107 protein-coding genes and 2 pseudogenes (2 of these 109 running past the window's edge) are annotated in these 111,222 nt (G+C 69.3%); 52 read left to right on the top strand and 57 right to left on the bottom strand.

What is annotated here, in order from left to right:
* A protein-coding gene (locus tag EPY72_RS03095) for a DEAD/DEAH box helicase (protein ID WP_135805531.1) crosses the window boundary here: on the top strand, window positions 1–1,133 show its 3' end. 1,714 nt of this gene lie to the left of the window's left edge; the window shows 1,133 of its 2,847 coding nt (coding positions 1,715–2,847); its start codon lies beyond the left edge, outside the window; the stop codon is at window positions 1,131–1,133.
* A gap of 110 nt (window positions 1,134–1,243) precedes the next feature.
* Window positions 1,244–1,930 (top strand): hypothetical protein, encoded by a 687-nt coding sequence (locus EPY72_RS03090; RefSeq protein ID WP_135805530.1) that lies wholly within the window; start codon window positions 1,244–1,246, stop codon window positions 1,928–1,930.
* Between the two features lie 487 nt (window positions 1,931–2,417).
* Here EPY72_RS03090 and EPY72_RS03080 read toward each other — a convergent pair whose 3' ends face one another.
* Together EPY72_RS03080 and EPY72_RS03075 are read right to left on the bottom strand one after the other, a co-directional pair.
* Window positions 2,418–2,999 carry a hypothetical protein gene (locus EPY72_RS03080; RefSeq protein ID WP_135805528.1) on the bottom strand — a complete coding sequence of 194 codons (582 nt, stop codon included), beginning with the start codon at window positions 2,997–2,999 and terminating at the stop codon, window positions 2,418–2,420.
* Window positions 3,000–3,042: 43 nt separating this feature from the next.
* A complete protein-coding gene (locus tag EPY72_RS03075) occupies window positions 3,043–5,217 on the bottom strand; it encodes a CDC48 family AAA ATPase (RefSeq protein ID WP_134670575.1) in 2,175 nt (724 codons plus the stop codon).
* A gap of 129 nt (window positions 5,218–5,346) precedes the next feature.
* Here EPY72_RS03075 and EPY72_RS19935 point away from each other — a divergent pair, with 129 nt between their 5' ends.
* Window positions 5,347–5,481, top strand: a complete 135-nt coding sequence (locus EPY72_RS19935) for a DUF7128 family protein (RefSeq protein ID WP_280177949.1) — start codon at window positions 5,347–5,349, stop codon at window positions 5,479–5,481.
* A gap of 54 nt (window positions 5,482–5,535) precedes the next feature.
* Here EPY72_RS19935 and EPY72_RS03070 read toward each other — a convergent pair whose 3' ends face one another.
* Both EPY72_RS03070 and EPY72_RS03065 read right to left on the bottom strand, forming a co-directional pair.
* Window positions 5,536–5,784 (bottom strand): DUF7508 domain-containing protein, encoded by a 249-nt coding sequence (locus EPY72_RS03070; protein WP_135805527.1) that lies wholly within the window; start codon window positions 5,782–5,784, stop codon window positions 5,536–5,538.
* On the bottom strand, window positions 5,781–6,206 hold the full coding sequence (locus EPY72_RS03065; protein ID WP_134670577.1) for a DUF5796 family protein: 426 nt from the start codon (window positions 6,204–6,206) through the stop codon (window positions 5,781–5,783). The genes EPY72_RS03070 and EPY72_RS03065 overlap by 4 nt, the downstream gene beginning before the upstream one ends.
* 121 nt (window positions 6,207–6,327) lie before the next feature.
* Between EPY72_RS03065 and EPY72_RS03060 the strand changes: the two genes are divergently transcribed.
* Window positions 6,328–7,185 carry a shikimate kinase gene (locus EPY72_RS03060; RefSeq protein WP_134670578.1) on the top strand — a complete coding sequence of 286 codons (858 nt, stop codon included), beginning with the start codon at window positions 6,328–6,330 and terminating at the stop codon, window positions 7,183–7,185.
* The gene (locus EPY72_RS03055) at window positions 7,143–7,448 is read left to right on the top strand and encodes a chorismate mutase (protein WP_134670579.1); all 306 of its coding nucleotides are present in this window, start codon (window positions 7,143–7,145) and stop codon (window positions 7,446–7,448) included. Before EPY72_RS03060 ends, EPY72_RS03055 begins: the two co-directional genes overlap by 43 nt.
* A gap of 335 nt (window positions 7,449–7,783) precedes the next feature.
* Here the strand turns inward: EPY72_RS03055 and EPY72_RS03050 are convergent, their stop codons facing one another.
* The 3 genes from EPY72_RS03050 to surE all read right to left on the bottom strand — a co-directional run bounded on the left by EPY72_RS03050 (window position 7,784) and on the right by surE (window position 9,841).
* Complete coding sequence (locus EPY72_RS03050; protein WP_135805526.1) at window positions 7,784–8,239, bottom strand: hypothetical protein; 456 nt, start codon at window positions 8,237–8,239, stop codon at window positions 7,784–7,786.
* An 84-nt stretch (window positions 8,240–8,323) separates the two neighbouring features.
* The gene (locus tag EPY72_RS03045) at window positions 8,324–9,004 is read right to left on the bottom strand and encodes a carbonic anhydrase (protein ID WP_134670581.1); all 681 of its coding nucleotides are present in this window, start codon (window positions 9,002–9,004) and stop codon (window positions 8,324–8,326) included.
* Between the two features lie 63 nt (window positions 9,005–9,067).
* Window positions 9,068–9,841: a 5'/3'-nucleotidase SurE gene (gene surE, locus EPY72_RS03040; protein ID WP_134670582.1), complete on the bottom strand. Its 774-nt coding sequence runs from the start codon at window positions 9,839–9,841 to the stop codon at window positions 9,068–9,070.
* 103 nt (window positions 9,842–9,944) lie between these two features.
* On the opposite strand from surE, the gene EPY72_RS03035 reads away from it, so the two are divergent.
* Window positions 9,945–10,331: a YccF domain-containing protein gene (locus tag EPY72_RS03035; RefSeq protein WP_134670583.1), complete on the top strand. Its 387-nt coding sequence runs from the start codon at window positions 9,945–9,947 to the stop codon at window positions 10,329–10,331.
* A 39-nt stretch (window positions 10,332–10,370) separates the two neighbouring features.
* Here the strand turns inward: EPY72_RS03035 and EPY72_RS03030 are convergent, their stop codons facing one another.
* From EPY72_RS03030 to mvk, 6 genes are all read right to left on the bottom strand, one after another.
* Window positions 10,371–10,787, bottom strand: a complete 417-nt coding sequence (locus tag EPY72_RS03030) for a hypothetical protein (RefSeq protein WP_135805525.1) — start codon at window positions 10,785–10,787, stop codon at window positions 10,371–10,373.
* Window positions 10,788–10,825: 38 nt separating this feature from the next.
* Window positions 10,826–11,089 (bottom strand): hypothetical protein, encoded by a 264-nt coding sequence (locus tag EPY72_RS03025; RefSeq protein ID WP_135805524.1) that lies wholly within the window; start codon window positions 11,087–11,089, stop codon window positions 10,826–10,828.
* A gap of 63 nt (window positions 11,090–11,152) precedes the next feature.
* A complete protein-coding gene (locus EPY72_RS03020) occupies window positions 11,153–12,514 on the bottom strand; it encodes an LLM class flavin-dependent oxidoreductase (RefSeq protein WP_135805523.1) in 1,362 nt (453 codons plus the stop codon).
* Between the two features lie 79 nt (window positions 12,515–12,593).
* Window positions 12,594–13,517: a DMT family transporter gene (locus EPY72_RS03015; RefSeq protein WP_135805522.1), complete on the bottom strand. Its 924-nt coding sequence runs from the start codon at window positions 13,515–13,517 to the stop codon at window positions 12,594–12,596.
* Between the two features lie 82 nt (window positions 13,518–13,599).
* Complete coding sequence (locus tag EPY72_RS03010) at window positions 13,600–14,349, bottom strand: isopentenyl phosphate kinase (RefSeq protein ID WP_135805521.1); 750 nt, start codon at window positions 14,347–14,349, stop codon at window positions 13,600–13,602.
* The gene (mvk, locus tag EPY72_RS03005) at window positions 14,346–15,335 is read right to left on the bottom strand and encodes a mevalonate kinase (RefSeq protein WP_134670588.1); all 990 of its coding nucleotides are present in this window, start codon (window positions 15,333–15,335) and stop codon (window positions 14,346–14,348) included. The genes EPY72_RS03010 and mvk overlap by 4 nt, the downstream gene beginning before the upstream one ends.
* Window positions 15,336–15,426: 91 nt before the next feature.
* Between mvk and EPY72_RS03000 the strand changes: the two genes are divergently transcribed.
* Complete coding sequence (locus tag EPY72_RS03000) at window positions 15,427–17,442, top strand: prolyl oligopeptidase family serine peptidase (protein WP_244605509.1); 2,016 nt, start codon at window positions 15,427–15,429, stop codon at window positions 17,440–17,442.
* A gap of 70 nt (window positions 17,443–17,512) precedes the next feature.
* On the top strand, window positions 17,513–18,487 hold the full coding sequence (locus EPY72_RS02995) for an alpha/beta fold hydrolase (protein ID WP_134670590.1): 975 nt from the start codon (window positions 17,513–17,515) through the stop codon (window positions 18,485–18,487).
* Here EPY72_RS02995 and EPY72_RS02990 read toward each other — a convergent pair whose 3' ends face one another.
* Both EPY72_RS02990 and EPY72_RS02985 read right to left on the bottom strand, forming a co-directional pair.
* Window positions 18,488–18,874 (bottom strand): Zn-ribbon domain-containing OB-fold protein, encoded by a 387-nt coding sequence (locus EPY72_RS02990; protein WP_135805519.1) that lies wholly within the window; start codon window positions 18,872–18,874, stop codon window positions 18,488–18,490.
* Window positions 18,871–20,034 (bottom strand): thiolase C-terminal domain-containing protein, encoded by a 1,164-nt coding sequence (locus tag EPY72_RS02985; protein WP_135805518.1) that lies wholly within the window; start codon window positions 20,032–20,034, stop codon window positions 18,871–18,873. Before EPY72_RS02985 ends, EPY72_RS02990 begins: the two co-directional genes overlap by 4 nt.
* A gap of 145 nt (window positions 20,035–20,179) precedes the next feature.
* On the opposite strand from EPY72_RS02985, the gene EPY72_RS02980 reads away from it, so the two are divergent.
* The gene (locus tag EPY72_RS02980) at window positions 20,180–20,503 is read left to right on the top strand and encodes a DUF5789 family protein (RefSeq protein ID WP_209019583.1); all 324 of its coding nucleotides are present in this window, start codon (window positions 20,180–20,182) and stop codon (window positions 20,501–20,503) included.
* Window positions 20,504–20,521: 18 nt separating this feature from the next.
* On the opposite strand, the gene EPY72_RS02975 is transcribed toward EPY72_RS02980, so the two are convergent.
* Both EPY72_RS02975 and aglJ read right to left on the bottom strand, forming a co-directional pair.
* Window positions 20,522–22,207 (bottom strand): acetate--CoA ligase, encoded by a 1,686-nt coding sequence (locus EPY72_RS02975; RefSeq protein ID WP_135805517.1) that lies wholly within the window; start codon window positions 22,205–22,207, stop codon window positions 20,522–20,524.
* A 75-nt stretch (window positions 22,208–22,282) separates the two neighbouring features.
* Complete coding sequence (gene aglJ, locus EPY72_RS02970) at window positions 22,283–23,188, bottom strand: S-layer glycoprotein N-glycosyltransferase AglJ (RefSeq protein WP_134670595.1); 906 nt, start codon at window positions 23,186–23,188, stop codon at window positions 22,283–22,285.
* Window positions 23,189–23,337: 149 nt separating this feature from the next.
* On the opposite strand from aglJ, the gene EPY72_RS02965 reads away from it, so the two are divergent.
* From EPY72_RS02965 to EPY72_RS02955, 3 genes are all read left to right on the top strand, one after another.
* The gene (locus EPY72_RS02965) at window positions 23,338–24,480 is read left to right on the top strand and encodes a glycosyltransferase (RefSeq protein ID WP_135805516.1); all 1,143 of its coding nucleotides are present in this window, start codon (window positions 23,338–23,340) and stop codon (window positions 24,478–24,480) included.
* 1 nt (window position 24,481) lies between these two features.
* Window positions 24,482–25,522 (top strand): glycosyltransferase family 4 protein, encoded by a 1,041-nt coding sequence (locus EPY72_RS02960; RefSeq protein WP_135805515.1) that lies wholly within the window; start codon window positions 24,482–24,484, stop codon window positions 25,520–25,522.
* A gap of 78 nt (window positions 25,523–25,600) precedes the next feature.
* Window positions 25,601–26,980, top strand: a complete 1,380-nt coding sequence (locus EPY72_RS02955; RefSeq protein WP_135805514.1) for a sulfatase — start codon at window positions 25,601–25,603, stop codon at window positions 26,978–26,980.
* Here EPY72_RS02955 and EPY72_RS02950 read toward each other — a convergent pair whose 3' ends face one another.
* From EPY72_RS02950 to EPY72_RS02940, 3 genes are all read right to left on the bottom strand, one after another.
* Window positions 26,981–28,222, bottom strand: a complete 1,242-nt coding sequence (locus EPY72_RS02950) for a sulfatase-like hydrolase/transferase (RefSeq protein WP_210423481.1) — start codon at window positions 28,220–28,222, stop codon at window positions 26,981–26,983. It lies immediately after the preceding gene.
* A gap of 107 nt (window positions 28,223–28,329) precedes the next feature.
* On the bottom strand, window positions 28,330–29,895 hold the full coding sequence (locus EPY72_RS02945) for an alkaline phosphatase family protein (protein WP_135805512.1): 1,566 nt from the start codon (window positions 29,893–29,895) through the stop codon (window positions 28,330–28,332).
* A 24-nt stretch (window positions 29,896–29,919) separates the two neighbouring features.
* A complete protein-coding gene (locus EPY72_RS02940) occupies window positions 29,920–30,954 on the bottom strand; it encodes a glycosyltransferase family 4 protein (RefSeq protein WP_135805511.1) in 1,035 nt (344 codons plus the stop codon).
* 77 nt (window positions 30,955–31,031) lie between these two features.
* Here EPY72_RS02940 and EPY72_RS02935 point away from each other — a divergent pair, with 77 nt between their 5' ends.
* The 6 genes from EPY72_RS02935 (at window position 31,032) to EPY72_RS02910 (ending at window position 41,524) form a co-directional block, all read left to right on the top strand.
* Entirely contained in the window at window positions 31,032–32,516 is a 1,485-nt protein-coding gene (locus tag EPY72_RS02935; RefSeq protein ID WP_135805510.1) for a sulfatase, read from the top strand.
* Window positions 32,517–32,563: 47 nt separating this feature from the next.
* Complete coding sequence (locus tag EPY72_RS02930; RefSeq protein WP_135805509.1) at window positions 32,564–34,168, top strand: alkaline phosphatase family protein; 1,605 nt, start codon at window positions 32,564–32,566, stop codon at window positions 34,166–34,168.
* 40 nt (window positions 34,169–34,208) lie between these two features.
* Window positions 34,209–35,768, top strand: coding sequence for an alkaline phosphatase family protein (locus tag EPY72_RS02925; protein WP_135805508.1), 1,560 nt, complete (start codon window positions 34,209–34,211; stop codon window positions 35,766–35,768).
* A complete protein-coding gene (locus tag EPY72_RS02920; protein WP_135805507.1) occupies window positions 35,765–37,231 on the top strand; it encodes an oligosaccharide flippase family protein in 1,467 nt (488 codons plus the stop codon). The genes EPY72_RS02925 and EPY72_RS02920 overlap by 4 nt, the downstream gene beginning before the upstream one ends.
* Window positions 37,232–37,323: 92 nt before the next feature.
* Window positions 37,324–40,491 carry an oligosaccharyl transferase, archaeosortase A system-associated gene (locus EPY72_RS02915; protein ID WP_135805506.1) on the top strand — a complete coding sequence of 1,056 codons (3,168 nt, stop codon included), beginning with the start codon at window positions 37,324–37,326 and terminating at the stop codon, window positions 40,489–40,491.
* Between the two features lie 58 nt (window positions 40,492–40,549).
* Window positions 40,550–41,524: a DUF368 domain-containing protein gene (locus EPY72_RS02910; RefSeq protein WP_135805505.1), complete on the top strand. Its 975-nt coding sequence runs from the start codon at window positions 40,550–40,552 to the stop codon at window positions 41,522–41,524.
* A 42-nt stretch (window positions 41,525–41,566) separates the two neighbouring features.
* On the opposite strand, the gene EPY72_RS02905 is transcribed toward EPY72_RS02910, so the two are convergent.
* The 3 genes from EPY72_RS02905 to glpA are packed head-to-tail and all read right to left on the bottom strand — an operon-like array spanning window position 41,567 to window position 45,919.
* The gene (locus EPY72_RS02905; protein WP_135805504.1) at window positions 41,567–42,904 is read right to left on the bottom strand and encodes an anaerobic glycerol-3-phosphate dehydrogenase subunit C; all 1,338 of its coding nucleotides are present in this window, start codon (window positions 42,902–42,904) and stop codon (window positions 41,567–41,569) included.
* Window positions 42,901–44,253 carry a glycerol-3-phosphate dehydrogenase subunit GlpB gene (glpB, locus tag EPY72_RS02900; RefSeq protein ID WP_135805503.1) on the bottom strand — a complete coding sequence of 451 codons (1,353 nt, stop codon included), beginning with the start codon at window positions 44,251–44,253 and terminating at the stop codon, window positions 42,901–42,903. Before glpB ends, EPY72_RS02905 begins: the two co-directional genes overlap by 4 nt.
* Window positions 44,243–45,919: an anaerobic glycerol-3-phosphate dehydrogenase subunit GlpA gene (gene glpA, locus EPY72_RS02895; protein WP_135805502.1), complete on the bottom strand. Its 1,677-nt coding sequence runs from the start codon at window positions 45,917–45,919 to the stop codon at window positions 44,243–44,245. The genes glpB and glpA overlap by 11 nt, the downstream gene beginning before the upstream one ends.
* Window positions 45,920–46,108: 189 nt before the next feature.
* Here glpA and glpK point away from each other — a divergent pair, with 189 nt between their 5' ends.
* The 9 genes from glpK (at window position 46,109) to EPY72_RS02850 (ending at window position 54,611) form a co-directional block, all read left to right on the top strand.
* The gene (gene glpK, locus EPY72_RS02890; protein ID WP_134670611.1) at window positions 46,109–47,653 is read left to right on the top strand and encodes a glycerol kinase GlpK; all 1,545 of its coding nucleotides are present in this window, start codon (window positions 46,109–46,111) and stop codon (window positions 47,651–47,653) included.
* Window positions 47,654–48,781: a DUF7973 family transport facilitator gene (locus tag EPY72_RS02885; protein ID WP_135805501.1), complete on the top strand. Its 1,128-nt coding sequence runs from the start codon at window positions 47,654–47,656 to the stop codon at window positions 48,779–48,781. It begins immediately after the preceding gene.
* A 49-nt stretch (window positions 48,782–48,830) separates the two neighbouring features.
* On the top strand, window positions 48,831–49,505 hold the full coding sequence (locus tag EPY72_RS02880) for an HAD hydrolase family protein (protein ID WP_134670613.1): 675 nt from the start codon (window positions 48,831–48,833) through the stop codon (window positions 49,503–49,505).
* A 140-nt stretch (window positions 49,506–49,645) separates the two neighbouring features.
* Window positions 49,646–51,076: a sensor histidine kinase gene (locus EPY72_RS02875; protein ID WP_135805500.1), complete on the top strand. Its 1,431-nt coding sequence runs from the start codon at window positions 49,646–49,648 to the stop codon at window positions 51,074–51,076.
* Window positions 51,077–51,189: 113 nt separating this feature from the next.
* Window positions 51,190–52,104: an aspartate carbamoyltransferase gene (gene pyrB, locus EPY72_RS02870; protein WP_134670615.1), complete on the top strand. Its 915-nt coding sequence runs from the start codon at window positions 51,190–51,192 to the stop codon at window positions 52,102–52,104.
* Window positions 52,101–52,562 (top strand): aspartate carbamoyltransferase regulatory subunit, encoded by a 462-nt coding sequence (gene pyrI / locus EPY72_RS02865; protein WP_134670616.1) that lies wholly within the window; start codon window positions 52,101–52,103, stop codon window positions 52,560–52,562. Before pyrB ends, pyrI begins: the two co-directional genes overlap by 4 nt.
* A gap of 94 nt (window positions 52,563–52,656) precedes the next feature.
* Window positions 52,657–53,373 carry a hypothetical protein gene (locus tag EPY72_RS02860; protein ID WP_135805499.1) on the top strand — a complete coding sequence of 239 codons (717 nt, stop codon included), beginning with the start codon at window positions 52,657–52,659 and terminating at the stop codon, window positions 53,371–53,373.
* Between the two features lie 48 nt (window positions 53,374–53,421).
* On the top strand, window positions 53,422–54,243 hold the full coding sequence (locus EPY72_RS02855) for a hypothetical protein (protein WP_134670618.1): 822 nt from the start codon (window positions 53,422–53,424) through the stop codon (window positions 54,241–54,243).
* 65 nt (window positions 54,244–54,308) lie between these two features.
* Window positions 54,309–54,611, top strand: coding sequence for a DUF5779 family protein (locus EPY72_RS02850; protein ID WP_134670619.1), 303 nt, complete (start codon window positions 54,309–54,311; stop codon window positions 54,609–54,611).
* Between the two features lie 18 nt (window positions 54,612–54,629).
* Here EPY72_RS02850 and EPY72_RS02845 read toward each other — a convergent pair whose 3' ends face one another.
* Entirely contained in the window at window positions 54,630–55,460 is an 831-nt protein-coding gene (locus tag EPY72_RS02845; protein ID WP_135805498.1) for an RNA ligase family protein, read from the bottom strand.
* Between the two features lie 101 nt (window positions 55,461–55,561).
* Here EPY72_RS02845 and EPY72_RS02840 point away from each other — a divergent pair, with 101 nt between their 5' ends.
* Window positions 55,562–56,254: a class I SAM-dependent methyltransferase gene (locus EPY72_RS02840; protein WP_134670621.1), complete on the top strand. Its 693-nt coding sequence runs from the start codon at window positions 55,562–55,564 to the stop codon at window positions 56,252–56,254.
* On the opposite strand, the gene EPY72_RS02835 is transcribed toward EPY72_RS02840, so the two are convergent.
* Window positions 56,248–56,925: a VOC family protein gene (locus tag EPY72_RS02835; protein ID WP_135805497.1), complete on the bottom strand. Its 678-nt coding sequence runs from the start codon at window positions 56,923–56,925 to the stop codon at window positions 56,248–56,250. The genes EPY72_RS02840 and EPY72_RS02835 overlap by 7 nt on opposite strands.
* 69 nt (window positions 56,926–56,994) lie before the next feature.
* Between EPY72_RS02835 and EPY72_RS02830 the strand changes: the two genes are divergently transcribed.
* Together EPY72_RS02830 and EPY72_RS02825 are read left to right on the top strand one after the other, a co-directional pair.
* Entirely contained in the window at window positions 56,995–57,690 is a 696-nt protein-coding gene (locus EPY72_RS02830) for an MBL fold metallo-hydrolase (RefSeq protein ID WP_135805496.1), read from the top strand.
* 121 nt (window positions 57,691–57,811) lie between these two features.
* Complete coding sequence (locus EPY72_RS02825) at window positions 57,812–59,875, top strand: caspase family protein (protein ID WP_135805495.1); 2,064 nt, start codon at window positions 57,812–57,814, stop codon at window positions 59,873–59,875.
* A gap of 2 nt (window positions 59,876–59,877) precedes the next feature.
* Here the strand turns inward: EPY72_RS02825 and EPY72_RS19930 are convergent, their stop codons facing one another.
* A complete protein-coding gene (locus EPY72_RS19930) occupies window positions 59,878–60,012 on the bottom strand; it encodes a DUF7503 family protein (RefSeq protein ID WP_280177948.1) in 135 nt (44 codons plus the stop codon).
* Between the two features lie 180 nt (window positions 60,013–60,192).
* Here EPY72_RS19930 and EPY72_RS02820 point away from each other — a divergent pair, with 180 nt between their 5' ends.
* A complete protein-coding gene (locus EPY72_RS02820) occupies window positions 60,193–60,606 on the top strand; it encodes a JAB/MPN domain protein-containing protein (RefSeq protein WP_135805494.1) in 414 nt (137 codons plus the stop codon).
* Here EPY72_RS02820 and EPY72_RS02815 read toward each other — a convergent pair whose 3' ends face one another.
* Both EPY72_RS02815 and EPY72_RS02810 read right to left on the bottom strand, forming a co-directional pair.
* Window positions 60,607–60,816: a ribbon-helix-helix domain-containing protein gene (locus EPY72_RS02815; RefSeq protein WP_134670625.1), complete on the bottom strand. Its 210-nt coding sequence runs from the start codon at window positions 60,814–60,816 to the stop codon at window positions 60,607–60,609. It lies immediately after the preceding gene.
* A 39-nt stretch (window positions 60,817–60,855) separates the two neighbouring features.
* A complete protein-coding gene (locus EPY72_RS02810; protein ID WP_134670626.1) occupies window positions 60,856–61,131 on the bottom strand; it encodes a DUF7111 family protein in 276 nt (91 codons plus the stop codon).
* Between the two features lie 89 nt (window positions 61,132–61,220).
* Between EPY72_RS02810 and EPY72_RS02805 the strand changes: the two genes are divergently transcribed.
* Window positions 61,221–61,499, top strand: coding sequence for a helix-turn-helix transcriptional regulator (locus EPY72_RS02805; RefSeq protein ID WP_134670627.1), 279 nt, complete (start codon window positions 61,221–61,223; stop codon window positions 61,497–61,499).
* A 123-nt stretch (window positions 61,500–61,622) separates the two neighbouring features.
* Here EPY72_RS02805 and EPY72_RS02800 read toward each other — a convergent pair whose 3' ends face one another.
* Window positions 61,623–62,765, bottom strand: coding sequence for an acyl-CoA dehydrogenase (locus EPY72_RS02800; protein WP_134670628.1), 1,143 nt, complete (start codon window positions 62,763–62,765; stop codon window positions 61,623–61,625).
* A gap of 60 nt (window positions 62,766–62,825) precedes the next feature.
* A complete protein-coding gene (locus EPY72_RS19190; protein WP_168215991.1) occupies window positions 62,826–62,984 on the bottom strand; it encodes a hypothetical protein in 159 nt (52 codons plus the stop codon).
* Window positions 62,985–63,168: 184 nt separating this feature from the next.
* On the opposite strand from EPY72_RS19190, the gene EPY72_RS02795 reads away from it, so the two are divergent.
* The gene (locus EPY72_RS02795) at window positions 63,169–64,224 is read left to right on the top strand and encodes a phytoene/squalene synthase family protein (RefSeq protein ID WP_134670630.1); all 1,056 of its coding nucleotides are present in this window, start codon (window positions 63,169–63,171) and stop codon (window positions 64,222–64,224) included.
* Window positions 64,225–64,239: 15 nt separating this feature from the next.
* On the opposite strand, the gene EPY72_RS02790 is transcribed toward EPY72_RS02795, so the two are convergent.
* Window positions 64,240–65,100: a 3-hydroxyacyl-CoA dehydrogenase family protein gene (locus tag EPY72_RS02790; RefSeq protein ID WP_134670631.1), complete on the bottom strand. Its 861-nt coding sequence runs from the start codon at window positions 65,098–65,100 to the stop codon at window positions 64,240–64,242.
* Between the two features lie 52 nt (window positions 65,101–65,152).
* Window positions 65,153–65,716, bottom strand: coding sequence for a cysteine hydrolase family protein (locus EPY72_RS02785; RefSeq protein WP_135805493.1), 564 nt, complete (start codon window positions 65,714–65,716; stop codon window positions 65,153–65,155).
* Between the two features lie 125 nt (window positions 65,717–65,841).
* Here EPY72_RS02785 and EPY72_RS02780 point away from each other — a divergent pair, with 125 nt between their 5' ends.
* From EPY72_RS02780 to EPY72_RS02770, 3 genes are all read left to right on the top strand, one after another.
* Complete coding sequence (locus tag EPY72_RS02780; protein WP_244605508.1) at window positions 65,842–66,444, top strand: DUF7409 domain-containing protein; 603 nt, start codon at window positions 65,842–65,844, stop codon at window positions 66,442–66,444.
* 146 nt (window positions 66,445–66,590) lie between these two features.
* Window positions 66,591–67,385 (top strand): class I fructose-bisphosphate aldolase, encoded by a 795-nt coding sequence (locus EPY72_RS02775; RefSeq protein ID WP_134670633.1) that lies wholly within the window; start codon window positions 66,591–66,593, stop codon window positions 67,383–67,385.
* Complete coding sequence (locus EPY72_RS02770; protein WP_135805492.1) at window positions 67,382–68,251, top strand: class 1 fructose-bisphosphatase; 870 nt, start codon at window positions 67,382–67,384, stop codon at window positions 68,249–68,251. Before EPY72_RS02775 ends, EPY72_RS02770 begins: the two co-directional genes overlap by 4 nt.
* 31 nt (window positions 68,252–68,282) lie before the next feature.
* On the opposite strand, the gene EPY72_RS02765 is transcribed toward EPY72_RS02770, so the two are convergent.
* The 6 genes from EPY72_RS02765 to EPY72_RS02740 all read right to left on the bottom strand — a co-directional run bounded on the left by EPY72_RS02765 (window position 68,283) and on the right by EPY72_RS02740 (window position 73,350).
* The gene (locus EPY72_RS02765; RefSeq protein WP_134670635.1) at window positions 68,283–68,594 is read right to left on the bottom strand and encodes a hypothetical protein; all 312 of its coding nucleotides are present in this window, start codon (window positions 68,592–68,594) and stop codon (window positions 68,283–68,285) included.
* A gap of 88 nt (window positions 68,595–68,682) precedes the next feature.
* Window positions 68,683–68,988 (bottom strand): MazG nucleotide pyrophosphohydrolase domain-containing protein, encoded by a 306-nt coding sequence (locus tag EPY72_RS02760; RefSeq protein WP_135805491.1) that lies wholly within the window; start codon window positions 68,986–68,988, stop codon window positions 68,683–68,685.
* Window positions 68,989–69,039: 51 nt separating this feature from the next.
* Window positions 69,040–70,620 (bottom strand): uracil-xanthine permease family protein, encoded by a 1,581-nt coding sequence (locus EPY72_RS02755; protein WP_135805490.1) that lies wholly within the window; start codon window positions 70,618–70,620, stop codon window positions 69,040–69,042.
* 81 nt (window positions 70,621–70,701) lie between these two features.
* Window positions 70,702–71,781: a motility-associated ABC transporter substrate-binding family protein gene (locus tag EPY72_RS19185; RefSeq protein ID WP_134670638.1), complete on the bottom strand. Its 1,080-nt coding sequence runs from the start codon at window positions 71,779–71,781 to the stop codon at window positions 70,702–70,704.
* Window positions 71,768–72,688, bottom strand: coding sequence for a S49 family peptidase (locus EPY72_RS02745; protein ID WP_210423480.1), 921 nt, complete (start codon window positions 72,686–72,688; stop codon window positions 71,768–71,770). The genes EPY72_RS19185 and EPY72_RS02745 overlap by 14 nt, the downstream gene beginning before the upstream one ends.
* Entirely contained in the window at window positions 72,685–73,350 is a 666-nt protein-coding gene (locus tag EPY72_RS02740) for a sigma-E factor regulatory protein RseB domain-containing protein (RefSeq protein WP_134670639.1), read from the bottom strand. Before EPY72_RS02740 ends, EPY72_RS02745 begins: the two co-directional genes overlap by 4 nt.
* Window positions 73,351–73,544: 194 nt before the next feature.
* Between EPY72_RS02740 and EPY72_RS02735 the strand changes: the two genes are divergently transcribed.
* Complete coding sequence (locus EPY72_RS02735) at window positions 73,545–74,063, top strand: cupin domain-containing protein (protein WP_135805489.1); 519 nt, start codon at window positions 73,545–73,547, stop codon at window positions 74,061–74,063.
* Window positions 74,064–74,068: 5 nt separating this feature from the next.
* On the opposite strand, the gene EPY72_RS02730 is transcribed toward EPY72_RS02735, so the two are convergent.
* Complete coding sequence (locus EPY72_RS02730) at window positions 74,069–75,034, bottom strand: carbohydrate kinase family protein (protein ID WP_135805488.1); 966 nt, start codon at window positions 75,032–75,034, stop codon at window positions 74,069–74,071.
* A 127-nt stretch (window positions 75,035–75,161) separates the two neighbouring features.
* Here EPY72_RS02730 and EPY72_RS02725 point away from each other — a divergent pair, with 127 nt between their 5' ends.
* Window positions 75,162–75,854 (top strand): cupredoxin domain-containing protein, encoded by a 693-nt coding sequence (locus EPY72_RS02725; protein ID WP_135805487.1) that lies wholly within the window; start codon window positions 75,162–75,164, stop codon window positions 75,852–75,854.
* A 97-nt stretch (window positions 75,855–75,951) separates the two neighbouring features.
* Here the strand turns inward: EPY72_RS02725 and EPY72_RS02720 are convergent, their stop codons facing one another.
* The 3 genes from EPY72_RS02720 to EPY72_RS02710 all read right to left on the bottom strand — a co-directional run bounded on the left by EPY72_RS02720 (window position 75,952) and on the right by EPY72_RS02710 (window position 79,996).
* Window positions 75,952–77,166 (bottom strand): Cdc6/Cdc18 family protein, encoded by a 1,215-nt coding sequence (locus EPY72_RS02720; RefSeq protein WP_134670642.1) that lies wholly within the window; start codon window positions 77,164–77,166, stop codon window positions 75,952–75,954.
* Window positions 77,167–77,753: 587 nt separating this feature from the next.
* The gene (locus tag EPY72_RS02715) at window positions 77,754–78,362 is read right to left on the bottom strand and encodes a plastocyanin/azurin family copper-binding protein (RefSeq protein WP_135805486.1); all 609 of its coding nucleotides are present in this window, start codon (window positions 78,360–78,362) and stop codon (window positions 77,754–77,756) included.
* A gap of 203 nt (window positions 78,363–78,565) precedes the next feature.
* Window positions 78,566–79,996, bottom strand: a complete 1,431-nt coding sequence (locus EPY72_RS02710) for an aldehyde dehydrogenase family protein (RefSeq protein WP_135805485.1) — start codon at window positions 79,994–79,996, stop codon at window positions 78,566–78,568.
* Window positions 79,997–80,153: 157 nt separating this feature from the next.
* On the opposite strand from EPY72_RS02710, the gene dpsA reads away from it, so the two are divergent.
* Window positions 80,154–80,690 (top strand): DNA starvation/stationary phase protection protein DpsA, encoded by a 537-nt coding sequence (gene dpsA, locus EPY72_RS02705; RefSeq protein WP_134670645.1) that lies wholly within the window; start codon window positions 80,154–80,156, stop codon window positions 80,688–80,690.
* A gap of 84 nt (window positions 80,691–80,774) precedes the next feature.
* Window positions 80,775–81,575, top strand: a complete 801-nt coding sequence (locus EPY72_RS02700) for a hypothetical protein (RefSeq protein WP_135805484.1) — start codon at window positions 80,775–80,777, stop codon at window positions 81,573–81,575.
* 39 nt (window positions 81,576–81,614) lie between these two features.
* Here the strand turns inward: EPY72_RS02700 and EPY72_RS02695 are convergent, their stop codons facing one another.
* A complete protein-coding gene (locus EPY72_RS02695; protein ID WP_135805483.1) occupies window positions 81,615–82,295 on the bottom strand; it encodes a DUF7504 family protein in 681 nt (226 codons plus the stop codon).
* A 125-nt stretch (window positions 82,296–82,420) separates the two neighbouring features.
* On the opposite strand from EPY72_RS02695, the gene EPY72_RS02690 reads away from it, so the two are divergent.
* The 3 genes from EPY72_RS02690 to EPY72_RS02680 are packed head-to-tail and all read left to right on the top strand — an operon-like array spanning window position 82,421 to window position 85,639.
* A complete protein-coding gene (locus EPY72_RS02690) occupies window positions 82,421–83,512 on the top strand; it encodes an NADH:flavin oxidoreductase/NADH oxidase (RefSeq protein ID WP_135805482.1) in 1,092 nt (363 codons plus the stop codon).
* Between the two features lie 45 nt (window positions 83,513–83,557).
* Window positions 83,558–84,763, top strand: coding sequence for a GNAT family N-acetyltransferase (locus EPY72_RS02685; RefSeq protein ID WP_135805481.1), 1,206 nt, complete (start codon window positions 83,558–83,560; stop codon window positions 84,761–84,763).
* Between the two features lie 39 nt (window positions 84,764–84,802).
* Window positions 84,803–85,639, top strand: a complete 837-nt coding sequence (locus EPY72_RS02680; protein WP_210423479.1) for a DUF7547 family protein — start codon at window positions 84,803–84,805, stop codon at window positions 85,637–85,639.
* Here EPY72_RS02680 and EPY72_RS02675 read toward each other — a convergent pair whose 3' ends face one another.
* The 4 genes from EPY72_RS02675 to EPY72_RS02660 all read right to left on the bottom strand — a co-directional run bounded on the left by EPY72_RS02675 (window position 85,640) and on the right by EPY72_RS02660 (window position 88,453).
* Window positions 85,640–86,194, bottom strand: a complete 555-nt coding sequence (locus EPY72_RS02675; RefSeq protein ID WP_135805480.1) for a metal-dependent hydrolase — start codon at window positions 86,192–86,194, stop codon at window positions 85,640–85,642.
* 237 nt (window positions 86,195–86,431) lie between these two features.
* Complete coding sequence (locus EPY72_RS02670; protein WP_134670651.1) at window positions 86,432–86,701, bottom strand: hypothetical protein; 270 nt, start codon at window positions 86,699–86,701, stop codon at window positions 86,432–86,434.
* 233 nt (window positions 86,702–86,934) lie between these two features.
* On the bottom strand, window positions 86,935–87,300 hold the full coding sequence (locus tag EPY72_RS02665) for a Zn-ribbon domain-containing OB-fold protein (RefSeq protein ID WP_135805479.1): 366 nt from the start codon (window positions 87,298–87,300) through the stop codon (window positions 86,935–86,937).
* A 1-nt stretch (window position 87,301) separates the two neighbouring features.
* Window positions 87,302–88,453, bottom strand: coding sequence for a thiolase family protein (locus EPY72_RS02660; protein WP_134670653.1), 1,152 nt, complete (start codon window positions 88,451–88,453; stop codon window positions 87,302–87,304).
* Between the two features lie 101 nt (window positions 88,454–88,554).
* On the opposite strand from EPY72_RS02660, the gene EPY72_RS02655 reads away from it, so the two are divergent.
* Entirely contained in the window at window positions 88,555–88,902 is a 348-nt protein-coding gene (locus EPY72_RS02655; protein ID WP_134670654.1) for a MoaD/ThiS family protein, read from the top strand.
* Window positions 88,903–88,944: 42 nt separating this feature from the next.
* Here the strand turns inward: EPY72_RS02655 and EPY72_RS02650 are convergent, their stop codons facing one another.
* The gene (locus EPY72_RS02650; RefSeq protein WP_134670684.1) at window positions 88,945–90,597 is read right to left on the bottom strand and encodes an aldehyde ferredoxin oxidoreductase family protein; all 1,653 of its coding nucleotides are present in this window, start codon (window positions 90,595–90,597) and stop codon (window positions 88,945–88,947) included.
* Between the two features lie 149 nt (window positions 90,598–90,746).
* Here EPY72_RS02650 and yciH point away from each other — a divergent pair, with 149 nt between their 5' ends.
* Window positions 90,747–91,052, top strand: a complete 306-nt coding sequence (yciH, locus tag EPY72_RS02645; protein ID WP_135805478.1) for a stress response translation initiation inhibitor YciH — start codon at window positions 90,747–90,749, stop codon at window positions 91,050–91,052.
* Here yciH and EPY72_RS02640 read toward each other — a convergent pair.
* The 4 genes from EPY72_RS02640 to EPY72_RS02625 all read right to left on the bottom strand — a co-directional run bounded on the left by EPY72_RS02640 (window position 90,984) and on the right by EPY72_RS02625 (window position 94,596).
* A complete protein-coding gene (locus EPY72_RS02640; RefSeq protein ID WP_210423478.1) occupies window positions 90,984–91,484 on the bottom strand; it encodes a hypothetical protein in 501 nt (166 codons plus the stop codon). The two genes, yciH and EPY72_RS02640, sit on opposite strands and share 69 nt — an antisense overlap.
* 69 nt (window positions 91,485–91,553) lie before the next feature.
* The gene (solA, locus tag EPY72_RS02635; RefSeq protein ID WP_135805477.1) at window positions 91,554–92,687 is read right to left on the bottom strand and encodes an N-methyl-L-tryptophan oxidase; all 1,134 of its coding nucleotides are present in this window, start codon (window positions 92,685–92,687) and stop codon (window positions 91,554–91,556) included.
* A 44-nt stretch (window positions 92,688–92,731) separates the two neighbouring features.
* Window positions 92,732–94,369 (bottom strand): acetate--CoA ligase, encoded by a 1,638-nt coding sequence (locus EPY72_RS02630; RefSeq protein WP_135805476.1) that lies wholly within the window; start codon window positions 94,367–94,369, stop codon window positions 92,732–92,734.
* Window positions 94,370–94,413: 44 nt separating this feature from the next.
* Entirely contained in the window at window positions 94,414–94,596 is a 183-nt protein-coding gene (locus EPY72_RS02625) for a hypothetical protein (RefSeq protein ID WP_134670658.1), read from the bottom strand.
* A gap of 113 nt (window positions 94,597–94,709) precedes the next feature.
* On the opposite strand from EPY72_RS02625, the gene EPY72_RS02620 reads away from it, so the two are divergent.
* From EPY72_RS02620 to EPY72_RS02595, 6 genes are read left to right on the top strand one after another with little or no spacing between them, the layout of a single operon-like run.
* Entirely contained in the window at window positions 94,710–95,873 is a 1,164-nt protein-coding gene (locus tag EPY72_RS02620) for an alpha-1 4-glucan-protein synthase (RefSeq protein WP_134670659.1), read from the top strand.
* 52 nt (window positions 95,874–95,925) lie between these two features.
* Window positions 95,926–97,086: an extracellular solute-binding protein gene (locus tag EPY72_RS02615; RefSeq protein WP_135805475.1), complete on the top strand. Its 1,161-nt coding sequence runs from the start codon at window positions 95,926–95,928 to the stop codon at window positions 97,084–97,086.
* 46 nt (window positions 97,087–97,132) lie between these two features.
* Window positions 97,133–98,740, top strand: coding sequence for an ABC transporter permease (locus tag EPY72_RS02610; RefSeq protein WP_394346142.1), 1,608 nt, complete (start codon window positions 97,133–97,135; stop codon window positions 98,738–98,740).
* The gene (locus EPY72_RS02605) at window positions 98,733–99,923 is read left to right on the top strand and encodes an ABC transporter ATP-binding protein (protein WP_135805473.1); all 1,191 of its coding nucleotides are present in this window, start codon (window positions 98,733–98,735) and stop codon (window positions 99,921–99,923) included. The genes EPY72_RS02610 and EPY72_RS02605 overlap by 8 nt, the downstream gene beginning before the upstream one ends.
* Window positions 99,920–102,088, top strand: a complete 2,169-nt coding sequence (locus EPY72_RS02600) for an ArnT family glycosyltransferase (protein WP_135805472.1) — start codon at window positions 99,920–99,922, stop codon at window positions 102,086–102,088. The genes EPY72_RS02605 and EPY72_RS02600 overlap by 4 nt, the downstream gene beginning before the upstream one ends.
* Window positions 102,085–102,564 (top strand): NUDIX hydrolase, encoded by a 480-nt coding sequence (locus EPY72_RS02595; RefSeq protein WP_135805471.1) that lies wholly within the window; start codon window positions 102,085–102,087, stop codon window positions 102,562–102,564. Before EPY72_RS02600 ends, EPY72_RS02595 begins: the two co-directional genes overlap by 4 nt.
* A 68-nt stretch (window positions 102,565–102,632) precedes the next feature.
* Here the strand turns inward: EPY72_RS02595 and EPY72_RS02590 are convergent, their stop codons facing one another.
* Window positions 102,633–103,346 (bottom strand): dolichyl-phosphate hexose transferase, encoded by a 714-nt coding sequence (locus EPY72_RS02590; RefSeq protein WP_135805470.1) that lies wholly within the window; start codon window positions 103,344–103,346, stop codon window positions 102,633–102,635.
* 204 nt (window positions 103,347–103,550) lie between these two features.
* Here EPY72_RS02590 and EPY72_RS02585 point away from each other — a divergent pair, with 204 nt between their 5' ends.
* Complete coding sequence (locus EPY72_RS02585; protein WP_135805469.1) at window positions 103,551–104,168, top strand: class I SAM-dependent methyltransferase; 618 nt, start codon at window positions 103,551–103,553, stop codon at window positions 104,166–104,168.
* 125 nt (window positions 104,169–104,293) lie between these two features.
* Here EPY72_RS02585 and EPY72_RS02580 read toward each other — a convergent pair whose 3' ends face one another.
* From EPY72_RS02580 to EPY72_RS20140, 4 genes and pseudogenes are all read right to left on the bottom strand, one after another.
* Window positions 104,294–105,352, bottom strand: coding sequence for a tyrosine-type recombinase/integrase (locus tag EPY72_RS02580; RefSeq protein WP_135805468.1), 1,059 nt, complete (start codon window positions 105,350–105,352; stop codon window positions 104,294–104,296).
* Window positions 105,342–105,755, bottom strand: coding sequence for a DUF5805 domain-containing protein (locus tag EPY72_RS02575; RefSeq protein WP_135805467.1), 414 nt, complete (start codon window positions 105,753–105,755; stop codon window positions 105,342–105,344). Before EPY72_RS02575 ends, EPY72_RS02580 begins: the two co-directional genes overlap by 11 nt.
* An 863-nt stretch (window positions 105,756–106,618) precedes the next feature.
* Window positions 106,619–107,197: pseudogene (locus tag EPY72_RS20145) on the bottom strand (hypothetical protein); the annotation flags it as partial.
* Between the two features lie 3,357 nt (window positions 107,198–110,554).
* Window positions 110,555–111,222 (bottom strand): annotated as a pseudogene (locus tag EPY72_RS20140) (hypothetical protein) (its annotated part continues 760 nt past the right edge of the window); the annotation flags it as partial.

The raw sequence follows: 111,222 nt of genomic DNA, 5'->3' as shown, positions 1-111,222 counted from the left end.
GGGCGGTCGCCGGCCCGCAGTTCGAGCGCGGGGCACCCCGCGAGGGGGTCGCCCGGGAGTTCACGAACCGCTACCCGACCGACGAGCACACCGCACGCGAGGCGCTCGACCAGCTCGACAGACAGGCCGAGGCCGACGCACCGTTGCCGACTGCCGACCGCATCGTGGTCGAACACGCCGCCGGAAGCGTCGTGGTGAACGCCTGCTTGGGCCACAAGACCAACGAGACGCTCGGGCGGGTGCTGTCGTCGCTGGTCGGACAGCGGACCGGCTCGTCGGTCGGCCTGGAGGTCGACCCCTACCGGATCGAACTGGACGTGCCGTCGAAAACGTCGGGCCGGGAGGTCGCGGCGGTGCTCGAGGACACCGATCCCGACCACGTCGAGGCGATCATCGAGCTCAGCCTCAAACACTCCGACTCGCTGAAGTTCAAGCTCTCGCAGGTCGCCGCGAAGTTCGGCGCGCTCCGGAGCTGGCAGGGGTCGACCCCGAACGTCTCCCGACTGCTCGGGGCGCTCGAAGACACGCCGATGTACGACGAGGCGGTCCGAGAGGTGTTTCACGACGATCTGGCGGTCGAGCGCGCGAGCGAGGTGCTCGCCCGGATTCGGACCGGCGAGATCGAGGTCGTGACGACCGGCGGCCACACCCCGATCGGGACCGGCGGCCGGTCGTCGGGCCGGGAACTGCTCGCGCCAGAGAACGCCGACGCGAGCGTCATCCAGACCGTCAAAGAGCGCATCCGGGACGACGAGGTCATCCTGGTGTGTCTCCACTGCACCGACTGGAAGCGCAAGAAGCCGGTCCGGCGGGTCCGCGACCAGCCCGAGTGTCCCGAGTGCGGGTCGACCCGCATCGCGGCGCTGAACCCGTGGGCCGACGAGGTCGTGAAGGCCGTCCGGGCCAGAGAGAAAGACGACGAACAGGAGAAGATGACCGAGCGTGCGTACAAGGCCGCGAATTTGGTCCAGAGCCACGGTAAGCGAGCCGTCATCGCGCTGGCGGCCCGGGGCGTCGGCCCGCGCAACGCCGCCCGCATCATCGCCAAGCTCCGCGAGGACGAAGACGACTTCTACCGGGACATCCTCGCACAGGAGCGTCAGTACGCCCGGACCCAGTCGTTCTGGGACTGAGGCCGAAACGGCCCCTTTCGCGGGTGTAACGTCGGTTGCGCGGTCCCAGTTGGTGTGAACAGTGTGAACAGCCCCGCCGGTATAACTCCCTACCCGCGGGAGAAGACCGCATGCCAGACGGCGAACCACCGCGACGGCGCGATATCCTCCGGGCGGGGGCGGCCGCGGGACTGGCGGGACTCGGGTTGGCGGCGAGCGGCGTCTCCGCGCTGGACGGGACGGTCACGCAGAACGACGGCGGGGAGTCGAGCTACGCTTTCAGCTACGGGCTCCAGACCGGCGACCGGTTTCAGGTCCAGTCGCCCCTACGTACCCCGGAGGGCGACCCCGCGACCGAGTCCGTCCCCGCGAGCTGTCGCGACGCCGGCGATCCCTCGGAGTTGCGGGTGCTCATCGTCAGGGCGTACAGAGGCGACATCGACCTCGGGTACGAGGGGCTGTTGGTCTCCCCGGAAGCGATCGCCACCACTGACGAAACGACGACTACGCCGGAGACGACCGCGGTGAACGACACCGCTGAGACGACGACTACGCCGGAGACCGCCGTCGGAGAGACGACCGCCGGGCCGGAGACTGCAACTGAAGCCGCGTTACAGGACGCGACGACGACCGAGAAGACGAGCGAGACCACGACCGCAGGTGATACCGAGTCGGCCACCGACACCGAACCGACGCCACTGCCCGAGATACGCCTCGGCGAGTGGTACCGCGTCGACTCGGTGACCAAGTGCGACAGCGTCTCGAAGATGACGGTCGCGGTCGCCGAGCCACCGGAAACCGCGACCGCAGATCCGTAGGGGACTGCGCCCGGTCAGTCGTCGGGAGTTACGAGCCTCGCCCCCGACGTGGCTCCGAAAGCCGCGAGAGATCGCCGGCACAATCAGCCGTCGGTCTGGTGAACTCCGAACGCGCACTCTAACCCGAACATGACCAGCGCCATAGTGAGGGCCCGAAGCACCGGAAGCCCACCGCCCGATACGAGACCGACTCCGAGAACGCCGACGCCCGCCGCCGACCCCAAGACGACCGCGTACGGCACCCGAGAGAGCCCCGTTAGCCACCCGTCAGCGCGTTCGTAAAGCCGCCTCCCACCAATCATACTGACGGGACGAGCACCGCGCCGATATACGTTACGGAGTAGACACGAATTCAGCGCCCCGGCGCGATCAGTCGAGCGTTCGGAGCCGATCCGGCGCGTCCGGTCGGTCGAGCGCGGTCCGGTGGGCGGCGATGACCGAGACCCTCGCTCCCGGGACGCGACTTCGCGGGGCGGAGCCGTCGCTCTCACTCCCGATTCGGCCCGACCGCGGAGGCTCGCCGGACGAGCGCCGCGGCCCCGGTCGCCAGCGCGAACACCCACCCGCCGGTGAGCGCGAGCGATCCCGCGACGACGGCGTACCGGAACGCCAACGGCGGCGTCGCCGAGACCGCGCTCCCGACGAGCACGAGCGCGGCCGCCGTCGCGGCGAACGGGAGTCCGACGAGGAGGCCGACCGGGGCAAGCGCGGCGTCGACCGCCGTCGGAACCGCCCCGGCGAGCGACGCGACCGCGTAGGCCCCGAGCCCCGCGACGATCGCCCCGAGGACTCCGAGCGTCAGGTCCGACGGGAACAGCGCAAGGCGCGCGAGCGGCGAGTCGGCCGCGAGCGACTCGGCGTCGACGACGGCGACGGCGAGCACGGCAAAGAGGTAGCTCCCGGCCAGTCCGGCGAGCGCGTAGCCGACGTGGGTCGCGCCGAGACAGTCGGCGTCCGCCGGACACGCCCCGTTCGCATCCCTGTAGACGACGTACAGCGCCGGGAACAGCGCCGTCACGAGCGCGAGCGCGTGCGGTCGGCGCGGTCGGACCGCTTCGGGGAGGCTCACGACCGGAGATGGGCGCCGATCGACATAAACGGTCGCGACCGCGTCACTCGTCGGTCAGCGTCGGCCGGACTTTCTCGATCGCGGCCTCGAAGTGCTTGTGTTGAATCTCGATCTCGTGGGCGTTCGCGTCGGCCTGCTCGACGCCCCACGCGTCGGCGGCCTCCCGAATCGCCCGCATCGAGGCGTCTCTGACCACCGCTTCGAGGTCCGCGCCGGTGTACCCCGCGAGGTCGGCCGCGAGTTCGTCCAGATCCACGTCGTCGCCGATCGGCTTGTCGCCGGCGTGAACGTCGAGGATCTGGCGCCGGCCGGTCTCGTCGGGCGCCGGGACCTCGACGTGTTCTTCGAGGCGACCGGGCCGCAACAGCGCCGAGTCGAGCGCGTCCCGGCGGTTCGTCGCCGCGAGCACGATCAGATTGGGGTTCTCCGCGAGGCCGTCCATCTCGGTGAGCAACTGGGAGACCACCCGCTCGCTGACCTCCGCGCCGCCGCCCATCCCGGCGCCGCGCTGGCCAGCGATCGAGTCGATCTCGTCGAAGAAGACGATGGCGGGGGAGGCCTGCCGGGCGCGGTCGAATATCTCCCGGACCGTCTTCTCGCTCTCGCCGACGTAGCGGTCGAGCAGTTCCGGGCCGTCGACGTGGATGAAGTTCACGTCGGTCTCGCCCGCCAGCGCCCGGGCCAGAAGCGTCTTGCCGGTCCCCGGCGGGCCGTGGAGGAGGATCCCGGTCGGCGGCTCGGTCCGGGTCGCCTCGAAGAGGTTGCGGTACGCCAGGGGCCACTCGACGGCCTCGGTGAGCGTCTGTTTGGCCGTTTCGAGGTTGCCGACGTCGTCGTAGGTGGTGTCGGGCGACTCGGCGACGAACTCCCGCATCGCCGAGGGGTCGACCGACGCCATCGCGGTCTCGAAGTCCCGTCGGGTCACCTCGACGTCCATCAACTCCTCGTCGTCGGCCCCGGCGTCCCGGGCCCGCCGGAGCGCGGCCATCGCGGCCTCGGTCGCCAGCGCGTGGAGGTCCGCGCCGACGAAGCCGTGGGTGCCGGCCGCGAGCCGGTCGACGTCGACGTCGTCGGCGAGGGGCATCCCGCGGGTGTGAACGTCGAGAATCTCGCGACGCCCCGCTTCGCCGGGGACCCCGATCTCGATCTCCCGATCGAACCGTCCGCCCCGCCGGAGCGCGGGGTCGATTGCGTCGACGCGGTTGGTCGCGCCGATCACGATGACCTGCCCGCGGGATTCGAGCCCGTCCATCAGCGACAGGAGCTGGGCGACCACGCGGTTCTCGACGTCGCTCTCCTCGTCGCGCTCGCTCGCGATGGCGTCGAGTTCGTCGAAGAACACGATCGTGGGCGCCTCCTCGCGGGCCTCCTGGAAGATGTCGCGGATCCGCTCTTCGCTCTCGCCCTTGTACTTGCGCATGACCTCCGGCCCCGAGACGGTGATGAAGTGGGCGTTGACCTCGTTGGCGACCGCCTTCGCGATCATGGTCTTGCCGGTCCCCGGCGGGCCGTACAGCAAGACGCCCTTCGGGGCGTCGATGCCGAGCCGCCGGAACAGCGCGGGGTTCGACAGCGGGAGCTCGACCATCTCGCGGACCCGCCGGAGCTCCTCTTCGAGGCCCCCGATGTCCTCGTAGGTCGCGCCCGTCGGCTCGTTGGGCGCGTCGTCGTCGCCGCTCAGAACCGGGATCGAGGTCGGCGTCGAATCGTCGCCAAGCGACACCGACACGTCCGTCTCGGCCGAGACCCGGACGACGCCGTCCGGATCGGTCGCGGCGACGTGGAAGGTGCCGGCGTCGCCGAGGCGTTCGAGTCGGACGCGCTCGCCCTCCTTGACGGGGCGGTCCCGAAGCGCGCGCTTGAGTGCGGTCTCTAAGGTCTCCCGATCGTCGGCCGAGAACTGCGCGGTCGGCGACAGCCTGACGGCGTCGGCGTCCTCGACCGAGATCTTCCGGACGGTGACGCCGTCGCCGATGCTGACCCCCGCGTTCGTCCGGGTCTCGCCGTCGATCTGGACGACGCCGGACCTGACGCCGGTGCCCGCGGGCCACACCTTGACGACGGTGTCGCGCTCGCCTTCGATGACCACGGTGTCGCCGCTCAGGACCCCCAGCGTCGCGCGGGCCGACTCGGGGATGCGGGCGATCCCCCGGCCGGCGTCCCGCTTTTCGGCGCCCTGCACGGTGAGTTCGACCGCGGCCGATCCCTTCGCGTTCATGTCAACCTCTGATAGCTCTACCGCCTTGAGGATTCCCCTGTCGGGCGGGACGTGAATCTCCGGACCGACACCGCGACCGGCCCGCGTCTCGGGGCAAACGATTTACTTTCGTGTGCTGTACCATCGAACATGGTGGTCGAAACCGAGCGCGACGACATGACGTGGTACAAATGCGAGGGTTGCGGCATGATGTTCGACGACGAGGGCGACGCCGAGCAGCACGAAGAAAACTGCGACCACGAGGACCCCTCGTACATCCAGTGACGGCCGCGCCGGCCCGCCACACTCGATCCGGGTCGGCTCGACTCTCCGGACGGCTCAGAGGCCGGCGCGTTCGCGGTGTTCGGCCGCCAGTTCCTGCGCGTGGCGCTCGGATTCACACGCCTCCCACCGGACCTGTTCGGCGTCGGCGTACGCCAGCGCGTCCTTGAGTTCGTCCCGCAGGACGCCCCACTCGACGGACAGAACCTCGCCGTCGGCGTCGCCGAGTTCGTACACGCCGTACCGTTCGGGGACCGACCCGACCGTCGTACGCGAGAGTTCGCGCCAGCGTTTCGGGAGGCTCATTCGTCGACGAACTCGTAGGAGGACTCGCCGAGCTGGTCCTCCTCGAAGACGAACACCCGACCCCGGGCGACTTCCGGGTCGGCCTCGATCTCGATGGCGTAGCCGTCCATCCGCACGTCGACGCCGGGGAACAGCGACTCCGCCTCGCCGGGGTCGAGCATCACGCGCCCGACGCCGGTCTCTTCGAGGATCTCGTCGTGGGTGTTGCGGTCGTTGACGTACATCAGCACGCCCTCGGTCTCGGTCGGATCGGTGACCAGCACCTGCACGAGCTTGCCCGGTTGGGTCCGGAGCGTGCCGTCGACCTTCGTCGGCACCCCGTGGTAGAACGTCTCCCGGCCGTCGGTGTACTCGACGACGATGCCGTCCTCGGTCAGCTCGACGCCGAGCGTGTCGGGCGCCACGTCGTTGCGCGCGCTCATGGCCGGGAATTGGCGAGGTATCGGGAAAAGGGACGCGCTTCGGACGGCGGCGCTCGTCGGCTCCGGAGTCGGTCTTGCGCCAACCACCAGCGTCAATACCCCCCGCGAGAGACGGACACACATGGACGGTCGAGCCTCGGCGCCCGCGGCGGGAACAGTGCTGAACGCCCTCGCCTGCGGCAAGGGGTCGGCGTTCGCCATCGACGCCGAGACGACCGCGACGGTCGAACTCGACGACTCGGGGACGGTCGCCGGCGAGATCGCGGACGCGCCCGACGCCGACACGGAGCTGATCGAACGGTGCGTCGAGCGCGCGCTCGCGGAATACGGCGACGGCGATCTCTCGGGCGGGTCGGTTCGGACCGACAGCGAGGTGCCGATGGCCGCCGGGCTCAAGAGTTCGAGCGCGGCGGCGAACGCGACGGTGCTGGCGACTCTCGACGCGCTCGGGATCGCCGAGGAGGTGCCACGGGAGGCGGCCTGTCGGCTCGGGGTCGAGGCGGCCCGCGACGCCGGCGTGACGGTGACCGGTGCGTTCGACGACGCGAGCGCGAGCATGCTCGGTGGCGTCACGGTCACCGACAACCGGACCGACGAACTGCTCGCCCACGAGGACGTCTCGTGGGACGTGCTCGTGTGGACGCCGCCCGAGACCGCCTACAGCGCCGACGCCGACGTCTCGCGGTGCGAACGCATCGCGCCGGTCGCGGAGTTAGTCGCGGACCTCGCGCTCGAGGGCCGGTACGCCGAGGCGATGACGGTCAACGGCTTCGCGTTCTGTGCGGCGCTGGAGTTCCCCGCCGACCCGATGCTGTCGGCGCTCCCCGACGCGGCCGGCGTCTCGCTGTCGGGGACCGGACCGAGCTTCGTCGCGGTCGGCGAACGCGAGGCGCTCGCCGGGGTCCGCGACCGATGGAACGAACTGGAGGGTACGACATGGTTGACGACAACACGCAACGACGGCGGCCGGACGAGATGAGCCTCGCGGAGCTCCGCGAAGAGATAGAGACGATCGATCGGGAGATCGTGGAACTGATCGCGCGCCGGACCTACGTGGCCGAGACGGTCGCGGAGGTCAAAGACCAGCGGGACATGCCGACGACCGACGAGGACCAAGAACAGCGCGTGATGGACCGGGCGGGCGCGAACGCCCAGAAGTTCGACGTCGACGACAACCTCGTGAAGGCGATCTTTCGGCTGTTGATCGAGCTGAACAAGGTCGAGCAACGCGAGAGCAGGTAACACCGAGCGCGGCGCCGTCGACTCGTGCTGTTCGTGCGTAGTCTCACTCGACCACCCGGAGGGCTCCCCAGAGGGCGGTGGCGAAAATCACGCCGGCGACGGACAGCGGCACTCGCGTCCACACGCCAGCGGCGCCGGTCAGAAGTTCACGATCCGGTGAAACGCGACGTACACGACCGGTGGGACGACGAGCAGTGCGAGCAGAACTGCACCGACCAGTTGCGCGAGGTCGACGAGACGCATGCCGCCTTTCATCGGTCATATTACATAATCGGGCCTCAAGCCGGAACACCGGAAGCGTCGCTAACGGGACCCAGGATAGTCAGAGCGGCCGTCTACGAGTCGACGTCGGGCGGCGTCTTGACGAGGTTCCGTCCCCGCTTCCAGATGTCGGCACGAATCCGTCTTCCCGAACTGGTGAAGACGAGCGCGGCCGCGAGTGTTATCGAGAGGCTCCGAACCGAAACTTCGACCCACGGTGAGAGCGTCCCTTCGGAGACGACGAACAGGCTCCCGCCAAGAGTCAGTAGAGCGTGCGAAGCCAGTTCGGCGATGAAGTAGCCGCCACCGGCCGAAAGCGAGGGGCGGAACCCCGCGATCCAGAGTACGGCGACGACGACAGTTCCGAAGACCAAGCCGGCTCCCATCGAAGAGAGCGGACCCGAGACCGGGACTGCATCGGCTACGTCCCATCCGAGACCGAAAACCGAGGGCCCGACGAGCAACCAGACGAAAACGAGATGAAACAGTGACGACTCCCCGTTCGAAGGATCGGACGAGGGTCGGTGCATTACACCGTCCTCGGGGAGGGTGTTTCAAAAACGTTCGGATGAGGCACGTCGCCGTCGTCCCCGACTTCTCTCGCGTCGTCCGAGTCAGTACTCCCAGCGGCGTTCGATCCGGTCTGCCACCTCGGGGTGTGCGTCCCGAAGCGTCTCGACGTCTCGCTCGCCGTCGACGTTGACGACGTGGACCTCCCCGCGCCGCCCGGAGTAGACGTCCTGAAAGTCGTAGACGACGCCGAACACGTCGGTCCCGTCGGGGACCTCGTCGCTCTCGCGGAGGAACGCCACCTGCCGGTCGACGTTGTACTCGACGAGCCGGTTGATCGCCGCCGCCCTGTCGAGGTCCGCCGGGAGCGCCTCGACGCCGGGTTCGAGGTGGGGCGCGAGCAGATCGAGGCAGTGGTCGATCCCCGGGGGTTCGGAGACGCCGTCGGTCAGCGCGTCGTACGTCGCCGTCACCGCGCCGCATCCGGTGTGGCCCATCACGACGACGGTGTCGGTGCCGGTGTGTTCGATCGGATAGAGGACGTCGCCCGAGACGACCTCGCCGTCGGCGGTCTGCTGGACGACCCGGTTGCCGATGTTACCGCAGGTGAACAGCCGGCCGGGCTCGTCGTTGCCCCAGACGTGGTCCTGGAGGACTCGCGAATCGGAACAACAGACCGTGACCGCCTCGGGGTGCTGGGCGTCCTGAACCGCGTCGAATCTGGTCTCGAAGTCGGCGGCGTGGGCCGCGTTCCCGTCGAGCAGTTCGCGGAGCGTTCGCGACATGGTTCTGCAGACGCGCTCGGGCACCTATATGTTTGTTCTCTCGGTCGACCGCTCCTCGCGTGATCAGTAGCGTTCGGCGAGGTCGTCGAGCGCCTCGTGGCGCTCGGTGGTGTGGGGCGCGGTCAGCGGCGAGACGCTGATCTTGCCCTCGTAGACCGCTCGCCGGTCGGTCCCCTCGGGGTCCGGGAGCGTGTCCGACTCCATCTGCGACCAGGTGTTGTCGTGGAGCGAGACCACGCCGTCGCCGTCTCGGGTCGCGTCCATGTCGTAGACGTGGGAGGGCCGGGTCACCACCATCGGCGTGTGCTCCTCGGTCGGGAGGGGCGCGTTGACGTTGAGGTACTCGGCGTGCTCGAACACGCCCGCGTCGGGAGCTTCCTCGACGAGATACCGCACCGACTCGGCCACCTCGGCGTACTCGTCGACCGCGGTCTCGCGGGGCCACTCGTCGTTGGGGACGTGGAGCGAGGCGGCGATCGCGGGCACGCCGAAGAACGCGGCTTCGACCGCGGCGCTGACGGTGCCCGACCGGCCGAGGATGTGGGCTCCGAGGTTCGCGCCCTTGTTACAGCCCGAGACCACCACGTCGGGGTACGGCCCGATCTCGGCGAGGCCGGCCACGACGCAGTCCGAGGGCGTGCCGTGGACCGCGTGGCCGAGTTCGTGGTCCTCGACGGCCACCTCGTAGGACATCGCCCGGCCGACCGCGCTCTGGTCGTCGGCGGGCGCGACGGTGGTGACGTTCCCGACCGCCGCGAGTTCGTCGTAGAGGGCGCGGATGCCGGGGCTGTCGATCCCGTCGTCGTTGGTCAGCAGGATCTCGAGGGAGTCGGTCATGTGCGTGGTGTCGGAGCGCCGGGTCAAAAGCGCTCGGTTCCCGAACCCGGCGGTCGTGCCACCGGAAGGCATATGTCCCGAAGCGATAGTTCCCCGAGGACGCATGTCGACTCGACGGAAACAGCACTCGCTGGTGGTCCGGGCGCTCTGGTACCTATTCGTCGGCTGGTGGGCCACCGGGCTGTGGCTCACGGCCGCGTGGGTGCTCACGGTGACGATCGTCGGGCTCCCGGTCGGCATCAAGATGATAAACGCCGTCCCGAAAGTGCTGACGCTCAAAGAGCGGTCGGGGTCGCTGGTCGCGGGCTCGGGAGCGCGCGAACAGCCGAATCTGGCTGTTCGGGCCGTCTACTTCCTGCTGGTCGGATGGTGGGCCAGCCTCGCCTGGATGGGGCTGGCGTACGTGGTCTCGCTGACCGTGGTCGGGCTCCCGGTCGCCGTCTGGCTGTACAACCGCCTGCCGTACGTGACGACCCTCTATCGGTACTGAGTCGACCGGGACGTTCCGACCGCGGCGTCGGACGCCGTCTCACGGGGGTGTGGGCTCGGGTCGCCCCGTCAGCGACGGGACGCTGACGTTGATCGGCGGGACCGCGTCCTCGAACGCCCGCCGCGACTCCCAGTAGCGCTCGGACAGCGAGTAGTCGAGCGAGCCGCGTCGCCACCAGCTGTCCCGGTCGGTCATCGTCCACGGGTTCTCGGTGGCCGCCCTCGACGCCCGCCAGCCGTCGGCGTGCCAGTCCTCGACCGCCTCGCAGTAGTTCCGCAACCGGACCCGGGTCCCGGGCTCGTCGGCGGGCGCGTACTGGTGCCAGGGTTCGACGACCCGAAGCCGGACGTGCGAGCCGTTCATCGGCAGGTCCGACGGCGTCTCGGTGCCCTTGATGTAGTGGTACGCCGAGTAGATGATCCGCCGTACCTCCCCGGTGTCGTCGTCGACCAGCACGTAGACGGGTTCGCGGTCCTCGGCGTGGCTGTCGACGGTCAGCGTCCCCCTCTGTCTGGGGTACCACAGGAAGTAGACGTACGCCTCGTCTCGCGGTCGGGCGAGGAGTAGACGCCGCCGTAGCTCGCGGTCGGCTCGACGTCGAGGTGTCCGATCGCGGTCGTCGGCTGGTAGGCCTTCAGCGCCGACTCGTCGTACGTACACTCGGGGCGGTCGGTCCCGTCGGCGCCGACGCCCGACGCGGCCCCGACGACCGAGATCAGCGCCACCGCGAGCACGACCGCGACCGAACGCGTCCTCACGCTCGGATCTACCCGCCTCAGAGACTTAAGCGAGGTGGCGGATCGCCCGACGGGTCGCCGGTCTCACCGCCGTGCCGGGTGGTCCTCGGCCAGCGCCGTCCGGCCCGCCTCCTCGAAGAGGTTCTCGCGCAGGGTCTGGCCCTCGTAGGCCTCGCGGACGAGTCCGCGGTCCCGAAGCTCGGGCACCACCATGTCGACGAAGTCCTCTAAGGTCCCCGGTCGGACGATCTCCTTGAGGTTGAAGCCGTCGACCCCCACCTCCTCGTGCCAGTACTCGAGCCGGTCGGCGACCTGTTCGGGGTCGCCGACCACGACCGGCGAGGTGGTCCCGAGCCCCGCGAACTCCGCGACCTCGCCGACCGTCCAGTCGCGGTCGGGATCGTTCTTGGTGAAGGCGTTGATCGCGCCCTGGATCGCCTCGGTCTCGATGTGCTCGACCTGCTGGTCGGGGTCGAGCTCCGAGAAGTCGAGGTCGATGAACCCCGCCAACAGCGCGAGCGTCGCTTCGGTGTCGACGTTCTCGGCGTAGGTCTCGTACTTCTTGCGTGCGATCTCCTCGGTCTCGCCGACCACGGGGACGATGCCCGGGAAAAACCGGAGGTCGTCGGGGTCCCGGCCGCGCTCGGCCGCCCGCTCGCGCATGTCCTCGATGTAGTCTCGGACGCCCCGTTCGGTGGGCTGGCTCACGAAGACCGCCTCGGCGTTGTCGGCGGCGAACGCCCGGCCCCGCTCCGAGGAGCCGGCCTGATACAGCACGGGCGTGCGCTGAGGGGATGGCTCACAGCCGTGGGGGCCGGGAACGTCGAAGTACTCGCCCTCGAAGTCGATGGCCTCGACCCCGTCGGGGGCCGTGTACACCCCGGTCTCGCGATCCCGGACCACGGCGTCGTCGTCCCAGCTGTCTTCCCAGAGGGCGTAACAGACGTCCATGAACTCGTCGGCCCGGTCGTAGCGTTCGTCGTGGTCCATCCGGTCGTCGACCCCGAGGTTGGCCGCGGCGCTCTCCAGATACGAGGTGACGATGTTGAACGCCACCCGACCGTCGGTGACGTGGTCGAGCGTCGACAGCTCGCGGGCGAGCTGGTAGGGGTGGTTGTACGAGGTCGACTTCGTGACCGCGAACCCGAGGTGGTCGGTCACAGACGCCATCGCGGGCACCAGATACGCGGGGTCGTTCGAGGGCGTCTGGATCGCGTTCTCGACGGCGGTCTCCCGATCGCCGCCGTACACGTCGTAGATGCCGCGGACGTCCGCGAAGAAGACGCCGTCGAAGCCGCCCCGTTCGGCGGTTCGGGCCACGTCGAGCCAGTAGTCGAGGTCGGTGTAACGGTGGGACTGATCGCCCGGAGTCCGCCAGTTGCCCGTCGTGACGTGCTCGACGGAGTTCATCGTGAACAGGTTCAGATGGATGTAGTCGGCGGCCATTACCGGATCACTCGGCCGGATCGTCCAAAAGGCGGCTGATACCGGCGAGATACGGGGCCGATCTCTGACGGCCCGCGGGTCAATCGCCGGCGGTCCCGCCGGCCCGTCGCGCGCCGTCGACGAGGTCGGCGATGGCCCGGCGCTTGAGCACGACGAACCCGGCGAACACGACGCCGAACCCGACGATCGTCAGCGGCGTGATCGACTCGCCGAGCACGACGACGCCCGCGATGGTCGCCACGACCGGAACGAGATACGAGACCAGCGAGGTTTCGAGCGCGCCCCGGACCTCAAGCAGCGTGAAGTAGATGAGGAAGGCGATCGCGGTCGCGAACACGCCGAGGTACCCGACCGCGGCGCCCGCCGCCGGGGTCGACGGGAGCGCGAACGGTTCGCCCACGCCGGCGCTGACCGCGTGGAGCAAGACGCCCCCGACGAACATCGACCACCCCGACAGGGCGGCGTTGTCGAGCGTCGGGCTGGCGCGCTGAACGAGCACGCCGCCGAGCGCCACGCCCGCGACCTGGAGGAGGATGAAGAGCCGACCGACGAGCCCGCCGGTCAGGTTCGCGGGGTCCGGGCGCACGATGAGCGCGACGCCGGCGAACCCGAGCAGGATGCCGACCGCGCCCCTCGCCGAAACTCGCTCTTCGGGGAGGAGGCCCAGCGCCCACAGCGACGTCACGATCGGGACGAGACTCTGCATGATGGCGGCGACCCCGCTGGGGACCGTCTGCTGGCCGACGAACAGGAACGCGTTCGCGCCGACCAGAAACACGCCGCCGGCGAGGACCGCGCCGAGGTTCGCTCGGTCGGTGGGCCGCCACGTCGCGCCGCCGAAGACGGCGTACCCGAGCAACAACACGGCGGCGATGTCGTACCGGAACGCCGCGAACAGGATCGGCTCAAGCGTCTCTAACCCGACCGAGATCGCCAGAAACGAGAACCCCCACAGGGTCGCGAGGAGGACGAAGAGACCGGCGGTGGCAAAGCGGTGGTTCACGCCGTGTCGAAGTGTCGCCGGACAATTATTCCTCCCGGTTCCGGCACGCTGGACGCCCCCGCCCGCGGTTCCGAGAGCAGGGTCAGCCCCGGACGAGCGTCCCGGGGTCCTCGCCGGCGAGGAACGCCTCGAGGGCCTCGGTGCCGAAGATCGCGGCCGGCGCGTCCAGTTCCAACAACGCCCGGACCTTCCCGGCCATCCCGCCGGTCACGTCCGTGGCGTCGCTCCCGCCCAGCGACGACGCCACCGCCTCGTACGACCGGATCTCCGGGACGACGTCCCCGGCGTCGTCGAGCACGCCCGGCACCGTCGAGCAAAAGCCCACCCGGTCGGCGCCGACGCCCTCGGCGACGGCGCCGACAGCCTCGTCGCCGCTCAGGATCGTCACGCCCTCGCCCGCGTGGGCGACCACGTCGCCGTGGAGCACCGGCACGAACCCCTCACCGAGCATGGTCTCGACCTGTCGGGTCGGGAGGTCGAGCGCCGCCGTCTCGTCGCGGCTCGCCGCCGAGAAGGGGTGGACCGGCACCGCGGGCACGCCCCGGTCGTGGAGTCGCGAGAGGACGAACTCGTTGAGCGTCTTCATGGCGGCGTGGATCTCGACCGCGGCGGTCGCGTCGGCCGACCCGTCGGTCTTCGAGACGCCGTGTTCGCTGGCGTGGTGGTGGCCGAAGCTCCCGCCGCCGTGGACTACCACGAGGTCGGCGACGTCGCCCGCGGCCAGCGCGTCGGCGACCGCGTCGGCCGCCGCGTCGAGCGCAGGGCCGTCGAGGGCCTCCGGGCGGTCCTTGTCGGTGATGACGCTCCCGCCGAGCTTGAGGACCGTCGTCATCGGTCCTCCACGCGCACGCCCTCGGTGTCGAGTTCGGCCCGAAAGGCGTCCTCGCACCCGGGCGTGAACTTGAGCGCGGTCTCGGTGCCGTCGCTCGGATCGAGCGCCACGATACAGCCGCCCCCGCCCGCGCCGGTGAGCTTCGCGCCGAGGGCGTCGGCGTCGCGGGCGGCCCACACCATGTTGTCGAGCGACCGCGAGGAGACTCCGAGCGCTTCGAGCAGGCCGTGGTTGAAGTCCATGAGCCGGCCGAGCTCCTCGAGGTCGCCGTCGGCCAGCGCCCGCTCGCCCCGACGGACCAGATCGCCGATGCCCGAGACGGTGTCGGCCGCGAAGTCGTACTCCTCGCGGAGCGCCCGTACGCCCGCCACGAGCTCGCCGGTGTCGCCCGCGCCGCCGTCGAACCCGATCACCAGCGGGAGCGCCGGCGCCTCGATGGCCCGGCAGTCGTCGCCCTCCACCCGGACCGCGCCGCCGGTCGCCGAGCAGAAGGTGTCGGCCCGCGAGGCCTCGCCGTCCTGGACGGCGAGTTCGGCGCGATAGGCGCGCTCGGCGATCTCCTCGGTCGAGAGCTCGACGCCCAGTTCGCGGGCGCCGGCGTCGATGCCCGCGACCGCGACCGCGGCCGACGAGCCCAGCCCCCCGCCGAGCGGGATCTCGCTCTCGACGGTGATGTCGAAGCCGGCCTCCGGCGCGTCGGCCGCGTCGCGTGCCTGCTCGACCGCGGCGTCGACGTAGCCCATCCCGGCCTCGACCAGCGATTCCGCGACGTCTACGTCCGGGGCGGCGTCGCTCGCCGAGCCGTACTCCACGGTGAACCCGTCGAGGCTCAGATCCTCCGCCCGGACCCGGATGCGATCGTCGTCGCGCTCCTCGGCGGTGACCTGCGCGCGGCGCTCGATGGCGCAGGGCACCGCGGGCTCGCCGTAGACGACCGCGTGTTCTCCGAACAGATACACTTTGCCCGGAGCACTCGAAACGACCATGCGCGTGGGTTTCGGGCCGGGGATTAACACGTTTGCGGACCGCGTCGGCCGATTCGACCGATTTATGGTCGCCACGCGGTACGGTCCGCGTGTGACAACCCCACCCGAAACCGAGCGCCGGGACGTCGTCGAGACCGTCCACGGCGAGGAGGTCCGCGATCCGTACCGATGGCTGGAGGGCGACGACGAGGCGGTACACGAGTGGGTCGATCGGCAGAACGACCACACCGACCGCCACCTCGACGGCGACGCCCGCGAAGACCTCGCGCCCCGGATGGAGGCCCGCGCCGAGGTCGCCGACTACGGCGTGGTGGTCGCCCGCGAGCGGGGGTACTTCCAGCGGGTCGAAGCGCCCGACGAGGACCGCGCCAGACTCCTCTTTCGGCCGCGTCTCGACGCCGAGCCCGACGTGCTCGCCGACCCCAACGAGTGGGCCGACGAGGAGTCGCTCGACTGGTTCGCCCCCTCGCCGGACGGGTCGCTGGTCGCGTACGGCGTCGCGGAGGGCGGCGACGAGCAGTACGACGTGACGGTCCTCGACGTCTCGTCGGGCGAGGTCCGCGACGTGCTCCCCGACCGGGGTCGGACCGGCCCCGACGGGCTGGCGTGGACCGACGAGGGCTTTTACTACGTCGCGACCGGGTCGGCCGCCGACGGCGAGCAACTCGACAAGGAGCTACGATACCACGAACTCGGCACCGACGCCGACGACCCGGTGTTGACCGACGAGGTCGGCGAGCACGTCTGGCCCCAACTGGAGACCGAGGACGGGCGGCTCGTCGTCGCCTTCCACCAGGGGTGGACGACCTCGACCGTCCACCGCTGGGAGGGGTCGCCGACCGACGGCGAACTCGTCGACGTCGTCGCGGACGCCGACGCCTCGTTCCGACCGCTGGTCCGGGACGGCGTGGTCTATCTCCGGACCGACTACGAGGCGCCGAACGCCCGGATCCTCGCGTGTGACGTCGACGCCGTCGAGGTCGACCCCGACGACCTCCGGGAAGTGGTGCCCGAACGGGAGGCCATCCTGACCGACGCGGTGCTGGCCGGCGACTCGCTCGTCGTCCACGACCAGCGCGACGCCCACTCGTCGCTGTCGGTGTACGACCTCGACGGCGGCGGTCGCCGGGAGGTCGACCTGCCGGGGTACGCCGCAATCGGCCGGGGCGCGCTCCGGGGCCGACCCGACGCCCCCGAAGCGTTCTTCCGCGCCCAGTGGTTCGACCGCGCGCCGCGAGTCTCGCGGCTCGACGCCGAGACCGGCGAGACCGAGGTGGTCAGCGAGCGCGAGACGACCGACGAGGAAATCGACCTCGCGGTCGACCAGCGGTTCTTCGAGTCGGCCGACGGGACCGAGATCCCGGCGTTCGTAGTCCACCGCGAGGGGCTCGACCGCGACGGCGACAACCCGACCGTCCTCTACGGCTACGGCGGCTTCCGGGTCTCGCTCACGCCGAGCTACGACCGGTTCCGGACCCCGTTCTTCGAGGACGGCGGCGTCTACGTTCAGGCGAACCTCCGCGGCGGCGCCGAGTACGGCGAGGACTGGCACCGCGCGGGGATGTACGAGAACAAGCAGAACGTCTTCGACGACTTCCACGCCGTCGCGGAGGGGCTGATCGAGGCCGACTACACCAGCCCGGACCGGCTCGCCGCGATGGGCGGTTCGAACGGCGGACTCCTCGTCGGCGCGGCGATCACCCAGCGTCCCGACCTGTTCGGCGCGGCGGTGTGTGCGGTCCCGTTGCTCGACATGCTCCGGTTCCACGAGTTCCTGCTCGGCGCGTCGTGGACCACCGAGTACGGCGATCCCGACGATCCGGAGGCGTTCGCGTACCTCCGGGAGTACTCGCCGTACCACAACGTCGAGGAGCGAGCCTACCCGTCGGTGCTGTTCAAGACCGCCGAGGGCGACAGCCGGGTCCACCCGGGCCACGCCCGGAAGATGACCGCCCGGATGCAACACGCGACCACCGGCGACGACCCGATCCTGCTCCGGACCGAGACCGAGACCGGCCACGGCGCCGGCAAGCCAACCTCGATGGTCGTCCGCGAGAACCTCGACCGCTGGACGTTCCTCTACGACCAGTTGGGCGTCCAGCGGTAGTCGCCCGGACGCGAGCCGCGACCGCCGTCGCGGCGCAACGGCTAACTTTCCTCGCAGTGACGTATCCGATATGAAGCTCACGAGAACCGCCGCCGCCCTCGCGGGCGGACTCGGCTCCGCCGCGCTCGCAAACAGACTGCTCGCCTGGAAGGCCGGCGACCTCGACCCCGCGCTGGAGGGCCGTCAGGAGACCTACCGCTGGCGGGGGTTCGACGTCGCGTACACCGAGGCCGGCGACCCCGACGACCCGGACGTGCTGTTGTTGCACGGTGTCCACGCCGCCGCGTCGAACAAGGAGTTCGACCAGATCTGGAGCCAGCTCGCACAGACCCACCACGTCATCGCGCCCGACCTCCCCGGGTTCGGCCGCTCGGACCGACCGCCCCTGACCTACTCGGCGGCGCTCTACACCGCGTTCGTCGCCGACTTCGCCGAGGACGTGACCGACGACGCCGCCTGCGTGGCGTCGTCGCTGACCGGGGCCTACGCCACGCTCGCACAGCGACAGGCCGCGCCGTTCAACCGGCTGTTGCTGGTGTGTCCGACCGGTGAGACCGGCCCGCGCCGGACGTGGGTCCGGTCGCTGTTCCGGTCGCCGCTCGTCGGACAGGCGCTTTTCAACGCGCTGGTGAGCAAGGGCTCGCTCGACTGGTTCGACAACCGCGACGCCTACTCGACCGAGGCGAGCTACACCGAACAGGACGTCGAGTACCAGTGGGAGACCGCCCACCAGCCCGGCGCCCGCTTCGCGCCCGCCTCGTTCGTCTCGGGCTTTCTCGACCCCGACGCCGACCTCGGGGCCGAGCTGGCGGCGGTCGACGTGCCGGTCACGCTCGTCTGGGGCCGGAACGCGACCGTGACGCCCCTCGAAGAGGGCGAGGCGCTGGCCGAACGTGCGGACGCAAAGCTCGTCGTCTTCGACGACGCCCGACTCCTCCCCCACGCCGAGCACCCGGGTCCGTTCCTCGACGTGCTGTTGGACGAGCTCACCGAGGAGTCGATCGAAGAACGCGACGAGCCCGTCGAGGAGGGCGTCGAGACGTAGCTACCGGAAGACGAGGATTCGCTCGCCGGTCGTCTCCGTCCGGGCGACGTCCGGAGTCACCTCGGCGCCGACCGCCACGTCCTCGGGCGCGGCGTCCCGGAGCTGGCCGGTCAGCCGGACGCCGCCGAAGTCGACCACCGCGGTCACGTACGGGGTGTCGTCGTCGAACTCCGGGGCGGCGACGTGGACCGTCGTGTAGGTCTCGATCTCGCCGGTCTCGGCGAGCGGCGTCTCTCCGAGGTCGCCCGCCCCGCAGTGGGGACAGACCTGCCGGGGCGGCAACGAACCGTGGCCGTCCGGACACTCGAGGTAGAAGCCCTCGCCGGCCTCGACCGCGTCGAGGAAGTCGTCGAACCCCTCGTCGCGGACGCGCGTATCGTCGGTCATTCTGTCACCTCCAGAACGTGGACGGTGGTGCTCGCGACCGTCCCGCCGGCGTTGTGCGTGACCCCGACGTCGCCGTCCACGGCGTCGCTGTTGGGGTGGTCGCCCCGTAGCAGTCGGGTCATCTCGACCACCTGACTCGTGCCGGTGGCCCCGACCGGGTGGCCCTTGGCCTTCAGGCCGCCCGAGAGGTTCACCGGTCGGTCGCCGTCCCGGGTGGTCTCGCCGCGGGCCGCCGCGCCGATCGCCTCGCCGGGCGCGTAGAAGTCGAGGGCTTCGAGCGCGAGCACCTCCGCGATGGTGAAACAGTCGTGGACCTCCGCGGCCGCCACGTCCGCCGGCCCGACGCCGGCGTCGTCGTAGGCCTCCGCGGCCGCGCGTTCGGCCGCGGGCGTCCGAGCGAGGTACTGGCGGTCCTGGAGCGCCATCTTGTCGCCGCCCTGTCCCGTCCCGGTGACCGCGACCGGCGCCTCTAGCCCGTGGTCGTCGGCGTACTCGTCGCTGACGAGCACGACCGCGCTCGCGCCGTCGGTGATCGGGCAGGCGTCGTACAGCCCGAGGGGGTCGGCGACCATCGGGGCGTCGAGGGCCTCCTCGACCGAGATGGCGCGCTGGAACTGCGCATACTCGTTTTCGAGGGCGTTGTCGTGGTTCTTGACCGCGATCTCCGCGAGGTCCTCCCGGGAGCCGCCGTACGCCTCGAAGTACGCGCGGGCCATCAGCGCGTACGCCGCGGGGAACGTCATCCCGGCTCGGACCTCGTAGAGGTCGTCGGCCGCGATAGCGAGCGCCTCGGTCGTGCCCGCGGTTCCGAGGTTGTTCATCCGCTCGGCCCCGCCGACGAGCACCACGTCGGCCTCGCCGTTGCGCACGTCCTTGACCGCCTCCCGGAGCGCGGTGCCGCTGGAGGCGCAGGCGCTCTCGTAGCGGGTCGCGGGCGCGGTCACGCCCGCGGCCTCGGCCATCAGCGGGCCCTGATGGCCCTGGTGTTCGGCGAGTTCGCCCATGAAGTTGCCGTAGTTCAGTCCCTCGACCGCCGACCGGTCGACGCCCGCGTCGGCGAACGCGCGATCGGCCGCCTCCCCGAAGAGGTCCCGACCCGTCCGCTCGGGGTGTTTCCCGAAGTGGGTGAGGCCGACCCCAGCGACTCGTACGCCTGTCATACCGTCACGTACGACGCCGACGGTTAAGAAAACCGTTGGTCTCGGCGCGCGGTCGGGTCGGTTCGCCCGGACGGCCGGTCGGCGCCGACCGCGAGACCGAGGAGGTAGCTTTTCGTACCGCGAGTGAGTACCTTCGACCATGGGAATGAGGCCACCACCGTCGAACTCCGACGACGGCCCGGACGTCATCGAGTTCGGCATCGCCGAAGTGGCGGCCGCGCTCGACGACGGAGACGTGACGTTTCCGGCCACCGGCGAGGAGGTCGTCAGGGCGCTGTCGGATCCGGAGATCGACTACAACGCGAAGGGCCACGAGGTGCCCCTCTCGGAGGCTGTCGGCGACGTCGACCGCGACCGCTTCGAGAACAAACAGGAGTTTCTGAACGCGCTCCACCCGGTGTTCGAACGCTACCGAAACTCCCGGACGCCGGGCGTCTTCGAGCGATTTCGGGCCGCGCTCCCGCTCTGAGTCGGCGCCACGGGCGGCTCACTCTCGCTGGACGTCGGCCTCCCGCTGGGCGTCGTCCTGGAGCTCGGTCCGTCTGATCTTCCCGGTCACGGTCTTGGGAAGCTCGTCGACGAACTCGATCTCGCGGGGGTACTCGTGGGCCGACAGCTCCTCGCGGACGTGGGTCCGTACGTCGTCTTTCAGCTCGTCGTCGGGGTCGGCGTCGTCGCTCGCCACGACGTAGGCTTTCACGATGTTGCCGCGCTCGCGGTCGGGTTTGGGCACGACCGCGGCCTCCGCGACCGCCGGATGCTCGCCCAGCGAGCTCTCGACCTCGAATGGACCGATCCGGTAGCCCGACGAGATGATGACGTCGTCGGCCCGCCCCTCGAACCAGAAGTAGCCGTCTTCGTCCAGTCTGGCGAGGTCATCCGAGAGGTACCATTCGCCGTCCGGCCCGTCGACGAAGCAGTCGGCGGTCTTCTCGGGCTTCTCCCAGTAGCCCGCGAAGAAACACGGGTACTCGCCCCGCTGGGCGATCTCGCCCGTCTCGCCCGGCGGGAGCACCTCGCCGGTGTCGGGGTCGACGACCGCGGCCTCGACGCCGGGCAAGGGCTTGCCCATGCTCCCGGGCTTGAGCGCCATCGTCGGGTAGTTGTTGATGATCATGTTCCCGGTCTCGGTCTGGCCGTAGGTGTCGTGGACCGTCACGCCCAGCGTCTCCTCGGCCCAGTCGACCACGCCCGCAGAGAGGGGCTCGCCGATCGAGAGGGCGTGGCGCAGATCGAGGTCCGCGCCGTCGAGGAGTTCCTCGTTCTCCCGGAGCATCCGGTAGGCGGTCGGGACGCTGAACAGCACGTCGATGGGATGCTCGTCGAGCAGGTCGGCCCACGTCGCCGCGTCGAACTCGCCCTCGTAGGTGAAAAGCGACGTGCCCCAGAACCACGCCCCGAGGGTGTTGATCGGGCCGGTGAGCCACCCGAGGTCGGCGGTCGACCAGTAGACGTCGTCGGGCTGGAGGTCGACCGCGTACCGCTGGGTGGCCCCGACGCCCGCGACCCACCGGTGTTTGTGGAGGACGCCCTTCGCCGGCCCGGTCGTCCCGCTGGTGTAGTACAGGAGCGCGTCGTCCTCGCCGCCCGTCCGGGCGGGTTCGTACTCGGGACTCGCCTCCTCGAGCGCGTCGCCGAACCGGACGTCGCCGTCGGGGACGACCCCACCGCGGTCGACCGTCAGGACGTGCTCGACCGACGGCGCGTCGTCGAGGGCGTCCGCGACCGTGTCGCGGTTGTCAGAGGTCGTCACGACGACCGAGGCGTCACAGTCGTCGAGCCGGTAGGCGATGCCGTCGGGGCCGAACCGCTCGTTGACGCCGCCGAACACCGCGCCGCGCTTGAGCGTGCCCACCAGCGCGACGTAATGCTCGGGGATGCGGGGCATGTAGGAGAACACCCGATCGCCGCGCTCGACGCCCAGTTCTTCGAGGACGGTCGCGAACCGCCCCGACCGGTCGGCGAGTTCGGCGAACGTCGTCTCGGTCATCTCGCCGTCCTCGCTCACCTGATAGAGCGCGACCGACTCCCCGCCGTCGGCGTGTCGGTCGCAGACCTCGTGGCCGATGTTGAGCTCGCCGGGAGCGTCCCAGTCGGCCTCGGCGTACAGTTGGTCCCACGAGAACGACTCGCGTGCGTCGTCGTAATCGGGTAGGTTGTGACCGTCCACCATGCGCTCGGAAGCTACTCACGTCAGTGAAATAACTGTACCGGCGAGTCCGGAACGGGGAGCGACAGGCCCGCGACCTCACTTGAGCCGGCGCATCTGCTCGCGGTGGAGCGTCACGATGAGGTCCGACAGCACCCCGAACATCAGCAGTTGGACCCCGAACAGGATGGCGAACGCCGCGACCACCGCCAGCACCTCGTGGGAGACCCGCGGGCCGACGAACCACTCGTAGCCGACGTAGCCGGCGACCGCGACGCCGAACAGCCCGCTCAGCACGCCCACGCTCCCGAAGTAGAACAGGGGGTTGTTGGTCTTCGCGAGCTGGTAGAGGGTCAGCAAGATCACCCCGCCGTCCTGCACGGGATGGAGGTTGGTCTCGGACTCGTCGGGGCGGGCCTCGTACCGGATGGGGACGACCGTCGTCGGCACGTCGTGTTTCACGCACTCGACGGCCATCTCGGTCTCGACGCCGAAGCCGTCGGCGTCGAGGTGGAAGCGTTCGACCGACTCGCGGGTGAACGCCCGGTAGCCGCTCAGGATGTCCTCGAAGTCCTCCCCGTGGATCGTCCGGAACACCCAGTTGAACATCCCGTTGCCGGCCTTGTTCAGCCGAGTCATCGCACCCTCCTCCATGTCGGCGAACCGGTCGCCGATGACGTGCTCGTAGCGGCCCTCCAGCAGGGGTTCGAGCATCGCGTCGGCGTCCTCGGGCCGGTAGGTGCCGTCGCCGTCGAGCATCAGGACGTACTCGGCCTCGATGTGGCGGATCGCCTCCTGGATCGCCTGACCCTTCCCCGACCCGGACTGCTGGAGCACGCGCGCGCCGTGCTCGCGAGCGATCTCTTGTGTCCGGTCGGTCGAGTCGCCGTCCACGACGAGGACGTTCTCGAACCCGCGGTCGGTGAAGCCGTCGACGACCTCGCCGATCGTCTCGGCCTCGTTCAGCGTGGGGATGAGCACGCACACGTCCTCGCGTTCGGCCATTGACAGGGAGTGGTCACCACTCCCGCAAAAGGCTTACTTCTCGCACGCTCGCGGCGGTCGACCCTCGAACCCCAGCCGACGGCGGAACCCGCCGACCCGCCCGAGCGACGACCGTCAGCCTGTTATAATCCGATTTCGTAGTCGGGCGCATGAACGCTCTCGTCGCCGTCGCCGGCGCGCTGGTCGCGGTGACGGCCCTCCCGTATCTCGCCTTCCTCGCGCTGTACGCGTGGGTCCGCCCCGAGGGCTCGCCCGCCGACAAGCGCGAGGCCGAACCCGCCGTCAGCGTCGTCCTGCCGACGTACAACGAGTCGGGCATCGTCGAGACGAAACTCGACGACCTGCTCGAACTCGACTACCCGATGGAGAAGGTCGAACTGGTGGTCGTCGACTCCAGCGACGACGACACCCCAGAGCGCATCGAGTCGTATCTCGCCGACCGCGAGTACCCGGAACTCACCCTCATCCGCGAGGACGAGCGCCGCGGACTCGCGCCCGCGCTCAACGACGCGTACGCCGCCGCGGAAAACGAGATGGTCGTCAAGACCGACTGCGACTCCTACGTCGCCGACGACGCGCTCAGGGTGGCCGCGGCGAACCTCGCCGACCCCGAGGTGGCGGCGGTCACCGGGCGCAACGCCGAGGTGCTCGGCGGGAGCGAGGTCGAAGCGGGCTACCGGGGCGTACAGGCCCACGTCCAGACGCTCGAATCCCACCTCGACTCGACGCTCATTTTCCACGGACCCTTCTCGGCGTTCGAGAACGACGCGGTCGTCCCGATCGACCCGAACTCGCTGGCCGACGACACCGAACTCGCGCTGAAGATCCGACGGGGCGGCGACCGGGTCGTCTTCGACCCCGCGGTCCGCTACGAGGAGGCCTCCCACTCGGACTTCGGCAAGCGCCGCCTCCAGAAGGACCGCCGCGGGATGGGCCTGATCCGACTGCTCGTCCAGCACCGGGACGCGCTGGGCAAGTACGGCAACTACGGCCGACTCGTCCTCCCGTTCAACTGGTGGTTCATGGTCGTCTCGCCGTGGCTGGTCGCGCTCGGCGCGCTCGCGGTGACCGCGGCCGCGGTGTCGGTCGTCGGCCCCGCGGGGCTCGCGGTCCTGGTCGCTCTCGCGGGGTTCGTCTGGCTCGGACAGAAGGACCTGCTCGGGCCACTGCAGGCGATCTACGCCGTCTTCGACTCGCAGGTGTCGTTACTCCACGCCGCGGTCGAGTTGCTTCGGGGCAAGGGCGACGGGACGTGGGAGGTCGACGAGGAACTGCGCGAGGCGTTCGACTGAGATGGAGATCCTGCAGGTCGCGCCGCGATACCCGCCCCACACCGGCGGCGTCGAGACTCACGTCGCCGAGATCAGCGAGCGGCTCGCGGCTCGGGGCCACGACGTGACCGTGTTCGCCGCCGACGCCGGCGCCGACGTTCCGGATCGGGAGACGCGAAACGGCGTGTCGGTCCGGCGCTTCCGGGGGTTCGCGCCCGGCGGCGCCTTCCACGTCGCGCCGGGGATCGCCCGCGCGGTCCGGCGGGTCGATCCCGACGTGATCCACGCGCACAACTATCACTCGCTACCGGTGCTGTTCGCGGCGCTCGGCGCCGGCGACGCACGGTTCGTCGTGACGACCCACTATCACGGCGCGAGCGCCGGCGACCTTCGGGACCGACTGCTCTCGCTGTACCGACCGGTCGGCGGGTGGGCGCTCGGCCGAGCCGACGCCGTGATCGCCGTCAGCGACTGGGAACGCGGCCGGCTCCGCGCGGACTTCGGAGCCGAGGCGACCGTGATCCCGAACGGCCTCGACGTCGCGCGGTTCGCCGACGCATCGCCCGAACGCCGCGACCGCCCATACTTGCTCTGTGTCGGCCGGCTGGAGGCGTACAAGGGCGTCCAGCACGCGATTCGGGCGCTCGCCGACCTCCCGGAGTACGACCTGCTGGTCGCCGGGTCGGGCGACTACCGCCCGGAACTCGAAGCGATCGCCCGAGAGGCCGGCGTCGCCGACCGCGTGACGTTTCTGGGTTACGTCGCCGACGAGCGCCTGCCCGGTCTGTACGCCGGCGCCGAGACCTACCTCGCGCTCTCGTCGTTCGAGTCGTACGGCATGACGGTCGCCGAGGCGCTGGCGGCCGGGACGCCGTGCGTCGTCCGGGAGGCCGGAGCGCTGGTCGACTGGACCGACCGCGATGACTGCGTCGGCGTCGCGGACGTCGACTCTACGGCCGTCTCCGAAGCCGTTCGTGAGGCCGCCGAGCGCGACGCCCCCACCGCCGTACTGCCGTCGTGGGACGACGTGAGCGAGCGCGTGGCCGCGGTCTACCAATCGTAGGGCGGGCGGCGATCGGCCCCTCGCGGCCCGCCGGCCCGTACGAGTAGCGTTTTAACGGTCGCCCGACTTCGGGCAGGTATGAACGTCCTCCTCGTCACGGTCGACTCCCTGCGCGCCGACCGGGTGAGTCCGGATGTGATGCCCGCGACGCGGTCGTTCGCGGACGAGGCGCTGGAGTTCGCCGAGTGCGTCGCGAACGGCCCCTCGACGCCGGCGTCGTTCCCGGCCATCCTCGCGAGCCGATACTTCGCCAGCATCGAGGGACTGGGCCTCCCGGAACCGGGCTCGGACGACGGCATCAGGACGCTGGCCGAGTCGCTCCGGGACGCCGGGTACGCCACCGCGGGCTACACCGACAATCACTTCGCGAGCGGTTCGTACCGCTACGACCGGGGGTTCGAGTCGATGTACGACGCCAGCGGCACGACCGAGGCGGGGCGGCTCAAGCAGTTCGTCCAGTCGAACCTCGACAAGGACGGCGCGGTGTTCAAGACGATAGAGACGGTGTACAACCGCGCCGACGCGCTGTTCGCGACCGCGACGGGCAACGACAGCGAGTACGAGCGCGCCGAATCGCTCAACGACCGCGCCATCGAGTGGATCGGCGACCAGACGGGCGAGTGGTTCACCTGGCTCCACTACATGGACGCCCACCACCCCTACGAGGCGCCCGAGGAGTACCAGCGTCAGTTTCTGGACGAACCGCTCGACCTCGCGACCTGTCGCGGGCTCTCGCGGAAGGGGACCCACCATCCCGAGGCAGTCACCGACCGCGAGTGGGAGCTGATCCGGAAACTCTACGACGCCGAGTGCGCCTACGTCGACGACCAGTTCGACGCCTTACTGGACGCCCTGCGCGAACGTAACGAGCTCGACGAGACGCTCGTCGTCTTCACGGCCGATCACGGCGAACTCGTCGGCGAGCACGGTCACGCGGGCCACCCGCCGGAGTTCTGGGAAGGCGTCCTCCGGGTCCCGCTGATCGTCTCTCACCCGGCGCGAAACGACGTCGAGCGCGCCGAGCCGGTCGAGGGGCAGGTCAGACTCCTCGACGTCGCGCCGACGATCGCGGACGCGCTCGGTCTCGATCCCCACGCCGGCTGGGAGGGCGAGTCCGCGCTCGCGGTCGCCGACGGCGAGGCCGACCCCCGCGAGTACGGGTTCGCCGACGTCGGTCGCCAGATCGAGTACGCGCGGTGTTGCGCCCGGCGAGCCGACGGCTGGAAGCTCCTTCGCCACGCCGACGACGGCGAACTCTGCTTCGACGTGAGCGCGACCCCCGAGGAGCGCCCGGAGGACGACCGGTCTGGCGACGCCCCCGAGTACGGCGACCTCGCGCGCGCGCTCGACGACCATCAGGCGCGGATGAAGCGGTTGCGCGAGGGCGGCTCCGACGCCGTCGCCGAGGACGACGAGATGGTCGAACAGCACCTCAAAGACCTCGGCTACATGGAGTAGCTATTCGAGGTAGCCGAGTTCCGCGAGTCGGTCGCGGGTGTCGTCGTCGACAGACATCTGCTGGCCGCCGTCGACGCCCGATCCGAACCCGGAGAGTCCTGATTCGAGACGGTCTGGGACCGTTTCGAGCGGGTCTGTTTCGAGGCCGCCGTCGAGATCGAACGCCAGTCTCGTCGCCGTTTCGGGCACCGCGATCACTTTCTGGCCGTCTCGCCAGACCGCGCGTTGATTGTAGCCGTAGGCGGTCTCCTCACAGAGGAGCGGTCGGTCCCGGTCGGGGTCGGTATCGAGCGATCGACCGCTGATACCGGCCGGTACGTCCGCCCCGAGCGTCGAGAGCACCGTCGGCGCCACGTCCACGAGCGAGACCGGTCGATCCGAGCGCTCCGGATGGACGCCGGGCGCGCGTACCCAGAGGGGTACTCGGGCGACTTCCTCGAAGACGCTGTGGCCGTGGTCGGTCCCGTAGTAGCCGCGGGGATCGTCGTTGAGCCGCCGTTCGAGGTCGGGGTGCTCCCAGAACGCCTCGCCGTGATCGCCACACACCACGACGACGGTGTCGTCGTCGAGGTCCGCGAGTAGGCCCGCGAGCGCGTCGTCCGCCCCCCTAACAGCCGCATCGTACGCTCGGCGTCGGGCGTCACGGTACCGCTCGAACCCCTCGTCGCCGGTCGATTCGCGGAATCGCCAGTCCTCGACATTCTCGAGGTCCGGTACGCCGAACTCCGCTCGGTGTTCGTCCGGGACGTCGAGTGGCGCGTGAGGGTCGCCGAGGTGGAGGTGGCAGAACCACCTGTCACGCCCGGCGAACCACTCGCGAGCAGACGACACTCGCTCGGTCGCGTCCGTATAGCGGACGCTCACATGCTGAAACCGGTCGCCGACCGCCTCCTCCGCCATGGGAATCGCGGTTATCATCCCGGTGTCGTACCCGGCGCTTTCGAGCAGGTCGGGGAGCATCGGGACGTCAGTCCGCGGCCTACGGGGAAACTGTTCGGCCGAGAGGTTCCGCGGGTCGGGTTCGAGTCGGCCCCCGTGCTCGTGAGGATAGCGTCCCGACAGGACCGACGGAACCGAGGGAAACGTCCACGGGCTCGGCGCTTTCGCGTTCGAGAACGCGGCGGCGCCATCCGCAAACGCATCGAGCGTGGGCGTCGTCTCGCGGTCGTGGCCGAATCCCGAGACGTGGTCTGCGCGCAGGCAGTCGACGACGACCACGAGGACGTTACGAGGCTCATCCACCGAAACGCCCGTCCGAACGGCCCGGTCGCGTCGCTTTCGCCAGTGGCGCACGCGGTGTTTCAGGTCCATCCACGCGTTGTTCGCGCGGGGAAACCGCTTCAGGGGATTCATTCCAGATACCCAAGCTCTCGTAGTGTGTCTTCGACCTCCTCGCCCGCGCGCTCGCCGGCCGCGTCGGCCGCTGTCGGCGCCCCCGTCTCGATCGATCGATCGGCTGGCTCGCCGGCTAACACGTCGAATCGAACGTCGCCGTCGACGTCTTCGGGGACGGGCGCACCGAGATAGTGGAGCAGAGTCGGCGCGAGGTCGTACAGTTCGAGGTCGGCGCTCCCGGTCGCGACGTCCTCGCCCCACGCCGCAAACACCCCCGTGCGGCGGTGGGTCGCCAGCCACTCGGTGGTCTCGCCGAAGACACCGCCGCCGATCGCTTCGGGGGCGTCGACGCCGGTCGCGTACTCCACCACCAGATCCGGAGCGCGCGGTCGCTCGCCGGTGTAAACGTCCGCCGGATCGCGGACCGCGGCCGCGACCGGATCGCCCGACGGCGTTTCGAGCGCTTCGAGGTCGGCCGCCAGCGCCTCGGCGTAGGCGTCGGCCGCCTCCTCGTCCGGGAACGCGTCGCGGTTGACGTAGATCGGTCCGCGGCCGAGCGAGACGGCCTTCGTCTCGGTCCAGTCGATTCCGGCGTCCTGAATCGCCACGCGACCGCTCTCGCTCGGGAAGAACCGCTGGAGGGACTCGGGCACGAGCGACTGGGCGAGATTGACGAGTCCGAGCCGATCGACCAACCGCTTGAGCCGTTCTTCGGTGAGCCCGACCGACGCCAGCAGGTCGCGGGCCTCCGAGTCCTCGACGACGAGGTCGCCCCGCTCGGCCAACCACTGATTCACGAGAAAGATCTCGTCGATCTCGGCGAAGCCGTGGTCGCTCATGAGCACGACGGCCTCGGCGTCCTCGCGTGCGAGCAGGTCCGCGAGCAGGTCGTCGACGCGCTCGTAGGCCGCCCGGAGCTTCTCGGGGCGATCCCAGAGCCGGTGTTGGAGCGTGTCGGTCGCAAAGAGCGTGGTGTGGACCAGCTCGCAGTCTTTCTCGTCGGCGAGCCACGTCGCGGCGTCGAAGCGCTGTTCGAACAGATCGCGGGCCTCGGCGACCAACTCGTCGGGCGACGCCTCGTCGAGGACGAGGTCGGGCTTGACCCGGTAGTCGGGGATCTCCTCGAGCAGTTCCGTCCTCAGCGACGCGGGGCTGGTGAACGCCTTGCGCTCGCTTGCGGGGCTCCCCGCGATGATGAAGGGCCCGTCGTCCGTCGCGTTCACGCCCTCGTCCGCGCCGGCAGGGTGGGTCGTCGGCATGTTGATCACGCCCGCGCGCCGGTCGCGGTCGGCCAACACGTCCCAGTACTCGCGCGACCGGAAGTCGCTGGCGTCGTTCGCCGAGATGTCGTGGGTCGTTCTGTCGTACGCGAACCACTCGTAGACGCCGAGCTTCCCGGGAGTCTTGCCCGTCGAGTAACACTTCCACGCCGGGAACGTGACCGGCGGGAGCGTGCTCTGGAGGTCGCCCGCGACGCCCTCGTCGAGAATCCGGGCGACCGTCGGGAGGTGGCCCGCCTCGGCCCACGGTCGGAGCAGCGACCAGTCGGCCCCGTCGAGTCCGACGACGTAGACGGTCATGGGCGGACAATCGCCGGTCCGGCGTTAAAGTTCTTCGAGAACGTCGCGGTAGGCCGCCCGGAACGCGGCGGTTCGCGAGTCCCGATCGAACCGGCCGCCCCGGTCGCGGGCGGTCTCCGAGAGCGAGCGTCGGTCGGCGAGGTCGCGTTCGAAGTACCTGCGGACGCCGCGAGCGAGCGCGTCCTCGTTCGGTTCGACCACGAGCGACTCGTCGATCCGTCGGGCCTCCGATCGCGTGCCGGTCGTCCGTGTCACCAGCGGCGGGAGGCCGGCACGCATCGCTTCGAGCGTGCTCACCGGGAAGGTGTCCATCCGCGACGGCTGGACGAACAGCGAACCGGGCGCGAACGCGTCGGCGAGGTCCTCGACGTACCCCCGAACCCGGACGCCCGGAGTCTCGGCGTACGACTCCGGGTGTCCCCCGCCGACGACGTGGAGTTCCGCGTCGGGGAACGACTCGCGGACCCGGGGCCACGCGTCGACGAGCAGGTCGACGCCCTTGTACTCCCAAGGCCGCGCGACGGTCACGGCGACCTCCGAGCCGAGGCTCGGTTCGACGTCACCGAGCGCGTCGTAGGTCGACGGCTGGACGAACGGATGGGCGACCTCGATCGGGGTCTTCGGGCCGACCACGGGCCGGGTGAACTCCGCGGCGAACGCCGAGACCGCGATCACGCCGTCGATCCCGCGCCGTCCGGCCGCCCGGACCGCCGGCGTACCGAACGTCCCGATCAGCGACTTGAGCGCCGAGTCGCCCTCGAAGTCGGCGCTACCGAGCCGGTAGAGCCCGTGGTCCGCACAGAGATAGACCAGTTTGCCGCCGCGGGCGAACCGGCAGAGTAGTCCGGCGTACAGGGGTCGCGACCCCTCCACGATGTAGACGTCGTAATCGGGGTACGTGAGTCCGTTCAGCGCGTCCTCGGCGAGGGTACCGTCGAGGGGGCCGGCCGACCGCCGGTGGTAGTCGACGAGGTCCGCGCCGATCGCCTCCGCGAAGCCGCGGTGGGCGGGATGGGGGTCCTGGTGGAGCATCGCCACGCGGGCGGCGTCGGGGTCCATGTTCGGGACGCGGCGGGCCGAACGGTTAAAGTTCCCGTTCGTTGATCCCCTCCTCGGTAGTTCATGGGGGTCGAGAGATGGCGCCAGTGAGAGTTCCGAGAACCGAGTATCCGAACGTCCTCCTGCTAGTTTTCGACACGCTCCGGGCCGATGCGCTCTCCTGTGACGACGGCGCGTTTCCGGTCGAAACGCCGACCATCGACGGCGTGGCCGAGCGAGGGACGAGCTTCGAGAACGCTTTCGCAGTCGGGCCGTGGACGCCGCCGTCGCACGGAGCGCTTTTCTCCGGGCAGTATCCCAACCAGACCGGATTCGACGGCGCGTGGCCGACGATGCCTGAGTCGGTTCCGCTGTTGGCGGAGTGGTTCGCGGACCGCGGGTATCGAACCTTCGGCATTCCGGGGCCCGCAAAGATGGGATCGGCGACCGGGCTCGACCGCGGGTTCGAAGCCTACTACGAGGTCTACGAGGAAGTGGCCGAGCGACCGTCGGTCGCGTATCTCTATCAGCTCGTGACCGATCCGCTGATCCGCCGAGACTTCTTCAGGCTGGCCTCACAGGGGAACGACTACTACACCGAGATCAAGTTCGAGAAGCTTCGGGAGTGGCTCGCCGACACCCCAGAGCCGTTCTTCGCCATGGCGAACCTGACGACGGTCCACGCGCCCTACGACCCGCCGCGGCCGTACAAGCACGACCAGACGCCAGCGCTTTCCCGGCCCCGGTTCGGGCTAGTCGAGGAGTTGATCGACTCGCCGTGCCAGTACGACGACCCAGCGGTCGACGACGACAGACTGTTCGCCGCGGCCGACGGGGCGGGCGCCCAGAGCATCGCGTTGCGGTATCGAGACGATTCCTCGTCGCTGACGGAGGCCGAACTCGACGTGCTTCGGGAGTGGTATGCCGCGAGCCTCCGGTATCTCGACGACCGTCTCGGCGCGTTTCTGGAGTGGTTCGAACGCGCGGGACTCGCCGATGACACTGTCGTCGTCCTCACGTCCGATCACGGCGAACTGTTCGGCGAGCACGGTGCGCTGTACCACGGCAACTTCCTCTACGACGAGGTGACACGCGTCCCGCTCGTGTTCGCCGGTCCCGGCGTTCCGGAGGCCGATCCCCGCGACAAGCTCGCCTCGCACGTCGACCTGTTCGCGACGCTCTGTGAGCTCTGCGGGCTGGACGCTCCTGAGACGGCGGGCGACTCGCTGTTCGGCGGCGACGCTCGGGACGCCGTCTACGCGGCCGAAGCGCCCTCGGATCTGTCCGATACCGAGGCCGTGGACGAGGTTTCGGCCGAGACGCTCCGGGCGTTCGAACTCGGTCGCAAGTCGGTCCGAACCGACGAGTACAGATTCGAACTCCGGTCGGACGGCACCGAGATCCTCTACGACCTGCCCGGCGAGTCAGTCGTCGCCGAGCCCGACGAGTCGGTCGTCGCCGACCTTCGGGCGCGAGTCACCGAAGCGCTCGGCGAGCGCTTCGAGAAAGCAGGTAGCGAGAGCGACGCCGACTACAGTCCTGGCGTCGAGCGCAACCTCAGGGAGCTGGGGTATATCGAGTAGCGCCGGAGAAAAGCAGTTTTAAGCCGGCGGGTCCGGTCGGTCGAGACATGCAGACGTTGCTGGTCGGACTCGACGCCGCCTGCTTCCCCGTACTCCGACCGCTGTTCGAGGACGGTGCCCTCCCGCACCTCGAATCGCTGTTCGACGACGGGGCGACCGGGCGACTGGAGTCTCAGATTCCGCCGTGGACCGCGAGCGCGTGGCCGTCGCTGTACACCGGAACGAACCCCGGCAAGCACGGCGTGTTCGACTTCCTGCGGTTCGACGGCTACGACTGGGACATCGTGAACGCGACCGACGTTCGACAGCGAACGCTCTGGGAGTACGCCGACGCGGCGGGCCTGACGAGCGTGGTCGTCAACGCCCCCGTCACGAGCCCGCCGCCCGACGTCGACGGCGCGGTCGTCCCGGGCTACCTCGCCGCCGAGGATCCGGACTGTCACCCCGACGGGATTCTGGACGACGTGCGCGAGGCGGTCGGCGACTACCGCGTGTACGCCCGCCGCGAGACCGACGAGACGGCTGGCGACGACCGGTTCGAGGACTACCTCGAACTCGCTCGGATGCGCGGGGCCGCGTTCCGGTATCTCGCCGACCGGTTCGGTCCCGAGTTCGGCTTCGTCCAGTTCCAGAAGACCGACGCGGTGTTCCACGATTACCCCGGCGACCACGGGAAGGTCCGGCGCATCTACCGGGCCGTCGACGAGCAGATCGGCGCGATCCTCGACGAGTGCGACCCCGACACCGTCGTGGTCGCCAGCGACCATGGCATGGGCGAGTACGACGGCTACGAGTTCCGCGTCAACGAGTTCCTCCGGGAAGCGGGCGTGGTCGAGACCACCACCGGCGGTCAGGGCGTCCCCTCGTGGTTCCAGATCAAAGACGAGCGCTTGACGGGGGGCGCCGAGCAGGGGGCGTCGGGCCATCCCGTGCTCGAACGGCTCGCGGCGACGGCGGCGACCGTCGGGCTGACCTACCAGCGCGGGAAAGCGGTGCTCGAACGGCTCGGGCTCGCGGAGTTCGTCGGTCGCCACGTCCCGGTCGGAGCGGTGTTCGCCGCGAGCGACGCGGTCGACTTCTCGGCGTCGCGAGCGTACCTCCGGTCGCCGTCGGAACTGGGCGTCAGGCTGAACGTCGAGGGGCGAGACCCCGACGGCGTCGTGGCGCGAGACGAGTACGATCGGGTCCGCGAGGAGGTGATCTCGCTCCTGTCGAGCGCGACCACGCCGACGGGGACGCCGGTGTTCGAGGAAGTCGTGCCCCGGGAGAAGTACATCGACGGCCCGTACGCCCAAGAAGCGGTCGACGTGCTGGCGGTGCCGACCGACTTCCAGCACGGCCTCTCGGCGCTCGTCGGCGAGCAGTTCGGCGAGCCCGAGCCGTGGAACCACAAGCGACACGGCGTGATCGCGCTGGCGGGCGAGGGCGTCGACTCCGGAGCGGACCTCTCGGGCGCACACCTGTTCGACGTCGCGTCGACGGTGCTGGCGACTCTCGACGTCGCGCCGGCCACGGTGATGGACGGGGACCCGCTCGCCGCCGTCGACGCCCCCGACGAGCGATCCTACCCCGACTACGAAGCGGCCACGCAGGCAGCCACCGAGGACGCCGACGTCGCCGAGCGCCTCTCCGATCTGGGGTATCTGGAGTAGGACCAAACTCCTTTTGGCCGGGCCCCGCGTTCGCCCCCACATGATAGTCCTCGGACTCGACGGCGCGACCCTCTCGGTCATCGAGCCGTGGGTGGAGTCCGGCCGCCTCCCGAACTTCGAGCGTCTGCTCGACGAGAGCGTCAGCGGGGAGTTAGAGAGCACGGTCCCCGAGATCACCGTCCCGGCGTGGCCGGCGTTCGCGACCGGTCGGGAGCCGACCGACCTCGACATGTACGGGTTCACCCACTTCAACCGGGAGACCCGCGAAAACGACCTGAGCCACGACGAGTTCGTCCCCGGTAAGATGTGGGACGCCGTCGACGATCAGGACGGGTCGGTCGTCGTGTTCAACATCCCGGGGTCGTACCCCTGGCAGGCGATCGACGGCACCATCATTGCGGCCGCCCCCGAGTACAAAGACGAGTACGCCCACCCGCCAGCGCGGTGGGACGAACTCGTCGACCTCGTCGACGGCTACAAGCTCCGGAACGACCAGCCGCCGGGGTCTCGCGAGTACGTCGACGAGAGCCTCGACCTGGTCGACAAGCGGTTCGAGGCGTTCGAACACTTCATCGACCGCGAGGACCCGGAGCTCGCGGTCGGGCTGATCCGAGCGACCGATCGGGTGGCCCACCACTACTGGGGCGCCGAAAGCACGCCGCCGGCCGCCTCGGACAACGAACTCTTCGAGGTCTATCGGCGGGTCGACGAGCGCCTCGGGGAGTTTCTCGACGCCCACGCCGACAAGGACCTCATCGTGATGAGCGACCACGGCTTCGAGAAGGTCCGCTCGAAGTTCGCGCCCAACGTGGTGCTCGAACGAGCGGGGCTCGTCTCGCTGACCGAGTCCGGCGACGCGACCAAGGCGGCGATGGGGACCGCCCGAGACGCCGCCAGCGACCTGCTCGGGAAGGCCGGCCTGCTCACGCTCGCCCGTAAGCTGGTCCCCGAGAGCGCACTGACCGGCGTCCCGACCGGCGACGCGCTCGGCCTCGACAACGCGTTGAGCACGGGTCGAATCGACTGGGCGGAGACGACCGCGTTAGCCGACGTCGGACAGAAGACGACGCTAATCTACGCGCTCGCGGACGATCCGGACGAGATCGACGCGATCTGCGAGCGCGCCGAGTCCGCGCTCCGGGACGGGGCCGAAAGCGAGGGCCTCTCGGTCCGGTTCGACCGCCTCGACCGCGGCGGCCCCCACACCCCGGATCTCGCGATGGTCATCGAGACGCCCGAAGTCCACGCGTCTTCGCGGTTCGACGTCGACGACCTCCGCTTCGAGGTCGACACCTCCGGACACGCCCGCGAGGGGATCTTCCTCGCCCGGGGGCCGTCGTTCCGCGACGGGACGATCGAGGGCGCGCGCATCACCGACATCGCGCCGACAGTGCTCCACGCGCTCGGCTACCGTCTCCCCGAATCGATGGCCGGCGACGTACTCGACGTGTTCGCGTCGGGGAGCGACCTCGCGACCCGCGACCCCGAAAGCTACGACTTCGTCGGCGACGCGGCCGTGACGGGCGACGGCGTCGCCGGCGACGAGGAGAAAGAAGGCGAGGTCAAAGACCGACTCCGAGAGCTCGGGTATCTGGAATGAAGATCGGCGCGGAGGTCTCGAAGCGGTTCGTCACGAACGTCCTCGGGACGGTGGCCGGCTTTCTCGGCACTGTCTTTTTCACGCGCGAACTCGGGTTCGGCGGCATCGGGACCTACGCGGCGTACTTCAGCCTCCAGATGATCGCGGCCAACGTCTTCAGCTTCGGACTCTACCCGGTCTTGGTCAAGCGGGTCAGCGGCGGTGACACCGAAGCGAGGGAGTTCGCCAGCGGCGCGCTCGTGTTGCTCGCGGGCGTGGCGGCGGTCGCGGCGCTGTCGGTCGCGTTCCGGGGAACGATCAACGGCCTGCTGGGGGTGGACGTCGCGCTGCTCGTCCCGCTCGGCGTGCTCACCTGGGGACTGTTCCGGCTCTCCGGGTCGTTTCTCGAAGGCAAACAACGCGTCGCGCTCGTCGGCGCGATAGAGAACGGCCGGTACGCTCTCATCGTCCCGATCCAGGCCGCGCTGGTCGTCGAGGGCCACGGCGTCAGGGGACTCGTCTGGGGGCTCATCGCGGGACAGTTTCTCACCTTTCTGGTATCCTACGTCGGGTTCGCACGGGTGGTTCCGGCCCGGCCCTCGGTAGCGCTGTTCCGGTCGTTCGTCGGCTTCTCGAAGTACGCCTACGTCCGGAGCGTCTCCAGTCAACTGTTCAAGCAGGCCGACTACCTGCTGATCCAGCAGTTCGTCGGTCCGGCCGCCACCGGCGTGTACAAGAACGTCTTCACCCTCACGGAGGCGTCGATGCTGTTCTCGTCTGCGCTTGCGCAGGTCGCCTTCCCGCAATTCTCGGCGCTGAACGAGGCGGGCGACGACGAGGAGGTGGGTCGACTCCTGTCGGCGGTGTTCACCTATGCCGGGCTGTTCGCGGTTCCGATCGTCGGCGGGGGCGCGGTCATCGGGAACGCGCTCCTGTTGACCATCTACGGCGAGAGCGCCGGCACTGCGACGCTTCCCGTGCTCGGGGCCGTCGGACTGGCGAACGCGCTCGTCCCGGTGCTCGCGGTCGCGAACCTGATCAACGGGTACCGAGAGGGCTTAGAGAAGTTCTTCCTCGGGACCGGGCGCCCCCGGCTCTACGCCGCGAGTGGCGTGCTCCTCATCGGGGTGTACGGCGTCTCTGCGGTCCCGCTCACGATCTGGTTCGGCGCGTGGGGCGTCGCGTGGGCGACCGTCCTCGCGTTCGGCGCGAGCGTCGCCACCATGCTCGTCTTCCTCGACGAGTCCGTTCCGGCGTCGACCTACACCGACGTGGGCCATCAGGTGGCGTCGATGGCGGTCATGACCGCCGTCGTCTACGCGCTGAAGCTTCAGCTCGGCGGGGCGGCCGGAGCGGTCCGGATCGCGGCGTTGCTCGCGGTCGGCGGGCTGACATACTTCGGCGTCCTGCTCGGGCTGAGCGAACGCATCCGGATCGACGCGGTCGCGGTGCTTCGAGACCTCAGGGGTCAACTGCTTTCGTGAGCCTCGTCGCACCGGAGGGGACCGGGAAAACGACACCCGTGCCGGCTCCAGATGACAAGGCTTATGCGGGTTTTGCCAGTTCTTTCGAGTCAATGAGCCAGCAGACTGAGCAGGTCGACGACTCGGCCGAGTCGGCCGAGTCGATCCTCGACGCGTTCGAGGACTGGTATCACGTCCCCGTGCTCGCCGCGGCGATCGCCTTCATGCTCTGGGTGCGTGTCCAGTCGTACGAGAACTTCTTCCGCGACGGCGAGGTCTTTTTCACCGGCGCGGACGCGTGGTATCACCTCCGACAAGTCACCTACACGGTTGCCAACTGGCCGAGCACGATGCCGTTCGACCCCTGGACGTACTTCCCGTTCGGCACCAGCGTCGGCCAGTTCGGGACGCTTTACGACCAGTTGGTCGCGACCGCCGCCCTGATCGTGGGGCTCGGTAGCCCCACCGAGCAGACGGTGGCGACGACCCTCCTCGTCGCTCCGGCGGTGCTCGGGACGCTCGTCGCGATTCCGACCTACCTGCTCGGCAAGCGCATCGCCGGCCGCCCCGGTGCGCTGTTCGGCGTCGTCGTGCTCGCGCTCCTTCCGGGCACGTTCCTCCGGCGGAGTCTGGTCGGGTTCTCGGATCACAACATCGCCGAACCCCTGTTTCAGGCGTTCGCGGTGCTGGCGATGATGGTCGCGCTGAGCGTCGCCGAGCGCGAGAAGCCGGTGTACGAACTCGTTGCGGACCGTGATTTCGCGGTGCTTCGCCGACCACTCGGCTACAGCGTACTCGCGGGGATCGCGACGGCGCTCTACCTCTGGACGTGGCCGCCCGGCGTCCTGCTGATCGGTATCTTCGGCGCGTTCTTCGTGCTCAAGCTCGCGGCCGACTACCTCCGGGGGGTCAGCCCCGACCACCTCGCGTTCGTCGGCGCGGTCAGCATGAGCGTCACCGGGCTCCTGATGCTCGTTCCGCTCGGCACGTTCGATTTCAGTCCGACGAAGTTCTCGCCCCTCCAGCCGCTGCTCGCGTTCGCGGTCGCCGGCGGCTGTGTCTTCATGGCGTGGCTCGCCCGAGTGTGGGACGCCCGCGACCTCAACGCCACGCTGTACCCGCCCGCGATCGGCGGGATCATCGTCGCCGTCGTCGGCGCCGTCGCGGTCGGCGCGCCCGGCCTGTTCAACCTCGTTCGGAACAACGTCCTCCGCGTGATCGGACTGGGAACGAACGCCCGGACCCGAACTATCGGCGAGGCCCAGCCGTTCCTCGCAGAAGGCCCCGGAGGTGTCCAGCCCCAGTACGGCATCAGCGAGTTCGACGTCATCATGCAGGAGTACGGCCTGATGCTGTTCACGGCCGCCGTGGCCGCGATCTGGCTGGTGTGGCGGACCTACCGCACCGACGACCACAGCGCCGAGAAACTGCTCGTGCTCGTCTGGGCCGCGTTCATCGTCGCGGCGGCGTTCACGCAGGTCAGGTTCAACTATTACCTCGCGGTGCCGGTCGCCGTGCTGAACGCCTACCTCGCCGGTCGCGTGCTCGCGATCGCGGACTTCACCGACCGCGAGTCGCTCACCGACGTCGACGGCTACCAGGTGTTGTCGGTCGTGATGGTCGTCCTGCTGGTGTTGCCGGTGCTCGTCTTCCCGGCGACCGTCGGCAGTACGGGCGTCGCCAACATCGACCAGACCAACACCGCCATGCAGGCGGGCGCGAACACCGGTCCCGGCGAGATCGCCGACTGGGACGGCTCGCTCGACTGGCTCGCCAACGAGACGCCCGAGGAGGGGACGTTCGGCGGCGCCGACAACGAGATGGACTACTACGGCACCTACGACCAGAACGACGGTGACTTCGACTACCCGGCCGGCGCGTACGGCGTGATGTCGTGGTGGGACTACGGCCACATCATCACCGTCCAGGGCGAGCGCATCCCGAACGCCAACCCGTTCCAGGAGGGCGCGACTACCGCCGCGAACTACCTGCTCGCGCCCAGCGAACAGGAGGCCAACGAGGTCATCGAGACGCTCGGCGACGACGGCGAGGAGACCCGCTACGTGATGGCCGACTGGAAGATGGCCGAGCCGACCTCGAAGTTCTCGGCACCCACCGTGTTCAACGAGAACGTGAGTCGGTTCGACTTCTACACGCGGGTGTACTCCGGGCTGAACGACGAGCAGACCCGGCCCCGGATCGCCTTCCGGATGAAAGACCAGCGCTACTATCAGAGTCAGGTCGCGCGACTCTACCTCTATCAGGGTAGCGCGGTCGAACCCAGCCCGGTGGTCGTCGACTACGACGCGGTCTCGGGGGTCTCCTCCGACCAGATCGTCGGTACGCCCTCGGGCGAGAACGCGACGGTCGTTCGCAACTTCGACACGATGCAGGAGGCCCGCGAGTTCGTCGAGGAGGACGGCACCGCCCAGATCGGCGGGATCGGGCCGTTCCCGAGCGAGCGCGTCTCCGCGCTCGAACACTACCGGCTGGTCAAACAGAGCGAGTCCTCGGCCACCAGCTCCCAGCAGTACGTCCAGACGCTACGCGGCGAGATGCGCCTGCTCCAGCAGGCCGGCGTGAACCCGAACCGCATCCTCCGGACCTCGCCGTCGTGGGTCAAGACGTTCGAGCGCGTCCCCGGCGCGACCGTCGAGGGCACCGGCCCCGAGAACGCCACCGTGACCGCGCGAGTCCAGCTGTCGCCGACCGAGGCCAACTCGACGTTCACCTACCGCCAGCAGGCCCAGACCGGTGCTGACGGCGAGTTCACGATGACCCTGCCGTACTCCTCGACCGGGTACGACGAGTGGGGCCCCGAGCAGGGCTACACCAACACGAGCGTGCGGGCGACCGGTCCGTACGAGTTCGTGACCGGCCAGTCGTTCGAGGACGGCAACATCACCTTCTCGAACGCCACTGCCGACGTGACCGAAGCGCAGGTCATCGGCGAGAACGACTCGGCGACCGAGGTCGCGCTGACCGAGGAGTCGATCCAGCTCCGCCAGGACCAAAACGAGACGGCAACCAACGAGACCGCCACGAACGAAACTGTGACGAACGAAACCGTCACGAACGAGACGGCGACCAACGAGACCGTCGAGAACGACACGGTCGCGAACGAGTCGAACGCCTCCGCGCTCGCGTCGCCGGGCGCGGCCGCCGCCGAATCCCGGCCCGCGCCGGCCGACGCGCTCCCCGATCGCGAGGAGACCGCGCCCGCCCGCGCCGGCCTCGTCGGAGCGTTCGCGGCGACGCTCCTCTTCGGCAAGCGCGACTGAGCGGTTCGTTCCGTCGAAAGCCGAACTGTTTTCCCCGCGGTCGACGTATCCGGGCCCAATGCGAGCGTGGCTCTCCGTCTATCTGAAGGGCGTGTTCATGGGCGCCGCAGACGCCGTCCCCGGCGTCTCGGGCGGCACCATCGCGCTGATAACCGGAATCTACGAGCGGCTGGTCGGCGCGATCGCGGCGTTCGATCCGGCGGTGCTGGCCGACCTCCCGCGCGCGTACGACGCCCGGGCTCGCGCCCGGATCGCCGAGACCGTCCGGGCGATGGACGTCGCCTTCCTCGCGGTGCTCGGCGCGGGGGTCCTGACCGCCATCGTCGGCGTCACCGGCGTCGTCGCCGGCGTCGAGGAGTCTTCGCCCGCCGTGCTGTTCGCGTTCTTCTTCGGCCTCATCGCCGCCTCGGCGGTCGTCCTCTGGGGAGAGGTCAGACTCGACACCCGCGACGAGCGGGCGGCCGCGATCGCGGGGCTGGTCGGCGCGTTCTTGCTGGCCGGCGAATCCGCGGGGGCCGCGGTTCCCCACGCGCCGCCGGTGCTGTTCGTCGCGGGCGGGATCGCGATCTCCGCGATGATCCTGCCCGGCGTCTCGGGGTCGCTGTTGCTCATCCTGATGGGCCAGTACGTGTACATGAGCAACGCGCTCCACGAGTTCATTGCCGAACTCGTCGCGATCGCTCGGGGCGGCGCGCTCGAGGCCGCGCTCGGGCCGGCGATCGCCGTCGCCTCGTTCGTCGCTGGCGCGGCGGTGGGAATCCTCACGTTCGCCCGCGTCGTGAAGTGGGCGCTCGCGACCCGCCGCCAGGTGACGCTGACCTTCCTCGTCGCGCTGATGGTCGGCGCGCTCCGACTTCCGGCCGCACGCATCCTCACCGCCGAGGGCGCGTGGCCGGTCGAGCGCGTGGCCGCGACCGTCCTCGCCGGGGTCGCGGGCGCGGTCGCGGTGTTGCTCATCGATCGCTACACCGACGATCTGGAGTACGTCGACGAGGACCCGGCGGAGCCGACGCCGGCGCCCGGCACCGATTAACCGAACAGTTCGCCGAACGGGGCGTCGTCACCGAGCGACCGACTACGCCGCGTCGGCACCGACCACCGCCTCCTCGATCACCTGGAGCGGGTGGCGGATCTCGTAGCCCGTCCCGTGTTCCATCTGCATCGCGCAGGTCGGACACTCGGTCAGGCCCGTCTCGGCGTCGGCCGCCTCCATGTGGTCGAACATCTCGGCGCCGATCTCCATCGAGACGTCGTACTTCTCCTCTTTCCAGCCGTAGGTGCCCGAGATGCCCGAGCAGGAGTCCCCGACGTCCTCGGCGTTCGCGCCCTCGAGGGCGTCGAGCAACTCGACCGCCTGCCCGTCGAGGCCCTGATTGCGGGCGTGGCAGGGCGCGTGGTAGGCGAAGGCCGCGTCGTCGACCTCGGCGTCGGCGAGCGCCCCCTCGAGGTCCTCGTGGACGCGGAGGTATTCGAGCGCCTCGTAAGTGTTGGCGGCGACGCTCGCGGTCCCCTCGAAGTCGAACAGTTCGGGGTACTCCTGGCGGAGCGACAGCGAACACGACGTACAGGAGGCGATCACGTCCGCGCCCCCCTCGATCGCGGCCGCGAGTTCGGCGACGTTGGTCTCGGCGGCGCGCTCGGCGTCGTCGAGCATCCCGTTCGCGAACATCGGGGTGCCCGAGCACTTCTGGGGCGGGACCAGCACCTCGTAGCCGAACGCCTCGAACACCCGGACCATCGCCTTGCCGACCTCCGGGGTGTTGTAGTTCGAGTAACAGCCGTGGAAGTACGCCACGCGCTTGTCGTCGCGTTCGACGTTCGGGCCGCCTCGTTTCTCCCACCACTCCCGGAACGTCTCGGTGGCGAACTCGGGGAACTCTCGCTCGCTGGTGATGCCCAGGACCTTCTCGTTGAACAGCTTCGTCACGCCCAGCCCCATCACGAAGTTGGTGAGCCTCGGGACCTTGCTTCCGAGCGCCGCCAGCGTCCGATAGTTCGACAGGATGCGATTCCGGACGTACTCCCGGGAGAGCTTGTCCATCTGCTCGTCGACGAACGATCCCCGCGCGGTGTTGTGCATCTGCGAGAGGGGCACGTCGGAGGGACACGCCGAGTCACACCGCATGCAGTTCGAACAGCTCATCACCGACTCGTCGATGTCGCGGTCGTCTTTCCGCTTGAGCCGCCACTGTTCGGGCCCCTGAAACTTCGGGCCGGGGAACTCGTCGTCGACCGCGGCGACCGGACACGACGTGTCGCACGTCGAGCACTTGTAACAGTCGTCGCTGCCCGGCCGCAGGTCCATCGACTCGCTCTCGGGGAACACCTCGATGGGTTCGAACTCCTCGGCGGAGTCGGTCGGTTCGTCCTCGCGGAACTCGCTCGCGCCGTCTGGGTTCTCTGCGTCGCTCATGAATCACTCACCTGTCGGGCCGCCGCGCGTCCGGCCGCTCGACCGGTCGCCAGCGAGACGCCCGCGCCGGACTTCTCGGCCGCGAAGTCGTAGCCTCCGAGCACGCCGCCCGCGGCCCGGAGATTCGCGTGTTCGGGGTCGCCCCGCGCGTCGAGCGGGCGGAGGTCGCCGTCGGTCGCCACCCCGAACCGGGCGAACGCGTGGTCGCCGAACGCGTCGTCGTCGAACCACTCGTAGCGGTCGGCCGGGTGGGGGACGTGGCAGTCGAACACCGGCTCGCGGACCGACTCGCGGTCCGAGTCGACGCCTTTCCCCACCAGACCGCCGGTCGCCAGCACGACGCTCTCGGCGTGAAACGGGATCGCCGCGCCGTTTCGCTCGACCCGGAGCGCCGCGATCTCGCCGTCGGCGCCCGTCTCGTAGCCCGCCACCGGGTCGCCGGTCGTGAACCGGACCCCCGCGTCCCGGCAGGCCCCCCGGAGCGCGCCTTCGAGGCGCATCCCGGGCAGGCTCGGCGGCCCCGTCGGCACCTCGAAGACCGCCGCGCCGAGTTCGGCTTCGAGGTCGGCCCGGATCGAGGGCGTCTCGTGGCGGCCGAGCACCGCCGGGAACCCGACGCGCTCGGCGTCGCCGAGTCGGGGTTTCACGACCGCGGCGAGCGCGCCGCGGGCCGGGAGCGAGGTCGAGACCCCCGACGGATCGTCGCCGGCCTCGAGTCGCTCGTCGGCGTCGAGGGCGTCCGCGAGCCGGGTGACTCGGGCGTCGGCGCGGAACGCCCCGGGGAACCGGACGGTGACGCCCCGAACCTCGAACGGGACGCCGGCCGCCCGGAGGTGGTCGGCGGCGAGCGGGGCGTCGAAGTCCGTGACCGTCTCGAAGCCAACCAACAGCGTCTCGCGGGGGTCGCTGGCGAGTCCGGGCGCGACGCTCGCCGGGTATCTGGCGGTCGGCTTGACCGTACCGCCGTGGGTCGGGACGAGGGCGTTGCGGTCGGTGTGGCCCCCGCGGTAGCCGTCGACGGCCTCGTCGAACAGCGAGAGCGCCGCCCGGACGCCCTCGAGGCCGACCGCGGTGTACGGGTGGTCCTCGGGGAGGTCCGGAATCGCCTCGAAGGGATCGGCGAGCGGTCCGGCGTCGCCGGCCGGGGACTCGCTCGCGTCACTGTCCCCCGAGGACCCGCCGGACCGCGGTGGGTACCCGAGCACGTCCACGAGCCCGCTCGCGCTCCGGAGCGTCGAGTCCTTGTGGGAGATGACCCGGACGGTCGCGCCCTCGCGTGCGGCCGCGAGCGCCGCAGTCATCCCGGCGATGCCGCCGCCGACGACCGCCACGTCGTCTTCAATCGCCATCGGCGCCCCCCGCGTCGAAGGCCGCGTACTCGACCGACGCGCCGTCGGCGGGGTCGCGGTCGCGGTTCATCGTCGTCGCGTGGAGCGCGTAGGTGAGCGCGGCCTGCGAGAGCTGTTCGCCCCACAGGGCGTGGCGCTCGCCTTTCCAGCGCTCCTCGAAGAGCTCGTCGAGGGCCGCCCGGGCCTGTGGCTCGCCGTACTCGGGGTGGAGTTCGGCCGCCATCCGGTGACAGCACAACCCGCCCTGACAGTTGCCCATCGAGGCCCGAGTCCGGATGCGGACCGCGTTGAGGTCGGTGCCCGACTGGTCGATGGCGTCCCGGACCTCCGCTCGCGTGACCGCCTCGCAGTCACAGAGTACGGGATTGGGGCCGTCGGTCGAGAGCACCTCGTCGGCCCGCGAGCCGAGCCGCTGGACGCTCCGGCGGCCGACCGGCGAGCGCAGGCCGAACTCGTCCATGTACTCTCTGAGGACGGTGAAGTCCTCGCTGCCGGGCAGGGGCTCGTCGGCGGTCCGACACGAGGCCGACACCCCGAGCTCGGCACAGACGTGGTCGGCTATCTCCTCGGCCATCAGCCGGTAGGTCGTGAACTTCCCGCCGACGATCGACGCGAACCCCGAGAGGTCGTCGCGCTCGGCGTGGTCGAGTAGGAAGTAGTCGCGAGTGATGTCGGTCGGGTCCCGGGTCCCGGTCCCGGGCGGCTCGTAGAGGGGCCGGACGCCCCAGAACGACCGCACCGTCCGGGCCTCCCGGAGGATCGGGACGAGCGCGCTCAGCTCGTCGATCATCAGGTCGACCTCCCACCGCTCCTCGGAGTAGTCCTCGGGGTCTTCGACCTCCACGTCGGTCGTGCCGAGGATCGCGGTCGTCTCGTGGGGCACCACGATGTCGGCGTCGCCTTTGGGTCGACACCGGTTGACCACGGTGTCGACCTGCCGGCAGTTCATCACCACCATCGCGCCCTTCGAGGGCCGGACCGCGACGTCGACGCCCGCGAGCTCGCCGATCTGTCCGGCCCACGCGCCGGTCGCGTTGACGACGTACTCGGCGGTGATCCGCTCGCGCTCGCCGGTTCTGGCGTGCTCGCGCTTGCCCGGCCCCGAGTCGTGGCGCACTTGGACGCCGAACACGTCGTCGCCGTCCGCGAGCACGTCGACGACCTCGGCGTGGGTCTCGATTCGGGCGCCGTGGCGCTCGGCGCTGGCGGCGTTCGCCACGCAGAGCCGGAAGGGGTCGACCGCGCCGTCGGGCACCCGGATCGACCGCTTGACGTCGTCGGTGAGGTACGGCTCCTCGGCGCGGGCTTGCTGGCCGGTCAGCACCTCGGCGGGGATTCCACACTCCCGACAGCCCGCGAGCTTCTCCTCGAAGTACTCGTCGGGGTCGCCCTCGAGCTGGACGAACTGGCCGCCGGTCATCTCGACGCAGTGGCCCGCGATCTCCCGGAGCACACGGTTCTCCGCGATGCACTCCCGGGCGCTCGACTGGTCGGAGACGGCGTACCGCCCGCCGCTGTGGAGCAGTCCGTGCATCCGGCCGGTCGTTCCGTGGGTGAGGTTGCCTTTCTCGACGAGGGTCACGTCGAGCCCGCGCATGGCGAGGTCGCGGGCGACCCCACACCCCGTCGACCCCCCGCCGACGACGACCACCTCGGTATCGGTCATTCGGTCAGAGGTTGGTTGGAAGCCACTTGAGCCCATCGCTCGTTGCACCCCTCCGGCGGTCGGCCGACGACGGATCCCGATCGTCGTCAACACTTATGCTATCGAGGTCCGTGCCCTACACAGACGCGGTCGTCCGAGCGACGTATCGAGGCGGCGAGCTCGACTCCGACGACCGTCCACGGGACCAGAATGTCATCCAACACATACGTCGGCGCCATCGACCAGGGAACCACCGGCACCCGGTTCATGGTGTTCGACCACGACGGCACCGTCGTCGGCGAGGCCTACGAGACCCACGAGCAGATCTACCCCGAGCCCGGGTGGGTCGAACACGACCCGCTCGAAATCTGGGCGAACACCGAGGCCGTCGTCGAGGCGGCGCTCGCCGACGCCGCCATCGAGGCCGACCGGCTCGCGGCCATCGGCGTGACCAACCAGCGCGAGACGACGCTGTTGTGGGACCGGGACACCGGCAAGCCGGTCCACAACGCCATCGTCTGGCAGGACCGGCGCACGACCGACCGCGTGGAGCGACTCGAAGCCGAGGGGAAAGTCGAGGAGATCCGGGCGAAGACGGGGCTCGAAGCCGACGCGTACTTCTCGGCGACCAAAGCCGAGTGGCTACTGGAGAACGCCGACCCGATCAAGACCCAGCGCGCCCGGCCGGCCGACCTACGCGAGCGGGCGGGCGACGGCGAGATCCTGTTCGGGACGATGGACTCGTGGCTCGTCTACAACCTCACCGGCGCGCACGTCACCGACGTGACGAACGCCTCCCGGACGATGCTTTTCGACATCCACGAGATGGCGTGGGACGACAAACTCCTCGCGGAGTTCGACGTTCCCCGGGCCTGCCTGCCGGAGGTCCGCCCGTCGAGCGACGAGGACTACTACGGTACGACCGACCCCGAGGGCTTTCTCGGGGCGGAAGTCCCGGTGGCGGGCGCGCTCGGCGACCAGCAGGCCGCCCTGTTCGGCCAGACCTGCTTCGACGCCGGCGACGCCAAAAACACCTACGGGACGGGGAGCTTCTTCCTGATGAACACCGGCGAGGAGGCCGTCGACAGCGACCGGGGCCTGCTCACGACGGTGGGGTTCCAGCGGTCGGGCGCGCCCGTCCAGTACGCCCTCGAAGGGTCGATCTTCGTCACCGGGGCGGCGATCGAGTGGCTCGAAGACATGGAGATCATCGACAACCCCTCCCAGACCGAGACGCTGGCCCGGAGCGTCGACTCGACCGACGGCGTCTACGTCGTCCCGGCGTTCACCGGGCTCGGAGCGCCCCACTGGGACCAGCGCGCCCGGGGCACCATCGTGGGGATGACCCGCGGGACCCGCCGCGAACACGTCATTCGGGCGACCCTCGAAGCCATCGCTTACCAGACTCGGGACGTGGCCGAGGCGATGATCGAGGACAGCGGGATCGAGATCGCCGACCTCAAAGTCGACGGCGGGGCGGTCAAGAACAACTTCCTCTGTCAGCTTCAGGCCGACATCATCGGCACCGACATCGTCCGGCCGGAGGTCGACGAAACCACCGCGCTCGGGTCGGCGTACGCCGCGGGGCTCGCGGTCGGCTACTGGTCGGACCTCGACGCGCTCCGGGCCAACTGGCGGGTCGACCGGTCGTTCGCCCCCCGCCTCGACGCCGAGGAGGCAGACGCGAAGTACGAACGGTGGGGCGAGGCGGTCGAGCGCTCGCGCGACTGGGCTCGCGACGGCGGTGACGTCTGAATGGCGTGGGCGGAGCTGTGGACGGTCGAGATACTGCTCGCGGCGTTCGCGGGCGGCGCGTTCGGCGCCGCCCTCGGGGCGCTCCCCGCGTTCGTGTTCACCGGCTTTCTCGTAATCGCCGGCGAGACGGCCAACCTCGCCGGAAAGGCGGTCGCGAGCGCCGTCGACCCCGCCGCGGCGGGCGAACTCGGAGCGATCGGTCTCACCGGGTCGGTCGCGTTCGGCCCCGCGTTCTCGCCGGCGGTCAGCTTCGCGGGCGGGGCGGCCGCGGCCGCCTACGCCGCCGAGCGGGGGTACGTCGACGCGCCGTTCGACTACCACGACGCCAAGAACATCGCCATCGCACACGGGAGCCGCCCGGACGTGCTGGCGGTCGGGGGCGCGTTCGGCGTGCTCGGCCACTGGCTGACCGTCGGCTCGTCGACGCTCGGACTCCCGTACGACCCCATCGCGATGGGCGTGGTGCTGTCGGCGGTCGCCCACCGGCTCGCGTTCGGGTACGACCTCGTCGGCGACGTCAGGGGCGGGCTCCTCGACATGGCGCCGTTCGAGGACGGCGACCGGCGCGTGGCCGGTGACGCCCCGGCGGCCGACGGCGGCACGGACGCGGCCCCCGGCGCCGAGGCCCCCGCCGGCCGGTTCGTCGTCGAGCCGTGGCTCCCCCACCAGTACCGGTGGGTCGAGGTCGCGACCCTCGGGCTGGTGGTCGGCGTCCTCGCGGCGTACGTCGCGTATTCGACCGGGAGCCCGTTTCTGGCGTTCGGGATCAGCGCCGCGAGCCTGCTGTTTCTGAATCTCGGCGTCGAGCAGACCCCGGTCACCCACCACATCAGCCTGTCGGCGAGCACGGCGGCGCTGGCGCTCGCGCCCGCCGGAATGGCGGTCTCGCAGGCGCCGCCGTCGGCGGTCGCGAGCGCGATTCCGCTCCTGTCGGCGCTCGCGGTCGGGGCGGCGTTCGGGGTGGTGAGCGCGCTCGCCGGCGAAGTCGTCCAGCGAGTCTTCTACGCCCACGCCGACACCCACTTCGACCCGCCGGCCGCCGCCATCGTGATCGCGACCCTGCTCGTCTCGGTGCTGGCGGCCCTCGGGGTCTTCCCCCAGAGCGTCTGGGTCCCGGCGCTCGGCTGAACCCGGACCGAACGACCGTTTTTAGTGGACAACTCGCCTTCGATGGGACATGGCGCGCCCGCTCGTCCTCGACATCGACGGCACGATGACCCGCCCCGACGACTCGGTCGATCCGCGCTTTTTCGACGTCCTCCCCGAGTGGGACGCTCCGGTCGTCCTCGCGACCGGGAAGGCGTTCCCCTACCCCGTCGCGCTCTGTCACTTCATGTACCTCGAACAGAACGTCATCGCCGAGAACGGCGGGGTCGTGCTCGCCCGCGGGGAGGTGACGCTGAACGGCGACGGCGAGGCCCCGCGCCGGGTCGCCGAGGCGTACGTCGAGGCGGGCCACGACCTCGGGTGGGGGCCGGCCGACCTCACGAACCGGTGGCGCGAGACCGAGATCGCGGTCGCGCGCGACCAGCCGCTGGGCCCCCTCGAAGAACTCGCGGCCGAGCACGGCCTCGAAGTGGTCGACACCGGCTTCGCGTACCACGTCAAGTCCGCGGGGATCGAGAAGGGCCGCGGGCTCAAGTCGGTCGCGCGACTGCTCGATCGCGACCCCGCGGAGTTCGTCGCGATCGGCGACTCGGAGAACGACGTCTCGACGTTCGGCGTCGCGGGCGACTCCTACGCGGTCGCGAACGCCGACGCGAAAGCCAAGCGCGCGGCCGACGTGGTGGTCGAGGAGTCGTACTCCGAGGCGACGCTGGGCGTGCTCGACGAACTCCGGGGCCGGGAGTAAGCGGCCGGTGATCGGTGCGACGACGGTCGAGCGTCCCACGCTTGACGAGCCGATCGAACGGGGAAGCCTAAGTGTTGAAAACCCAACATACTTTTGTCGATATAATAAACTTATATGGACATGAGCGAAACACCGAGTCAATGAGCGACGAGCGGACGATCGACGAGGGGGTTGGCGGCCGCGACCTCGAACTGTACCGCGAACTCATCGAGAACTCGAACGACGTGGCCGCGGTCCTCGATCGGGACGGGACGGTGACGTTCGTGAGCGCTACGGTAGAGCGCGTGCTGGGTTACGAGCCCGACGAGCTTGTCGGTGAAAACGCGATCGAGTACCTCCATCGAGACGACCGCGAGGCGATCACAGAGAAGACCGAATCGCTTCGGGCCGACCCCGACGAGGCCCGGACCGTCGAAGTCCGATTCGAGCGGGCCGACGGCTCGTGGTGTTGGCTCGAGTCGACGATGCGAAACCGGCTCGACCACGACGCCATCGAGGGCATCCTCGTGAACAGCCGCGACATCACCGAGCGCAAAGAGCGCGAGCGCAACCAACGGAAGCTCGCCGAGGAGTATCGCGCGCTGCTCGACACCTCCGGCGACGCCATCTTCCTCCTCGACGTCGAATCGGTCGACGGGGACACCGAGTTCCGGTTCGTGCAACTCAGTTCCGGATACGAGACCCAGACGGGACTGACCACCGAAGAGGTGAAAGGGAAAACGCCCCGGGAAGTGTTCGGCGAGGAACGGGGCGCGGAGCTCGAGGCGAACTATCAGAACTGCGTCGACCGGCGCAAGCCGATCTCCTACCAAGAGGAGCTGTCGATCGCCGAGGACGCGCGGTTCTGGCAGACCAACCTCGCGCCGGTCGTCGTCGAGGGCGAGATCGTTCGGATCGTCGGGATCGCCCGGAACGTCACCGATCGGGTCGAGCGCGAGCGCGAACTCCGCCGAAAGAACGACCGGCTCGACGAGTTCGCGAGCGTGGTCTCTCACGACGTCCGGAACCCGCTCAACGTGGCCCAAGGCCGGGCGGCGCTACTCCGGGCGGAGTTCGAGAGCGACCACCTCGAACCGCTCGCGAGGTCGCTCGACCGGATCGAGTCGATCATCGAGGACACGCTGGTCCTCGCCAGAGAGGGCGCCGCGGTCGGCGACACCGAGCCCGTCTCGCTGACCGACCTGCTCGGGTGTTGTTGGGGCGTGGTGGACTTCGAGGACGGGAGCCTCGAAATAGAAGACGACCTCACGGTCCGGGGCGACCCGGATCGACTGCGTCACGTCTTCGAGAACCTGTTTCACAACGCCGCCGAACACGCCGGCGAGGACGTGACCGTCCGGGTCGGTCGCGACGGACCCCGAACGATCTACGTCGAGGACGACGGTCGGGGGATTCCGGCCGACAGGCGGAGCGTGATCTTCGAACCCGGCGAGTCGTCGTCGGCCGACGGAACGGGGTTCGGTCTCAGCATCGTCAAACGGATCGCGGAGGCCCACGGGTGGACGGTCACGGCGACCGAGGAGCGGACGGGCGGCGCCAGATTCGAGTTTCGCAACGTCGAGATCCGCTGAATCCCGACGCCGTCGGCGCGATTCTCGCCGACCGGGCGGGCGCGAGATCGGCCCGCGTCGGCCACGAGACCACTCCGGGAGATTCAAGAACGCCGCCGCGCATTCCACTACCGATGCGGCACGACCACCTCACATCCGCGAAACAGCTCTCACGGGCCGACATCGAGTCGGTACTCGACCGCGCGGCCGAGATCGACGCCGACCCGGCGGCGTTCGGGGACCGCCACCGCGACGCGGTGCTGGGGCTGTGTTTCTACGAGCCGAGCACTCGCACCAAGATGAGCTTCGAGACGGCGATCAAGCGCCTCGGCGGCGACGCCGTCGACATGGGCACCGTCGAGTCGTCGTCGGTCACGAAAGGCGAGAGCCTCGCCGACACCGCCCGCGTCGTCGAAGGGTACGCCGACGCGCTGGTGTTGCGCCACCCCAGCGAGGGCGCCGCGAAGATGGTCAGCGAGTTCGTCGACGTCCCGCTGCTCAACGCCGGCGACGGCGCGGGCCACCATCCGACCCAGACCCTGCTCGACCTCTACACCATCCGGGAGAACGCGGGGCTCGACGACCTGACGATCGGGATCATGGGCGATCTGAAGTACGGTCGGACCGTCCACTCGCTCGCGTACGCGCTCACCAACTTCGACGCCGACCAGCACTTCGTCAGCCCCGAGAGCCTCAAACTGCCCCGAAGCGTCCGGTACGACCTCCACGACTCGGGGGCGAACGTCCGGGAGCACACCGACCTCGACGCGGTGCTGTCGAGCCTCGACGTGCTGTACGTCACCCGGATCCAGCGCGAGCGGTTCCCCGACGAAAACGAGTACCGCGCGGTGGCGGGCGAGTACGGCATCGACCTCGAAACGCTGGAGTCGGCCCGCGACGACCTCACGGTGATGCACCCGCTGCCGCGCGTCGACGAGATCGCGCCCGAGGTGGACGGGACCGACTACGCGACCTACTTCGAGCAGGCCCACAACGGCGTGCCGGTCAGGATGGCACTGCTCGACCAACTGCTGGAGGCAGACCGATGAGCGACCACGAACTCCGCGTCAGCAAGATCAGAGACGGTACAGTCATCGACCACATCCGCGCCGGACAGGCGCTGAACGTCCTCGCGATCCTTGGCATCCGCGGGGCGTCGGGCGAGACGGTCAGCGTCGGGATGAACGTCCCGAGCGACCGGATGGCGAGCAAAGACATCGTCAAAGTCGAGGGCCGCGAGCTCAGTCAGGACGAGGTGGACGTGCTGTCGCTCATCGCGCCCGAGGCGACGATCAACATCGTCCGCGAGTACGAGGTGGTCGAGAAACAGCAACTCGAATCGCCCGACCGGGTCGTCGGAGTCCTGTCGTGTCCGAACCGCAACTGCATCACGAACGCCGACGAGCCTGTCGAGACCGCCTTCGACGTGCTCGCAGACGGGGTTCGGTGCGAGTACTGCGAGACCATCGTCCGCGACGATCTGGCGTCCCACATCGCGGTCGAATAAGTCCCAATTATTCGCGGCTCAACGCGGGGTTACCCGCGAAAACGGTCGGAACGGTCGCTTTCGTTTATCCGTCGTCTCCGAGTAGGAACGTCGAATGAAGACGAGAGTCACGACTGCGGTCGCGCTGGCGGTACTCGTCGCGATCGCCGGGGCGGGGGTCGCGGTGGGCGCGGGTCCGGTCCCGAACGACGACACGCCCGACGATCCCGCGAACGCGAGCGCTCCCGACGGAACCGACCGCGCCGCCCAGTACAAGGTGTCGCTCCAGAACCTCACCGTCGAGACGTGGCTGATCCGGAACTCGACGGTGCGAAACGCGTCGATCGACGAGGTGGTCGTCCGCAACGCGACGACCGTCGACGGGGCGACCCAGAACGTCACGCTCACGAACGCCTCGGTGGGGCGGTTCGTCATCGACCGCGGCCGGCTCACGAACGTGACCGCCCGGACGCTCGTCGTGCGCAACCGGTCGGTGCTCGACGTGCCCGGCGGCGACCTCTTCGACCCGAACGTCCAGAACCGGGTCATCGAACGCCACTGGACGCAAAATCAGACGGTATCGGGCGTCGTCATCGACCGCATCGTCGTGGACGCCGCCGTCCTCTGTGGGGACGCGACGCTCGGCCAGCGCTCCGAGGCGAGCCGTCGGACGACCGACGACGACCGAGACCTGCCGGCGATCACGGTCCAGAACGGGACCGTCGAGGAGGCGCTCGTCATCCGGGGCGAGGCGACCGACTGGTCGGTCGGCTCGATCGAACGTTCCGAGGCGGCGAACGCGAGCCTGCCCGACGGCTGCGATCGAGGGTGACTCGCCAGAGAGCGAACCACTTACCCCGTCTCGGGCGCAATCGGAGGTATGTTCGGCGTCGTGACGCGCAACGAGGACGAGCTCGAGTGGTCGGAGTTCGACGCGGCCTTCTACGAGGTCAAGGACGTGACCGGCCGGGCCGCCGAGCCCGTGGCGGGCGGGACGAACATGATCTCGTGTTTCGGCGACAACGCCGCGGTCGAGGCCGACCCCGAGCTCGCGCCGGTGTCGGCGGACGGCGAGCGCGCGACCCGCGAGCGCCCCTACTTCGACTGGGCGTACGTCTGTCCGACCCGCGCGGACTACCGCGAGGGAATCTTGGAGATCGTCTCGGACGCCGCCGCCCAGAACCCCGACGTGCGGCTCGACGACGTCGGGTTCCCGCGCGCCGAGTACTGTCACTGCGAGCGCTGTACCGCCCAGTTCGAGGCCAGCGACTTCGACGATCGCTTCGCGTGGCGCGCCGACGTTATCACCGAGTTCGTCGCCGAGGCCGCCGACCGGATCCCCGGCCGGACGTACCTCACGCTCTATCCCGACCCGTACCCGGGCCACCTCTACGAGCGGGCGGGCCTCGACCTCGATGCGCTCGCCGAGTACGTCGACGAGTTCGTGGTTCCGCTGTACGACATGGCCTACACCACCACCTACTGGCTCGAAACAATCGCCAGCGGGTTCGAAGACGCGCTCGACGCCCCCTTCAGCGTCGAGCTCTACGCGGTCGACGTCGACGTCGACAACCTGATCCACGCCGCGGAGGTCGCCGACGCGTACGCCGAGACGGTGCTGTTCGGCTACGACGCCTCGAACGCGCGGGCCGCGCTCCGTCGGCTCAAGGCCGAGTCCCGCGACGGCGTCTCGCACGGCTGACGGCGAACGCGGTTGGCCGGACGGGTGGAGAAGGGTTTTTCCCGAGGGGGTGAGAGTCGGCGGATATGACCAGTGGTTTCGACCTCGACCTGAACGCGGTCGAGCAGGAACTGGAGCGCGACGACGCCGACGCCGAGGGCGACCGCCGGATCGTACTGGGCGTCCTCGACGGGACGACCGACGACGACGAGTGGTTCCGGGCCGTCGAGCGCGGCGACGTGGTCGTGCTGGCCGTCGAGGGCGAGCTCTCGGAGCTGGCGGCCGACCTCGCCGAGAAGGTCAAAGGCCGGGGCGGGAACCTCGTCCACTTCCGGGAGTTCCTGCTCGTGACCCCCGGAGACGTGACCATCGACTCCGACCGGCTGTGAGCCGTCGGACGAGCCCGATCACCGCTCGGACAGGAACCGCTTGAGTAGCGGGGCGGTCTCCGACCGGAACGCGCTCGGATCGACCCCGGCGTCCCCGTCGAACAGCCGGGTCTCGCGCGCGATCGTCTCGATCGTCCGCTCGTACATCGCGTCGAAAGTGATCGCGATCCCGCGGTCGGCCAGCTCCCGGGCGAGCCGCTCGAACCGGGCGTCGGTCGCGTGCCGGCGGACCAGCTCCGCGACCGGCGCCTCGACGGGCGTCGGCTCCGTCAGTTCCCGAACGTCGGGGTCGACGAGCGCGGCGCGGTCGCCGGTCTTGTTCCGGACGACGACGCCGGCGGCGGGCCCGTCGTACCAGTCCGAGTCCGGGATCTCGTAGGTCGAGGGGTCGAAGTCGGCGGCCCTAAGCTCCTTTTCGAACGCGTTCACCGCCGCGAGTCCGAGCCGGTCGTAGATCCGCTCGACGGCGTCCGGCGAGAGGAACCGGTCGTCGGCCGCCGACCACACGTCGACGCCGAGGAACGGCGGGGTGCGCTCCCAGTCGTAGGCCACGGCGCGGTACGTCGTCGCCACCCCGAAGAAGACGGCGTCGCCGGCGCTTTCGAGCGCCCCGCGGAGCGACTCCCGGTCGAGTCGCTCGCGGACGTGCCGGACGGCGTGGCGGACCGCCAACGGGATCGCGTCCGAATCGTATGTGCGGTCGCGACTGCCGAATGCGATCTCGCCCGACTCCCGGAGCCGAAATCGGAGGTGAGCGCCGTCGATCAGCTCCTGGAGCCAGAGGTGGCCCCGGTCGAACAGTCGGTCGGGCGCGTCCTCGACGCCGGGAATCGACGGGTACTGCTTCATCGGGACGGTTCCACGTTCGGGCCCTCGCGGTCATAACTCCTCGCATCGGGCCGAGTCGGCCGACCGACGACGTTTTACGCTCCGGCGCCGACTCGTCGAGGATGGATTCTGACGAGGTTCGCCGCCAGTGGGCAGAGCGGTCGGGCGCGTACTCACCCGAGTACTACGCCTACTACGGGCCGAACGAGACGAGCGAACTCATCCGCGCCCGACTCGACGCCGCCCTCGACCCCGACGCCGCCGTCCTCGAACTGGGGTGTAGCTCGGGCCGCCACCTCGCTCACCTCCTCGAACACGGCTACGAGAACCTCCACGGCGTCGAGATCAACGACGAGGCGTTCGACGTGATGGCCGACGCCTACCCCCGACTCGCCGAGGAGGGGACCTTCTACGCCGACGCGATCGAGGCGGTGGTGCCCGAGTTCGAGACGGGGCAGTTCGACGCGGTCTACTCGGTCGAGACCCTCCAGCACATCCACCCCGACGACGAGTGGGTGTTCGACGAGATCGCCCGGATCACCGACGGACTGCTCGTCACCGTCGAAAGCGAGCGCGCCGACGACCCGACCGACGACGGGCGCGCCTCGACCGACGCCGAGTCCGGCGGGGCCGACGACACCGAAGTCGCGGCGGTCGACGGCGCGGCCGTCGAGGACGTGAACTACGTCCACGACGAGTTCCCGCTGTACTACCGCGACTGGGAGCGAGTGTTCGGCGAGCGGGGCTTCGAGGAGGTCACGACCACCGAGACGAAACGCGACACGCTCCGGGCGTTTCGCGCCGACGGCTACTGAACGGTGAGGAAGTGGCCGTCCGGATCGCGCACGCGGGCCCACTCGTCGCCCGTCTCGATCTCGCAGGCCCGGTCGGCGACGGCATCGACGACCGCCTCCGGGTCGTCGGCCGCGAAGCCGACGTCGACGTGGACGCCCCCGCGAGCGTCCGCGATGCCGAGTTGGGGCTCCCAGAGTTCGAGCGCGACCGGGCCGCCGAGTCGGACCCGCCGGCGTTCGTCGCCCCGGTCGGTCACCTCGAAGCCGAGCGCGCGGTAGAACGACTCGGCCCGCGAGAGATCTTCGACTTCGAGCGCAATCTCGAACACGTCCGAGATGGGGGCGCCACCCCGGCCACAGCTCCCGATCTCGACGCAGTTGCCGTCGGGGTCGTAGAAGTACAGCGATCGGGTTCCGCCGAAGTCGAACTCGGTGAGATCGAACGACGCCGCGAGGCGGTCGTACCACGCGTCGTAGCGGTCCGGCGGGGTCGCGAGCGCGTAGTGGGTGTGGACCCCGCCGCGGGGCACGTCGCCGGGCTCTCGAAGGACGAGAGTCGCGTCCCCGACGTCGAACGCAACCGCGCCGTCGCGGTCGTCGACGGCCGCGAGGTCGAGATGAGTCTCGTAGAACTCGCGGGCGCGGTCGAGGTACTTCGCTTCGAGCGCCAGCCAACTGAGTGCCGAGAGCATCGGTGACAGTACGCACGGCGCGCGCTTAAACGACCGGACTGTTTTGTGAGTCGGGTCCCAAAGACGGGTATGGCACTCAAACGGAGCGGACCGGCGACCGACTACGAGGAGATCGATCGGTGGGACGACGGCGTGGGCTGGATCGCCTACCCCGACGAGACGATGCGCCGGGCGAGCCACGCGCTCGCGACCGGCGGGGACGACGACGAGGAGTCGGCGGTGTGGCTCATCGACCCGGTCGACGCCCCGGAGATCGACGACCTGTTCGCGGAGCTGGGCGACGTCGCGGGGGTCGTCGTCTTGCTGAACCGCCACTACCGCGACGCCGACGAGATCGCGCGTCGCCACGACGTCCCGGTCTACGTGCCGTCGTGGTTCGACACGGTGCCCGCGATGGACGCCGAACTCCGGCGACTCGACGGACGAGTTCCCGGGACCGACTACCGGCTGTTCGAGGTGTTCGACCGGTTCGGCTGGGAGGAGGCCGCCCTCTACGACGAGACCGGGGGGACCCTCGTGGTTCCCGAGGCGGTCGGCAACGCGCCGTACTTCACCACCGGTCGCGAGCGACTCGGCGTCCACCCGATGCTGCGAGCGATCCCGCCGTCGGCCCTTCGCGGGCTCCGGCCCGAGCGAGTGCTCGTCGGGCACGGGTCGGGTGTGCTCTCGGGCGGCGACCGTGCGCTCGCGGACGCGCTCGACGGCTCCCGGCGGCGCATGCCGAAGCTCTACGCCCAGAGCCTCCGGATGTTGCTCCGAGGCTGACCGAACGTTTCCACCCGGCTTCGGACGGTAGCCGATAATTTTTTATTCCCTCTGCGTGTTTGGGGCAATATATGTGTCTCGTCCGAGCCTCGACCGTCGGGGCCCCAGCGGGTGGTCGAGCGTGACCCCCTCGTTCGACTCGCCGTCGGACCGAGACGGCGTGGTGATCCGCGACCACGTCGAGCGCCGAACGTACACCCTCTCGACGTCCGGCGGGGTCGACCCCGACCCGATCGATCCCGACTCGCTCGGGTTCCCCGTCGACGCCGCGGTGTCGGTCACGACCGACACCGTCGTCCTCCCGACGTTCGTCGGCGCGTTCGTCCGAGACGCCGACGGCGCGATGCGGCTGGAAGTGTCGAACGACACCAGCGCCCGGCTCCCAGACGGCGAGTACGGCATCGAGCTGTGCGCACCGATGAAGCTCTACCTCGGCGTCGAGGGCCCCGTAGAGGTGCTCGCGACGCCCGAGCGCATCCGGTTCGAGTTCGCGCCCGGGACCGAGGTCCGCATCGGCGCGCGCTCGCACCACGAGCGCCCGCCGGGGACCGTGACGACCACCGACGACCCCGAAGACGTGCTCGCGGCCGTCTCGACGCTCGGGACCGCGCTCAAAACCACCTCGCCCGAGCGGAGCTTCCCCACGCTTCGAGGCCACCCGCCGCTCGTCGAGCGCGGCGACGACCTCCGGGTGCCCGACGACCTCGACGTGCCCGACACCGGCGTCCGGATCGAGCTTCCGCCCGAGCGCCGGTACGCGTACGTCGCCGCGCCGCTCGCGCTGTATCTCGGCGCGGACCTGGTCGCCGCCAACGCCCCCAGAATCGTCACCGACGAGGGCTTCGAGCACAGCCTCGACGGCCGGCGGGGGTTCGAGGGCGAGGTCAAGCGCGTGCTCAAGCAGACGTTCCTCCTCGACTGCGTGACCCGGACCGAGGGCTACTACCCGGTCGACCTCCACGAGCGACAGGGCGTCGAGCCGCTGGTCGACCTCGACTTCGCGGACCTCTACGACCGGTCGCTCGCCGAGCGACTCCAAGCCCACCTCTCGGTTCCCTACGAGGTCGTCGAGGAGTTCGTGCCGACGTGGAAGCTGACCGCCCACGTCGAACCCACCCCGGAACACGTCGCGGCGCTTCCGTTCCTCGCCGACGACCTCGCGGTCGTCCGGACGCCGCGAACCCGGGAAGTGACCGCCCAGTCGTCGTCCCTCCCGGTCGGCGAGTTCGCCCGCGACGGCGATTTCACCCGAAGCACGGCCGACTCGTCGGGTAAACTTCCGGTCGTCGAACCCGAGCCGACCGACTCGATCGAACAGGCGTGGCTCGGCGACAGCGCGCCGATCGACGCGAGCAAGGCGACCCCGACCGCGTTCCGGAACCGCCTCGACCACGACGAACCCGACGGCGACATCGACATCGTGGTGGTCTGCAACGACACCGCGATGGGCGAGGAGCGCGACCTCGCGGCCGAGGTGTACGGCTCCCGCGAGGAGCTTCCGTTCGACGTGACGGTCCGGCGGGACCTGACCGCGCGCGAACTCCGCGGGGTCCTCGCCGACGACGCCGCGTTCCTCCACTACATCGGCCACATCGACGAGGAGGGCTTCGAGTGTGCCGACGGCCACCTCGACGCCACCACGCTCGAGTCGGTCGGCGTCGAGGCGTTCGTGTTGAACGCGTGCCAGTCCTACGAGCAGGGGATGGCGCTCGTCGAGGCCGGGAGCGTCGGCGGCGTCGTCACCCTCGACGACGTGATCAACAGCGGCGCGGTCCGAGTCGGCAAGACGATGATCCGACTGCTAAATCGCGGCTTCCCGCTCCGGGCGGCGCTCTCGATCGCGAAGGGACGGAGCCTCGTCGGCGACAGCTACATCGTCGTCGGCGACGGGAACGTGGAAGTCTCTCAAACGAAGAGTAAGGTTGCATTGCTCTTCGAGATAGAGACGAATGGCGACGGGTTCGAACTAACGCCACGGAGCTACCCATCGAATAGTATCGGAATGGGCTCGTTCGTCACGCCTCAAATCGAAGACAACTGCCAGTCGTATCTTGCTTCGGGAACCTTAGATACGTTTAGGATGTCTGCAGAGGAGCTTCAGCAAATATTCTTCATGGAGAATCTCCCCGCCAAAATCGACGGCAAATTTTCGTGGAGTAACGACGTGGACTTAGAACAACTCTAATTTTACGGCCCAGCGGAACCCGGTGCGAACGCGGCCATCGCACTCCCGGCCTGGCTGAGCAGCAGCATCGTCGTGAACAGGACGCCCATCATTCGGGGATTCTCTGCGAGGTACGCGGTCAGGTCTTTTTCTGCCATCACCTACACGTAATAGCTATTGTAATATAAAATATTCTATACTTTTCTCAACATTTCAATGTCTGACATAAGTCATAGTAACGACATGGTGCGTGAAATCATTTATCATGGTCCGAGCGCCGACGCGTCCGCTTTCTCGTCGGACGACGAAACTATACCCGAGAAGACCTAACTGCGGGCGTGGTGTACGCGACGCGGGGTCTGGTGACGGCGTTGCTCGAACTCGCCGAGGAGACCGAACCCGACGAGCTGACGGTGGCGCTGGCGGTCACGCCCGGCGACGATCTCGACGGCGCGACCGACGTGCCGGCCGAGGCGGCGGTGTTCACGCACTTCTACCCGCCCGAGGCCGGCGGGTCGCTCACCGCCGTGTTCGGGGTCGATCTCTCGATCCCGGCGGGCCAGACGCAGGGGCGATTTCTGACCCACCGAAACGGCCATCTCGGCGTGTCGAAGACCGACGACCTCCACGAGACGGTGCTGGTCGCGGTGCCGCCGTGGGACGAGTCGTCGCTGGCGGCGTTCGATCGGTCGGGCCGGCGCCAGCCGCTGGAAATCGTCGACGTCGAGCCCCCGACCGAGTCGCTGGCCTGACTACTCCAGATACCCAAGATCCCGGAGCTGTCCCGTGATTTCCTCGAACTGGGCCTCGGTGAGCTTGCCCTGTTTCTGGTGCTGGATGACGATCGACCGGAGCAGAAATCGGACGAGATCGCTGGTGCTCGAGAAGCTGGTGCCCTCGATCGTCTCGTCGACGCGGTCGGCCAGATCCTTCGGGATCGAGACGGTCGTGTACTCTGTCATGCTCCAGTGTGGGGCCGCCCCGCGGATAGATGTTGTGTCCTACATCCCCATGTCGGCGGCCGCGTCCGGAACCGGGAGGTCGTGGGGCGGGACCCCGAGGAGCTCGGCGGCGTGGTCCAGCGCCATATCGAAGCCGTAGTAGCGTTCGAGCTCGTCGCCGTCCGGGCTGGGCCGGACCTTGAGCATGGCGTAGCCCTCGACGTTCTGGGCGATTGTGGCGCTCGCGCGCTCGCCGGAGAACGCCAGCACGCGCTCGTCGTCGGTCTCGTAGTACTCGGCGGTGACGCCCGCGGCGGTCGCTTCGGTGTCGGTCATGGCCGAACGTTAGGAGCCCCCACAGTCGAAGCTACCGGTTTTGACCGCGAAGCGAAACCGTCGTGGTCGCTCGGTCCGAGGAGTCGACCATGACCAAGTGGCTCCAGAGCGGGCGCCGCCGGGACCTCTGTGCTCTACTGTACGAGGCCGACCAGCTCCACGGCCAGCGGCTCAAGACCGCACTCGAAGCCCACTACGACGAGCGCATCGAGTCCAAATCGTTCTACGGCGCGATGGACTCGCTGATCGACGGGGGGTTCGTCGAGAAACGGACCGACGGCATCCACGACGCCTACGCGCTGACCGAAGCCGGCGAGCGCGCGGTGGAAGACCACTACGAGTGGTTGGGCGAGCGCCTCGACGGGTAACTCGGCCGGCCGTCACTCCAGCAGTTCGTTCGCGATCGCGTTCCGGAAAGCCCTCACGCAGGTCGACACCGGCGACCTGCGTTCGCCCTTTTCATGTCCGCCAGGCCGCGATGTGGCCGGCCGTCACTCCAGCAGTTCGTTCGCGATCGTGTTCCGCAGGACCTCGCTGGTGCCCTCGTAGATCTCGTTGAGCTTGGCGTCCCGGTAGTAGCGCTCGACTTCGAAGTCCTTGGTGTAGCCGTAGCCGCCGTGGATCTGGATCCCCTCGTTTGCGACCTCCCGGGAGATCTCGGAGGCGTAGAGCTTCGCCTGCGCGGCGTCCTTGACGAAGTCCTCGCCGCGGATCTTCTTGTCGGCGGCGCGGTGCATCAGCATCTTTGCGGCCTGCACCTTGGTGTCCATGTCCGCGAGCTTGTGCTGGATGGTCTGGAACTCCGAGATCGGTTGGTCGAACTGCTCGCGGTCCTGAGCGTACTCCAGGGAGTCTTCGAGCGCGGCGCGCGCGAGCCCGATCGAGCGGGCCGCGATGGTGATCCGCCCGCCGTTGAGCGTCTTGAGCGCGTGGACGAACCCGCGGCCCTCCTCGCCGAGCCGGCGGTCGGCCGGGAGCCGAAGCTCGTCGAACCGGAGCTCGGCGGTCGGACAGCCCTTGTCCCCGAGCTTGTCCTCGGTTCCCTCGACGTGGAAGCCGTCGTCGTCTCCGGGTCGGACGACGAACGACGAGATGCCCCTGTTTCCGGCCTCGGGGTCGGTCTTGGCGAACACGACCACGGTGTCGGCCACCGAGCCGTTCGAGATCCAGAGCTTGTTCCCGTTCAGGACGTACTCGTCGCCGTCTCTGTCGGCGGTGGTCTCCATCGCGGGCACGTCCGACCCCGCGCCGGGCTCCGAGAGCGCGAACGCGCCGACGTCCTCGCCGCGGTTGAGCGGCGTCAGATACGTCTGCTTCTGGTCCTCGTCGCCGAACGCGTAGAGCATGTTGCCGGCGAGGCTGGTGTGGGCCGCGACGACGGTGCCCAGCCCGCCCGACCCGCGGGAGATCTCTTCGAGCCCGATGGCGTACGAGTGGTAGTCCAACCCGGCGCCGCCGTACTCCTCGGGGAACGGCATCCCCATCAGCCCGAGGTCGGCCATCTCGTCGACCAGATCGCGCGGGAACTCGTCGGTCTCGTCGATCTCCTCGGCGCGGGGCTTAATCTCCTCGTCGGCGAACTCCGCGACCATGTCCCGGATCTGCTTTTGCTCGGTCGAGAGGCTGAAGTCCATAGCCCACGCTTAGGGCGGCGCCGCCCTGTAGTTTTCCATTCGGAAGCGCGAGCCCGCGCGTCAGGACAGCTTCCGGCGGACGTCGTCGGCCGCCAGCGCACCCTGGAACAGCCACGTCAGCGCCGGATGGCGCGGCGCCACGCTGGCCATCCCGAGCAGGACGAACGCCCGCTTTGGCTTGCCGTTCCGGAGCGCGAGTGCGGCCTGTGCGACCAGCATCGCGACGTTGACCGCGGCTGGATCCGGAGCGGGCCGCCGACCAGCACCCTCGCCGCGTCTCTGGGCGTCGGGAACACACCGTGGCCTGACACCGGTGGTCGAAGTAAGCGTTCGGCCCGGAAGCCGCAGGGCTGTCGCGTTTGCTCAAGCTTTTCTGTGTTCAGCCCCAAGGAGCGAGCAGTCAATGGATACGGAGCCGCCCCGCGGGCGCTCTGGTGACGCCGACCTCGAATGGTGCTTCGAGGCGGTTCAGGGCGTCTCCCGAACGTTCGCCATCACTATCGACGTGCTCGAAGAGCCGATGTCCTCGTACATCTGCGTCGGTTACCTCCTCTGTCGAGTCGCCGACACGGTCGAGGACGCCGGACACATCCCGCCCGAAGAGCAGGCCGAACTGCTCGAACTGTACGACAGCGCGCTCGACCCCGAGGACCCGGCGACCGTCGAGGAGTTCCGCGAGGCAGTCGATCCGTACATTCCCGACGACGCCGGCGAGGACTGGGCAGTCGTCGAGCGCTCGCCCCGGGTCGTCGCCACGTTCGAGTCGCTGGGCGAGGACGCCCAGTCGGCGATCTATCCGCCCGTGAGCGAACTCGTCACCGGGATGGCCGAGTTCGTCGAGCGCTACGCCGACGACGGCGGGCTCCGCATCCGCACCATCGACGAACTCGAAGAGTACTGCTGGTACGCCGCCGGAACGGTCGGCGAACTCATCACGAACCTCCTCGCCCAGGACGTCGACGACCGGCGCGCCGAGATCCTCCGCGCGAACGCCCGCGGGTTCGCGCTCTTGCTCCAGCTCGTCAACGTCGCAAAGGACGTCTCCGACGACTTCCGCGAGGAGAACAACGTCTATCTGCCGGCCTCGTGGCTCCGCGAGCACGACGTCAGCCCGTCGAACGTGACCGAACCCGAGAACGAGACGGCCGTCGCGGGCGTCATCCAGCGGGTCACCCACCACGCCAGAGGATACATGGACGACGCCCAGCGCTACCTCGAAGTCCTGCCCGAGTCCCAGGGCAACACCCTCGAAGCGTGGGCGATCCCGTACCTGCTCGCGGTCGGCACCAGCCGCGAACTGCTCGAACGCCCCGAGGACGTCGTCCGAGAGGGCGGCGTGAAGGTCTCGCGAGGCGAAGTGATGGCGCTGATTCAGGCGTTCACTTCCGGGGACATCGAGCGCGAGCGCCTCGACGAGATCCGGAGCGAGATCGCCGAGGAGCCGTACTCGCCGTCCTGAAAGTCCGGACTCCGCTCAGTACTCGTAGAAGCCCGTCCCCGTCTTCTTCCCCAGATCGCCGGCGTCGACCTTGCGCTTGAGTAGGTAGGCCGGCTTGTAGCGGTCCCCGAGTTCCTCGTGGAGCGTCTCGGAGGCGTCCAGACAGATGTCGAGGCCGATGTGGTCTGCGAGTTCGAGCGGTCCCATCGGGACGTTCGTGCCGAGTTTCATCCCCTTGTCGATGTCCGCCTTCGAGGCGACCCCCTCGTCGTAGGCTCGGATGCCCTCGTTGATCCACGGCATCAGGATGCGGTTGGTGACGAAGCCGGGTTTGTCGTCGGACTCCCACGTCTCCTTACCGAGGTCCTCGGCGAGCGCGTGGGCGAACTCCGCGACCGCCTCGTCGGTCTTCTCGCCGACCACGACCTCGACGCCTTTCATCACCGGCACCGGGTTCATGAAGTGGAGGCCGACGATCTGGGCCTCGCGGTCGGTGACCGACGCGATTGTCGTGATCGAGAGCGTGGAGGTGTTGGTCGCAAGCACCACGTCCTCGGGGACCGCCTCGTCGAGGTCCGCGAAGATGTCCTGCTTGATCTCCATGTCCTCGACCGCGGCCTCGACCACCACGTCGCAGTCGGCCAGATCCGCGAGGTCGGTGGTGCCCTCGATCCGGTCGAGCGCGGCGTCGGCGTCGGCCTCGCTCAGTTTCTCCTTGGAGACGAACCGATCGAGGCTGTCCTCGATGGTCTCGAAGCCGCTCTCGACGAACTCCGTCTCGACGTCTCGCATCACCACGTCGTAGCCGGCCTGGGCCGCGACCTGCGCGATGCCGCTTCCCATCGTTCCCGCGCCGACGACGCCGATTCTCTCGGTGCTATCGAGCGTGCGTACCATGGCCGGCAATTCTTGCGGTCGAGCCGTAAGCCTACCGAAGTCCCCGACGGGATTACTCGAACGCCCCGAGCACGTCGCGGGCGTCGGCGACGTCCGCGAACTCCTCTCGGAGGTGTGCGAGCGCGACCTGATGGTTCCGCTCGGGCGCGATGGCGCTCCCGTCGGGCGCTTCGCGGTCGTGGGTCGCGGTGGCGTCGGCGACCACGACCGTCCGGAACCCCAGATTCTCGGCCATCCGGGCAGTGGTCGAGACGCAGTGGTCGGTGGTCAGGCCCGCGACCACCAACGTCCCGTGGCCGCGCTCGCGGAGCCACCCCTCCAGGTCCGTCCCGACGAACGCGCTGTTGACCCGCTTGACGAACTCGCGTTCCTCGCCCTCGGGGGCGAGGCCGTCGACGAAGCCGAACCCCTCGGCGTCGGGCCGGAGCGGCGAGTCGGCCTCTCGGGAGGCGTGGCGGACGTGGGCCACCGGTCGGCCGGTCCGCCGCCACGCCGCGAGGAGGTCCCGTGCGCGGTCTTCTGCGCCGGGGTTGTTTCGCTCGCCCCACTCGTCGGCCTCGAAGCCCCGCTGGAAGTCCACCAGCAACAGCACTGCGTCGTCGGGGAGGTCGTCCATAGATAGCAGTTCGCGGACGCCGATATATTCCTGTCGCCCGCCATCCGGACGGTCATCGTTCGGTCACGCTATGCAAAAAATACAAGCCACGGGAGTGTGAGACCCAACTAACTGGTGACGTCCCCGTGAGCAACAACGACGCCCCCGACGACGAAACCCCGAACGACCCGGCGCGGCTGACCGACATCCGTTTCGTCGGCCCGGCGACCGCTGAGGTGCTCGCGGGCGCGTCGTTCGACGCCTCGGGCATCCCGGACAAGACCGTCTCGTACGAGATGCTGGTCGAGGCGGGCGTGAACGCCGGCGTCGCGACTCGGCTTCGGCGCGAACACTCCCTGCCGTGGTCGTTCGGCGGCGACGAGGACTCGCTCGACGAGCGGTCGTCGAAGGTCCGCGGACTCCAGGACGGCGAGCGCGAGTGGGTCGCCGCCAGCAGCGGCGACTGGGAGTCGGCCGACCCCGGCGCCGACGGCGCGTCCGCGGAGGCGTCGGCGGACGGCAGCGGCGCGGCCGAGGCCGCCGAGGCCGCGTGGCGCGACCGCTCGAAGCCCGATCCGGTGACCGACGTGCCGGGCGTCGACGCGACCGTCTCGGACCTCCTCGCGGAGGCCGGAGTCACCTCCGTCCGGAGCCTCGCGACCGCCGACCCCGAACACGTCGCCGACTCGCTGGAACTCGACCGCGAGCGCGTCGCGGAGTGGCGCGACGCCGCCCGCGACCTCGCCTGATTTTTACTCACTCCGTAGTAATCATTAGTCTGCCCTCGAACCGCCGGAGGGCCGTCGAGGGCCCCCAGATCGGACCGTACCGCCGAGCCCCGTCGCCGACGCGTGACCATTAAACTCTTATGCGAGGTTATCGGATTTTGGAACGAATGATTCCGCTCGACGACTCACCGATCACGCGCGACGGGAAGTCCCTCATCCTCGCCTACGACCACGGGCTCGAACACGGCCCCTCCGCGGACTTCAGTTCGGTCCCCGAGACGCTGGACCCCGAGACGGTCTTCGACATCGCGACCCACGACGCGGTCACGACGCTGGCGGTCCAGAAGGGCGTCGCCGAGACGTACTACCCCTCCTACGACGATCAGGTGAACCTGCTGGCGAAGCTCAACGGCACCAGCAACCTCTGGATGGGCGAGCCCCACTCGCCCCAGAACTGGACGGTCGAGTACGCCGCCGAGCTCGGCGCCGACGCGGTCGGCTACACGGTCTACTCCGGGTCGAACAACGAGAAGGCGATGTACGAGGACTTCCGGGACGTCCAGGAGACGGCCCACTCCGAGTACGACCTCCCGGTCGTGATGTGGTCGTACCCCCGCGGACAGGGGCTGAAAAACGACACCAAAGAGAGCGTGATCGCGTACGCGACCCGCATCGCGCTCGAGATCGGCGCCGACATGGCGAAGGTCAAGTACCCCGGCTCCCGGGAGTCGATGGAGTGGGCGGTCGAGTCCGCGGCCGACGTGCCCGTCGTCATGTCGGGCGGCTCGAAGGTCAGCGACTACGAGTTCCTCTCGAGCGTCGAGGCAGTGATGGACGCCGGGGGCTCCGGACTCGCGGTCGGTCGGAACGTCTGGCAGCGCGAGGATCCGGAGGCGATCCTCGACGCGCTCGAACAGGTGATCTTCGAGGACGCGACCGCCGACGAAGCGCTCGACGAATGAGCGACCCCGGCGCCGACCCGATCTCGCGGGTCGTCGAGACGGTCGCGAACGCGGCCCCCGAGATCCGGAGCGGACTCGCGGGTCGCCGTCGAAAGGCCGACGAGCAAAACCCCAGCGGCGAGACCCAACTGGCCGCCGACGTGTGGGCCGACGAACTGCTCGAAGACCGCCTGACGGCCCTCGACGGCGTCGGCCAGTTCGCCAGCGAGGAGCGCGAAGGCGTCGTCGACGCGGGCGAGGGGTACGCCGTCGCGATCGACCCCCTCGACGGCTCGTCGAACCTCAAGTCCAACAACTCGATGGGGACGATCGTCGGCGTCTACGACGACGACCTCCCCGCGAGAGGGCGGGAGCTCGTTGGGGCCGCCTACGTCCTCTACGGGCCGATCACGACGATGGTAGTCGCCCGGGACGGCGCGGTGACCGAGTACGTTTTGGAGGGTGCGGACGGCGAACTCGCCGACCGACGGGCGGTCCGCGAGGACCTCTCGTTGCCCGACGAGCCGGTCGTCTACGGCTTCGGCGGGCGCGTGCCCGACTGGACCGACCGGTTCGCCGACTACGCCGGAGAGATCGAGCGCGAACTCAAACTCCGGTACGGCGGTGCGATGATCGGCGACGTGAATCAGGTGGTGACCTACGGCGGGGTGTTTGGCTACCCCGAACTCGACTCCCGGCCCGAGGGCAAGCTCCGGCTCCAGTTCGAGGCCAACCCGATCGCCTACATCGTCGAATCGGCCGGCGGGGCGTCCTCGGACGGTGCCGGGTCGATCCTCGACGCCGACGCCGACGAACTCCACCAGCGCACGCCGGTGTACGTCGGCAACGAGGGGCTCGTCGATCGGCTGGAGTCGGCGTTCGAGTAGCCCCGCCCGTCTCGTCTTCTCGCGCCGTCAGTCACTCCGCCGAGAGGCGCCACTCGTCGTCGCCGACGCGTTCGGTCAACAGCTCCCGGCTCCCGTCGCCGAGTAGTCGCAACTGGAAGCTCCCGTCGTCGCGGGCCACGTCGAGGTTCAACGTCGTCACGTCGGCGGTCGTCTCACGGCGGCGCTCGTCGGGATCGGCGTCCCCGTCCGCGCGCAGGCCGTAGTCGTCGTAGTCGAGAAACACCGACTCGGCGATGGTCCCGTCGTCGGTGTACACGTCACCCATGAGTCCGCTCCGGTCGTCGTCCTCGGTGATCACGAGCGTGTACGTTTCCATCGGCATGTGGTCGGGTTCGACGGCATCCGGGTTGAGTGTGGGGGCCGCGGGCGACGAACCCCGGCCGGTGACGGGCGTCGAAACCGCCCGGAACTCACTCGCCCGAGCCGGCGTCGCCGGTTTCGTCGAGCCGCACCTCGTACTTCGCGAGCGCGGAGTCGAGGGCGTCGTCGGCGTCGACCCCGACCGACTCGGCGAGCGCGAGCAACGCGAACAGCGCGTCACCGAGTTCGTCCTCCGAGAGCGCGAGCGCGTCGGGGTCGTCGCCGTAGCCCGTCGAGGTGTTGGCGTCCTTGGCGAGCTCTCCGAGCTCCGACGTTAGGTCGAGCAGGCGGTAGGCCGGCGGCGCGTCGATGTCGTAGCGGTCGACGAACGCCGCGACCTGTCGCTGTGCGTCCATGCCCGACGACCCGAGGGTGAGACAGTTCAATCTATCGAACTATCCGCGGTGTCAGTCGCCTTTCACGGGGTCGGTGTCGTCGGCGCCGAACCGCTCGAAGGCGGTCCGGAAGTCGCCTTCGTCCTCGGCGATCTCGGCCCACGCCTCCAGTCCGCGCTCGGCGCGGGTCCCCTCGATGGTGTTGTCGAGGACGAACGCGACCAGCCCGCCGACCGCCATGCCGGTGCCCCCGATCACGTAGACGGTGTCGGCGACCAGTTTCGTCCCGAGCACCGGGCCGACCACGGCGACGTTCGCGAGGCTCTGGCGGAAGAAGGCGGCACCGCCCATCCCGTCGGGGGCCGCGGCCGCGACGTTGCCCATGTAGGCCGGGACCGCGAGCCCCGCGAACAGCGAGACGCCGATGACGTAGATGTTGCGCGAGGAGTCGAGGTCGACGTACTTCAGGTTCGAGAGCCCGACCGCGACGATCTGGCCGAACATGGCGACGTAGAGCCCGCCGACCACCGGGTCGGGGATCGACCGGATCGCGGCCCCGAAGTAGCCCACGAACCCGACCCCGACCATCACGACCGCTCCGACCTGCACCACGTACCGCGAGGCGACCCCCGTCAGGCCGATCGCGCCGATGTTCTCCGAGTAGGACGTCGAGCCGCTCGCGCCCATCAGCCCGGAGAAGACGTTCATCAGCCCCTCCATGCCGATGCCGTGGTCGATGCGCTTCTCGCTTGGCGCGCCGACGCCCGACAGGCGCGCGACGGCGTGGTAGTCCCCGAAGCTCTCGATGATCGAGGCCCCGACCCCCGCGAGCATCCCGATGGCGAGCGACGCCTCGAACTGGGGCATTCCCCACTGGAGCGGGTACGGGACGACCACCGCGGGCGCCTCGAAGATCCCCGTCACGTCGACGTACCCCGAGGTGCCGGGGACGTAGACGCCGGCCAGCGAGAGTGCGACCGCGAGAGCGTAGGCCGCGACGACGCCCAGCAACACCGGGAACAGCGCGAACACCCGGCTCCGGGAGTCGAGGTACTGCGAGAACAGAGTGATGAGCGCGAGCGTCACGAACAACAGCGGCCAGTTCTGTGTCGCCGCGGTGACCTGCGGCGCGTCGAACAGCGAGAGCCCGATGAGCGCGATGGTCGGTCCGATGACGACCGGCGAGAGATACCGCCTGAGCCGTCCGAGCAGTCCGAAGTAGCCGATCGCGACCTCGAACAGCGACGCGACGATGATCGCTCCTTGGAGGCCGAGCAGTGCGGCCCGCCAGTCGGCCATCCCAGTCGGATTCGTGGCCTGTACCACGCCGACGACCGCGAGCGCGGGCGCGAGCATCGAGAACGGCGCCCCCTGCACGATCGGGTAGCGGTTGCCGAGCGTCGTCTGGGCGAGCGTCGCGATCCCCGACACCACGAAGAAGGTCCCGATGAACCGGGGCCACAGCGGTTCGGGCATTCCCAGCGCCCCCGCGAGGATGAGCGGGACCGCGATGTTGGCCCCGACCATGGTGAGGTAGTGTTGCACGCCGAGCAGGATCGACTCCCCCAGCGGCGGTCGCTCATCGATGCCGTAGTCGACGAAGTCGGATTCGGTCGGCTCCGACCCCGCGTCGCGTTCGTGGTTCTCGGTCACGGTTCTGACTCGGTTACCACAGCATCCGAAGACCGGATACAAAAGCGGCGCGACTGATCGTCGGGGCCGCGGGACCGACAGTCAGCCCGAGGTGGCGTTGGTCGTCTGATTGCCCGTCTGGGGCGGCGTCACGCCGCCGGGTCCGAGTTCGGGCACACCGCTGGATCCGCCCGCGGGGGCCGGAGCCTCCGCGGTCTTTTCGCCGGTCACGAGGAAGCCGGCGACGTTGCCGACCAGTCGGTCGTTGTCGCCGACCGTCGCGGTCGCGGGCGCGAGGAAGTCGGTGTCCCCGATCGCGGTCACGTTCCCGGCGCGCGCGGCGACGGTGTAGTTCCCGGCCCGACGCGTCGACGAGAGGCGAGCGTCCGCGGCCGCGAGCACCGGCTCGGCGTCGGGGCCGGTCGCGATCGCCGCGGCGTCCCGGAGGACGACCCGGTCCGCGCCGGTCGCGAGCGGTCCGTCGCCCGTCGGCGCGGCGTAGACGCTCTGGAAGTGGTTGGCGTTCTCGGCCATGTCGTAGAGGTAGCCGGCGTCGAACGAGAGATCGAACGCGGCCGCGAGGTTCGTCGGCTGGCCCGGCGTCGCCGACGAACCGCTGGCGCCCCCGAGCGGGATCGGGAGCGAACTGGCACTAGAGGAGGCGGGCGCGCCGGCGGGATCGGCGAGCAACAGCACCCGACCGCCCGCCTCGGCGAAGGCCTCGATGCCGGCGATCTCGTCGGCGGTGTACTCGGTCGCGGGGTTGGCCACGACGAAGGCGTCGGCCGACCTGAGCGTGTCGTTGAACGTCGACTCGCCCGAGCCGCCCGAGAACCCGCCGAGGCCCTGCCCGGCGCCGGCGCCGGTGTGGAACCGGACCTCGTGGCCCTGCGCGATCAGCGCGTCGACGAGCGGTTGGAGATCGCTCTTCTGGACCGCGTTGGCGTGGCTCCGGTCGACGACCACCGTCTTGGGCTCGTCGCCCTCCGGCGCCGTGACCGTCCCGTCGTCGGCGACCGGCGTGGCCGGCAGCGAGTCCGAGGTGAACGCCGGCGCGTCCGGATCGGTGGACGCGTCGGTCGCGTCGCCGAGCAGGACGCCCGCGCCGGCGACGCTCGCCAGCACGACGCCCGCCACGAGCGCGAACGCGACGACGCTCTTCAGGAGCTCAGTTCGTCGCATTCGTACTCACCTCCGCGGTCACGGTGCGGTCGGTCTCCAGTTGCCCGTGGAGCATCAGATACTGGACGGTGTCGACTCCCGCGTACCCGAAGGTGGCGCGGGTGGTCGGCCCGTCGCTGGCCGTGGCGTTCAGCCCGAGTTGCCCGAGCACGCTCGGGGCCGGCGACTCCATCCGGACGGTCCGGTAGTTCGCGAGGTCCGCGCGGTCGGCGGCGGCCCCGATGGCGGCGTCGACGCCGCCGACCTCGTCGGCGAGGCCGACCTCGATGCCCCGGGACCCCGAGTAGAGCTTCGCGTACGAGAGCTCCTCGGCGGTGAGATCGAGTGCGTCGCCGCGCTCTTCGAGGACCGATCCGACGAACGCGCGCCGGAGGGTCTCGACCCGGCGCCGGACCTCGGCCTCGGTCGCGGTCGAACGCTTGTCGGGACCGGTCGTGATCTCGCCGGCCGGCCCGCCTCCCGATGGCAGGAGCGCGCGCACGCCGACGCTACCCACGCTGCCCGCGGGCGAGACGAAGATCCGATCGGCCGGGACGGCGGCGTAGTAGCCGCCCGAGGCCGCCGAGCCGGTCACGCTCGCGACGACCGGCATCGTCTGTTGGGTCCGCTTGACCGCGAGGTAGAGCTGTTCGCTGGCGGCCGCCGAGCCGCCGCGACTGTTGACGTCGAGCGCGACCGCCTCGATGGAGTCGTTCTGGCGGGCCTCGCGCAGGTCGTCGACCGCCGCGGTGGCGGTGTCGCCGGTGATCGTGCCGTGGACCTCCACGACAGCGACGGTGCCGTCGGGCGCCGTCGCGGCGTTCCACGCGTACGGCGCGGCTCCGGCTCCGACCAGCAGTCCGATCACGCCGAAGACGACGATCGGGCCGCCGAGGCGATCGAGTAGTCCGGAGTCGTCGGGTTTCACGCCGCGACACCTCCTTGGGCGGCGGTGGCGTTGGCGGCGGTCACCGACGTGTTGGTGAACCGGATCGTCTCGGTGACGGTACCGGACTCGCGCTCCCACGTCGACTCGATCCGGAGCGGGACGCGGCGTTCGGCGTCGATCCAGATCCGGCGCTCGGCCGGCCGGTCGGTCGTCGCGTTCGTGGGGTCGATCGAGAGGACGACCGCGGCGCGGTCGCCGACGACCGCGGTCCCGCGGTAGGTCACGTTGTGCGATTCGACGAGCCGGCCGGCGAACGCGCCGTAGGAGGCCGGCGTCTCGGCGCCGGGGGTCGCGGTCGCCGCCGCGTCGGTCGAGAGCAGCGTCGCCGGCGAGGGGTCCTCGACGACGGTGACGGTGCCCGCGTCGGGGCCTGTCTGGTGGGCGATCCGGAGCGACTCGCCCTTCTCGAAGCGGACCGTGGCCCGCGTCGTCCGGGTCGTCTCGCCGACCGAGACGGTGCGTTCGATCGTGGTTGTGTACTCGTCGAGCGCGTCGTAGCGCGCCTCGACCTGCTGTGCGACCGACTCGGGGTCGTCGACGGCCGTCCCGGCCGGGCCGAGACAGCCGGCGGTCAGGAGGAGCCCGACGACGCCGAGCACCGAAACGGAGCGGCGGGGATCGGGCGGCTGTAGCGGTGACATCCGAATGTCAGTTCTCACTAACGATTTAAAAACGTACCAGTTTCGTATCGGATCATACAGTGTTCGGTCGCCGCACGGACCGTCAGCGTCTCACGAAGAGCGGCTTCCCGATCGGCGAGCGTCGCGACCGGGCCGACGAATCGGCGGTCCCGAGCGAGCCGACAGTTATGTAGCTCGGCTGTGACGTTCCGGGTATGGGACGTATCAACGCCGAACGGATGGACTGGACGAGATTCGAAGCGGGCGACGCGGAGTTCAGACGCAAACAGCTCGGCGAGGCCGCCGGCGGCGACCAGTTGGGGTGTAGCCTCTACGAACTGCCCGCCGGCAAGCGGTCGTGGCCCTACCACTATCACACTCGAAACGAGGAGGCCCTCTACGTCCTCGCCGGGGACGGACGGCTTCGACTCGACGACGAGTCCCTCGCGCTCGCCGCGGGCGACTACGTCGCGCTCCCCGCCGACGAGCGGGGCGCCCACAGGGTGGTCAACGACGGCGACGAACCGCTCCGATATCTGGCGGTGTCGACGATGGACGACCCGGAGGTGACCGTCTACCCCGACTCGGAGAAGCTCGGGGTGTTCGTCGGGTCGCCGCCGGGCGGGAGCGACGACCGGCGCCTCCACGGCTACTACCCGACGGACGCCGACGTCGACTACTGGGCGGGCGAGGCCGGCGAGTCGGACAACGACGACGACGAGCACCGGGACTGAGCCGGCTACGAACCGCGGAACCGCTCGACCCGCTCGCGGGTCGGCAACGCGGCCATCGCGCCCGCCTCGGTGGTCGTGATCGCGGCGACGGCGTTGGCGAACGAGAGAACCCCCGACAGCGACCGCTCGCCGCCGGCCAGCGCCGCCATCGCCCCCGCCGTGAAGGCGTCGCCGGCGCCCGTGGTGTCGACCGGATCGACCGCGTACCCGTCGTGGGCGACGGCGTCGGGCCCCCACGGGGCCGCGTCGGTCGCCCGGGCGAGCGCGCCCGCCTCGCCGCGGCTCACCAGCGCGGTGTGGGGGCCGCGCTCGCAGACCGCCCGGGCGAGCGCGTGGGGGTCGTCGGCGTCGACACCCGCCTCACGGAGGTCCTCGGAGGTCGCTTTCACCACGTCGGCGTGGTCGAACATCTCGGCCGCGCTGTCGGCAAAGGCCCCGCGGTCCGCCCAGAGCTCGGGCCGGGCGTTCGGGTCGAACACGACGGTGCAGTCGCGGGCCGCGGCGCGTTCGGCGAGGTCGAACGTGGCGGTTCGGCCGGGGTCGGCCGCGAGCATCACCCCGCCGACGTACACCCACGCGACCGAGTCGAGGACCGCGTCGGGCACCGTTCCGGGTTCGAGTCGGGTGTCGGCGGTGTCGTTCCGGTAGAACGTGAACGCCCGGTCGGCCGCCTCGTCGTGGCTCACGAACGCCAGCGCGGTCCGGGCGTCCGGATCGCGCTCGACGAACCGGTCGGGGACGCCGTTCGCCGCGAGCGTCTCGGCGAGGTGGTCGCCGAAGGGGTCGGTGCCCACCCGCGTCCAGAACCACGGCGTCGTCCCGAGGCGAGCCAGCCCGACCGCGACGTTGGCGGGCGCGCCGCCGGCCCGCCGGGCGAAGTTCTCGACGTCGGCGAGCCGGGCGGGTCGGTCCGGGAGGAAGTCGACGAGCGCCTCGCCGGCGACCAGCACCGCGGGCTCGGAGTCGGTCATAACGCCGAGATTCGGCGGCCAGCCCCTTGGGTTTCGCGGTCGGACACCGGCTCGCGGGGAGAGGCCCCGCCACCGCGAGCCCGTGGTTTCTTGTCCCGGTGTGGCGAACCCCACTGGGGGATGGGTGATGAACGGAACCACGAACCACGACTCACAGCGGGGCGCGCCGTCGACGACCGAGCGAGAAGCGACGCCGTCGGCGACCGACGACGACGAGCTATCGGGCGAGGGGCAAGTGACTCGCCGGACGTTCCTTCGCGCGACGGGCGGGGCCGCGGCCGCCGCGGGCGCGGCGACGGCCGCGAGCGGCGAGGGTGCGGCCCAGACCGAGACGTACCGCTTCGGCGGGCACGTCCCCGGGTGGGAGGCCCGCGCCCCGGAGTCGATCGCCGGGGAGACGAATCCGACGCTCGAACTGGAGGCCGGCACCGAGTACGAGGTCGTCTGGGAGAACCTCGACGGGGTGATCCACAACTTCGTGGTACGGACCGAGGACGGCGAAGAGCTGGCCAGCACCGAGGACGTGACTCAGGAGGGCGCGACCGCGTCGGTGACGTTCACCGCGACGCCCGCGATGGCCGAGTACATCTGCATCTACCACCAGTCGACCATGGTCGGGGACATCGAAGTCGAGGGCGAGGCGGGAGCCGGGGCCGGCGCCCGAGCGGACGCGGACGAGGCCGCCGACGGGGCGGTTCCGCTCGAAATCCTCGCGGTCGCCGGCTCGGTGCTGGTCCTGTTCCTCTCGCCGCTCCTGTTCGCGCTGTTCCTGTTGACGCGGCGCCAGCGCGACGGACAGGAGGGAGGCGCGCCGAACTGATGTCCGGCGGGCGAGATCGTCACGGACCGAGCCGCGAGCGTGACTCGTGCGTCGGTGGCCGCGAGACCCCTCGCCGTCCTCGTCGCGAGCCGCGCGCCTACAGATATCCTTTCACGCTCGTGTGGACGCCCATCGACTCGAAGGTCTCCTCCAGCGCGTCGAGCACCACCGCGAGGTCCTGCTGGAGGTCGTACTCGCGGTACTTGCCGCCCGCCGATCCCTCGTTGATCTCGGTGACGTTCAGGATGCCGAGCATCGCGAGGTCGTCGAGGTGCTCGCGAAGCCACCGCGCGGTCAGCGAATCCTTGCCCGCGGCGTCGGCCAGCGACTTGTACCGGGTGTAGATGGCCCGCGAGCGGGCGGGCGTGTCGCTCTCGGCTTCGAGAGTCGCCAGCGCGTACACCACCAGCCGCTCGTGGTCGTTGAGATCGGCGATCCCGCGGGCGACCTGCTCGCGTTCCAGCAGTTGGCGGCCCCGCCGGACGTGCTGTTCGGTCACCTGCTCGTCGTTCTCCTCGCGGGCGAGGTCCCCCGCCTTGAGCAGCAGGTCGAGGGCCTTCCGGGCGTCGCCGGACTCTTGGGCGCCGAACGCCGCACAGAGGGGCACCACGTCGTCGGTGAGCACGTCGTCTTTGAACGCGACCTTCCGGCGCTGGTCGAGGACCGCTCGGAGCTCGTTGGCGTCGTACGTCGAAAAGGAGATGGCCCGCTCACAGAGCGACGACCGGACCTTCGGCGAAAGCGAGTCGCGGAAGGTGAGGTCGTTCGAGATGCCGATGAGCCCGATTCGGGCCTCGGTGAGGTTCTCGTTCTCGCGGGCCCGCGAGAGCTGATAGAGGATGGAGTCGTCCTTGAGGTGGTCGATCTCGTCGAGCACGACGAGGATGATGCCGCCGTGGGAGTCGAGTTCCTCCCACATCAGGTCGTACACCTGCGATCGGGAGTAGCCGGTCTCGCTGATGCGGTTCGACGGCGGGCGCAGGGCGTTGACGAGGTGGCTCGCGACCCGATACGAGGAGTTCAGTCCGTCGCAGTTGACGATCTCGGTCCGGACCTCGAGGTCCTCGTACGCCTCGGCGTTCTCGCCGAGCTTGTTCAACAGAAAGCGCGTGGCGGCGGTCTTGCCCACGCCGGCCTTGCCGTAGAGGAAGATGTTGTCGGGCTGTTCGCCGTAGATCGCAGGCTGGAGCGCGCCGTGGTACTCCTCCAGTTCGTCGTCGCGCCCGACCAGCGTGTCGGGCGTGTAGTCGTCGAGTAACGCCTCGCGGTTCGTGTAGGGAGAGTACTCGCGGACGAAGTCGAACGAACCCATAGTACTCGGGTCGGAGTCGGGGCGTGCCCATCAAGCTATCGAAACCACCCGTTCCGCTGATTCCGCTGATTCGTCTGTGGTCGTGATTTAAAAATGACCCCCACCCCGGCGTTCCGCTGAATCGCGCTCGAGGGGTGGGTCCCCCCGAAAACCGGTCCCGGGGACAGAAAGTTTCTTGTAGCAGTCGGTGAAACCATATCCGTACTGTAGTCAATATCGACTATATAGCACGCCCTCGGCATCGACAGCACGCCGAACGACGGCGACGCCCTGACCCCTCCCTCCCGCCGAGCCCCGATTCAGCGGAACGCCGGGGTGGGGGAATTTATAAACGATACCGGACAGACGAAACAGCGGAAACGACGGGTGGCGGCGCTCGCGATCCGCGACGCGGTCGTATCCTCGATGCGGTCGCATCCTCGGCGCAGTCGCTCGCTCGATCACCCTATCCCGCTGTCGGCGGACTGCGCCACTTCCGGTCGGCGGACTGCGACTGCCCCCAGTCGGCGGAGCATCGACTCCCGCAGACACTGCGACGACGACTACCGCACCCAAGCGAACGAGGCCCATCGCGAACGGGCGTCAGACTACTCGGACGTGGTCGTCCCGTCACCGCTCTGGACGGTCACCTCGCCGACCATCGTGTTCGGGTGGACCGGACAGTAGTAGTCGGCGATCTCCTCGGTGGCGACGAAGTGGAACGTCTGGGTCGCGCCCTCCTCGGAGATCTGTTCGGTCTGCTCGATCGCGTCTTCGGGCGGCTCGACGGTCGTCATCTCGCCCGTCGTGGTCTCGGCGGCCGTCGTCGCGGTCGCGGCCTCGGTCGTCGTCCCCTCGCCGGCGGTTCCGGACTCCACGTTCGGGTAGATGACCGCCAGATCGTTGCCGTCGCCGTCGCGGAACGCCCAGTTGTGGGGCTGACCGTCGAGATTCTCCCAGGTGACCTCGTAGACCCGCCCGGCTTCTAACTCGAGTGTCGGGTTTTCGGTGTCGGCGATCGCCTCGGGCGCTCTGCCCTGCCACGCCTGTACTTCGCCGCCGAACCGGTAGGACTCGACGGGTTCGGGGGCCGCCGACTCGGTCGTCGTCTCCTGACCGGCCGCCAGCGCGGAGGTCCCGACGATGGTGCCGGCCGTGATCGTCAGAAACCGTCTGCGCGATGTGCTACTGCTGTTCGACGCTTTTTCTTCGGTCATGGCTCCACCAGTGGGAGTAGCGTCGGCCCAATAAACGGCCACAGTCGTTCGGGGCACAACGGAGCGTAACGGAACGCGAAACCGGACGTTTCTCGCGTGAACGACGCCTAACGGACCGGCTAAAGCGCGCGCGACGCCGCCGCCGAAACTCTACCTCCGATTACCACCGAGCGTCGTCGAGCGGCGTCGGGCGAAATTACCGATTACAGCACGATGCTCTTCTCGCGGACCATCTCCTCGATGGTGACGTAGAGGCCCTGCCGGCCGATGCCGGAGGCTTCGTTGCCGCCGAACGGGATGTCGCCGAGTCCGTGGCTCGGGGCGCCGTTGATGCGGACTGCCCCGGCGTCGAGGCGGTCGGCGAGGTCCATCGCGCGCTCGTGGTCGTTGGTGAACACCGACGCGTCGAGCGCGAGGTCGCCGCGGTTTGCGATCTCGACGGCCGCGTCCTCGGTGTCGAACGCGGTCACCGCCGCCACCGGCCCGAACTGCTCCTCGTGGACGATCCGGGCGTCGTGGGGCACGTTCGCCAGCAGGGTGGGCTCGAAGTCGATTCCGTCGCGCTCGCCGCCCCGGACCAGATCCGCGCCCTTCTCGACGGCGTCCTCGACCAGTTTTTGGACCCACTCGGCCTGTCCCTCGTTGATGAGCGGCCCCATCGTCGTCTCCTCCTCGAAGAGGTCGCCGGGCCGCCAGGCGTCCATCTCGGCTTCGAGCAGGTCGACGACCTCGTCGTGGATCGACTCGTGGGCGAGCACCCGACTCACCGCCGAGCACCGCTGGCCCGCGTACTTGAACGACCCCTTCGCGCACTGACCGGCCACGTCCGGGAGGTCGGCGTCGGGGAAGACGACCGCCGGCGCGTTCCCGCCCAGCTCCATGTGGAGGTTCACCATGCCACTCTCTTTGGCGACGTGCTTGCCGGCGGCGCTCGATCCCGTCATCGAGATCGTGTTGACGCGGTCGTCGCCCGCCAGCACGTCGCCGATGTCGCTCGCCTTTCCGGGGACGAAGTTGAACGCGCCGTCGGGGAGATCGAGTTCGGACATCACGTCGGCGAGGATCGCGGCGCTGACCGGCGTGTCGCTCGCGGGCTTGAGGATCACGGCGTTGCCGGCGGCCAGCGCGGGCGCGACCGACAGCGCGGTTGTCGAGAGGGGGTAGTTGTACGGCGTGATCGCGAGCACGGTGCCGACCGGCTCGTGTTTGACGATGGCCTCCCAGCCCTCGTGGCCCGCGGTGGTGCCCTCGCGGTACTCGCCTTTGAGCGCCCGTATCTCCTCTTTGGCCCGGCGGAACCGCTCGGCGGCCGACTCGACCTCGCCGCGCGCCGAGGAGATCGGTTTGCCGGCCTCGCGCACGATGACCTCCGCGAGTTCCTCCTTGCGGGCGAGCAGTCGGTCGGCGATCTCGTCCATCCAGTCGGCACGCCGGGGGATCGTGGTCTCGCGCATCGCCGACCGGGCGCGCTCGGCCGCCGCCAGCGCGGCGTCGGCCTGCTCGGGGTTCGCGGCCGCCACCCGCGCGAACGCACCGCCGTCAGCGAGGTCGGTGACTTCGAGCACGTCGTCGGCGTCGCGCCAGTCGCCGTCGATGTAGAGGCGCTCCCGACGCTGTAGTGGCTGTTGTGACATAGCCGCCTCTTGGGCCCGCGTGCGTAAAATATTTACTCAAACTCGGATTAACGAACTGTCGGACCGCCGACCTACCCGATCCCGGGTCGAGGCGCCGACCCGAGCGGCGCACACGCTTAAGCGTCCTCGCGTCGTCTCCCTGTCGGGGAGAGACAACATGAGCCAGCAACGACAGGAGATTCGCAGGCAGGCCGGAACGGTCGAACCGAACCCGGTCCGGCTCGACACCGGGAAGGCCGAACAGATCGTCGAGGCGCTGAACGCCGACCTCGCGGCGACGTACGTCCTGTACCATCAACTTCGAAAACACCACTGGAACGTCGCGGGCGCCCAGTACCGGTCGCTCCACCTGTTCTTGGGCGAAGCCGCCGAGGACGCCGAGGAGAACGCCGACGAGATCGCCGAGCGCGTACAGGCACTCGGGGGCGTCCCCGTCAGCGGTCCGGCCGCGCTCGAACGCCACAGCCCCGTCCCGTTCGAGGGCGAGGACGTCTACGACGTCCGCACCTCGCTCGGGCACGACCTCGACGCGTACGGCGACATCATCGAGAGCGTCAGCAGCCACATCGAACTCGCCGAGAGCCTCGGCGATCACGCGACCGGCGAGATACTGCGCGAACAGCTCGTCGGGATCGAAGAGTACGCCCACGAGATCGACCACTTCCTCGAAGAGGACTCGCTCACGCTCTGGTGACCGTCGGGGGTCGGCGTTCTCGGCGGTGATAATCCGGCGGACGTTTATACCCCATCGGAGACACGTCTCGACCGAGTAGCCGCCATGGTGTCGAAGGCGTTCTTCACGGGCTCGAAGTACCTCGTGGAGGACAACGACGGGCGACAGGACTTCCTGCGGTACGACGGCGAGCGGTTCCTCTCGTCGCTCGCGTCGGCGGGCCGAACCGCGTTGCGCGCGCCGATCGGCGACGGCGAGCGCACGTCGCCGGACGCCGACGACCCCGACGAACTGAAGACGGCGTACCTCAAGGCGCTCGTCGGGCTCAACCGACGCTACTTCGCGGCCCGCGAGTACGAGTCCGAGGCGACCGGGAAGTACTACAAACACGACCAGCGCGCCGAGCGGCGCTTCCGGATCGAGACCGCAGAGCGGTTCAGCGACGCGGCCGAGGATCTCCGAACGGTCCTCGCGGCCCACGACGCGCTCTCCGAGGCCGCGGCCGACCGAGCCGAACGCGCGGGCCCGGACCGCCGCGAGCGTCTCGTCGCGTTCCGGTCGGCGCTCGTGGGCTGTACCGACGGGGCCGTCAGCGACGCGTGGTTCCCGACCGTCCAAGCGTACTACTACAGCCTCAGCCCCCGCGAGCTGGTCGCCGAAGACCGCGAGCGACGCAAGCAACGCATCGAAGGCACCGAGAGCTCCCGGGGTGTCGCCCAACTCCTCGCCAAGCCTCACTTCCGGAAGCTGACCCGACGGGACGTCCGGCGGATTCGCGAGCTCAACCGCGAGTCGCCGGGCACCGATCCCGGCGTCTGGAAGCGCCTGAACCGCGACTACTGGTGGTATCTCACACGCGAGCGCTCGGAGTCGACCGGCGACGACGGCTCGATGGCCGATCCGTAGCCGTCGGCCGCCTCGATCCGGAATCTCGACTTCGGCGTCTCAGAGCCGAATCCAGCCGGTGTCCATCCCGTCGACGCGCCACCGCTGTTCGACGCCGTCTCGGGCGCGCCGAACCTCGACCGTGCCGTCGAACAGGGCCGCCAGCGCGTCGCGGTCGTACCGACCCGGCAAGTGGTAGTGGCCCATCCCGTCGACGCGCTCGACGGTCTCGGTGACTCCGAGCAGGAATCGCCGGGCGTCCCGAACCCCGTGGCCGTCGACCACCGGCGCGAGCGAGTCGAAACAGAGCCGAAGCCGCGCGGGCGAGCGTCGTTCGGCGCCCGACGCGAGCGCCTCGACGGTCTCCGCGACCGCGGCGCCCAGCGCGCGGAGGTCTGCCGATTCGACGGTCACGTCCCGGTCCAGCGAGTCGGCGGACGCCGACGAGCCGCCGGCCGCGTCGCGACCGCCCGGCCGCCAGACCACCACCGCCGCGGCGTCTCGGGTCCGGTCCTCGTCGATGGCGTCGAGGCGGTCCCTGGCGCTCGATCGGTCGGCGTCGGCCGCCACGAACACCCGGTAGCGCGGTCCGGCGCTCGAATCCCCGAGGAGTCGCCGGCAGGCCGACGCCCCACCCGCGTCGCCGACGACCAACACGTTACACCCCTCGCGTTTCAGTTCCAGCAGTCGCCGCCTGAACCGGCCCAACTCCGCCTCGCCGGTTCGTTGCTCCCCACCCATCGATTCACCAATGACGGCGAACCCTACAATAAGTATTTCCCCGCCGCGAAATACCGCGACCGAACTCTCGGCAAGTTCGGTGGAAAGCCGAGGCCTTTCGAGGGGGGAGCGCCGAGGGTCACCCGATGACCGACGATCTGTTCGCCCCGTTGACGATTCGAGAGACGACCGTCCGAAACCGCGTGATGGTCTCGCCGATGTGTCAGTACTCGTGTGACACCGACGGGCTCGCGACCGACTGGCACGAGGTCCACCTCGGGAGTCGGGCCACCGGCGGCGCCGGTATCGTGATGACCGAGGCCACCGCGGTCGAGCCCCGCGGACGCATCACGCCCAACGACCTCGGCATCTGGAGCGACGAGCACGCCGAGGCGCTCGCGCCGATCACCGACTTCATCGCCGACCGGGGCGCGACCTCCGCGATCCAGTTGGCCCACGCCGGCCGAAAAGCCAGCAAGACCCGACCGTGGGACGGTAGCGACCCCCTGAGTCCCGACGAGGGCGGGTGGGAGACGCTGGCGCCGAGCGCGACGCCGTACCCCTACGAGGAGGGCCGCGCCGAGACGCGGAAGATGGATCGCGACGACGTCGACGGGCTCGTCGAGGACTTCGCGGTCGCGGCCGAGCGCGCTCTCGATGCGGGCTTCGACGTCGCCGAGGTTCACGCCGCCCACGGCTACCTGCTCCACGAGTTTCTCTCGCCGGTCACCAACGACCGCGACGACGAGTACGGCGGCGACTTCGAGGGCCGGACTCGACTCCTCCGGGAGGTCACCGCGGCGGTCCGGGAGGTGTGGCCCGACGACCGGCCCGTCTTCGTCCGCGTCTCGGCCAGCGACTGGCTCCCCGACCGCGAATCGTGGACCGTCGAGGACACCGCCCGGCTCGGCCCCCTGCTCGCGGAGGCCGGCGCCGACCTGATCGACGTGAGCTCGGGCGGCGTCCATCCCGACCAGCAGATCCCCCAGACCGGCCCGAACTACCAGGTGCGGTACGCCGAGCGCGTCGCCGAGAACACCGACGCGCTCGTGGGCGCCGTGGGCGGCATCACCGAGCCGGCGCAGGCCGACGCCCTGATCCGGAACGGCCGGGCCGACCTCGCGATCGTCGGCCGCGAGCACCTCCGGGACCCGTACTTCGCGCTCCACGCCGCCGAGGCGCTCGGCGCGACCGACCGCGTCGAGGTGCCGGTTCAGTACCGCCGCGGGTTCCAGTAACACACCTCGGTAAGCTATTTCTCGGTCCCGGCCGGCCGACCGTACATGGACTATCGCCCGCTCCCCGACGACCGGACCGAGCAGTTTCAGGACTACCTCCGGTACGCGTTCAGCCCGCAGGAGGGGCCGGACGCCGAATCGGACTGGGACCCCGCCGAACAGCCGGGCGAGGCCCGCGGGCTGTTCGACGACGAGGCCCTGCTCGCGGTGTGTCGCCACCACTGGTTTCGGGTCGGCCTCCGCGGCCGGTCACACGAGATGCCCGGGCTCTCGGCGGTCGCGTCGCCCCCGGAACACCGCCGACAGGGCAACGTGGCCCGCCTGCTCGGGGCCTCGCTCGAAGAGTACCGCGACCGGGGAGACTACCTCACCGCCCTCTGGGCGTTCAAACACCCCTTCTACGAGCGACAGGGCTGGGGGCTCGCGAACAAGTGGACCCGGTTCGAGTGCCCGCCCGAAGCGCTCGAATTCGCCCGCGAGGCGGCTCGCGAGGCCGGCGACGACGAGTCGGTCGGCGCGTTCCGGCGGGTCGAGCCCGACGACTGGGCCGACCTCGACCCGGTCCTGGCGGCCCACGGCGAGCGGTTCGAGCTGACGATGGACCGCACCGAGGAGTGGTGGCGAAAGCGCGTCTTCGAGAGCTGGCAGACCGACCCCTACGTCTACGCGTGGGAGCGGGACGGCGAGCCCCGCGGGTTCGTCGTCTACCGCATCGACGACGACGGCGACGGCAACCGGCTCGTCGCGCTCGAACTCGCCCACGCCGACCGCGAGGCGTTCCTCAATCTCCTGCGATTCCTCGCGAACCACGACTCGCAGGTCGAGACCGTCGCGGTTCACGGGCCACACGACGCGAGCCTGCTCGACGAGGCCGAAGACCCCGCGCGGGTCGACTGCGAGGTGCGGCCCGGGCCGATGGTCCGGCTCGTCGACGTGCCGGCCGCGGTCGAGGCGCTCGACTACCCCGGCGTCGACGGGGAGTTCGTCCTCGGGGTCTCGGATCCGCTGGCCGACTGGAACGACCGGCGGTTCCGGATCGCGGTGGCCGACGGCGCGGCCACCTGCGACCCCGCCGACGCGGCCCCCGACGCGACCGTCGGAGTCTCCACGCTCGCTCAGGTGTACGTCGGCTATCACTCGGTCTCCGACGCCGAGCGACTGGGCGATCTGGCGGTCCGCACGCCGGCGGTCCGCGGGACGCTCGCGGCCATGTATCCCGAGCGAGAGGTCTTCCTCCGGGAGGGCTTTTGAGCGGCCAAGCTCTTTACGGTGCGACACGAAGGCCCGACCATGAGAGACGACCGCGACCGCGAGGAACTGGAAGAACGGGTGCGCGAGCTCGAGGATCGGGTCCGCGAGCTCCGGGACGAACTCGGCGAGCCGCCCCGGGGACCGGGCGGCCTGCCGCGACCGCCGACGCCCCGCGAGGTGCTGTCGTTCACCGGCGAGTACGCGATCCCGACCACCATCTCGGTCCTCGAAGCGAACATCCGGGCGCTGAAGGCGCTCGAACGGATCATCCGGGTCGTGGACCCCGAACGGAGCGCGGTCGGCGAGGAGCGCGACCGGCTCGAATCCCGGGCCGCCGACGCGAGCCGAGCCACCCTCGACCGGCTGGAGGACGCGCTCGAAGACGTCGAAGCCACGATCCGGGAGTCAGACCTCCCGCGCGACGGCGAGGCCCGCGACATCCTCGACGACGCGCGCCGGATCAACCGCGAGATCCGCGACCGCGTCGAGCAGAGTCGCGCGGACGCCGACGAGGCCCGCAACCCCCGGCGAGACGACCGCGACACCCGCGACGATCGGCGCGACCGCGACGACCTCGACGGCGCGACGACCATCGAGGTCGGCGACCCCGACGACCGGGACGAAGACGACGCGGAAGACGACGCCGGGGAGCCGCAGGTCGACGTCGACGCGGAACTCCGGTCGATCAAGGACGAACTCGACGGCGACCGACGCGCGGACGGAGACGGGTCGGACGGCGACGATAGCGCCGCTACCGACGGCGAAGACAGCGCCGAAGCCGACGCTGGGACTGACGGCCAAGACAGTGACGATACCGACGATGGGACCGACGCCGACGGCAGTGACGGCGACGGCGGCGACTCGAACGCCGCCTGATCACTCGGCGACCGCGACCTCGCCCCGGAGTCGTCGATACAACCGCACCGCGAGCGACGCGCGAGCGCCGGCGGGGTGCGCGAGCGTCCACGCGGTCGCCCCGATGCAGAGGCCGCCCGCCAGCATCGCGTAGTTGGCGGCCGGGTTGGTCGCTCGCACCACGTCGAGCGAGTAGAGTGCCGGCGTCACCGGGTAGAACGGCATCACGCCCCACGGGTTCAGCAGGTCGGCCGCGAGGTGCGCGACGACGGCGAACGAGCCGAGAAAGAACGCCCAGCACGCGCCCGCCACCGCCGACCGACCCGAGCGGCCGCGCAGATCGGACGCCACGACCAGAACACAGAAGAGGCCGACCGCCGCGGCGAACCACAGCGTGTGGGTCACGCCGCGGTGGACCACGAACTCGAGTTTGCCGTCCACGTCGGGAAACAGCGTGTACGCGAGGACGATGGCGCCCCCCGAGAGGGCGTCGCGGACGTACCCCCGGCGCAACACGAGCGCTCCGACGACCGCGTAGAGCGCGAGCGCCATTCCGTAGTGGCCCGGCGGGAACATACCTGAACCCGACCATCGACTCAATGTCAATCTATCGGTTTTTAAGGTATTGGGGCGGTGACACACGGTCGAACGCGGCGACCACCGACGCGACCGACGAGAGCATCGGCGAGAAATCGACGGCCGGTCGGCTCCGTCGGGCGGTCGGTCGGGAAAAGACGACGGACGAGGTCCGCGTCGGGTCGCTCGTATCTACTCCTTGTCGCCAGAACTACTTAAACGAGGTTCGCTTCGGCGCTACACCTCGACACAGACGCCCGTCTTCGGAACGCAGACCTCTCGGGTCCGTCCCCGACGCCTGCGGACTCGATAGCGTCGGACGAGTGCCCCGATGGCGAGGGCCGCGCCGATCCCCGAGACGACGACGCTCACCGCCGCGACGGGGTAGAGGACCGCGATCACCAGCCCGGGAATCAGCACTGTCGCCGCGACCGCGCCGAGGACGGTGCGCGGGACACCGTGGTTCGGCCGTGGATCCCGAAGGGGATCTCGTCGTGGTGGTCTCATCACGTTTCGATCCACGACCCGGCGCGCCATAACTATAATCTGAACTACATTTTTGTAGCGCGGCTTACTGAACTCCAGTTATGAAGTTTTTCTTATATGAATGGGGTCGCCGCATCGATCGATTGCTGGATAGAGGTCGTCTCGCCCGGAGTCGAACCGAACGCTCGCACGCGGCCGCCCAGATGGGTTCGGACTTCTTCGGTTCGAGCCGTCCCGCTCGCCTAAACGCTCGCTCAGACCGGCTCGAACCGATAGCCGTCCCACGACTGGCTCTCGGGCTCGCGGATGCCGGCGTCCGGATCCCGGAGTTGCTCGGCGTACACCGGCCGGACCTCGTCGCCGATCTCGACGTCGGCGTCGGCTGTCACCTGACCGATCGCACGCACCGACTCGCCCTCGACGTCGAACTCGACGATCGCGAGCGAGTTCGGCCGGCGCACCCCCGGCGGGGTCGCGGTGTTTTCCGTCCACGTCACGACCGTCGCGGTCTCGTCGGCGAGGTCGACGGTTTCGGTCTGGGGCCGGCCACAGTCGGGACACCGCTCGTGTCCCGGGTAGGTCAGGTGGCCGTTCGGACAGCGATGTGCGTCGAAGCTCATCTCAGGGTGCCTCCACGAGGGTGGTGGTCACGCAGTTGCCGAACCCGCCGACGTTGCACGCGAGGCCGACCTCCGCCTCGACCTGCCGGGGACCGGCGTCGCCGAGCACCTGCTGGTGGAGTTCGTAGGCCTGTGCGACCCCGCTGGCGCCCAGCGGATGGCCCTTCGACTTGAGGCCGCCCGAGGTGTTGATCGGGAGGTCGCCGTCTCGGTCGGTCACCCCCTCCTCGACGGCCTTCCAGCCCTCGCCCTGTTCGAAGAACCCGACCGCCTCGCTCTGGAGGAATTCGAGGATCGTGAACATGTCGTGGAGCTCCGCCACGTCGACGTCCTCGGGTTCGCGGTCGGCCATCGCGTAGGCTCGGTCGGAGCTCTCGACGGCCGCGCCCATCACCGTCGGATCCGCGCGCTCGTGGACGACGTGGGTGTCTGTCGCGCCGCCGATCCCCGAGACGACGGTGTACGGTGCGCCCATCTCCCGGGCGACCGATTCGGGGCACAACAGCAGCGCCGCGCTCCCGTCGGTGATCGGACAGAAGTCGTAGAGCCGCAGGGGGTCGGCGACGATCGGCGAGTCCATCACCGTCTCGACGTCGACCTCTTTGCGGAACTGGGCGTGTGGGTTGTCGAGCCCGTTGCGGTGGTTCTTGACCGCGACCTTCGCGAGGCTCTCGCGGGGGGCGTCGTACTCGTGGAGGTATCGGCGGGCGGTCAGCCCCGCGAAGCTCGGCAGGGTCACGCCGTGCTTGTACTCGGCGGGGTGGGTCAGCGACGCGATCACGTCGGTCGCCTCCGCCGTCGTGCGGTGGGTCATCTTCTCGCCGCCGACCAGCAGGGTCAGTTCGGAGGCGCCCGAGGCCACCGACTGCCACGCGGCGTAGATGCCGGCCCCGCCCGACGCGCTGGTCTGGTCGACGCGCTGGGTGTAGGCCGGCACCGCGCCGAGGTCGTGGGCCAAGGCGTTTGGAACGCCGGTCTGGCCCTCGAACTCGCCGCTTGCCATGTTCGAGACGTACAGGTGTTCGACCTCGTCTGGGGCCACGCCGGCGTCGTCGAGGCACTCACGGCCGGCCTCCGCGAGGAGGTCGCGGATCCACGCCTCGCGCTCGCCGAACGCGGTCATCGAGGCACCGATGATTGCGACACGGTCCATGTGTGGGCCGAATGGGGAGTGTGGATTTATAATCCGGGGATCGACCCGGAAGCCGTCGAGAAAACGATAAGACGCCCCGGACCCCAACGTCGAGACGACCAATGGCCCCGGCCAACGAGGACGCCGACGACCCACCGGCGAGCGACGGCCCGCCGACCAGCGAGCCAGTCGAGACGATCTCGGTCGAGCTCGTCTTCTACGCGCCGTTCCGCGAGTCGGTCGACCGGAAGTCACTCGCGGTGTCGCTCCCGGCGGGTGCGACGCTACGCGACGCGGTCGCTCGGGTCGCCGACGACCGGCCGGCACTCGACGGCGAGCTACTCGACGAGTCCGGCGAGATACGGACCGGCGTGCGCGCGCTGTTGAACGGCGGCGACCGCGCGAAGGCCGACACAGAACTCGCCGACGGCGACTCGGTGAGCTTCACGACCCCGATCCACGGCGGGTGAGCCCGCGGCCGTCCGGGCGGAGCTCGCGAGCGCACTCGCGGCTCAGTCGGCGGCTTCGACCTTCCGATCGGGCACCGTCCCGTCCTCGTTCCACCCGCGCTCGGCGTAGTACTCGTCTAACGCCGCCTCGAAGTCCGGCAGGTCGTAGGGCAGGTCGTCGTCGCTCCGGTCGAACCCCCGCTCGTTGTTGAAGTGGCGCTCCAGTTCGACGACCCGGCCGCCGATCGCGTACAGCTCCTCGGGGTCGGCGCCGAACAGCTCTCCGAGGCGCTCGTCGGTGACGTAGTCGCTGGAGAACGCGCAGGCGATCGCGCTGTCTTTGAACGCCGCGGCGTTCTCGGACTCGACGAGCACCGGGGCCTTCCCGTCGAGGCCTTCGGGGTCGAGTTCGCCCGAGTACTCCATCGAGAGGATCTCTGAGTACATGTGGTCGGCCCCGCTGTTGGAGGTCGCGTAGCTCAGCCCCTGCCCGTTTATCGCCCGACCGTCGTGGGCCGCGAACTCCAGCCCCTTCGACGACCAGTTCTCGACCCCCAGCTCCTCGTGGGCCCGGTCGACCCCCTCGGCGAGCAGGTCGCCGACGCCCTCCCTGCGGGCGATCTTCTCGATGAGTTCGTGGACCAGCTCGGCGTTGCCGAACTCGTCTTCGGCCGCGAGGTACGCCGAGACGGTCACGCCACACGAGATCGTATCGAGCCCGAGTTCGTCACAGAGGTCGTTCGATTTCATCACGTCGACGATGTCGCCGACGCCCGCACACGACCCGAACGACATCACCGTCTCGAACTCCGGGCCCTCGGTTTCGAGCCCGGTCTCCTCGTCTCTGGTCGGGAGCTTACAGCCGTAGGCACACTGCGAGCAGGTGCCCCGCTTGTACTTTTTCTCCTCGACGGCGTCGCCGCCGATGTCCTCGACGTGCTCGAACGAGAACTCGGTGAAGTACCGGGTCGGAAGCGAGAACTCGTCGTTGATGAACTCCGTGCCCCCGGTGGTGCCCTGCCGTTTCATCAGGTCGTCGCTCTGGGCGGCCTCGCGGTGGACGTCCGTCTGGACGTCCGGGACCTCGACGTCGGGGGCCGAGTCGCCGTCGAACGAGACGCATTTGACGCCCTTCGCGCCCATCACCGCGCCGAGTCCGCCCCGGCCGAACGCCCGGGTGTCGGAGGTCATGATGCAGGCGAACCGGACCTCGTTCTCGCCCGCGGGCCCGGCGGTCACCAGATGCTCGGCCCCGAGGTCCCGGACGCCCTCGACGTACTCGGTGACCGCCGAGACGCTCGCGCCCTCGAGTTCGGGGACTTCCTCGAACTCCACGCCGTCGTCGGTGACGTGGACCGCCAGCAGTTCGTCGCTCTCGCCGACGATCTCGACCGCCGGGTGGCCCGTCTCGACGAAGTTCCGCGAGAGGTAGCCGCCGGCGTTGGTCGACCGGATGCCGTCGGTGAGCGGCGACACCGCGGTGGCGTTCATCCGGCCGGTGAAGCTCATCCGAGACTGCTGGAGCGGGCCCGACGTGAAGTACAGCCGGTTGTCCGGCCCGAGCGGGTCGGCGTCGAACGGCGTCCGGTCGTGTGCGAGTTTGGTGGCGAGGCCGCGGCCCCCGACGAACGCGGCGAGTTCGTCGCCGATCTCCTCGGTGGTCGCCGATCGGGCGGTCAGGTCGATAGAGAGCAGCGAGCCCTTCGCGCGAAGCATGTGTGAACTCATAGCACGAAGTGACGTAAAACCGACGGAAAACATCGCCGATCGCCGGCTTCGGTTCCGGCCGGGAGTCGATTTCGGAGGCCTCGGAACGATCGGCCGCCGCGAGAAGGCTGATACGCGTGGGGCGTCTCCCTTGGGACATGGGGGACGACGAAGACATCAGTTCCGTCTCGGGACTGCCCGACGAACTCGGCATCGACGAGGATCTGGGCCGGGCCGAACAACAACTGTCGGTCCAGACCGAAGAGCGCACTTACGGCAAGGCGGTCACCGTCGTCGAGGGGTTCGACGAGTCGAACGTCGACCTGCAGGAACTCGCCTCGGAGCTCAAGAGCAAGCTCGCCACGGGCGGGACCGTCGACGACGGCCGGATCGAGCTACAGGGGGACCACGCCGACCGCGTGCCGGACCTGCTCGACGAGCAGGGCTTCGAGGTCGGGGGGTAGCCGGATCCCGGGCGGGACCTGCGGATCCGAGACGAACGAGTGGAGGTGGTCGTTCCACACCGAGTCGAGGGGCGTCCGCCAGCCGAGGGCGTGGCTCAGCGCGTCGTCCCACGCGACGAACAGGCCCGCGAGGAGCCCGGCCTGTACGGTCAGGCCGGTCCGCCACCAGAGCGGTCGCAGGACCGCCGGCACCGTGGCGAGCGCGAGCGCCGCCAGCACGCACAACGCGCCGAACTCCGGGTAGTAGGGCCAGGTCAGCGCGAACGAGAACACCGCGAACACCGACAGGCCGGCGACGAACCACGGCCGGCGGTCGTCGCCGTCCGAGACGACCCAGCACGCCAGCAACACCAGCAGAACGCCCAGATAGAAGTGGTGGGGTCCGAACACGGCCCCGTCGGGTTCCGCCTCGTAGGGGAAACGTCCAAACACGGTGACAGTACGACGCAGAGTGACAAATAACTTTCCCGGTACGTATTGAACCGATCGGCGCTCGTCCGATCACTCGAAGCGGTCCAGCCCGAACAGGTCGACGTCGTGGTGGGTCTCGCCGTCGACCGACAGGTCCGCGAGCACCTCGCCGATCGCGCTGGCGAACTTGAATCCGTGGCCCGAGAAGCCCGCGCCGACCGTGATCTGGGGCCGGTCGGGGAGCCGATCGAGGACGAAGTGCTCGTCTGGCGTGTTGGTGAACATGCAGGTGGCGAGCTTCATGGTCGGGCCGGCGCCCTCGGGGAAGTGGCGCTCGGCGTACGCCCGGAGCAGTCGCTCGTCCTCGGGGCGGGGCTCGCGGTCGGTCGCGTCGGGATCGACGGTCTCGCCGAGGTGGTTGAACTTCCCGAACTTGAACCCCGGCACGTCGTGGCGCGGGAACCCGTAGTAGTGGCCGTCGTCGGCGGCGTGGACGAACACGGGGAAGCTCTCGGGATCGAATCGCTCGGGGGCGGTCGGCCGGAGCCACGCGAGCACCTGTCGTTCGGGCACCGCGACCCCCGCCAGTTCGGGCACCAGTTTCGGCGCCCACGCGCCAGCCGTCACGACCGCGCGGTCGGCCTCGTAGGTGCCTTTCGGCGTGGTCGCGCGGGCGCCGCCGTCGGGGAGCGCGACGAGATCGGCGACCGGCTCGCGCGCTCGCACCTCGGCGCCCTCGGCTTGGGCGGCCTCGACGTGGGCGACGATGCACTGTTCGGGCACGAGAAAGCCGCCGTCGGGCTGGTACACCGCGCGGTGGGACGCCGGCAGGTCGTACCCCGGGAACCGCTCGTTGACCTCGCGTGCGTCGAGCACCTCGTGGTCGATGCCGTGAGCCTCGCACGAGGCCTTCGACCCGGCGAACACCCGACTGTCCGGCGGCCCGGCGTCGACGCCGCCGGTGACCCAGAGCAGGTCCCGGCCGGTCCGGTCCTCCAGATCGCGCCAGCGCTCGTAGGCGCGCTCTACTAACGGGACGTACGCCGGGTCCTCGTACTGTGCTTTGCGGATGATCCGGGTGACCCCGTGCGAGGAGCCCATCTCGTGGGGGATGTCGTACCGTTCGAGCCCGAGGACGTCGAGTCCGCGCTCGGCGAGACAGTACGTCGTCGCGCTTCCCATCCCGCCGACGCCGACGACGATCGCGTCGTAGCGGTCGGTCATAGCCGTCGGGTTCGGAGCCCACCGCGAAGAAACTCCCGCCGGCGCTACTCCCCGAACTTCGCGCGCTCGCGCTCGCGGAGTTCCACCCGACGGATCTTCCCGCTCGACGTCTTAGGGAGTTCCTCGACGTACTCGATCCGGCGCGGGTACTTGTACGGCGCCGTCTCGGCTTTCATGTAGCCCTGGAGCTCGTCGGTCAGCTCCTCGCCGCCGTCGTAGCCGTCCGCGAGGACGACGTAGGTCTTGACGACGTTGCCCCGCTCGTCGTGGGGGCTGGCGACCGCGGCGGCCTCCGCGACCGCCTCGTGGCCCACGAGCGCGTCCTCGACCTCGAAGGGGCCGATCCGGTAGCCCGACGAGATGATGATGTCGTCGGCTCGGCCCTCGAAGAAGAAGTAGCCGTCCTCGTCGCGGCGCGCGAGGTCGCCGGTCCGGTAGTAGTCGCCGTGGAACGTCTTGGCGTCGAGGTCCGGCTTCTCGTAGTAGCCGTCGAAGATGGCGGGGCTGTCGACCGGCACCGCGATCTCGCCGGTCTCGCCCGGCCCGACCTCCGCCTCGTCTTGGGTGTCGATGAGCGTCGCGCCCACGCCCGGAGTCGGCTTGCCCATACTCCCGGGCTTGACGTCGATGCCGGGGTAGTTGGTGACCAGCGCGACCGTCTCGGTCTGGCCGTAGCCGTCCCGCGGGGTGACCCCGAACGCCGCCTCGAACGATTGGATCGGCTCGCGGTTCAGCGGCTCGCCCGCCGACACCGCCTCGGTCAACGCGAGGTCGTACTCCCCGAGGTCCTCGCGCTGGGTGAACATCCGGTACTGGGTCGGCACCGCACAGAGCCGAGTGACCTCTTCTGACTCCAGCAGGTCGAGGTAGGTGGCGGCGTCGAACTCGCCCTCGTAGACGAACTGGGGCGCGCCGGTCGCGAGCGCCACCCCGACCGGGCTCCAGAACCACTTCGCCCACCCGGTGCCGGTGGTCGCCCACAGCAGTTCGTCGTCGAAGTCGGTGTCGCGGTCGACGCCCCACCAGTACCGGCCGTTGATCCGCTCGAAGCACCGAATCCACCGGTGGCGGTGGAGCACCGGCTTCGGCTGGCCGGTGGTGCCGCTGGTGTAGTTGATCGACATGGGGTCGTCGGCGCCCAGTCGGGGGCCGTCGTGGTCGGCCGACTGGCCCTCGATCAGCGCCGAGAACGCGTAAGCGTCCTCTCGGTCGGGCTCGCCGTCGGCGTCGAGGACGATCACCCGCTCGACGGGCGTCTCGTCGAGCACCGGGTCGACCATCTCGGTGAGGCTCTCGTGGACGACGACGGTCTCGGCCCCGCAGTCGTTGGCCCGGAACGCGATGTCTTTCGGCTTGAGCATGGCCGAACACGGCACCAGCAACGCGCCGCGCGCGAGCGCGCCGACCTGAATCGCGAACGCGTCGGGGTGGCGCGGAAACAGGTGCATCACCCGATCGCCCTTCCCGACCCCGAGGTCGGCGAGCGCGGCCCCGAACCGCGACGCGTCGGCGTCGATCTCCCCGAACGTGCGCTCGGCCTCCCCGCCGTCCTCGTCGCGGTACCGCACCGCCAGCCGGTCGCCGAACGCCTCGGCGTGGTCGGCCACGACCGCGGGGAGGGTGTAGTCGTCGGGGATCGTCCACTCGAAGTCGGCCAGTTCGCGCTCGTAGTCGACTGACATACGCCTAAAACCAACGATACGCTACTTGAAACTTCCCCCGGCGGTCACACCGCGCGCCCGCGTCGAGAGAGGCCGACGAGCACCGCGCCCGCCGCCAGTCCGAGCACGCCGACGACGAGCAGGACCAGCGTGTACCGGGCGGCGAGGATCAGCGGCGCGAACAGGGTCACGCCCGCGAGCACCAAGAGCGCGGCACCGCCCCAAAACTCCAGTTTGTCTCGGTCCATCTTACCCGACGTATCGACGGGACGGCCCTTAACTCCGGGTGGCGGTGACCGGGCGTCGCGCCGGCGCGAATGGATATCTTTTTAGGCCACCCTAAACCACTAGGGAGTATCGAATGACCGCGAGTCCAGATATCTGCGTGATCGTGCCGACGATCCGCGAGTACGAGTGCATGCGGGCGTACTTCGAGAACGCCCGCGAGCACGGCTTCGACCTCGATCGGCTCCACGTCGTGCTCGTGACCGAAGACTTCTGTGAGACCGACGCCATGCGGGCGATGCTCGACGAAGAGGGCGTCTCGGGCGAGGTGTTCGACGGCGCGCGCCGCGAGGCGTGGTACGAGGCGAAGGGGATCGCCGAGTACGACCACGTCGTGCCGGCCGCCAGCCACGCCGAGACGAGTTTCGGCCTGCTCTACCTGTGGGCCAACGACTTCGAGTACGGCTTTTTCATCGACGACGACACTCTGCCCCACGACGACGCCGACTTCTTCGGGCGCCACCTCCGGAACCTCGCGTACGAGGGCGAGATCGAGACGGTCTCCTCCGACGAGAACTGGGTCAACGTCCTGTACCAGAACCACGACGACCACGGCCTCTACCCCCGGGGGTACCCCTACTCGGCGATGGACGAGACCGTCGCGACCGACGCGACCGAGATCTCGGACGTGGTGGCCTCCCAGGGGCTGTGGACCAACGTCCCCGACCTCGACGCGGTCCGGATTCTGATGGACGGCGACCTCCAAGGGCAGGCTCGGACCCGGACCACCGCCGACGACTACGACGGCGACTTCGTGGCCGCGCGGGGCAACTACCTCACCGTCTGCTCGATGAACCTCGCGTTCCGCCGGGAGGTCGTGCCCGCGTTCTACCAGCTCCCGATGGACGACAACCGGTGGGAGGTCGGCCGGTTCGACGACATCTGGTCGGGAGTGTTCCTCAAGCGCGCCTGCGACGTGCTCGGCAAGCGCATCTACAACGGCGGCCCGCTCTGCGAGCACAACAAGGCCGCCCGGAGTACGTTCGACGATCTCACCAACGAGGTGCCGGGCCTCGAACTCAACGAACACCTCTGGGCGGTCGTCGACGACGTCGGCGCCGATCGAGACACTTACGCCGGAGTCTTCGAGGCGATGGCGACCGCGCTCGCGACGGGCGACTTCGAGGCGTACAACAACGGCGCCTTCTTCAACTACGTCGGCGAATACATGCTCGACTGGCTGGCGACCCTCGACGAACTCGAACCCCTCCAGACCCCCCGCGTGCCCGCGGACGACTGAGGAAAGAAACCAGTAGGTATAAGGGTTTTAGGCTGGCCTAATCTAACTAGAGATGGCAGACAGAGGAACCTCTAACAGACGCCGATTTCTGGCGATGAGCGCGGCCGCCGCGACCGCGCTCGCGGGCTGTACGGGCGGTTCGGATCAGGAGACCGAAACCACCGCCACGACCCAGCCGGACGCGGGCGCGGACGTCGAGTCGTTTCAGGGATCGGGGCCGCTCGTGGAAGAACGCCCCGACCTCTCGGGGACTCGGATGGAGGAACTGCCCGACCTGTCGGGGACGCTGAACGTGTATCTGGGCGGCGGAGAGGGCGGCCTCTACGTCGACCTCCTCGACCAACTGGACGCCCTCTACCCGGACTTCGACCCGAAGGTCAGGTCCGCACCCACCTCCCAGCTCGCCAACACCATCGCCGAGGAGTCCCAGGGCGGGTCAAGCTCGGCCGACGTGTTCTGGGCGGTCGACGCGGGGTCGCTCGCGTACGTCGCCGATCAGGGAATCACCGCCGAGTTGCCCTCGCGCGTGACCGACCCGGTCCCGGACACGTTCCACCCGAACGACCAGTGGGTCGGCGTGGCCGGTCGCGCCCGTAGCATCCCGTACAACACCGACGAGCTCTCGGCCGACGACATCCCCGACGACGTGATGGAGTTCCCCGAGACCGACGCGCTCGCCGGCTCGATGGGCTGGGCGCCCACCTACGGCGCGTTCCAGTCGTTCGTGACCGCGATGCGCCAGCTCAACGGCGAGGACGAGACCAAGCAGTGGCTCCGGGGAATGCTCGAGCAGAACGTCACCGAGTACCCCGACGAGTTCCTCACCTCGAACGCCATCGCCGACGGCGAGATCGCGGCCGGGTTCGCCAACCACTACTACGTCCTCCGGGTGAAGGCGGCCCGTCCCGACGCGCCGATCGACCTCGCGTTCACGAGCGGCGACGCGGCGTCGCTCATCAACGTCAGCGGCGCCCAGATCATGAAGGGGTCGGGCAAACAGGAGCTCGCGGCCGACTTCATCGCGCACCTGCACTCGGTCGAGGCCCAGGAGTTCTTCGCGACCACGGCCTACTCGTACCCGATGATTCCGGGCGTGCCGCCGGTCGGCGGTCTGCCGTCGATCGACGAGCTCAATCCGCCCGAACTCGACCTCGGCGAGCTCTCGAACATCGAACCGACCCTGCGCCTGATGCGAGACGTCGGCGTCCTCTGAGATGACGGTGCTCGACCGGCTCGAACGACTCGCCAAACGCACCGGGATGGGGTTCGCCGAGTCCGCCGAGGACGACTCGCTCCCGTTCGGGCTCACCCTGCTGAGCGCCGGCATCGCCGTGGCGGTGGTCTCGCCGATCCTCTGGATCCTGCTCCGGGCCGGCGAGGTGGGCGTCGAGTCGTCGATCGAGACGCTCACCCGGCCCTCGATGGTCGAGATACTCGTCAACAGCGTCGCTCTCGTGACGACGGTCACGGTGGCTTGCGTCCTGCTCGGCGTCCCGCTGGCGGTCCTGACCGTCGAGACCGATCTGCCGTTCCGGCGGTTCTGGACGGTCGTCCTCTCGTTGCCGCTCGTCGTCCCGAGCTACATCGGCGCGTTCGCGTTCGTGTCGGCGTTCGGGCCTCGCGGGGCGCTCGCCGACGTACTGGCGCCGCTCGGCGTCGAGTCGCTCCCCCAGATCTACGGCTTCGCGGGCACGGCGCTCGTACTCACGCTGTTCGTCTACCCCTACGTGTTTCTGACGACTCGCTCGGCGCTCCTGTCGTTCGACGGGACGCTGATCGAGGCCGCCCGCACCCTCAACCACTCGCGGCTGTCGGCGTTCCGCCACATCACCCTCCCGCAGATCGCGCCGGGAGTCGCGGCGGGCGCGCTACTGGTCGCGCTGTACACGCTCTCGGACTTCGGGACGCCGTCGATCATGCACTACGGCGTGTTCACGCAGGCCATCTACGTCGAGTTCAACACGTTCGGTCGCGACACCGCCGCCCTGCTGTCGCTCGAACTCCTCGCGGTGACCGCGGTGATCGTCGCGCTCGAATCCCGGATCGGCGACGCGGGCGAGAACTACGCCGGCGGCAACCGGACCACCCGGACGTCGCTCGGCGCGTGGAAGATCCCGGCGCTGTTTCTGTGTAGCGCGGTCGCGGCCCTCGCGCTCGCGGTGCCGCTTGGCGTGCTGTTCATGTGGCTCGTCCGGAGCGGCCCGGGCTACACCGGCGGCGGCTTCGCGTTCGAGTGGACGTACGGCTGGAACTCGACGTACGTCTCTGCGCTCGCGGCCGCGGTCTCGATCTTCGCCGCGGTCCCGGTCGCCTACCTCGCCGCGCGCTACCGGTCGACGCTCACCTCGCTGTTCGACCGCGCGACGTACGTCGGCTACGCCACTCCGGGCATCGTGCTCGGCATCTCGCTCGTCTACTTCGGGTCGTCGTACGGGCCGACGCCGTACCGCATCGTCCCGCTGTTGGTGTTCGCCTACGTCGTCCGATTCCTCCCGCAGGCGGTCGGCACCACCAGATCGTCGGTGCTCCAGGTCGACGCGAAGCTCACCGAGGCCGCACGGACCCTCGGCGAGTCGCCGGGCCGTACCTTCCGTCGGGTCACCCTGCCGCTGATCGCGCCGGGCGTGGTCGCGGGCGCGGCGCTGGTGTTCCTGACGAGCATGAAGGAACTGCCCGCGACGCTCCTCCTTCGTCCGACAGGTTTTGAAACCCTGGTCACCTACATCTGGCGCGTGCAGGACGCAGGCTACTACGGACAGGCCGCCGTGCCGGCGCTGGTCCTGGTCGCGGTCTCGGGGCTCTCGATGCTCGTCCTCCTCAAACAGGACGGCAGTCTCGTACGACAGGAGGGTCAGAAAGATGGATAGCGAACTGTCGAACGACGGCGAGACGGCGCGTAGCGACGGTGACCGACCGACGGCGACCGGCCGCCCCACCGCCGAGGAGGTGCTCCGGCTCGACGGGGTCCGCAAGGAGTACGGCCCGGAGACGGCGGTCGACTCGCTCTCGCTGACCGTCCGCGAGGGCGAACTGCTCACCCTGCTGGGTCCGTCGGGCTGTGGGAAGACCACCACCCTGCGGATGATGGCCGGGCTCGAACGCCCCGACGCGGGGTCGGTCCGGCTCGCGGGCGAGACGGTCGCCGACGGGTCGACGCACGTCCCGCCCGAGCGCCGCGACGTGGGGTTGGTCTTCCAGGACTTCGCGCTGTTCCCGCATCTGACCGTCGCCGAGAACGTCGCGTTCGGGCTGACCGACGCGACCGACGACGAGAAAGACCGGCGGATCACCGAACTCCTCGACCTCGTGGACCTGGCGGCCCACCGCGAGGCCACACCCGACGAGCTGTCGGGCGGCCAGCGCCAGCGGGTCGCGCTCGCGCGCTCGCTCGCGCCCGAGCCCGACATCCTGTTGCTCGACGAGCCGTTCTCGAACCTTGACGTTCGCCTGCGCGTCGAGATGCGCGAGGAGGTCCGCTCGATCCTCAAGGAGGCCGGCGTGACCGCGGTCTCGGTCACCCACGACCAGGAGGAGGCGCTCTCGATCTCCGACCGCGTGGCGGTGATGGACGACGGGCGGGTCGAGCAGATCGGCCGCCCGGAGAGCGTCTTCGAACACCCCGAGTCGCGGTTCGTCGCGTCGTTCCTCGGGCAGGCCGGCTTCCTCTCGGGGAAGTACGACGACGATACCATCGAGACGCCGATCGGCACCTTCCGACCCCAGCGGCTCAACGGCCTCTCGGAGGAGTACGTCGGCACGGACCTCGACGTGCTGGTCCGACCCGACGACCTCGAAGCGACCGTCGTCGGCGAGTCCGAGGCCGACGGCCACATCATCCACCGCCAGTACACCGGCCCGTCGTTCGTCTACCGCGTCGAACTCGGGAACGGCGACGTGGTCCACTGCCAGCACAACCACGTCACGGAACTCGACATCGGCAAGCCGGTCGGCGTCGAACTCGTCGCCGACCACACGCTGGCGTGGTATCCGCCCCGCGAGGAGGCCCCCGAGGGGACCGAGCGCCGCGCCGAGCGCCCCGGCACCCGATGAACCGCCGTCGGTTCCGACTCCTCTCGACCGGCCTCGCGGCCCTCTCGGGGCTGGTCGTGTTCGTCCTCGCGACCGACCTGTTTCCGTACCACACCCTCAACCACGACGAGGGCGTCTACCTCCAGCAGGCCGCGATGTTGCTGGACGGCGAGCTCTTTTTGCGGCCGCCGGTTTCCGACGCGTTCCGACCGTGGTTTTTCGTCGAAGACGCCGGCCGGCTCTACCCGAAGTACTCGCCGGTGCCGGCCGCGATGTTCGCGGTCGGCGAACTGCTCGGGGGCTACCGGATCGCGCTGGCGCTGGTCGCCGCGGGCATCGTCGGGTTGGCGACCCTGCTCGCCAGCGCGGCGTTCGACCGCCCGACCGGCCTGCTCGCTGGCGCGTTCGTCCTCGCTTCGCCGCTCTTTCTCGTCGACTCGTCGGTCTTTCTGCCGTACGCGCCCACGACGTTCTGGAACCTGCTGTTCGCGGTGGCGTACGTGCGGGCCGCCCGAGCGGCCGCAAGCGGGGCGAAACGCCGGACCTACGGCTACGCCGCGCTGGCGGGCCTCGGAGTCGGCGTCGCGTTCTTCGCGCGACCCTACACCGCGGTGCTGTTCGCGACGCCGTTTATCGCCCACGCCTGCTACTCGGTGGTCGCCGGGCTCGCCCACGGCCGCGCGCTCGCGCGGAGGGCGCTCGCTCGGCTCGCGCCGACCGCGCTCGTCGGCCTCTCGGGGGTCGGCACGGCGCTCGCGTACAACGCCGTCGTGACCGGCTCGGCGTGGCTGTTTCCCTACGAGGCGTTCGCACCCCGCGACGGCCTCGGGTTCGGCGACCGCCGGATCCTCGGGCACGCGCTGACCTACACTCCCGAGGTAGCGCTCGAAGCCAACGCGAAGGTGGTCGCGACGCTGTTCGGCGAGTGGGTCGTCGCCGCGCCCCTCGGCGGCCTGCTCGCGACCGTCGGGCTCGGCGCCTTCGGACTGCGCGCGGTCGACCGCGCCGGGACGCTCCGGGCCCGTCTCGCGAGCGATCGCGCCGAGGCGACTCGCCAAGACGCCGGAACCGACCCCGACCGATCGCCGGCGCTCACCGACCTCCAGTTGCAGGCCGTCCTCGCGGGCCTGTTCGTCTCGGTGATCGCGGGCAACGTCTACTTCTGGGGGAACTTCAACATCCTCGGCGATCTCGCCGATCCCGACGACGGGCTCGTCTCGATGCTCGGGCCGTACTACCACTTCGACCTCCTCGTCTCGACCGCGGCGTTCGGCGCCCACGCGGTCGTCCTCGGGTTCGGTCGGGCCCGCGATCTGGCCGCGCGCACCGCCCGGCCTCGGGCGTCGCTCGCGGCCGTCGGGCTCGCCGGTGCGCTGGTGCTCGCGGGCGCCGCGGGGGCGGCGGCCGCGCCCCCGCTCTCGGCGAACGCCGAGGTCACCGACCGCTACGAGCGGGCCTACCAGCCGTTCGAGGACCGCGAACTGTCGAACGCGGTCGTGTTCGTCCCGACGCCGTACGGCGACTGGCTCGGCCATCCCTTCCAGCACCTTCGCAACGATCCCGGCTTCGACGGCGAGACGGTGTACGCGATCGACGACGGGCCCGAGCGTTTCGCGGTCACCGACGCGCACCCGAACCGGACCTACTACCGCTACGCCTATCGCGGCCAGTGGAGTCCAACTTACGGCGATCCGGTCGAGCCGACGCTCCGCGAGGTCCGGACCGCCCGGGGCGAGGCGGTCGGGGTGGCGGCCTCGTTCGGACTGCCGCCTCGCGCCGACCGGGTGTCGGCCCGGCTCTCGACCGACGAGGGAACCGCCTACTACGCGACGAACGCCACGCCGGCCACCCTCTCGGTCGACCTCCGGGTGACCGACGGGTCGGCCGGCCTCGCCGGCCCCGCGGTCTCGGCGGTCGGCGACGAGCGCACGGTCCCGGTCGCCGGCGCGGACGAGGTGGTCTTGCAGGTGTTCGTGAGCGACGCGACCGGCGGCGGGTTCTCCTATCGGCTCGAACTGCCGGTCCGGAGCGACGGGGGCGAGGTCCTCGCGCTGTCGCCGTACCGCGAGGCGTGTCTGATCGCCGATCGGTGCGGCGGCGAGGCGGCGTACGTCGAGGACGCGATGCCCTCGGGGATCACCGTCGAGACGAGCCTGTACGGGACGACGAACGGGAGCGACTCGTGACGGGCGAAGCGTTCGCGGATCGCTGGGACGTGCCGACGACGACCCGGACGGTCCGACTCGACGCCGGCGAGTTCGAGACCGTCGCCGCCGGCCCGGATCGGTGGGTCCGGGCGCTGGTCCGCGACGGCGCGGGCCGGGTCGCGCTCGTTCGCAACCGGTGGAGCGACGGCTGGGTGCTCCCCGGCGGGAAGCCAGCGCCCGGCGAACCGTTCCGATCGGCCGCGGTCCGGGAGGTCCGAGAGGAGACGGGGCTCTCGGTGACAGTCGAGCGACCCCTCGAAGTCGTCGAGCCGACGTTCGTCCACGGCGGCGACTCGACCTCGGGCCAGTTCGTCGTCTTCGAGGCTCACGCGGCGGACCCCGACCTCGGCGAGGACCTCGGCGCGGACGCGACCGAGATCCGGGAGGCGGATTGGTTCGGCGAGGTGCCCTCGCGCTGTGAGGACGCCGAGCTACTGGCGCGTCACTTCCCGTGATCGCCCGGTCCTCCCGGACGACGAGCGACGACTGATCGTTCGCCCCGGTTCGGGACCGAAATCCGAACTCACCGTTCGTCGAGACACACCTTCACGACGGACTTGGCGATCGCCGCGCCGCCGGTCAGCGGATCGAGCTTCGTCTCGCCCGCCCGCTCGTCGTACTCGATAGGGAGCTCCCGTACGTCGTAACCCCGCATCAGCGGCCGGATCAGGAGTTCGGCCGAGAGCCCGGTGTTCTCGGTCCACGCGATGTCTTCGATGACGCGCCGTCGGTACGCGCGCATCCCCGTGGTGGTGTCGTGAACGCGCTCGCCCATCAGAACGCTCGCGAGCGCGGCGAACGCGTGGTTGCCCCACCGGTTCAGATCGGGCATCGCGTCGGCACCCCAGTAGAGGCGGTCGCCGCTGACCACGTCGTAGCCGTCGTTGACGGCTTCGAGGAACTCGGGGAGCTGTTCCATCGGATACGTGTCGTCGCAGTCGGTGGTCACGACCACGGGTCGATCGGCGGCGAGCAGTGCCTCCCGGACCGCGACTCCGTACCCCTGTGGCTCCTGCCGGACGACGCGAGCGCCGTGTTCGCGGGCGATATCGGGCGTCCGGTCGCTCGATCCGTCGACGCAGACCACCTCCGCTCGGCCGTCGGTGACCGCCTCGATGTCGGCCAGCACCGATCCGATCGCGGCCTCTTCGTTGTAGGTTCCCATCACTACGCTCAGATCGTCGAACGTGTAGTCGTCGCCGGCGTCGTCCTCGGTCCTGGCCGCGTCCGTGTTCATGCTATCGGTCGGTTGTTCGGGCGCGCATTTGTATTTTTAGGTTCGCCAAAACCGAGGGTGCTCGGATCGAGATACACGCCACACCACCGTCGACTACGGACCGACCCGTCGGACCCCGACTCGCCGATCCGAGAGCACGGCTCCGTCGGCCTTCGGCGAGCGGACTCCGCGTCCTCTTTACTCTCCGGTCGACTACCACCGCGTATGGACCCCGAGGACAACCACCGCTACTGGGCCGATCGCACCGAGGAGTTCTCGCCGGAGTACTACGCCCAGATCGGACCGAACGAAGTCAGCGAGACGCTCGCGTCGGTGCTGGACCACTACGTCGAGGAGGACGCCGCGATCCTCGAAGTAGGCTGTAGCTCCGGACGCCACCTCGCGCACCTCCTCGATCGCGGGTTCGAGAACCTCACCGGGATCGACATCAACGACGAGTCGTTCGACGTGATGGCCGAGTACTTCCCGGCGGTCGCCGACGCGGGGGAGTTTCACACCGGGCCGATCGAGGAGTTGCTCCCGACGTTCGACGACGCCGCCTTCGACGTCGTCTACTCGGTCGAGACCCTCCAGCACGTCCACCCGGAGAACACGGACGTGTTCGAAGACCTCGCGCGAGTGACCGGCGATCTGCTCGTCACGGCCGAAAACGAGGGCAACAGCCCCAGACGCGGTCGCGAGGGCGCCGAGGTGAGTTGCGTCCGCGACGACTTCCCGCTCTATCACCGCAACTGGAAGGAGGTGTTCTCGGAGCTGGGACTGGCCCAACTCCTCTGTGACCCCGGCAAGCGAGACACGGTCCGCGTGTTCCGGACGCTCTGACCGTGCGGGCCGACGCTCGCGGATCAGACGCGACCCCAGAATATAATATAGCCAGATAAAGTTTATACGTTGTGTCGTGATCAGTTTCGTGACCGGCTGGAGACGACAGTATTCTTCGTCGACACTCAACGAAGCGAGTAGACGTTCGCTTCGTACACCTCTCGGACCCGGTCGCCCCAGTTGTGGGTGTAGGTGTCGATGATGTCGTCGGCCACGTCGCCCCGGAGATACTTCACGATGCCCCGGTCGCCGGTCCGGTCCCGGAGATGGGTCGTGAAGAAGTGACGGAAGTAGTGTGGGGTCACGTTCTCCTCGGCCCCGCCCCCGGTCCGGTACCACCCGGCCTCGCGGGCGTGGGTCTCGACGACGTTGCGCACCATCTGGGGCGTGAGCCGGCGGCCCCACTCGCGGCTGGTGCTGACGAAAAGCGGGTCGGCGGGCGAGACCGCGTCCGGTCGGATCGCCAGCCATCGAGTCAGGATCGCCGACAGTTCGTCGTCGACCGGGACGACGGTGGCGCGCTTTCGCTTGTTGGCGGCCGACCGCTCCTCGCGGTTGACCACCTCCCCGCGGCCGACGTCGGCGGCGACGTACAGCGAGTCCCCCCGGCCGTCGAGTTGGGGCCGGTTCCCGAGGTCGTACGCCTCGTCGGCCGCCCCGGCGAGCCGGAGGTCCCGAAGGTCGAGGTTGCAGAGTTCGCCGACCCGCATCCCGGTTTTGAGAAGCGTCGCGACCACCGCGCGTTCGAGCGGGTGCGAGATTCCCGCGACGAACGTCCGCATCTGGTCGACCGAGATCTCTCGGCGAGTGGGGTCCTTGTCGATGGTCTCGTTCATCTCTTCGACCACCAGCGCCATCGGATTCGAGTCGAAGGCCCCGACCTGTGTCATGTACGCGTAAAACCGGTGGAGGTACGAGGCGTAGGTCGCGACCGTGCTCTCGGCGAGGTCGCCCCGGAGCCCGTGGACCCACGCCATGCACTCGCGCTGGGTCGCCCCGCTCGGAGCCAGCGACTCGCCCCGGGGGTTTCGGTCCGGATCGTCGAGAAACGACTCGAACTCCCGGAGGACTCGCGCGTAGGCCTCGCGGGTCCGCTCGCTCTTGCCGTGGTACCGGAGGTCTTCGAGGAAGTAGCCGACGGGGTCCTCGGGGTCGGTCGCCTCGGTGCGCTTGCTACTCGCCATCGTCGACCACCGTGTACCCGCCCTCCCGACCGCTGTACTGGACGCGGTTCTCGTTCTGGAGTCGCTGGAGGGTCTCCTCCAGTCGATCCTCGAAGTCGCCCGCGAGCGCTTCGACCAGTTGATCCCACGACAGGTGCTCGCCCGAATCCAGCCGATCGAGGAGGCGGGTTTCGAGGCCCTGACCCCCAGGGTCTGACCCCGGAGATGCACCGTCCACGGGGGCGCCCGACTCGTCGGCGTCCGATTCGAGGTCGAAGTCGCGTCTCCCGGCCTGTACCATCGTTCTGACGAACTCGCTCTGGCTCATATCGAGCTCCTCGGCGTCTCGCTTCCACTCGTCTTTCTGATACGTCGGGACGAAGGTCTTTACGACCGCCCGATCGGTGTCGGCGTCGTCGCTCATCTCTCGTGTCGGCGCTCTCACCCCCGCTATTTCAATTTGTCCCACGAAACTGGATAAGGACTTTTATTTGCGCAAGTGGGACTGTTTGTGGTGGCATAGTAGTACTACTGGGCGAGATTTAAATCTCTAAAGTCCCATGCGGAGAGTTAACCAAAATAGAACGTGTGGTCCCATACAGAGAGATCAAAATCATCTCCCCGCACGTCGTTCTACGCTAATACCGAGCAAAATTCCTAGAAGTCCAATAGCACGCTCCCCACCGATCGCGCACATGCCTGATACCCCTCGCGATCGAGACGCCGGAGATGGCCGGCTCAGACCGGACGATCGACGAGGGCCGTCTCACTCGGTCGGCGTCGCTCGGCGTCGGCGTGCCGGCGCTCCTGATCGGCCGGCGCGACCTGCTCGAACGACGACGGGTCGAAGCAGAACTGGATCCGCGAGATGCGATGGGCCGTGTCGCTGTCCCCGCGGGGCGGCGCGGAGACGTTAGCCCGCTCGGTGACCGGCTCGCGGAACTCGTACACCGCCGATCTGGGCCCGCCACTGACGATCACCGCGTCGACCGGGACCGTCGAACGGAACGTCACCGCGACCGGCGCTTGGCTCTCGTTGACCGACACGTCGACGAGCGTCAGCCCCTCTGTGGAGCCGTCGATCTGGAACACGAACTCGCCGGGCGCGACCCGCCGAGCCGTGTCGTTCGTGAACTCACCCTCCTCGACGGTGAGCGTGAGCGCCGGTTCGAGCCCGCGATCCCGACACGTCGCCACGTCCTCGACCACCGCAGGCTCCTCTTGGACGGACGGGATCTCGGTGTCTTGCTCAGCCGCTGGCGTCGTCGTCGTTTCCTCGCCGGGGACGCTCGGATCGGTCGGCTCCGGGTCCTCGCCGTCCGGAACGCCGTCGCCGTCGGTGTCGGCGGCGGTCGGGTCGGTTCCCCGATCTATCTCTTCGGCGTCCCCGAGACCGTCCTGATCGGTGTCGGCGCTCGTCGGATCGGTCCCGAATTCGTTCGCTTCCCGGCCGTCCTGCAGGCCGTCACCGTCCGTATCGGCGCTGGTCGGATCGGTGGCGCGCTCGACTTCTTGGCCGTCGTCGAGTCCGTCGCCGTCGGTGTCGGCGGTGGTCGGGTCCGTCCCGCGCTCGATTTCTTGACTATCGCTCAGGCCGTCGTCGTCCGTGTCCGGGTTCGTCGGATCGGTTCCGAGTTCGTCGACCTCTCGACCGTCCACGAGCCCGTCGCCGTCCGTATCGGAATTCGTCGGATCAGTCTCCAACTCCGCGACCTCCCGACCGTCCTCTAACCCGTCGTCGTCGGTGTCGGCGCTGGTCGGATCGGTTCCCAGTTCGTTGACCTCTCGACCGTCCTGCAAGCCATCACCGTCCGTATCTGGGTTCTCGGGATCGGTGCCGAGCTCTCGCTCTTGGGCGTTCGACAGTCCGTCGTCGTCGCTATCGACCGGTCCCGTCGTGGTGGTGGTCGTCGTTTCGGTCGTGGTGGTGGTCGTTGTTTCAGTCGTGGTGGTGGTGGTGGTCGTTGTTTCAGTCGTGGTGGTGGTGGTGGTCGTTGTTTCAGTCGTGGTGGTGGTGGTGGTGGTCGTTGTTTCAGTCGTGGTCGTCGTTTCGGTCGTGGTAGTTGGCGTCGTCGTTGTTTCAGTCGTGGTGGTCCCGGTCGTGGTGGTCGGCGTCGTCGTTGTCGTCGTGTCGGCGTCCTCTACATCCGCCACCGTCTCGGCTGTGGTGGTTTCGGTCGCTGGCGTGGTGGTCTCGGTCGTCGTCGCAGTCTCTGCCGTGGTCGTCCCGGTCGTCGTCTCTTCGAGACAACTCTCCAGCGACGGGTTCCCGACGCTGTAGCTCTCGCCGTCCTGCCGGACGGCGACTTCCTCGACGACCTTGCCATCGTTTTCGTCGGTCCCGAAGAACGTCCCTTCCCCCGGGAACGGCCCGCCGAACGTCTGTGACGTGTCGTCGGCGAACGTCAGCCTGACCTGCTGGAACTGCTGGTTGCCGGTCACTCGCACGCGTTCGCACGACGCGAACGCTACCTCCACCGGTGCGGTATTCGTCGTCTCGGTGGTTGTTGTTTCCGTCGTGGTGGCCCCGGTTGTCGCTTCAGTCGTCGCCGTGGTGGTCTCGGCCGTCGTCTCAGTCGTCGTTTCGGTTGTCGCCTCAGTCGTCGTTTCGGTTGTCGCCTCAGTCGTCGTTTCGGTTGTCGCCTCGGTCGTTGTCGCTTCAGTCGTGTCGGTCGTCGTCGGGGTCGGTTCGGTAGTAGTGGCGGTCGGCGACGTTTCCGTTTCGGTTGTCGAGGTCGTCTCCGCCGTCGTGTCGTCGGCCCCGACGTCTGTCGATCTGAGCGTCAGGTTGTACTCGGCGAACCCGCCGACCGACCCGTTTTCGGGCGAATAGACGCGCACGTAGTAGGTGCCGTTGCGGTCGGTGACGGCCCGTTGGGTCCCGAACCGCTCGACGATCGTATACCCCCCGACGATTATTTGGGCGTCCCTCTCGCCGAGTTCTCCGATGGCGTCGCCCTCCCCGTCGTAAATCCCGACCGCCAGCCGCTCCCCGGCGCTTTCGGTGTAGTCGGTGAACGTTGCCGTCGCGTTCAGACGCTCGCCCGCCGAGAGGTTCACCGCGTACCAGTCCTCTTCGTCGACGGCGGCGACGCCGGTCAGGTCGACCGGCGGTTCGCCGACGGGCAGGGCCGACGCTCGGTCGCCGTTCGGGGCGTTCTCGAACGGCTCTACGTCGTCGGGGTCCCGGATGTCTACGCGCATCGTGTACGGGCCCGCCCCGTCGCCGTAGTTGCGCCGCACTTCGATCGTGTACTCGCCGCCCTCCTCGGCCAGTACGCCCTGCGTATCGTAGATCTTGTAGTTTATGTCCTCGGTGACGAGCGCCTCCCCGTCGGGCCCGTAGAGGGTGTAGTTGAGGCTCGGGTTCGCGGTGTCCATGGCGAACACGCGAATTGCCTGCCCCGCCTCGACCTCGAACGTGTACCGATCGACCGGTTCGTCCGCCGCCAGCGTGGCGTTGATCTCCTCGCCGATCGGGATCGGCTCCGCGCTCGGCGGCCCCTCCGTCGTGGTGGTCGTCGTCTCGGTCGTAGTCGTTTCAGTCGTAGTCGTAGTGGTCTCGGTCGTAGTCGTGGTTGTCTCGGTCGTGGTCGTAGTGGTCTCGGTCGTGGTCGTGGTTGGCGTAGTAGTAGTCTCGGTCGTGGTCGTGGTTGGCGTAGTAGTAGTCTCGGTCGTGGTGGTCGTAGTTGTGGGAGTTTCGGTCGTGGTCGGCGTCGGGCACGCCTCGACCCCGATCGTCTCGATGTCGTTCCCGTTCACCGTGGCCGGCCGGGTGGGCTCGACGAGCCCGCCGGCCTTCGCCTCGAGTCGGTACTCGCCGGGGTCGATCCCGAAGGTCTCGACCTGCCCGGGATCGAGCGTCACGACGGCTGTCACCCCCGACTCCTCGATGACCGTGACGGTGACCCGTTCCCGGGAGGGGTTCTGGAGTCGGAGCCGCTCGCACGAGGGGTTCGACGCCGTCACGTCGGGCGTGGACCGCGGTTCGGTCGTCGTGGTGGTGGTCGTCGTCTCGGTGGTGGTCTGGGTCGGCGGTTCGATCGTCGAGGTCGTCGTGGTGGTGGTCGTCTCGCGGTCCCGACACTCCTCGAAGTTGGGGTTCTGGCGGGTCACCCGCTCGCCGTCGCTGTGGACGATCACGCGCTCGATGAGCTCGTTGCGGTTCGCGTCGGTTCCGAAGAACACGCCGCGATCGGTGAACGGACCGCGGAACGTCTGGCGGTCGCCGTCCTCGAACGCCAGCGTCACGGCGTCGTACTCGTGGGCGTCCACCGCGGCCTGAGTACACGCGAAGTCGAACGTCGGCTCGAACGGCACCGGCGTGGGTTCGGCGGTCGTCGTGGTCGTGGTGGTCTCGGTCGTGGTGGTCGTCTCGGGCTCGCGGCAGGCCTCGAAGCTCGGGTTGGTCCGAGTGACGTGCTCGCCGTCGGCGCTCCGGACGATCACGCGCTTGATCACCTCGCCCCGGTTGGCGCCCGTCCCGCTGAACCGTCCCCGGTCGGTGAACGGCCCGTAGAAGTTCTGGCGGTCGCCGTCCCCGAACACGACCGTGACCGACTCGAACCGGTTCGCGTCCACGACGGCGTCCTCGCAGTTCGGGAAGAACACCTTCGGGGAGAACGGCGGTTCCGGCGTCTCGGTCGGCGTCTCGCAGTCGCTGACGTCGTTGGTCCGGAGTGCGAACGTCCGCGGGCCGTTGAACACCTTCACCGAGGTCACGAGCTTTCCGGCGTTGCGCCCGGTTCCGGAGAACCGCCGCGTTCCGCTGTAGATGCTCGAAAACGTCTGGGTCGTCCCGTCCTCGAACGTCAGCACCACCCGGGTGAACTGGCTCGCGGCGACCGTGACGTCGGTGCAGTCGAACGACGTCCGAACCCGGAACAGTTCGCCGGGCGTCGCCGTCGGGCGCTCGGTCGTCGCGGTCGGCTCCTCGGTGGCGGGTTCGGGCGGCGTCGTGGTTTCGGTCGCGGTCTCGTCGGCGGTCGTCTTGGCGCGCGGACAGCCGCCGGCGACCGCGTAGACGGCGCCCGCGTCGGTTCGGTCGGTCGCGTTCGCGTACGGCGCGCCGACGAACACGTCCGTCTCCGAGTCGTTGTCGAAGGCACCCGACGCCACCGCGTAGCCGGCGAGGTCGCCGGTCTCGTTGCCCCGGAGCTTGGTGTGGGCTCCCGAGAGAGGGTGTCGGGACGCGATCTGGGAGCCGTACAGCAGGTAGCCCGCGCCGGTGGTGCCGACGGTGCTGTTGTTGTACGGCGCGCCGACGAGGAGGTCGTCGTAACCGTCGCCGTTCACGTCGCCCGCGCCGGCCACGTCCCAGCCGGCGGCGTCCCCGGAGCCGGCCCCGGGCAGGGCGGCGTCGACCTCGGTCGAGAGGTTCACGATCCGCGAGCGGTTCCCCTCGCCGGCGACGTAGGCGGCGCCGGTCTCAGGGCCGCCCCTGTCGGCGAACGGCGCGCCGACCGCGAGTTCGTCGCGGCCGTCGCCGTCGATATCGCCGGCGTCGGCCACGGAGAAGCCCGCTTGGGCCTGCGCGTCGGGACCGCGGAACTTCACGGGCGCGTTCACCAACAGCGACGTGCCGTTGAACTGCGGCCCGTGTTTCAGGTACGCGGCGCCGGCGTCGGGCGCGACGGAGTCGTTGCCGGGCGCGCCGATCAGCACGTCGCTGACGCTGTCGTTGTCGGCGTCGGCGACCGCGACCGCGCTTCCGGCGAGGTCGCCTTCGGCCTCACCGAGGTAGGTCGCGTTGGCCCGGGACAGATTGAACCCGCCCGTGCGGGGCATGTGGACGAGGTGGGCGGCGCCGGCGTCGCGGGCACTGCCGTCGTGCTGGGGCGCGCCGATCAGCAGGCCCCGGGTCCCGTTGGTGACGTTCTCGGCGGTCGCGA

The sequence above is a fragment of the Halorussus marinus genome, assembly GCF_004765795.1.
GTDB classification, from domain to species: domain Archaea; phylum Halobacteriota; class Halobacteria; order Halobacteriales; family Haladaptataceae; genus Halorussus; species Halorussus marinus.
The sequence above is the reverse complement of the archived record's forward strand: the minus strand, read 5'-3'. Positions and strand labels throughout refer to the sequence as shown.

Bases quoted from the DNA above. Each gene is read 5' to 3' on its own strand.
- EPY72_RS02940 (WP_135805511.1), bottom strand. From the start codon at position 30,954: ATGGACCCCGACGCCGCCCGCGTGGCGATGCTCCACCAGGACCCCCAT.
- EPY72_RS02580 (WP_135805468.1), bottom strand. From the start codon at position 105,352: ATGGCGAGTAGCAAGCGCACCGAGGCGACCGACCCCGAGGACCCCGTC.
- EPY72_RS02575 (WP_135805467.1), bottom strand. From the start codon at position 105,755: ATGAGCGACGACGCCGACACCGATCGGGCGGTCGTAAAGACCTTCGTC.
- yciH (WP_135805478.1), top strand. From the start codon at position 90,747: ATGGGGGACGACGAAGACATCAGTTCCGTCTCGGGACTGCCCGACGAA.
- EPY72_RS02815 (WP_134670625.1), bottom strand. From the start codon at position 60,816: ATGACAGAGTACACGACCGTCTCGATCCCGAAGGATCTGGCCGACCGC.
- EPY72_RS02700 (WP_135805484.1), top strand. From the start codon at position 80,775: ATGGTGTCGAAGGCGTTCTTCACGGGCTCGAAGTACCTCGTGGAGGAC.
- EPY72_RS02975 (WP_135805517.1), bottom strand. From the start codon at position 22,207: ATGGTGGACGGTCACAACCTACCCGATTACGACGACGCACGCGAGTCG.
- EPY72_RS02775 (WP_134670633.1), top strand. From the start codon at position 66,591: ATGATTCCGCTCGACGACTCACCGATCACGCGCGACGGGAAGTCCCTC.
- EPY72_RS02600 (WP_135805472.1), top strand. From the start codon at position 99,920: ATGAACCGCCGTCGGTTCCGACTCCTCTCGACCGGCCTCGCGGCCCTC.
- EPY72_RS03060 (WP_134670578.1), top strand. From the start codon at position 6,328: ATGGACGGTCGAGCCTCGGCGCCCGCGGCGGGAACAGTGCTGAACGCC.
- pyrB (WP_134670615.1), top strand. From the start codon at position 51,190: ATGCGGCACGACCACCTCACATCCGCGAAACAGCTCTCACGGGCCGAC.
- EPY72_RS19190 (WP_168215991.1), bottom strand. From the start codon at position 62,984: ATGCTGGTCGCACAGGCCGCACTCGCGCTCCGGAACGGCAAGCCAAAG.
- EPY72_RS02710 (WP_135805485.1), bottom strand. From the start codon at position 79,996: ATGTCACAACAGCCACTACAGCGTCGGGAGCGCCTCTACATCGACGGC.
- EPY72_RS02735 (WP_135805489.1), top strand. From the start codon at position 73,545: ATGGGACGTATCAACGCCGAACGGATGGACTGGACGAGATTCGAAGCG.
- EPY72_RS02800 (WP_134670628.1), bottom strand. From the start codon at position 62,765: ATGGACTTCAGCCTCTCGACCGAGCAAAAGCAGATCCGGGACATGGTC.
- EPY72_RS02810 (WP_134670626.1), bottom strand. From the start codon at position 61,131: ATGACCGACACCGAAGCGACCGCCGCGGGCGTCACCGCCGAGTACTAC.
- EPY72_RS02620 (WP_134670659.1), top strand. From the start codon at position 94,710: ATGACCGCGAGTCCAGATATCTGCGTGATCGTGCCGACGATCCGCGAG.
- EPY72_RS03065 (WP_134670577.1), bottom strand. From the start codon at position 6,206: ATGAGCGCGCGCAACGACGTGGCGCCCGACACGCTCGGCGTCGAGCTG.
- EPY72_RS02965 (WP_135805516.1), top strand. From the start codon at position 23,338: ATGAACGCTCTCGTCGCCGTCGCCGGCGCGCTGGTCGCGGTGACGGCC.
- EPY72_RS02785 (WP_135805493.1), bottom strand. From the start codon at position 65,716: ATGGACGACCTCCCCGACGACGCAGTGCTGTTGCTGGTGGACTTCCAG.
- EPY72_RS02795 (WP_134670630.1), top strand. From the start codon at position 63,169: ATGGATACGGAGCCGCCCCGCGGGCGCTCTGGTGACGCCGACCTCGAA.
- EPY72_RS02855 (WP_134670618.1), top strand. From the start codon at position 53,422: ATGTTCGGCGTCGTGACGCGCAACGAGGACGAGCTCGAGTGGTCGGAG.
- EPY72_RS02610 (WP_394346142.1), top strand. From the start codon at position 97,133: ATGGGGTTCGCCGAGTCCGCCGAGGACGACTCGCTCCCGTTCGGGCTC.
- EPY72_RS02805 (WP_134670627.1), top strand. From the start codon at position 61,221: ATGACCAAGTGGCTCCAGAGCGGGCGCCGCCGGGACCTCTGTGCTCTA.
- EPY72_RS02840 (WP_134670621.1), top strand. From the start codon at position 55,562: ATGGATTCTGACGAGGTTCGCCGCCAGTGGGCAGAGCGGTCGGGCGCG.
- EPY72_RS02660 (WP_134670653.1), bottom strand. From the start codon at position 88,453: ATGGACCGTGTCGCAATCATCGGTGCCTCGATGACCGCGTTCGGCGAG.
- EPY72_RS02680 (WP_210423479.1), top strand. From the start codon at position 84,803: ATGAGAGACGACCGCGACCGCGAGGAACTGGAAGAACGGGTGCGCGAG.
- EPY72_RS02935 (WP_135805510.1), top strand. From the start codon at position 31,032: ATGGCGCCAGTGAGAGTTCCGAGAACCGAGTATCCGAACGTCCTCCTG.
- mvk (WP_134670588.1), bottom strand. From the start codon at position 15,335: ATGGTCGTTTCGAGTGCTCCGGGCAAAGTGTATCTGTTCGGAGAACAC.
- EPY72_RS02695 (WP_135805483.1), bottom strand. From the start codon at position 82,295: ATGGGTGGGGAGCAACGAACCGGCGAGGCGGAGTTGGGCCGGTTCAGG.
- EPY72_RS02880 (WP_134670613.1), top strand. From the start codon at position 48,831: ATGGCGCGCCCGCTCGTCCTCGACATCGACGGCACGATGACCCGCCCC.
- EPY72_RS03020 (WP_135805523.1), bottom strand. From the start codon at position 12,514: ATGGCCGCCGACTACATCCATCTGAACCTGTTCACGATGAACTCCGTC.
- EPY72_RS03075 (WP_134670575.1), bottom strand. From the start codon at position 5,217: ATGAACGCGAAGGGATCGGCCGCGGTCGAACTCACCGTGCAGGGCGCC.
- EPY72_RS02830 (WP_135805496.1), top strand. From the start codon at position 56,995: ATGGCACTCAAACGGAGCGGACCGGCGACCGACTACGAGGAGATCGAT.
- EPY72_RS02590 (WP_135805470.1), bottom strand. From the start codon at position 103,346: ATGAACACGGACGCGGCCAGGACCGAGGACGACGCCGGCGACGACTAC.
- pyrI (WP_134670616.1), top strand. From the start codon at position 52,101: ATGAGCGACCACGAACTCCGCGTCAGCAAGATCAGAGACGGTACAGTC.
- EPY72_RS02915 (WP_135805506.1), top strand. From the start codon at position 37,324: ATGAGCCAGCAGACTGAGCAGGTCGACGACTCGGCCGAGTCGGCCGAG.
- EPY72_RS03070 (WP_135805527.1), bottom strand. From the start codon at position 5,784: ATGAGCCTCCCGAAACGCTGGCGCGAACTCTCGCGTACGACGGTCGGG.
- EPY72_RS02675 (WP_135805480.1), bottom strand. From the start codon at position 86,194: ATGTTCCCGCCGGGCCACTACGGAATGGCGCTCGCGCTCTACGCGGTC.
- EPY72_RS02685 (WP_135805481.1), top strand. From the start codon at position 83,558: ATGGACTATCGCCCGCTCCCCGACGACCGGACCGAGCAGTTTCAGGAC.
- EPY72_RS02585 (WP_135805469.1), top strand. From the start codon at position 103,551: ATGGACCCCGAGGACAACCACCGCTACTGGGCCGATCGCACCGAGGAG.
- EPY72_RS02960 (WP_135805515.1), top strand. From the start codon at position 24,482: ATGGAGATCCTGCAGGTCGCGCCGCGATACCCGCCCCACACCGGCGGC.
- EPY72_RS02835 (WP_135805497.1), bottom strand. From the start codon at position 56,925: ATGCTCTCGGCACTCAGTTGGCTGGCGCTCGAAGCGAAGTACCTCGAC.
- EPY72_RS02860 (WP_135805499.1), top strand. From the start codon at position 52,657: ATGAAGACGAGAGTCACGACTGCGGTCGCGCTGGCGGTACTCGTCGCG.
- EPY72_RS02730 (WP_135805488.1), bottom strand. From the start codon at position 75,034: ATGACCGACTCCGAGCCCGCGGTGCTGGTCGCCGGCGAGGCGCTCGTC.
- EPY72_RS02715 (WP_135805486.1), bottom strand. From the start codon at position 78,362: ATGACCGAAGAAAAAGCGTCGAACAGCAGTAGCACATCGCGCAGACGG.
- glpA (WP_135805502.1), bottom strand. From the start codon at position 45,919: ATGACCGATACCGAGGTGGTCGTCGTCGGCGGGGGGTCGACGGGGTGT.
- EPY72_RS02665 (WP_135805479.1), bottom strand. From the start codon at position 87,300: ATGAGCTTCGACGCACATCGCTGTCCGAACGGCCACCTGACCTACCCG.
- EPY72_RS02985 (WP_135805518.1), bottom strand. From the start codon at position 20,034: ATGACAGGCGTACGAGTCGCTGGGGTCGGCCTCACCCACTTCGGGAAA.
- EPY72_RS02995 (WP_134670590.1), top strand. From the start codon at position 17,513: ATGAAGCTCACGAGAACCGCCGCCGCCCTCGCGGGCGGACTCGGCTCC.
- EPY72_RS03090 (WP_135805530.1), top strand. From the start codon at position 1,244: ATGCCAGACGGCGAACCACCGCGACGGCGCGATATCCTCCGGGCGGGG.
- EPY72_RS02905 (WP_135805504.1), bottom strand. From the start codon at position 42,904: ATGAGCGACGCAGAGAACCCAGACGGCGCGAGCGAGTTCCGCGAGGAC.
- EPY72_RS02885 (WP_135805501.1), top strand. From the start codon at position 47,654: ATGGCGTGGGCGGAGCTGTGGACGGTCGAGATACTGCTCGCGGCGTTC.
- EPY72_RS02925 (WP_135805508.1), top strand. From the start codon at position 34,209: ATGATAGTCCTCGGACTCGACGGCGCGACCCTCTCGGTCATCGAGCCG.
- EPY72_RS02850 (WP_134670619.1), top strand. From the start codon at position 54,309: ATGACCAGTGGTTTCGACCTCGACCTGAACGCGGTCGAGCAGGAACTG.
- EPY72_RS02725 (WP_135805487.1), top strand. From the start codon at position 75,162: ATGAACGGAACCACGAACCACGACTCACAGCGGGGCGCGCCGTCGACG.
- EPY72_RS02990 (WP_135805519.1), bottom strand. From the start codon at position 18,874: ATGACCGACGATACGCGCGTCCGCGACGAGGGGTTCGACGACTTCCTC.
- EPY72_RS03055 (WP_134670579.1), top strand. From the start codon at position 7,143: ATGGTTGACGACAACACGCAACGACGGCGGCCGGACGAGATGAGCCTC.
- EPY72_RS02910 (WP_135805505.1), top strand. From the start codon at position 40,550: ATGCGAGCGTGGCTCTCCGTCTATCTGAAGGGCGTGTTCATGGGCGCC.
- glpK (WP_134670611.1), top strand. From the start codon at position 46,109: ATGTCATCCAACACATACGTCGGCGCCATCGACCAGGGAACCACCGGC.
- EPY72_RS19930 (WP_280177948.1), bottom strand. From the start codon at position 60,012: ATGGCAGAAAAAGACCTGACCGCGTACCTCGCAGAGAATCCCCGAATG.
- EPY72_RS02670 (WP_134670651.1), bottom strand. From the start codon at position 86,701: ATGAGACCACCACGACGAGATCCCCTTCGGGATCCACGGCCGAACCAC.
- EPY72_RS02945 (WP_135805512.1), bottom strand. From the start codon at position 29,895: ATGACCGTCTACGTCGTCGGACTCGACGGGGCCGACTGGTCGCTGCTC.
- aglJ (WP_134670595.1), bottom strand. From the start codon at position 23,188: ATGGCCGAACGCGAGGACGTGTGCGTGCTCATCCCCACGCTGAACGAG.
- EPY72_RS02790 (WP_134670631.1), bottom strand. From the start codon at position 65,100: ATGGTACGCACGCTCGATAGCACCGAGAGAATCGGCGTCGTCGGCGCG.
- surE (WP_134670582.1), bottom strand. From the start codon at position 9,841: ATGACCGACTCCCTCGAGATCCTGCTGACCAACGACGACGGGATCGAC.
- EPY72_RS19935 (WP_280177949.1), top strand. From the start codon at position 5,347: ATGGTGGTCGAAACCGAGCGCGACGACATGACGTGGTACAAATGCGAG.
- EPY72_RS02605 (WP_135805473.1), top strand. From the start codon at position 98,733: ATGGATAGCGAACTGTCGAACGACGGCGAGACGGCGCGTAGCGACGGT.
- EPY72_RS02655 (WP_134670654.1), top strand. From the start codon at position 88,555: ATGGCCCCGGCCAACGAGGACGCCGACGACCCACCGGCGAGCGACGGC.
- EPY72_RS02770 (WP_135805492.1), top strand. From the start codon at position 67,382: ATGAGCGACCCCGGCGCCGACCCGATCTCGCGGGTCGTCGAGACGGTC.
- EPY72_RS02625 (WP_134670658.1), bottom strand. From the start codon at position 94,596: ATGGACCGAGACAAACTGGAGTTTTGGGGCGGTGCCGCGCTCTTGGTG.
- EPY72_RS02845 (WP_135805498.1), bottom strand. From the start codon at position 55,460: ATGAAGCAGTACCCGTCGATTCCCGGCGTCGAGGACGCGCCCGACCGA.
- EPY72_RS02760 (WP_135805491.1), bottom strand. From the start codon at position 68,988: ATGGACGCACAGCGACAGGTCGCGGCGTTCGTCGACCGCTACGACATC.
- EPY72_RS03010 (WP_135805521.1), bottom strand. From the start codon at position 14,349: ATGACGACGGTCCTCAAGCTCGGCGGGAGCGTCATCACCGACAAGGAC.
- EPY72_RS02650 (WP_134670684.1), bottom strand. From the start codon at position 90,597: ATGCTTCGCGCGAAGGGCTCGCTGCTCTCTATCGACCTGACCGCCCGA.
- EPY72_RS19185 (WP_134670638.1), bottom strand. From the start codon at position 71,781: ATGCGACGAACTGAGCTCCTGAAGAGCGTCGTCGCGTTCGCGCTCGTG.
- EPY72_RS02980 (WP_209019583.1), top strand. From the start codon at position 20,180: ATGAGGCCACCACCGTCGAACTCCGACGACGGCCCGGACGTCATCGAG.
- dpsA (WP_134670645.1), top strand. From the start codon at position 80,154: ATGAGCCAGCAACGACAGGAGATTCGCAGGCAGGCCGGAACGGTCGAA.
- EPY72_RS02720 (WP_134670642.1), bottom strand. From the start codon at position 77,166: ATGGGTTCGTTCGACTTCGTCCGCGAGTACTCTCCCTACACGAACCGC.
- EPY72_RS02930 (WP_135805509.1), top strand. From the start codon at position 32,564: ATGCAGACGTTGCTGGTCGGACTCGACGCCGCCTGCTTCCCCGTACTC.
- EPY72_RS02630 (WP_135805476.1), bottom strand. From the start codon at position 94,369: ATGTCAGTCGACTACGAGCGCGAACTGGCCGACTTCGAGTGGACGATC.
- EPY72_RS02955 (WP_135805514.1), top strand. From the start codon at position 25,601: ATGAACGTCCTCCTCGTCACGGTCGACTCCCTGCGCGCCGACCGGGTG.
- EPY72_RS02690 (WP_135805482.1), top strand. From the start codon at position 82,421: ATGACCGACGATCTGTTCGCCCCGTTGACGATTCGAGAGACGACCGTC.
- EPY72_RS03045 (WP_134670581.1), bottom strand. From the start codon at position 9,004: ATGTCGCGAACGCTCCGCGAACTGCTCGACGGGAACGCGGCCCACGCC.
- solA (WP_135805477.1), bottom strand. From the start codon at position 92,687: ATGACCGACCGCTACGACGCGATCGTCGTCGGCGTCGGCGGGATGGGA.
- EPY72_RS02765 (WP_134670635.1), bottom strand. From the start codon at position 68,594: ATGCCGATGGAAACGTACACGCTCGTGATCACCGAGGACGACGACCGG.
- EPY72_RS03035 (WP_134670583.1), top strand. From the start codon at position 9,945: ATGTCGACTCGACGGAAACAGCACTCGCTGGTGGTCCGGGCGCTCTGG.
- EPY72_RS02615 (WP_135805475.1), top strand. From the start codon at position 95,926: ATGGCAGACAGAGGAACCTCTAACAGACGCCGATTTCTGGCGATGAGC.
- EPY72_RS02920 (WP_135805507.1), top strand. From the start codon at position 35,765: ATGAAGATCGGCGCGGAGGTCTCGAAGCGGTTCGTCACGAACGTCCTC.
- glpB (WP_135805503.1), bottom strand. From the start codon at position 44,253: ATGGCGATTGAAGACGACGTGGCGGTCGTCGGCGGCGGCATCGCCGGG.
- EPY72_RS03050 (WP_135805526.1), bottom strand. From the start codon at position 8,239: ATGCACCGACCCTCGTCCGATCCTTCGAACGGGGAGTCGTCACTGTTT.
- EPY72_RS02875 (WP_135805500.1), top strand. From the start codon at position 49,646: ATGAGCGACGAGCGGACGATCGACGAGGGGGTTGGCGGCCGCGACCTC.
- EPY72_RS02740 (WP_134670639.1), bottom strand. From the start codon at position 73,350: ATGTCACCGCTACAGCCGCCCGATCCCCGCCGCTCCGTTTCGGTGCTC.